The sequence below is a fragment of the Glutamicibacter sp. NPDC087661 genome, assembly GCF_044743275.1.
GTDB lineage: Bacteria > Actinomycetota > Actinomycetes > Actinomycetales > Micrococcaceae > Glutamicibacter.
Window position 1 is genome coordinate 285,622 of the sequence record NZ_JBIUWE010000005.1, and the last position, 94,808, is coordinate 380,429.

91 protein-coding genes (1 of these 91 running past the window's edge) are annotated in these 94,808 nt (G+C 63.3%); 67 read left to right on the forward strand and 24 right to left on the reverse strand.

Features of this window, described 5'->3' with window-relative positions; all coding sequences use genetic code 11:
• Positions 1 to 416, forward strand: partial view of a thiamine pyrophosphate-binding protein gene (locus ACIOTN_RS14755; RefSeq protein ID WP_332595227.1) — the end only. 1,237 nt of this gene lie to the left of the window's left edge; the window shows 416 of its 1,653 coding nt (coding positions 1,238–1,653); its start codon lies off the left edge, out of view; its stop codon occupies positions 414 to 416.
• Here ACIOTN_RS14755 and ACIOTN_RS14760 read toward each other — a convergent pair.
• The 6 genes from ACIOTN_RS14760 to ACIOTN_RS14785 all read right to left on the reverse strand — a co-directional run bounded on the left by ACIOTN_RS14760 (position 413) and on the right by ACIOTN_RS14785 (position 8,404).
• The gene (locus ACIOTN_RS14760; protein ID WP_402735617.1) at positions 413 to 1,750 is read right to left on the reverse strand and encodes an amino acid permease; all 1,338 of its coding nucleotides are present in this window, start codon (positions 1,748 to 1,750) and stop codon (positions 413 to 415) included. The two genes, ACIOTN_RS14755 and ACIOTN_RS14760, sit on opposite strands and share 4 nt — an antisense overlap.
• Positions 1,751 to 2,006: 256 nt before the next feature.
• Positions 2,007 to 4,403 carry a bifunctional salicylyl-CoA 5-hydroxylase/oxidoreductase gene (locus ACIOTN_RS14765; protein WP_402735575.1) on the reverse strand — a complete coding sequence of 799 codons (2,397 nt, stop codon included), beginning with the start codon at positions 4,401 to 4,403 and terminating at the stop codon, positions 2,007 to 2,009.
• Positions 4,404 to 4,466: 63 nt separating this feature from the next.
• Positions 4,467 to 6,098 carry an AMP-binding protein gene (locus ACIOTN_RS14770; RefSeq protein ID WP_402735576.1) on the reverse strand — a complete coding sequence of 544 codons (1,632 nt, stop codon included), beginning with the start codon at positions 6,096 to 6,098 and terminating at the stop codon, positions 4,467 to 4,469.
• A 34-nt stretch (positions 6,099 to 6,132) separates the two neighbouring features.
• The gene (locus ACIOTN_RS14775; RefSeq protein ID WP_105661855.1) at positions 6,133 to 7,023 is read right to left on the reverse strand and encodes an acyl-CoA thioesterase II; all 891 of its coding nucleotides are present in this window, start codon (positions 7,021 to 7,023) and stop codon (positions 6,133 to 6,135) included.
• Entirely contained in the window at positions 7,020 to 7,502 is a 483-nt protein-coding gene (locus tag ACIOTN_RS14780; RefSeq protein ID WP_105661924.1) for a cupin domain-containing protein, read from the reverse strand. The genes ACIOTN_RS14775 and ACIOTN_RS14780 overlap by 4 nt, the downstream gene beginning before the upstream one ends.
• A gap of 41 nt (positions 7,503 to 7,543) precedes the next feature.
• Positions 7,544 to 8,404 carry a fumarylacetoacetate hydrolase family protein gene (locus tag ACIOTN_RS14785; protein ID WP_105661856.1) on the reverse strand — a complete coding sequence of 287 codons (861 nt, stop codon included), beginning with the start codon at positions 8,402 to 8,404 and terminating at the stop codon, positions 7,544 to 7,546.
• A gap of 145 nt (positions 8,405 to 8,549) precedes the next feature.
• Between ACIOTN_RS14785 and ACIOTN_RS14790 the strand changes: the two genes are divergently transcribed.
• Positions 8,550 to 8,969, forward strand: coding sequence for a RidA family protein (locus ACIOTN_RS14790; RefSeq protein WP_105661857.1), 420 nt, complete (start codon positions 8,550 to 8,552; stop codon positions 8,967 to 8,969).
• Positions 8,970 to 9,042: 73 nt separating this feature from the next.
• Here the strand turns inward: ACIOTN_RS14790 and ACIOTN_RS14795 are convergent, their stop codons facing one another.
• The gene (locus ACIOTN_RS14795) at positions 9,043 to 9,915 is read right to left on the reverse strand and encodes a PaaX family transcriptional regulator C-terminal domain-containing protein (RefSeq protein WP_105661858.1); all 873 of its coding nucleotides are present in this window, start codon (positions 9,913 to 9,915) and stop codon (positions 9,043 to 9,045) included.
• A gap of 74 nt (positions 9,916 to 9,989) precedes the next feature.
• On the reverse strand, positions 9,990 to 10,550 hold the full coding sequence (locus tag ACIOTN_RS14800) for a purine-nucleoside phosphorylase (RefSeq protein ID WP_402735577.1): 561 nt from the start codon (positions 10,548 to 10,550) through the stop codon (positions 9,990 to 9,992).
• A 121-nt stretch (positions 10,551 to 10,671) separates the two neighbouring features.
• Here ACIOTN_RS14800 and ACIOTN_RS14805 point away from each other — a divergent pair, with 121 nt between their 5' ends.
• From ACIOTN_RS14805 to ACIOTN_RS14815, 3 genes are all read left to right on the forward strand, one after another.
• The gene (locus ACIOTN_RS14805; RefSeq protein ID WP_105661860.1) at positions 10,672 to 11,163 is read left to right on the forward strand and encodes an S-ribosylhomocysteine lyase; all 492 of its coding nucleotides are present in this window, start codon (positions 10,672 to 10,674) and stop codon (positions 11,161 to 11,163) included.
• A 28-nt stretch (positions 11,164 to 11,191) separates the two neighbouring features.
• On the forward strand, positions 11,192 to 11,686 hold the full coding sequence (locus ACIOTN_RS14810) for a hypothetical protein (protein ID WP_146112930.1): 495 nt from the start codon (positions 11,192 to 11,194) through the stop codon (positions 11,684 to 11,686).
• A 177-nt stretch (positions 11,687 to 11,863) separates the two neighbouring features.
• Positions 11,864 to 13,234: a pitrilysin family protein gene (locus ACIOTN_RS14815; protein WP_332487865.1), complete on the forward strand. Its 1,371-nt coding sequence runs from the start codon at positions 11,864 to 11,866 to the stop codon at positions 13,232 to 13,234.
• A gap of 70 nt (positions 13,235 to 13,304) precedes the next feature.
• Here ACIOTN_RS14815 and ACIOTN_RS14820 read toward each other — a convergent pair whose 3' ends face one another.
• Complete coding sequence (locus tag ACIOTN_RS14820; RefSeq protein ID WP_402735578.1) at positions 13,305 to 13,958, reverse strand: alpha/beta fold hydrolase; 654 nt, start codon at positions 13,956 to 13,958, stop codon at positions 13,305 to 13,307.
• Between the two features lie 172 nt (positions 13,959 to 14,130).
• Positions 14,131 to 14,541, reverse strand: a complete 411-nt coding sequence (locus ACIOTN_RS14825; RefSeq protein ID WP_105658192.1) for a hypothetical protein — start codon at positions 14,539 to 14,541, stop codon at positions 14,131 to 14,133.
• 195 nt (positions 14,542 to 14,736) lie between these two features.
• Here ACIOTN_RS14825 and dapB point away from each other — a divergent pair, with 195 nt between their 5' ends.
• Complete coding sequence (gene dapB, locus ACIOTN_RS14830; protein WP_105661862.1) at positions 14,737 to 15,495, forward strand: 4-hydroxy-tetrahydrodipicolinate reductase; 759 nt, start codon at positions 14,737 to 14,739, stop codon at positions 15,493 to 15,495.
• Positions 15,492 to 15,944, forward strand: a complete 453-nt coding sequence (locus tag ACIOTN_RS14835) for a tetratricopeptide repeat protein (RefSeq protein WP_105661863.1) — start codon at positions 15,492 to 15,494, stop codon at positions 15,942 to 15,944. Before dapB ends, ACIOTN_RS14835 begins: the two co-directional genes overlap by 4 nt.
• Before the next feature lie 57 nt (positions 15,945 to 16,001).
• Here ACIOTN_RS14835 and ACIOTN_RS14840 read toward each other — a convergent pair whose 3' ends face one another.
• Positions 16,002 to 17,174 carry a heparan-alpha-glucosaminide N-acetyltransferase domain-containing protein gene (locus ACIOTN_RS14840; RefSeq protein WP_400290441.1) on the reverse strand — a complete coding sequence of 391 codons (1,173 nt, stop codon included), beginning with the start codon at positions 17,172 to 17,174 and terminating at the stop codon, positions 16,002 to 16,004.
• A gap of 67 nt (positions 17,175 to 17,241) precedes the next feature.
• On the opposite strand from ACIOTN_RS14840, the gene dapA reads away from it, so the two are divergent.
• Together dapA and ACIOTN_RS14850 are read left to right on the forward strand one after the other, a co-directional pair.
• Positions 17,242 to 18,153, forward strand: coding sequence for a 4-hydroxy-tetrahydrodipicolinate synthase (dapA, locus tag ACIOTN_RS14845; protein ID WP_400342829.1), 912 nt, complete (start codon positions 17,242 to 17,244; stop codon positions 18,151 to 18,153).
• 19 nt (positions 18,154 to 18,172) lie between these two features.
• The gene (locus ACIOTN_RS14850; RefSeq protein ID WP_105658187.1) at positions 18,173 to 19,879 is read left to right on the forward strand and encodes a ribonuclease J; all 1,707 of its coding nucleotides are present in this window, start codon (positions 18,173 to 18,175) and stop codon (positions 19,877 to 19,879) included.
• Positions 19,880 to 19,969: 90 nt separating this feature from the next.
• Here ACIOTN_RS14850 and ACIOTN_RS14855 read toward each other — a convergent pair whose 3' ends face one another.
• A complete protein-coding gene (locus tag ACIOTN_RS14855; protein WP_402735579.1) occupies positions 19,970 to 20,260 on the reverse strand; it encodes a hypothetical protein in 291 nt (96 codons plus the stop codon).
• Between the two features lie 221 nt (positions 20,261 to 20,481).
• Between ACIOTN_RS14855 and ACIOTN_RS14860 the strand changes: the two genes are divergently transcribed.
• The 21 genes from ACIOTN_RS14860 to ACIOTN_RS14960 all read left to right on the forward strand — a co-directional run bounded on the left by ACIOTN_RS14860 (position 20,482) and on the right by ACIOTN_RS14960 (position 40,843).
• Positions 20,482 to 21,309 carry an ABC transporter ATP-binding protein gene (locus ACIOTN_RS14860; RefSeq protein ID WP_105658185.1) on the forward strand — a complete coding sequence of 276 codons (828 nt, stop codon included), beginning with the start codon at positions 20,482 to 20,484 and terminating at the stop codon, positions 21,307 to 21,309.
• Positions 21,306 to 21,992, forward strand: coding sequence for an ABC transporter permease subunit (locus tag ACIOTN_RS14865; RefSeq protein ID WP_332731422.1), 687 nt, complete (start codon positions 21,306 to 21,308; stop codon positions 21,990 to 21,992). The genes ACIOTN_RS14860 and ACIOTN_RS14865 overlap by 4 nt, the downstream gene beginning before the upstream one ends.
• Positions 21,989 to 22,726, forward strand: coding sequence for an ABC transporter permease (locus ACIOTN_RS14870; protein WP_402735580.1), 738 nt, complete (start codon positions 21,989 to 21,991; stop codon positions 22,724 to 22,726). The genes ACIOTN_RS14865 and ACIOTN_RS14870 overlap by 4 nt, the downstream gene beginning before the upstream one ends.
• Positions 22,723 to 23,625: an ABC transporter substrate-binding protein gene (locus tag ACIOTN_RS14875; RefSeq protein ID WP_402735581.1), complete on the forward strand. Its 903-nt coding sequence runs from the start codon at positions 22,723 to 22,725 to the stop codon at positions 23,623 to 23,625. Before ACIOTN_RS14870 ends, ACIOTN_RS14875 begins: the two co-directional genes overlap by 4 nt.
• A 236-nt stretch (positions 23,626 to 23,861) precedes the next feature.
• Positions 23,862 to 24,881, forward strand: coding sequence for an ABC transporter substrate-binding protein (locus ACIOTN_RS14880; protein WP_332594695.1), 1,020 nt, complete (start codon positions 23,862 to 23,864; stop codon positions 24,879 to 24,881).
• A complete protein-coding gene (locus ACIOTN_RS14885) occupies positions 24,881 to 25,795 on the forward strand; it encodes a hypothetical protein (RefSeq protein ID WP_402735582.1) in 915 nt (304 codons plus the stop codon). Before ACIOTN_RS14880 ends, ACIOTN_RS14885 begins: the two co-directional genes overlap by 1 nt.
• Positions 25,788 to 26,621 carry a class I SAM-dependent methyltransferase gene (locus tag ACIOTN_RS14890; protein WP_105658179.1) on the forward strand — a complete coding sequence of 278 codons (834 nt, stop codon included), beginning with the start codon at positions 25,788 to 25,790 and terminating at the stop codon, positions 26,619 to 26,621. Before ACIOTN_RS14885 ends, ACIOTN_RS14890 begins: the two co-directional genes overlap by 8 nt.
• A 3-nt stretch (positions 26,622 to 26,624) precedes the next feature.
• Entirely contained in the window at positions 26,625 to 27,920 is a 1,296-nt protein-coding gene (locus tag ACIOTN_RS14895) for an opine metallophore biosynthesis dehydrogenase (protein WP_402735583.1), read from the forward strand.
• A complete protein-coding gene (locus ACIOTN_RS14900) occupies positions 27,917 to 29,170 on the forward strand; it encodes an MFS transporter (RefSeq protein ID WP_402735584.1) in 1,254 nt (417 codons plus the stop codon). Before ACIOTN_RS14895 ends, ACIOTN_RS14900 begins: the two co-directional genes overlap by 4 nt.
• Positions 29,167 to 30,273 (forward strand): FecCD family ABC transporter permease, encoded by a 1,107-nt coding sequence (locus tag ACIOTN_RS14905; RefSeq protein WP_402735585.1) that lies wholly within the window; start codon positions 29,167 to 29,169, stop codon positions 30,271 to 30,273. The genes ACIOTN_RS14900 and ACIOTN_RS14905 overlap by 4 nt, the downstream gene beginning before the upstream one ends.
• A 30-nt stretch (positions 30,274 to 30,303) precedes the next feature.
• Entirely contained in the window at positions 30,304 to 31,101 is a 798-nt protein-coding gene (locus tag ACIOTN_RS14910) for an ABC transporter ATP-binding protein (RefSeq protein ID WP_402735586.1), read from the forward strand.
• A 78-nt stretch (positions 31,102 to 31,179) separates the two neighbouring features.
• A complete protein-coding gene (mtr, locus tag ACIOTN_RS14915) occupies positions 31,180 to 32,583 on the forward strand; it encodes a mycothione reductase (RefSeq protein ID WP_402735587.1) in 1,404 nt (467 codons plus the stop codon).
• Between the two features lie 95 nt (positions 32,584 to 32,678).
• Positions 32,679 to 33,140 (forward strand): hypothetical protein, encoded by a 462-nt coding sequence (locus ACIOTN_RS14920; RefSeq protein ID WP_402735588.1) that lies wholly within the window; start codon positions 32,679 to 32,681, stop codon positions 33,138 to 33,140.
• A gap of 135 nt (positions 33,141 to 33,275) precedes the next feature.
• Positions 33,276 to 33,527, forward strand: a complete 252-nt coding sequence (locus ACIOTN_RS14925; protein ID WP_105658172.1) for a hypothetical protein — start codon at positions 33,276 to 33,278, stop codon at positions 33,525 to 33,527.
• A gap of 97 nt (positions 33,528 to 33,624) precedes the next feature.
• On the forward strand, positions 33,625 to 36,615 hold the full coding sequence (locus tag ACIOTN_RS14930) for a DNA translocase FtsK 4TM domain-containing protein (protein WP_402735589.1): 2,991 nt from the start codon (positions 33,625 to 33,627) through the stop codon (positions 36,613 to 36,615).
• A 5-nt stretch (positions 36,616 to 36,620) separates the two neighbouring features.
• Positions 36,621 to 37,223, forward strand: a complete 603-nt coding sequence (gene pgsA / locus ACIOTN_RS14935; protein ID WP_402735590.1) for a CDP-diacylglycerol--glycerol-3-phosphate 3-phosphatidyltransferase — start codon at positions 36,621 to 36,623, stop codon at positions 37,221 to 37,223.
• 10 nt (positions 37,224 to 37,233) lie between these two features.
• Positions 37,234 to 37,716 carry a CinA family protein gene (locus ACIOTN_RS14940; protein WP_105661877.1) on the forward strand — a complete coding sequence of 161 codons (483 nt, stop codon included), beginning with the start codon at positions 37,234 to 37,236 and terminating at the stop codon, positions 37,714 to 37,716.
• A 196-nt stretch (positions 37,717 to 37,912) separates the two neighbouring features.
• Positions 37,913 to 38,326, forward strand: a complete 414-nt coding sequence (locus ACIOTN_RS14945; protein WP_105658240.1) for a helix-turn-helix domain-containing protein — start codon at positions 37,913 to 37,915, stop codon at positions 38,324 to 38,326.
• 111 nt (positions 38,327 to 38,437) lie between these two features.
• A complete protein-coding gene (locus ACIOTN_RS14950; protein ID WP_105658168.1) occupies positions 38,438 to 38,662 on the forward strand; it encodes a DUF3046 domain-containing protein in 225 nt (74 codons plus the stop codon).
• Between the two features lie 241 nt (positions 38,663 to 38,903).
• Entirely contained in the window at positions 38,904 to 39,956 is a 1,053-nt protein-coding gene (recA, locus tag ACIOTN_RS14955) for a recombinase RecA (protein WP_105658167.1), read from the forward strand.
• Positions 39,957 to 40,054: 98 nt separating this feature from the next.
• Positions 40,055 to 40,843, forward strand: coding sequence for a regulatory protein RecX (locus ACIOTN_RS14960; RefSeq protein WP_105658166.1), 789 nt, complete (start codon positions 40,055 to 40,057; stop codon positions 40,841 to 40,843).
• Here the strand turns inward: ACIOTN_RS14960 and ACIOTN_RS14965 are convergent.
• Positions 40,837 to 41,145, reverse strand: coding sequence for a hypothetical protein (locus ACIOTN_RS14965; protein ID WP_402735591.1), 309 nt, complete (start codon positions 41,143 to 41,145; stop codon positions 40,837 to 40,839). The genes ACIOTN_RS14960 and ACIOTN_RS14965 overlap by 7 nt on opposite strands.
• 174 nt (positions 41,146 to 41,319) lie before the next feature.
• Between ACIOTN_RS14965 and miaB the strand changes: the two genes are divergently transcribed.
• The 3 genes from miaB to dapF are packed head-to-tail and all read left to right on the forward strand — an operon-like array spanning position 41,320 to position 44,724.
• Positions 41,320 to 42,849: a tRNA (N6-isopentenyl adenosine(37)-C2)-methylthiotransferase MiaB gene (gene miaB / locus ACIOTN_RS14970; protein ID WP_402735592.1), complete on the forward strand. Its 1,530-nt coding sequence runs from the start codon at positions 41,320 to 41,322 to the stop codon at positions 42,847 to 42,849.
• Positions 42,850 to 42,853: 4 nt separating this feature from the next.
• Complete coding sequence (gene miaA, locus ACIOTN_RS14975) at positions 42,854 to 43,756, forward strand: tRNA (adenosine(37)-N6)-dimethylallyltransferase MiaA (protein ID WP_105658163.1); 903 nt, start codon at positions 42,854 to 42,856, stop codon at positions 43,754 to 43,756.
• 32 nt (positions 43,757 to 43,788) lie between these two features.
• Positions 43,789 to 44,724 (forward strand): diaminopimelate epimerase, encoded by a 936-nt coding sequence (dapF, locus tag ACIOTN_RS14980; protein ID WP_133832953.1) that lies wholly within the window; start codon positions 43,789 to 43,791, stop codon positions 44,722 to 44,724.
• A 68-nt stretch (positions 44,725 to 44,792) separates the two neighbouring features.
• Here dapF and ACIOTN_RS14985 read toward each other — a convergent pair whose 3' ends face one another.
• A complete protein-coding gene (locus tag ACIOTN_RS14985; RefSeq protein ID WP_332487909.1) occupies positions 44,793 to 45,398 on the reverse strand; it encodes a methyltransferase in 606 nt (201 codons plus the stop codon).
• A gap of 326 nt (positions 45,399 to 45,724) precedes the next feature.
• Between ACIOTN_RS14985 and hflX the strand changes: the two genes are divergently transcribed.
• The 3 genes from hflX (at position 45,725) to ACIOTN_RS15000 (ending at position 50,561) form a co-directional block, all read left to right on the forward strand.
• The gene (gene hflX / locus ACIOTN_RS14990; RefSeq protein ID WP_388023879.1) at positions 45,725 to 47,386 is read left to right on the forward strand and encodes a GTPase HflX; all 1,662 of its coding nucleotides are present in this window, start codon (positions 45,725 to 45,727) and stop codon (positions 47,384 to 47,386) included.
• The gene (locus ACIOTN_RS14995; protein WP_402735593.1) at positions 47,379 to 49,376 is read left to right on the forward strand and encodes an ATP-dependent DNA helicase; all 1,998 of its coding nucleotides are present in this window, start codon (positions 47,379 to 47,381) and stop codon (positions 49,374 to 49,376) included. The genes hflX and ACIOTN_RS14995 overlap by 8 nt, the downstream gene beginning before the upstream one ends.
• 105 nt (positions 49,377 to 49,481) lie before the next feature.
• Positions 49,482 to 50,561, forward strand: coding sequence for a glycoside hydrolase family 76 protein (locus ACIOTN_RS15000; RefSeq protein ID WP_402735594.1), 1,080 nt, complete (start codon positions 49,482 to 49,484; stop codon positions 50,559 to 50,561).
• A 56-nt stretch (positions 50,562 to 50,617) separates the two neighbouring features.
• On the opposite strand, the gene lexA is transcribed toward ACIOTN_RS15000, so the two are convergent.
• Positions 50,618 to 51,337: a transcriptional repressor LexA gene (gene lexA / locus ACIOTN_RS15005; protein ID WP_105658157.1), complete on the reverse strand. Its 720-nt coding sequence runs from the start codon at positions 51,335 to 51,337 to the stop codon at positions 50,618 to 50,620.
• A gap of 272 nt (positions 51,338 to 51,609) precedes the next feature.
• On the opposite strand from lexA, the gene ACIOTN_RS15010 reads away from it, so the two are divergent.
• From ACIOTN_RS15010 to ACIOTN_RS15045, 8 genes are all read left to right on the forward strand, one after another.
• The gene (locus tag ACIOTN_RS15010; RefSeq protein WP_105658156.1) at positions 51,610 to 51,963 is read left to right on the forward strand and encodes a LysM peptidoglycan-binding domain-containing protein; all 354 of its coding nucleotides are present in this window, start codon (positions 51,610 to 51,612) and stop codon (positions 51,961 to 51,963) included.
• Positions 51,964 to 52,044: 81 nt separating this feature from the next.
• A complete protein-coding gene (locus ACIOTN_RS15015; RefSeq protein ID WP_402735595.1) occupies positions 52,045 to 53,151 on the forward strand; it encodes a histidinol-phosphate transaminase in 1,107 nt (368 codons plus the stop codon).
• A 22-nt stretch (positions 53,152 to 53,173) separates the two neighbouring features.
• Positions 53,174 to 53,794: an imidazoleglycerol-phosphate dehydratase HisB gene (gene hisB / locus ACIOTN_RS15020; RefSeq protein WP_013348471.1), complete on the forward strand. Its 621-nt coding sequence runs from the start codon at positions 53,174 to 53,176 to the stop codon at positions 53,792 to 53,794.
• Complete coding sequence (hisH, locus tag ACIOTN_RS15025; protein WP_105658154.1) at positions 53,795 to 54,430, forward strand: imidazole glycerol phosphate synthase subunit HisH; 636 nt, start codon at positions 53,795 to 53,797, stop codon at positions 54,428 to 54,430.
• A 2-nt stretch (positions 54,431 to 54,432) separates the two neighbouring features.
• Complete coding sequence (locus ACIOTN_RS15030; RefSeq protein ID WP_166650645.1) at positions 54,433 to 54,582, forward strand: hypothetical protein; 150 nt, start codon at positions 54,433 to 54,435, stop codon at positions 54,580 to 54,582.
• Between the two features lie 27 nt (positions 54,583 to 54,609).
• Complete coding sequence (priA, locus tag ACIOTN_RS15035; protein ID WP_105658153.1) at positions 54,610 to 55,347, forward strand: bifunctional 1-(5-phosphoribosyl)-5-((5-phosphoribosylamino)methylideneamino)imidazole-4-carboxamide isomerase/phosphoribosylanthranilate isomerase PriA; 738 nt, start codon at positions 54,610 to 54,612, stop codon at positions 55,345 to 55,347.
• A 221-nt stretch (positions 55,348 to 55,568) separates the two neighbouring features.
• The gene (locus tag ACIOTN_RS15040; RefSeq protein WP_402735596.1) at positions 55,569 to 56,450 is read left to right on the forward strand and encodes an SseB family protein; all 882 of its coding nucleotides are present in this window, start codon (positions 55,569 to 55,571) and stop codon (positions 56,448 to 56,450) included.
• A 41-nt stretch (positions 56,451 to 56,491) separates the two neighbouring features.
• Positions 56,492 to 57,829, forward strand: coding sequence for an MFS transporter (locus ACIOTN_RS15045; RefSeq protein ID WP_402735597.1), 1,338 nt, complete (start codon positions 56,492 to 56,494; stop codon positions 57,827 to 57,829).
• Here the strand turns inward: ACIOTN_RS15045 and ACIOTN_RS15050 are convergent.
• Together ACIOTN_RS15050 and ACIOTN_RS15055 are read right to left on the reverse strand one after the other, a co-directional pair.
• Positions 57,826 to 58,377, reverse strand: a complete 552-nt coding sequence (locus ACIOTN_RS15050) for a GNAT family N-acetyltransferase (RefSeq protein ID WP_402735598.1) — start codon at positions 58,375 to 58,377, stop codon at positions 57,826 to 57,828. The two genes, ACIOTN_RS15045 and ACIOTN_RS15050, sit on opposite strands and share 4 nt — an antisense overlap.
• Before the next feature lie 97 nt (positions 58,378 to 58,474).
• Entirely contained in the window at positions 58,475 to 58,840 is a 366-nt protein-coding gene (locus tag ACIOTN_RS15055; RefSeq protein ID WP_013348478.1) for a DUF1844 domain-containing protein, read from the reverse strand.
• A gap of 330 nt (positions 58,841 to 59,170) precedes the next feature.
• Between ACIOTN_RS15055 and infC the strand changes: the two genes are divergently transcribed.
• The 9 genes from infC (at position 59,171) to ACIOTN_RS15100 (ending at position 67,238) form a co-directional block, all read left to right on the forward strand.
• Positions 59,171 to 59,821, forward strand: a complete 651-nt coding sequence (gene infC / locus ACIOTN_RS15060; protein ID WP_388023856.1) for a translation initiation factor IF-3 — start codon at positions 59,171 to 59,173, stop codon at positions 59,819 to 59,821.
• A 165-nt stretch (positions 59,822 to 59,986) separates the two neighbouring features.
• The gene (gene rpmI, locus ACIOTN_RS15065; RefSeq protein ID WP_013348480.1) at positions 59,987 to 60,181 is read left to right on the forward strand and encodes a 50S ribosomal protein L35; all 195 of its coding nucleotides are present in this window, start codon (positions 59,987 to 59,989) and stop codon (positions 60,179 to 60,181) included.
• Between the two features lie 104 nt (positions 60,182 to 60,285).
• Entirely contained in the window at positions 60,286 to 60,936 is a 651-nt protein-coding gene (gene rplT / locus ACIOTN_RS15070) for a 50S ribosomal protein L20 (RefSeq protein ID WP_105658148.1), read from the forward strand.
• Between the two features lie 135 nt (positions 60,937 to 61,071).
• Positions 61,072 to 61,962 carry an RNA methyltransferase gene (locus tag ACIOTN_RS15075; protein ID WP_332503872.1) on the forward strand — a complete coding sequence of 297 codons (891 nt, stop codon included), beginning with the start codon at positions 61,072 to 61,074 and terminating at the stop codon, positions 61,960 to 61,962.
• Positions 61,952 to 62,392: a (deoxy)nucleoside triphosphate pyrophosphohydrolase gene (locus tag ACIOTN_RS15080; protein WP_402735599.1), complete on the forward strand. Its 441-nt coding sequence runs from the start codon at positions 61,952 to 61,954 to the stop codon at positions 62,390 to 62,392. The genes ACIOTN_RS15075 and ACIOTN_RS15080 overlap by 11 nt, the downstream gene beginning before the upstream one ends.
• An 84-nt stretch (positions 62,393 to 62,476) precedes the next feature.
• Positions 62,477 to 63,106 carry an LppM family (lipo)protein gene (locus ACIOTN_RS15085; protein ID WP_402735600.1) on the forward strand — a complete coding sequence of 210 codons (630 nt, stop codon included), beginning with the start codon at positions 62,477 to 62,479 and terminating at the stop codon, positions 63,104 to 63,106.
• Positions 63,107 to 63,248: 142 nt separating this feature from the next.
• Positions 63,249 to 64,328, forward strand: coding sequence for a phenylalanine--tRNA ligase subunit alpha (pheS, locus tag ACIOTN_RS15090; protein WP_105661889.1), 1,080 nt, complete (start codon positions 63,249 to 63,251; stop codon positions 64,326 to 64,328).
• 3 nt (positions 64,329 to 64,331) lie between these two features.
• Positions 64,332 to 66,875 (forward strand): phenylalanine--tRNA ligase subunit beta, encoded by a 2,544-nt coding sequence (gene pheT, locus ACIOTN_RS15095; protein ID WP_402735601.1) that lies wholly within the window; start codon positions 64,332 to 64,334, stop codon positions 66,873 to 66,875.
• Between the two features lie 153 nt (positions 66,876 to 67,028).
• Positions 67,029 to 67,238 (forward strand): hypothetical protein, encoded by a 210-nt coding sequence (locus tag ACIOTN_RS15100; protein WP_105658142.1) that lies wholly within the window; start codon positions 67,029 to 67,031, stop codon positions 67,236 to 67,238.
• Here the strand turns inward: ACIOTN_RS15100 and ACIOTN_RS15105 are convergent.
• Both ACIOTN_RS15105 and ACIOTN_RS15110 read right to left on the reverse strand, forming a co-directional pair.
• Positions 67,235 to 67,717: a GNAT family N-acetyltransferase gene (locus tag ACIOTN_RS15105; protein ID WP_402735602.1), complete on the reverse strand. Its 483-nt coding sequence runs from the start codon at positions 67,715 to 67,717 to the stop codon at positions 67,235 to 67,237. The genes ACIOTN_RS15100 and ACIOTN_RS15105 overlap by 4 nt on opposite strands.
• Positions 67,718 to 67,924: 207 nt before the next feature.
• Positions 67,925 to 68,446, reverse strand: a complete 522-nt coding sequence (locus tag ACIOTN_RS15110; RefSeq protein ID WP_105658140.1) for a phosphoribosyltransferase — start codon at positions 68,444 to 68,446, stop codon at positions 67,925 to 67,927.
• A gap of 294 nt (positions 68,447 to 68,740) precedes the next feature.
• On the opposite strand from ACIOTN_RS15110, the gene ACIOTN_RS15115 reads away from it, so the two are divergent.
• Together ACIOTN_RS15115 and ACIOTN_RS15120 are read left to right on the forward strand one after the other, a co-directional pair.
• On the forward strand, positions 68,741 to 70,255 hold the full coding sequence (locus ACIOTN_RS15115) for a DUF5129 domain-containing protein (RefSeq protein WP_402735603.1): 1,515 nt from the start codon (positions 68,741 to 68,743) through the stop codon (positions 70,253 to 70,255).
• Positions 70,255 to 70,935 carry a 4'-phosphopantetheinyl transferase gene (locus tag ACIOTN_RS15120; RefSeq protein ID WP_402735604.1) on the forward strand — a complete coding sequence of 227 codons (681 nt, stop codon included), beginning with the start codon at positions 70,255 to 70,257 and terminating at the stop codon, positions 70,933 to 70,935. Before ACIOTN_RS15115 ends, ACIOTN_RS15120 begins: the two co-directional genes overlap by 1 nt.
• Positions 70,936 to 70,957: 22 nt before the next feature.
• Here ACIOTN_RS15120 and ppk2 read toward each other — a convergent pair whose 3' ends face one another.
• From ppk2 to ACIOTN_RS15140, 4 genes are all read right to left on the reverse strand, one after another.
• A complete protein-coding gene (gene ppk2 / locus ACIOTN_RS15125; protein ID WP_105658137.1) occupies positions 70,958 to 71,854 on the reverse strand; it encodes a polyphosphate kinase 2 in 897 nt (298 codons plus the stop codon).
• A gap of 131 nt (positions 71,855 to 71,985) precedes the next feature.
• Complete coding sequence (locus tag ACIOTN_RS15130; RefSeq protein ID WP_402735605.1) at positions 71,986 to 73,287, reverse strand: M1 family metallopeptidase; 1,302 nt, start codon at positions 73,285 to 73,287, stop codon at positions 71,986 to 71,988.
• 13 nt (positions 73,288 to 73,300) lie between these two features.
• A complete protein-coding gene (locus ACIOTN_RS15135; protein ID WP_402735606.1) occupies positions 73,301 to 77,236 on the reverse strand; it encodes a Pls/PosA family non-ribosomal peptide synthetase in 3,936 nt (1,311 codons plus the stop codon).
• Between the two features lie 276 nt (positions 77,237 to 77,512).
• Positions 77,513 to 78,481, reverse strand: a complete 969-nt coding sequence (locus tag ACIOTN_RS15140; protein WP_402735607.1) for a quinone oxidoreductase family protein — start codon at positions 78,479 to 78,481, stop codon at positions 77,513 to 77,515.
• Between the two features lie 181 nt (positions 78,482 to 78,662).
• Between ACIOTN_RS15140 and argC the strand changes: the two genes are divergently transcribed.
• From argC to ACIOTN_RS15175, 7 genes are all read left to right on the forward strand, one after another.
• Positions 78,663 to 79,694 carry an N-acetyl-gamma-glutamyl-phosphate reductase gene (gene argC / locus ACIOTN_RS15145; RefSeq protein WP_133832936.1) on the forward strand — a complete coding sequence of 344 codons (1,032 nt, stop codon included), beginning with the start codon at positions 78,663 to 78,665 and terminating at the stop codon, positions 79,692 to 79,694.
• Positions 79,691 to 80,905: a bifunctional glutamate N-acetyltransferase/amino-acid acetyltransferase ArgJ gene (gene argJ / locus ACIOTN_RS15150; RefSeq protein ID WP_402735608.1), complete on the forward strand. Its 1,215-nt coding sequence runs from the start codon at positions 79,691 to 79,693 to the stop codon at positions 80,903 to 80,905. Before argC ends, argJ begins: the two co-directional genes overlap by 4 nt.
• 21 nt (positions 80,906 to 80,926) lie before the next feature.
• Positions 80,927 to 81,862 carry an acetylglutamate kinase gene (gene argB / locus ACIOTN_RS15155; protein WP_105658132.1) on the forward strand — a complete coding sequence of 312 codons (936 nt, stop codon included), beginning with the start codon at positions 80,927 to 80,929 and terminating at the stop codon, positions 81,860 to 81,862.
• Positions 81,859 to 83,118, forward strand: a complete 1,260-nt coding sequence (locus ACIOTN_RS15160; RefSeq protein WP_402735609.1) for an acetylornithine transaminase — start codon at positions 81,859 to 81,861, stop codon at positions 83,116 to 83,118. The genes argB and ACIOTN_RS15160 overlap by 4 nt, the downstream gene beginning before the upstream one ends.
• 52 nt (positions 83,119 to 83,170) lie before the next feature.
• Entirely contained in the window at positions 83,171 to 84,130 is a 960-nt protein-coding gene (gene argF, locus ACIOTN_RS15165) for an ornithine carbamoyltransferase (RefSeq protein ID WP_402735610.1), read from the forward strand.
• 1 nt (position 84,131) lies between these two features.
• Positions 84,132 to 84,635 carry an arginine repressor gene (locus tag ACIOTN_RS15170; RefSeq protein WP_105658129.1) on the forward strand — a complete coding sequence of 168 codons (504 nt, stop codon included), beginning with the start codon at positions 84,132 to 84,134 and terminating at the stop codon, positions 84,633 to 84,635.
• Between the two features lie 99 nt (positions 84,636 to 84,734).
• Complete coding sequence (locus tag ACIOTN_RS15175; protein ID WP_402735611.1) at positions 84,735 to 86,588, forward strand: HNH endonuclease signature motif containing protein; 1,854 nt, start codon at positions 84,735 to 84,737, stop codon at positions 86,586 to 86,588.
• 80 nt (positions 86,589 to 86,668) lie between these two features.
• Here the strand turns inward: ACIOTN_RS15175 and ACIOTN_RS15180 are convergent, their stop codons facing one another.
• Positions 86,669 to 87,220, reverse strand: a complete 552-nt coding sequence (locus ACIOTN_RS15180) for a macro domain-containing protein (RefSeq protein ID WP_105658127.1) — start codon at positions 87,218 to 87,220, stop codon at positions 86,669 to 86,671.
• A gap of 252 nt (positions 87,221 to 87,472) precedes the next feature.
• Between ACIOTN_RS15180 and argH the strand changes: the two genes are divergently transcribed.
• From argH to tyrS, 5 genes are all read left to right on the forward strand, one after another.
• Positions 87,473 to 88,888, forward strand: coding sequence for an argininosuccinate lyase (argH, locus tag ACIOTN_RS15185; protein WP_105658126.1), 1,416 nt, complete (start codon positions 87,473 to 87,475; stop codon positions 88,886 to 88,888).
• Positions 88,889 to 89,007: 119 nt separating this feature from the next.
• The gene (locus ACIOTN_RS15190) at positions 89,008 to 89,748 is read left to right on the forward strand and encodes a maleylpyruvate isomerase family mycothiol-dependent enzyme (protein WP_105658125.1); all 741 of its coding nucleotides are present in this window, start codon (positions 89,008 to 89,010) and stop codon (positions 89,746 to 89,748) included.
• 105 nt (positions 89,749 to 89,853) lie between these two features.
• Complete coding sequence (locus ACIOTN_RS15195) at positions 89,854 to 90,393, forward strand: adenine phosphoribosyltransferase (protein ID WP_105658124.1); 540 nt, start codon at positions 89,854 to 89,856, stop codon at positions 90,391 to 90,393.
• Between the two features lie 248 nt (positions 90,394 to 90,641).
• Positions 90,642 to 92,924: an AAA family ATPase gene (locus tag ACIOTN_RS15200; protein ID WP_105658123.1), complete on the forward strand. Its 2,283-nt coding sequence runs from the start codon at positions 90,642 to 90,644 to the stop codon at positions 92,922 to 92,924.
• Between the two features lie 190 nt (positions 92,925 to 93,114).
• Positions 93,115 to 94,434: a tyrosine--tRNA ligase gene (gene tyrS / locus ACIOTN_RS15205; RefSeq protein ID WP_105658122.1), complete on the forward strand. Its 1,320-nt coding sequence runs from the start codon at positions 93,115 to 93,117 to the stop codon at positions 94,432 to 94,434.
• Positions 94,435 to 94,808: the final 374 nt, after the last annotated feature.

Below are 94,808 nucleotides of genomic sequence, written 5' to 3' on the forward strand. Positions count from 1 at the left end.
GCCTGGGGCTCTACACGGCCATCGGAGCGGCTTTGGCGCAGCCCGGGCGCTTGCCGGTGCTCGGCACCGGAGACGGCGGATTCCACATGGCCATCGCCGAACTGGATACCGCGGTTCGGCTGAAGCTGCCAATGGTGTGCATCGTCTACAACGATGCCGCCTACGGGGCGGAGGTACATCATTTCGGCGATACGGGTACGGCACCGAATATGGACTCGGTGACCTTCCCTGACACCGATTTCGCAGCCATCGGCCGCGGTTTCGGAGCCGATGGCATCACGGTGCGCAAGCTGGAGGATCTTGACGCGGTAGCCAGCTGGCTCGGCTCGGATCCCACGGGGCCGCTGGTCATCGACGCGAAAATCGCTTCGGACGGCGGTGCGTGGTGGCTAGCGGAGGCATTCAAGGGGCACTAGCCCAGCCCTGGAACCGCGATTGCTGGTGGGTGGCCCCGGTGCGGCGCATGGTGCGCTGCGCCGGGGCTCGCTTGCACCTTCAAGGCGTCGCTGATCTTTTCAGGCTCGCGCGGCTGGCTTGAGCCGCCAGTCTCCTCATTCCCGGTGCCTGGACCTGCCTGTGCCAGCTTCATGCGCTTGCGCATCAGGAAGTACAGGGCAGAGACGGTCAAGGCGAAGGGAATGCCGAACAGCAACGTCATGGAGAATTGCTCGGTGAACAAGGTCGTGACCAGCAACGCGGCCATCAGCTGCGCCCCGGCCGCGGATCCAGCGGGATAGTACGGCAGGCGGTATTTAAGCGGTGCTGCACTGCGCCGATGGGAACGGCGGAAGAACAAGTGCGTGATGAAGATCAGCATCCAGGCCATCATTGCGCCGAACATCGACAGCGCCATCATTATTGTGAAACCGGATTCTGGATTCGATGCGTAGATGATGGCGGCCACGGCGATTCCGCCAGCCGAGAGCAGCAGGGCGTTGACCGGCGCGCCGTTCTTCTTCAACTTACCCAAGCTGCTCGGAGCCTGCCCGCCGCGGGATAGAGAGAAGATCATTCGCGTGGAGATGTACAGCTGCGAGTTCATGGCGGAGAGCGCGGCGATGATGACCACGAAATGGAGAGTGGAATCGTCAAACGGAATGCCGATCACCTGCATCACCGTGACGAACGGGCTGTCGCCTTCGAGGATCTCGCTGACCGGTGCGATGGCAAGGATCAGCGACAGGGTCAGGATGCAGAAGAGGAAGAGCCTGAACAAGGTCACCTTGAAGGCCTTCTTCGCTGCGACTTCGGGATCTTTTGCCTCACCGGCTGCGACGGCGATCATTTCGATGCTCAGGTAGGAGAAGATCGCCACGACAACGGCAAACCAGACACCTTGGGCCCCGCACATGAAGAATCCGGATTCCGCGGTGTAGTTCTGGAATCCGAAATCATTGCCCCTCTGGCCGAAGACCAGATAGGCAGCAAGCAGGATGAACGCGGCAATAGCGAATTCCTTGGTGGCGGAGAACCAGTATTCCAGTGTGCCGAAGGCTTTGACATTGAACATATTCACCCCGATCAGCAAGGCCGATAGGCCGATGATCCACACCACTGCGGGCAAATCCGGGAACCACATTCGCATGCAGCCACCCACCGCCGTGATTTCGGTGCCTACGGCCAGTACGAGGCAGGACCAGTACAGGTATTTGAGCAGGAACCCGGTGAATGGGTTGATGTAGTGCTCGGCGAAGGCGCCGAAGGAGCCGGTCGTCGGGTGCGCCAGGATCATCTCGGCCAACGCCCCCATGAGCAGCACGGCGATCTACCCGCCGATGGCGCCGCCAAGCGCAATCATGCTCAGCTGGCGCGAAGTTAGCTCCTTCGACAGGCCGGCTTCTCGCTGTGCGATTTGATCCAGGGAAGATTTCATTGAATTATCCAAAGGTGGTTTGGTGGCCGATTTGGGATCCGAGCCGAGCCGCCAAGCGGTTCCCGTGCCCGGCAAAAAGCCGCAGGATCGGCAGCCCAAACAGGGCCGCCAATCCTGCGGCTGGCAGCAACAGCTAAGCGCTGGTTACCAAATTGGAGGTTTCGGATTTCCTGGCCGGAATCCAGCGCAGGTGCGTTTGCTCCTGCTCCTCGGCTTCCCGAACCAGCGAGAGCCGCGGGCGGACCGCGTCGGTGCGGGCGGCGGGCGGCTTGCGGCGTCCGGCCTTGAAAGGCAGCGGCCAGGTGGCGCCGTCACCGGTATAGTCCTGCTCGGCGGCTGCCTGCAAGGTCCACTGCGGGTTGTACAGGTGGGTGCGTCCCAGCGCCACCAGATCCGCGCGGCCTGCCAGCAGGATCGAGTTCACGTCGTCGTAGGAGGACACCGCACCCACCGCGATCACCGAGACCCCTGCCTCGGCGGCGACCTGGTTGCGGATCCTGTCGGCGAATGGCGTCTGGTAGCTGCGCCCGAAAGCCGGCTTCTCGTCCTTCACGATCTGCCCCGACGAGACGTCGATGAACTGGGCGCCGTGGGCGATGAAGGCCCGGGCGATGTCCACGGCATCTTCTTCGGTATTCCCGCCTGGCGACCAGTCGGTAGCCGAGATGCGCACGCCGATGGTCTTGCTTGCCGGCCATGCTTCGCGGACCGCATCCAGGACCTCAAGCGGGTAGCGCAGCCGGTTCTCCAAGCCTCCGCCGTATTCGTCGGTGCGCTGATTGGACAGCGGCGAAAGGAAGGAAGAGAGCAAGTAGCCGTGGGCCATATGCACTTCCAGCACGTCGAATCCTGCCTCATCGGCGCGGCGTGCCGCGGCGGCGAACTGCTCGCGCACCTCGTCCATCTGCGCACGGTCCATTTCCACCGGCACATGGCAGCCTTCGCCATAGGGCAGTGCGCTGGGAGCGAGCACATCCCAGTTGCCTTCTTGCAGCGGCTGGTCGATGCCTTCCCACATCAGCTTCGTCGAACCCTTGCGACCCGAGTGGCCGAGCTGGGCGCCGATCTTGGCGTTCGAATTTCCGTGCACGTAGTCGGTCACGCGCTTCCAGGCAGCGGCCTGCTCATCGGTGTACAGGCCAGTGCAGCCCGGGGTGATGCGGCCGATATCGGAAACGCAGATCATTTCGGTCATCACCAGCCCGGCCCCTCCCATGGCCTTGGAGCCCAGATGGACCAGGTGGAAGTCCCCGGGCACCCCGTCGGTGGCCGAGTACATGTCCATGGACGAAACCACCACGCGGTTGGCCAGCTCGGTGTTGCCGAGCCTATGCGGCTGGAACATCGCCGGTGCAACGGAAGGTGAAGCGTTGAGCCGGGCGAAGTTCTCATCGACCTGCTGAGCGAATCCGGTATCCCGCAGCTTCAGGTTCTCGTAGGTGATGCGCCGGGAGCGGGTGAGCAAGTTGAAGCAGAACTGCACCGGGTCCTGGTCCTTGTACTGCCCGATGTTCTCGAACCATTCCAGCGAGGCCTGGGCCGCGCGCTGGGTGGATTCGACCACTGGGCGGCGCTCGGTCTCGTAGGCGGCCAGCGCCGAATCAACCTCGGCATGCTCATGCAGGCAGGCAGCCAGGGCCAGAGCGTCCTCCATGGCCAGCTTGGTGCCCGAGCCGATGGAGAAGTGGGCAGTGTGCGCGGCATCGCCCAGCAGGACGATGTTCCCATGGCGCCAGTTCTCGTTGCGCACCGTGGTGAAGTTGATCCACTTGGAGTTGTTAGTCAGCACCTGGTATCCGGCCAGTTCCTCGGCGAAGATCCCGGCCACCTTGTCCACCGACTTCTGGTCGCTCACGCCCGGGCCGAAGACCTCGTCCTCGGTCTCGTCGAATCCGGCCGCACGCCAGACGTCTTCGTGCATTTCCACGATGAAGGTCGAACCCTCGTCCGAGTACGGGTAGCCGTGGATCTGCATGGTTCCGGCATCGGTTTCCTTGACAAAGAACTTGAAGGCCTCGAAGACCTGGTCGGTGCCCAGCCACATGTACTTCGAGGTCCGCGGATCAAGGGAGGGCTTGAAGGAGTCCGCGTACTTGGTTCGCACCGCGGAGTTCAGCCCGTCAGCGGCCAGCACCAGGTCGTACTCGTCCGCCAGCTGCTCCACATCCGGGGCAACGGTGGAGAAGAGCACATCCACGCCCAGTTCGATGCAGCGGCGCTGCAGCAGCTGGAGCAGTTCCTTGCGGCTCATGGCCGCGAAGCCCTGGCCGCCCACGGTGTGCATCTGGCCGCGGAAGTGGATGTCGATATCGCTCCAGCGGGCGAAGCGCCGGGACATGTATTCGGCCACCACCGGATCGGCGTTGCCGATGCCGCCCAGGGTCTCATCGGAGAACACCACGCCGAAGCCGAAGGTGTCCGATGCGGCATTGCGTTCCCACACGGTGACATCGTGGTTCTCATCCAGCTGCTTCATCAGAGCCGCGAAGTACAGGCCGCCAGGGCCGCCGCCGATAACTGCAATCTTCATGGTGTGTCCTTTCATCAGCCCCGGAGGGCGATTGGGCCGGGGCCCGAAAAATATCTGGGGAGTTTATGCGACCGGGGAGCCGTTGAAGGCCTCGCGCAGCTTGAAATGCTGCAGCTTGCCGCTGGGATTTCGAGGCAGCTCGGTGACAAAGCGGATTTCCCGCGGGTACTTGTACGGGGCAATCGTGGCTTTGACGAAGTCCTGCAATTCCTTGGCCTTCGCCTCATCGGCTTCGGCGCCTTCGACCAGAACCACGAACGCGCAGACGATTGATCCGCGGTTCGGATCCGGGCGGGCGACCACCGCGTTTTCCAGCACCTCGGGATGCTGGTCCAGGGCTTGCTCGACTTCCGGGCCGCCGATGTTATATCCGGAAGAGACGATCATGTTGTCGCTGCGCGCCTGGTAGGTGAAGAAACCGTCCTCGTCCCGGGAGAAGATGTCCCCGGTGATGTTCCAGCCGCTTTCGACGTAATTGCGCTGCCTCGGGTCATCGAGATAGCGGCAGCCGGTCGGCCCGATAACCGCCAGGCGCCCCGGCTCGTTGGCCGCGGCTTCGTTGCCCTCGGCATCCAGCACCGTGGCGCGGAAACCGGGAATGGCCTTGCCTGTGGTTCCCGGCTTGATGTCCTTGCCGGCGGCGGAGACGAACACGTGCAGCATTTCGGTGGAACCGATGCCGTTGACCAGTTCCAGCCCGGTTGCCTCCCTGACATGGTGCCAGGTGTCGGCAGGCAGGTGCTCGCCGGCGGAGACCGCCACGCGCAGGGGCCTGAGCAGGTCGGCCTTGCCGTTCTTCAAGATGGCCCGGTAGGCGGTGGGGGCGGTGAACAGGATGGTTGCCCCGGCCGCGTGGGACTGCTCGGCCAACTGCACCGGGGTGGCGCGTTCGGTCAGCAGCGAGCTGGCGCCGAAGCGGAAGGGGAAGACCACTAGCCCGCCCAGTCCGAAGGTGAAAGCCAGCGGCGGGGAACCGGCGAAGACATCGTCCTTGGTGGGTTCCAGGATGTAGCGGGCAAAAGTGTCCGCATTGGCCAGGATGTCCCGGTGGAAATGCATGGTGATCTTAGGGACGCCAGTGGTTCCCGAAGTCGGTCCCAGCAATGCCACATCATCTGCGGCTGTGGCCACCGCGGTGAATTCGCCGGATTTGCCTGCTGCCTGCTGGGCCAGATCGTCGCGGGACGTGCCGCCGTAGCTGATGACCGGATAGCCGCCGCCGCTGGCCTTGAGCGCGTCCTCGGCGAAGCGGTGGTCGGTGATTAGCGCCACCGGGCCGGTCAGCGTGGCCAGCTTGGAGATTTCCGCAGCGCGCAGGGCAGCCATCGTGGTGACCACAACACCGCCGGCCTTGATCACTCCGAGCCAGCAAGCTACCAGCCATGCGTTGTTCGGACCGCGCAGCATTACCCGGTTGCCCGGCACCAAGCCATAGTCCTCGACCAGCACCTGGGCTACCTGGTTGGCCCGCTTGAGCAGCTGCCCGTAGCTCAGGCTGGTGCCATCGGGGGCCAGCAGCGCCGTGCGCTGGGCGCCGAACTTCTCGACGGACTGGTCGATCAGCACTTCGGCGGCATTGAGCCGGTCCGGGTACTGCAGCTCGGGCAAGGTGAATTCCAGCGTCGGCCACAATTCGGGGGATGGAAGATGGTCGCGGGTAAAGCTATCGACATGTACAGAAGGTGAAAGTTCCATAAGGCAACTCCGTTGGCAGGTTCGGTGGGAAGTCCTAGTTGGCGTTCCGCCCGGGGCGGATCATTCCTTCTTGGGCTACGGTGGCCAGCAGCTTGCCATCGCGGGCATAGAAGCGCCCGATGGCCAGTCCGCGGTTGTCCTGGCTCGAAATGGCTTCCTGAGCGTAAAGCACCCAGTCGTCCATGCGCCCCTCGCGATGGAACCACATGGAATGGTCCAAGCTGGCGGTCACCAGGCCCTCATCGCCCCAGCTCAGCCCGAGACCGCGCATGATCGGCTCCAGGATGGTGTAATCGCAGACATAGGCCAAGGCCGCCTTCTGAATCACCGCATCATCGGGCAACGGTGAGAAGGCCCGGATCCAGACCGCTTGGCTGCCGGACTTTTCGCGCTCGCCGGGAAGGTAGATGGCTTCGGGAACATGGCGCATGTCGAAGCTGCGGCCGCCGGCCCAGTACTTGGCGGCGTCGCCCTCCACGCCTTGCAGGGCCTCGGCGGCGCTGGCCAGGGACTGCGGATCCAGATCCAGCGAAGCGCCGGGGGCATCGAGCGCGAATTCGGCCCCGTCTTCCGGAACGTGGAAAGAGCCTAGCGCGCAGTAGACCGGCTTGCCGTTCTGGAAGGCGCGCACCTGGCGGGTGGAATAGCCGCGGCCATCGCGCAGGTGCTCCACCTCGTAGCGGACCGGCTGGTGCATATCCACTGGCCGCAGGAAGTAGGAGTGCATGGAGTGCAGGCTGCGGTCGGCACCCACCGACTTCATCAGCGAAAGGGCACCCTGGGCAACCATGTCGCCACCGTAGGCCTTGGGCCAGGGCACGTACTGAGGGATGGCGGTGAACGCCTGGTCGAAGACCTCCGCAGCGCATTCGGTCAGGTTGATGGCATCCAGGAAGACCTGGGCGGACAATGCTGTGGTGCTCATGCTCGGCGGTATCCTTCCAAGGTTTCGTCAGCGACATCAGCGAGATTGACCACGATATTCTCCGGGGTCCGGGCAGTGAGCCACACCAGCTCCTCGGTGACCGACATGTTGGCCTCGACATGGGGCATGAACGGTGGGACGAAGACCCAGTCGCCGGCCTTCATGTCGGCGTACTGCTCGTAGTTCTCGCCGAAGTAGATCCGGCCGTGGCCACGCAGCACGTAGCCGCCGGTTTCCGCTTCACCATGGTGGTGGGGGAGGGAACGGTAGCCCGGGACATTGGAGACCTGGCCGAACCAGATCTTTGTGGCGGGCGTGTGCTGGATGCTGACGCCCGAGACGCGGATGCAGTCCCCGGACTGGGCGGTGTTGGTGTCCTCGGATCCTGCCCGGGTGACTACGGGGACAACCTGGCCATTTTCCGAGGCATAGATCGAATTGTCGCCTTCGGTGCGGTAGGTTATGGGTGCTTCGGTCATGGTGTGCTCCTTCAAATTCGGTAGAGGGATGTTGCTGATGGTCATTGGGACAGGGCCGGGCTGTTCACTCGGAGCCGGAACCTGTTGGAGAGGATGCCGATGCCAGGGATTTCGGTTTCGAGCCGGTCCCCGTCAGCGAGGAAGCGAGGCGGAACCATGCCCATTCCGACTCCGCCGGGGGTCCCGGTCAGCACGATGTCCCCGGCACGAAGCGTGGTGAATTCGGAAATGTAGCTGACCAGCCGCGCCGCGGAGAACACCAGCGTCGAGGTGTTGCCGCGTTGCACTTCCTCGCCGTTGATGCGGCAGATGACCTCCGCGCCGGCCACCGGGTCGATCTCATCTGCCGTGGCCAGCACGGGACCCAGGGGAGTGGTGCCGTCGAAGGCCTTGCCTTGGAACCACTGCAGGGTCCGGCGCTGCCAGTCGCGCATCGAGACGTCGTTGGCTACCGTGTATCCGGCAATGGCGGCCTGGGCTTCTTCCAAGGACGCTGAGCATGCATCTGAACCAAGCACTACTGCCAATTCAGCTTCCCAGTCGACATTGGCGGAGGAAGCGCTGGAAATCTCGGCGTCGGGATCTGCCAGGGTGTCGGCGAACTTTGCGAACAATGTGGGATATTCGGGCAGTTCCCTTCCCATTTCCAGGATGTGGTCGCTGTAGTTCAGCCCGCAGCAGATCACCTTGGCGGGCGCTGGCAGCGGATTAAGCTGCCGGGCCTGCTCCGCGGGGATAAGATCGCCTGCGGTACTGGATTCCAGGGCTTCGGAGGCGATTGCTTTCCAGTCCTGGTGCTTGAGGAACTCGCTGAGATCGCCAGCTGGCAGGGGCAGATATCCCTGATCGGTCTGGATTGCCGCCAGGCTCTTCCCGCCGGCGCGGATCGTTGCGAGTTTCATGTGTGGATTCCCTTTGTCAGTTGGGTGAAAAGCTATGTGTCGACTTTTTTACCGCCGTCACGTAAGCTCAATGTAGCACGCATCACAAAGATGGCGCTAGAGCCAATTGGGGCAAATTTCATGCACCCGGTACAAGGAGTAGGAAATGACTGAAACCAAGTTGCACCGCAACGAGACAATCAACCCCGCATCCATGGCGAAGCCCTCTGGCTATGCCCACGGAGTCAAGGCGGGGGATACGGTCTACCTCGGCGGGCAAACCGCTCTGGACAAGGATATGAAGATCGTGCCCGGCGGCATCGTGGAACAGTTCAAGCAGGCATTCTCCAACGTGCTGACCACCTTGGTTGAAGCCGGGGGCCGCCCCGAGGACCTGACCAGCGTGACCATTTACTTGACCGATGTGGATGATTACATGGCCCATGGCAGGGAAATCGGGCGCCTTTGGCGCGAGATGGCCGGTTCGGAATATCCTGCGATGGCAGGGATCGGGGTAAGCCGGCTTTGGCAGCAGGAAGCCTTGATTGAAATCCAGGGCGTGGCTGTCATCCAGGACCGCAACTAGTCCCTGGATGCGGAACAGGGCTGCGAAACCAATTGGTTTCGCAGCCCTGTTCCTATCGGTCGAGGCGCAAAGATCAGCGTTGCTCGCCGATCACCCGCTGTACATGGCGCGAAGCCAGTGGCGACAGCAGCGTATGCAGGTCCTTGAACAGCGCTTCAGCCTTCAACGCGTTCCAATCCTCCGGGAGCAGCTCGGCCGGCAACCCGGGATCGGAATAGGGGAATCGGCGCCACTGGGTAAGCAGGACCAGATGGTCCGCGAAGCCCTGGGCATCGATCTCAGGGCTGTGCTGCGTGCCGGCGCGTTCCTTCCAGAATTCCAACCGTCCCTGGTTCTCCTTCAGGAATTCGGAGTACATAGCTTCCAGGGTCCCTAAATCCCACCAGGAATCCAGGTTCTCGCGCAGCTGCGCGCCGCCGATGTGCTCGGCCAGGAAGAACTCGAAGTACTTGTCCAGGCCGTGCCGGGCGAAGTAGGCCAAGGCAGGATCCTTGGCATGTTCCGGTGCAATCCAGAGCCCGGGGACCACCGAACCGAAACCCATGCGCACCAGGGAGGAACGGATCTTGTGCCGGATGTTGCGCTGGGTTTCGGGGACCGTGAAGGTTGCCAGCAGCCAGCGGTCTTCGGCCGTTGCGCGGCGTGGATGGAAAATCCGCTCGTCGCCTTCGGCAAAGGTGGTCAGCACCGATTCGGACAACGAGTATCCGTTGCGACCGCGGACTTGCACGCTGTCGATGATGCCGCGCTTCTTCAATCGGGAAATCGAGGAACGAGTGCCTGCAGGCTCGACTCCCACGTCCTGCATCAGGGATATGATTGCCGCCACCTGCAAGGCGCCGCCGTGCTGGCGGGCATGCATGCCGAAAAGCGAAACGATCAGCTGGTGGTGGCGGGGCATGGAGAGCTCTGCTGCACCGACGTGTGGTTTTGCCTGTGCTGTCATGGAACAATCTCCGTTCGCTGCTGGTGTTTCAATTCTAGAGCTAACCTTCGGTGGAAGGTCCCGGCGGCAGTCTGCTACCCCAGGTGCTGGTCGTAGAACTCGCGCAGCTGGACGCTCTTCTGCTTGGCGATATCATCCCATTCGTCGATCGACGCCGAATCATCCGCGTAATCGGAAGGGATCTTGAAGATCTGCAGCGGCACGTTGAAGCGTTGGCAGATGCTTGCGTAGGCGTAGCCTTCCATATCGACCAACGAAGCGCCCAAGGACTTGATGTGGATACGCTGCTCATCATTCGAGACGAACACGTCGCCGGTAGCCATGGTGACCTGGAAATCAGGAAGCAGGATGGCGCCGGCAGGGTCCACATCTGCCGATGGCAGCGGGAAATCATGCTGGATCAGTTTGGTGATCTGGTAAATAGTGTCCAAGCTCGGGCGGTCTTCACCGGCATGGCCAACAACTCCAGCGGTGCCAAGCACGACGACGTTTTTGATGTTGCCTTCAGCAAGCGCGCCAGCCAAGGCTACCGACGCGTTGACCTTGCCAACACCAGAAATCAGGTGCTCGACATCTGCAAAGGCTACGGCTTCGTCTGCATGCGCAAAGACGAGCAAGGACTTCTGGTCCGACATGAACTTCCCCTCTAAAGAAATCAGTTCGGGGATTGCTGCCCCGAACGTCCTAAGAAGTCTATCGGTTACCTCCTTCGATAAGCTCTCGATTCGCCAGACGGTGAGCAGATAGACTTTGCATATGAGTGATATTGAACTTGCTGAAGTTGAAAGCTTTGCACTGGACCACACCAAGGTCAAGGCGCCGTATGTGCGCAAAATCGGGGTGGAGCACGGTCCCAAGGGAGACGCCATCTCCAACTACGACATCCGTTTAGTGCAGCCGAACCACGGTGAGATTCCAACGGCAGGTTTGCACACCATCGAGCACACCATGGCTGGTCTGCTGCGTACCCGCATCGATGGCCTGATCGATTTCTCCCCATTTGGCTGCCGCACCGGCTTCCATATGATCTTGTGGGGCGAGCCGACACCGGAGGTCGTCGCCGCTGCGATCAAGAGCTCGCTGGAAGATATCGCGGAGAAGGTTACCTGGGAAGATGTTCCAGGAACCGAAGCCGTAAGCTGTGGCAACTACCGCGACCATTCCCTGCACTCTGCTCGCGAGTGGGCCAAGGTCGTCTTGGAGCAGGGCATCAGCCTTGATGCGTTCGATCGTTCCAAGCTTGCCTGAGCAATAGCTTGAGATCTGGAAATCCCGCGTGTTCCGTTTGGAACGTGCGGGATTTTCTTGCTTTGTTGTCCCTTCGCCGAAAGGAAATGATGGCCGCCGATTCGCCAACTTGCAGGATCCCGTCGGTAGCATGGAGACTATGCGCAGAGTTCACTTCTTAGCTGCAGCACTGCGCGCCGTGGCATTAGCTATCAGTGGATGCGAGAATTTCGATGCGGCTAGGACATCTAATATCGGCGAGGAATGCCAGTCGGCAATTCAAAAGCAGAACGAAGCCTGGTCTGATCATGAAACGCCGCAAATTAAGATTAGCGAAGCAGAGAAAATGGCGCTCAATGCTTGCAAGAACCTCGATGAGTGGAGCACTGCCGTCTCCTATAATCCCGGATCAATGGGATATCCGGAATTGAGCACAGAAAATGCAGCGAACACTGTTTATCTAGCCTGCGCTTCAAGTGACCCAGGACGGCAGACCCCAGTGTGCGCTGACGCCGAGAAACGCGGATATCTCGACGCAACTTAGCCCACCAACCGAGCTAGTGAGTATTGCCGCAGTCGCGGTCCGATCGCGTAATTTCCCAGAATGTGATGGCTCCGTCACCACTGAGCTATTGCTTTCAAACCGCGGTTCTATGGGAGAATGAAAGACAGTGTACTTAGCTTGAAATGGCTATTCTCGACGACTTAAGGACGTATATTCGTGGCCATGATTCCATTGCCGTTGCATTCGGTGGAGACCACGCAGTTTTCTCCGATTGACCCGGCGGACCCGACGTTGGTCCACCGAGGCGAAGGCGGCTCTGAAGTCCGGCGCAGCATCCTGCCCGGTGGCGTACGAGTCCTGACAGAAGCGATGCCCGGACAGCGGTCCACCACAGTGGGCTTCTGGGTACCGGTCGGTTCCCGCGACGAGGAATCAGGGCACTTCGGCTCCACGCACTTCCTGGAGCACCTGCTGTTCAAGGGCACTGCCAAGCGCACTGCCTTGGAAATCGCCCAGTCCTTCGATGCCGTGGGCGGCGAATCAAACGCAGCCACCGCCAAGGAATCGACCTGCTATTACGCCCGCGTCCTGGACACGGAGCTGCCAATGGCCCTTGAGGTCATCGCCGACATGGTTACCTCTGCAGTTATCGACCCGCAGGAATTGGAACAGGAACGCGGGGTGATCATCGAAGAGCTGGCCATGGATGCAGATGACGCGATGGATGTCGCCCACGAGCGGTTCGTTGCCAATGTCTTGGGCGATCACCCATTGGGACGTCCCATTGGAGGAACTCCTGAAGAGATCATGGAGATCTCCCGCGAGGCAGTCATGGAGCACTATCGTGCGCACTACCGCCCAAGCGAGTTGATTGTTACTGCCGCCGGATCCCTGGAGCACGACAAGCTGTGCGAGCTGCTTCTCAAGGCGCTGACCGAAGCAGGCTGGGAACTGGACCCGATGGCTGTGCCAGAACCACGCCGCATGGGTGAACCAGCGCAGATCACTTCGAAGGCCGGGCTGGAAGTAATCAACCGTCCGGGCGAGCAAGCCAACATCATCATGGGATGCTCCGGCATCACCGGACATGATGACCGCCGTCAGGTTCTCGCAGTGCTGAACGCTGTTCTCGGCGGCGGCATGAGCTCAAGGTTGTTCCAGGAAATTCGCGAGAAGCGTGGACTGGTGTACTCGACCTACTCCTTCTCCGCCGCCTACACCGATGCCGGCTACTTTGGCATGTACGCGGGCTGCGCCCCGGCTAAGGCTGCTCAGGTTATCGGGCTGCTGGGGGCCGAGCTTGATCGGTTGGCCAAGGACGGCATCACCGAAACTGAATTGGCGCAAGCCAAGGGCCAGCTATCTGGTGGAACGGTGCTGGCACTGGAGGATCCAGGAAGCCGCATGTCCCGTTTGGGCCGGGCAGAAATGATTACCGGAGAATTCCAGGACATCGACGAAGCACTGTCTCGCGTCAATGCCGTCACGGCCCAGGAAGTTCAGGATCTGGCCCAGGAACTGGCCTCCAAGGATCGAGTGATCACCGTGGTGGGACCGTTTGAAAGTGAAGCCGACTTAGGCCTCTAGAGCTGGATGCCGTGCCCCTGGAATCGAATCCGAGGATTTCGATTCTAGGGGCATCGCCGTTTTCTCTGGGTCATGCCGCGGCATCTACTAGCGCTGCAAGCTCGGGCGCATGAGAGAAATTGAAGCCATGCGCACCATGACGCATGACGGTGAGCTTGGCTTGCGGTGTTCTTGCGACCAGGCGAAGACCGAACTCCGGTGGAGACAGCGGATCCCGGGTGCCGCACACGACATCAATCGGGCACTGGACCGTACGAAGCAATTCAACGGTGGAGTAGTCCAGCATCTGGGCGCAGCTTTTGGCCCACCATGGGATGCCGCAGCGCAGGTAATCGACGAGCAATATTGCCTTCACCGAGTTCAACTCGTGCGGGAAATCTTCAAAGAGCCGGCGGGCCTGCCTGAACAGCGTCGCTTCACGGTCGTTGACCGCAGGAGCTGCAATGACCAGGTGCTTGACCAGATCCGGCCACGCGCGAGCTAGCTCAATGGAAACCTGCGCGCCCATGGAATGCCCGAGGACGATAGCGTTCTCAACTTTCAGCTCGCGCAACGCCAATGCTACTTCGTGCGCGAAACGCGGTACGGTCACCGGGCGGCCATCATCCAGATTCTTGCCGTGGCCTGGAAGTTCGGGAACGATCACTCGATACTTCTTAGCCAAGATGTTGGCCAGCGGAGTGAAATAGCGGCTGGATGCTCCGAGCCCGTGAATCAGCACCACGTCAGGGCCATGGCCCGCGACACGAACCGAAAGCCTGGTCCTGAGGGATTCGGGCAATTGCCCAAAGTAATCGTGGCGCACGCCAGCCTTTCATCGTGCGAAAAGTGCGCACACACTATCGGTAGGGAAAATCGGCACGCTCACCTGAAATGGCGAGACAGGCAAAAAGGAATTAACCGCCCGCCCCGGTCGAATGCTGGGTAATAGCGGAACGAAGGTCTTCCGGGAAGAGCTCCTGCACGCCTTCCTCGTATTTGGAACCGTCATCTGGACGGCGCAGTTCCTGCCCGTCAATGCGGAACGGGAAGGCATCCGCCTGGGCAGCGGTGTCCGCCGAGTCCTGGCTATCGGGTGCGCAAGTAGCCCAGCCGTAGGTCGTGGAGTCCTCGATACGGAAAACCTCAACCTGGCAAGTCGGCGAATCGATGACCGTTCCCTGTTCTTGGACGACATCAGTAATAGTTGCTCGCTCGTCATCGGACAGGGTGATCGGTTCATCGCCTGAACCGCAGGAAGTGATTGCAAAGGTCGCGACAAGCGTTGCGCCGATGCCGAAACCAAAGCGCTTAATTTTCTGACCCATGGCCCTGCTTACTACTTGGAGACTCCTGACACATATTTTTCCCCTATTTGCTAGGCAAAACAAGTTGGGCTGGCCGTAGGGAACAAGCAGAATCAAATATCTGGGAAATCGCCTCAGGGTATTCGCTGCAAAACTCGCGTGAGATCACGTAATCGTTGGCAAGGCAGGTGCCTGCAGGGCGATAGGCTTAAGCCCATGAGTGCACAGATCAAGGTGGCCGTGCTCGGCGCGGCCGGACGAATGGGCTCGGAAGCGGTCAAGGCCGTAACTGAGGCTGCAGACATGGAATTGGTAGCAAGCTTGGGAAGAGGCGACGATTTGTCGCAGATCCTTGAAGCCGGCGCAACGCACATTGTTGACCTTTCTGTGCCGGCATCCACCGAGGCCAATGTGCGTTTTGCCGTCGAGAACGGGCTTCATGCAGTGGTTGGCACCACTGGCTGGGATGATGATCGCCGCGCGAATTTGGAAGGGCTGCTGGGCAAGCATCCGCAGGCAGGTGTGCTGATTGCGCCCAACTTCGCCCTGGGCTCGGTGCTCGCCAGCGCTTTCGCGGCTACGGCAGCCAAGTACTTCGAATCCGTAGAGATCATTGAGCTGCACCACCCGAACAAGGTGGACGCGCCTAGCGGCACCGCGGTGCGTACCGCTGAACTGATCGCGAAGTCGCGTGAAGCCGCTGGAGTCCCCGCGAGCCCGGACGCTACCGAGACCCAGCTCGATGGCGCCCGTGGCGCAGTCGTCGATGGAATCAACGTTCATTCGGTACGCCTGCGCGGCCTCGTAGCCCACCAGGAAGTGCTCTTTGGCGGCCCGGGGGAGCAGTTCACCTTGCGCCATGATTCCTTCGACCGTGCCTCGTTCATGCCAGGCGTCCTCCTGGGCCTGCGTACTGTTGCCTCCCGCCCGGGCCTGACCTATGGCCTTGATGGCTTCCTGGAGTTGGGCCAGTGAAAACGAAACTTTGGGTAGGCGGCATTCTGCTGCTGTTCGCGCTGTACATTGGAATGACCTTCACCCAGGCGATCCGTCTGCTAAAAACCGGGGAACTGGTCGCGCAGGTCATGGGCATTGCAATCCTGGTTATTCCTGCACTGTGCGTCTGGATCCTCATTCGCGAGGTGCTCTTCGGGCTGCGCACTGAGAAAATGGGCAAGTCCTTGGCCTCCTCAGGTGAGCTGCCAGAGGATCTTCCCCGCATGCCGTCGGGACGTTTCCTCCGTTCGGCCGCCGACGCTGATTTCCCTATCCATCAGCAGGATGTGGAAGAGAACCCGGAATCATGGAAATCCTGGTACCGTCTGGCACTGGCGTATGAAGCCTGCGGTGACAAGCCGCGCGCCCGCAAATCCATGCGTACTGCGATCGAATTCTGGCGAGCAGACCAGAAGGTCAGCCAGTAATTGCATAAAGCAGCATCATGTTGATGGCCCGGACTCACGAGAGTCCGGGCCATCGCTCTAGAATTTGCTCTTCGTCTCGGGGGTGCTGTCAGCTCCGCTAAACACCCGGACGCCATATTCCAAAGGGCCAGAGGCCTTGCTGAAGCCAAGCCAAATTCCGAAGACGGCCGTCGTTGCACAGAGAACCCACCAAATCACCATTGGGTCCAAGTGCTCTTTCAGCGCCGGCAGCAAGATAATGTGCCCTGCATACAGGGTCAGCGGGGCCCGGCCGGCGCCAGCCAGAATCCGGCCGAGCGCACCCAGCCGACCAATAATCAGCTGGAGCAGGCCGATGATAGCGACAGCGCAGGCGGCGTTGTGCAGCGTGGAGAGCGAAGAATTGCTGTGACCGGTCGGCAGCCAAAGATAGGCTGGATTGTCCAGGAACGGATCCAGGTTGGCGCCCGGCAAACGCCCGGTGGTGATCATTGTGGGAACGAGGGATAATTCCAGGCCCAGTTCACGGGCTATGAGCCCGGCATTGTGCATGCTCACCGAATGGCCCGCCCATTGGGTTGCCGCCGCGATAATCGAACCGCCCAATGCAAGCAGGCTCGCAGTCCTCGTGCTGTGCAGGTTGCATCTTGCGATGGCTATTCCAAGAAGGCCGAAACCGAACCAGACCATCAATGGGTAGTATCCGGTGACCGTTAGATCCTTGAGGAGCAGTTGCGGGGTGAGAATGTCGCCGAAGCTCGGATTATGGTCCAGCGAGTCCGCAATCCAGTTGCTGGCCAGCGGTCGCCAAAGAACCGGCATAAGCAGCAGCCAAAGGGCCGAGACTACCCAAATGGTTGTTCTCGACAGCTTCAGCGCCAGTGGAAGCAATAGAAACAGTAGCCCATAGTGGACAAGAATGACCGCGATGGCTTCATTTACTGACCCAATTGCCATTCCGAGCACGGCAATAATTAATGCTCTCAGCACAAGGACTGAGTAAACCTTAGGGTGGGAACAGCCCTTTCGAGCCAAGGATTTCGAGAGCAGGACCAGGGATAAACCCGCCAGCACCATGAACAGGACAGATGCTCGGCCGGAGGCGAAAGTCCCGGTAAATGTTGGGGAGTAGGCGGGTGCGCCGCTGGTTTCATAGAGCGCGAAAACGTGCGCGGCGAACATCCCGAGGATGGCGGCAAGCCGTGCCGCGTCCACGCCCAGCAACCGCTGGGAACTACCCAAATCGTTCATGGAATCATCGCACCACGAATTGCGCGGGGGATGCCATTGCAACATGCGCGAGTGTAGATTTAATGCCATGGCTACAAGTGCAATTGATAATCAGGCATACCCGTTCGGTACCGTGCTGACCGCTATGGTCACGCCCTTCGATGAAGCGGGTGAAGTCGATTACGCGATGGCTGCCAAACTGGCAACGAAGCTGGTTGATGATGGCTGCGACGGACTGGTCGTCACCGGCACCACCGGCGAGACCTCGACCCTGACCGATGAAGAGAACATCGAGATGTTCCGTACCGTCGCCGAGGCGGTGGGGGACCGTGCCGCAGTGCTGGCCGGTTCCACTACCAACGACACCCGTCACTCCATCAAGCTCTCGCTGGCTGCCAAGGAAGCGGGCGTAGACGGTGTGCTGTTGACCACCCCCTACTACAACAAGCCAAGCCAGGCCGGCGTCATCGCCCACGTCAAGGCCATCGCCGAAGCCGTTGAGCTGCCCATCATGCTCTACGACATCCCGGGACGCACCGGCATCGCGCTGGCGCCCGAGACCATCATTGAACTGTCCAGGATTCCTCAGGTCATTGCCCTGAAGGACGCCAAGGCGGATTACCAGTCCACCACCACCGTGCTGGCCACAACCGATCTGCACGTGTACTCCGGCGACGATGGGCTGACTTTGCCGCTGATGGCGGCAGGTGCTGTCGGCGTGGTTTCGGTCACCGCTCACGTTGCGGCCGCTAAGTACCGTACGCTTGTTAATGCAATGCATGCAGGAGATCTGGCGACTGCACGCACCACACACTTTGAGCTGGACGCGATCCAGCGCGGCATCATGGGCCACATTCAGGGCGCCGTGGCCGCAAAATATGGACTTCACTGGCAGGGTGTCCTGCCGAACACCGTCGTCCGACTGCCGCTGTTGGCACCGTCGGACGCAGAGCTCGATGCCATCCGCGCGGACCTACGTGAAGGTGGATGGGATCTGTAACGAAAGGGACTAACCACATATGACTGAGAGTTCAGTAGGCAAGGCTGACGCTGCGCGTATGCAGACTCCGGCGAAGCTGAAGAAGGGAACAATGCGAATTGTTCCCCTCGGCGGCTTGGGCGAGGTCGGCCGAAACATGACCGTTTTCGAACTCAACGGGAAACTGTTGATCATCGACTGCGGCGTGCTCTTCCCCGAGGAGCACCAGCCTGGCGTGGATCTGATCCTGCCAGACTTCTCCTACATCAAGGACCGCTTGGACGACGTGGTGGGCCTCGTGCTGACCCACGGCCACGAGGACCACATCGGTGCTGTTCCGTACCTGTTGCGCCTGCGCGAAGACATCCCTTTGTACGGGTCGAAGCTGACCCTGGCCTTCGTCGAAGCAAAGCTGGCAGAACACCGCATCAAGGCCAACACCAATATCGTGGTGGAGGGCGAGATCGCGCAGGTTGGCAACTTCGAATGCGAGTTCGTAGCTGTGAACCACTCGATCCCGGATGCCTTGGCAGTATTCCTGCGCACCGAAGCCGGTACCGTGCTGCACACCGGCGACTTCAAGATGGACCAGCTGCCACTTGACGGCCGCATCACCGACCTGCGCCACTTCGCGCGCCTGGGCGAGGAAGGCGTGGACTTGTTCCTGCCGGACTCCACCAACGCCGAAGTTCCGGGCTTCACCGTTGCCGAACGCGAAATCGGCCCGGTACTCGAGGCCAAGTTCGCGCGCGCCCGCCGCCGCATCATCGTCGCTTCGTTCTCCTCGCACGTCCACCGCGTGCAGCAGGTTCTGGACGCCGCAGCGGTGCACGGCCGCAAGGTGGCCTTCATCGGCCGCTCGATGGTGCGCAATATGGGCATCGCCGAACGCTTGGGCTACCTCGAAGTGCCACAGGGTGTCCTGGTCGACCTGAAGCAGATCGATTCGCTGCCAGACCACAAGGTAGTGCTGATGTCCACCGGTTCGCAGGGCGAGCCGATGGCTGCACTGTCCCGCATGGCCAACGGCGAGCACAAGGTCCAGATCAACCCGGGCGACACCGTCATCCTGGCCTCCAGCCTGATCCCGGGCAATGAGAACTCGGTCTTCCGCGTGATCAACGGCCTGATGCGCTTGGGTGCCGAGGTCATCCACAAGGGCATGGCCAAGGTCCACGTTTCCGGTCACGCATCGGCTGGCGAATTGCTCTACTGCTACAACATCCTGCGCCCGAAGAACGTGCTTCCGGTGCACGGCGAAACCCGCCACCTGATTGCCAACGGCCGCCTGGCCGCGCAGGCCGGTGTCCCGGAGGACAACGTGCTGCTGGCAGACGACGGCTCGGTCATCGACATGAAGGACGGCGTTGCAAAGCTCGTTGGCCAGGTCGAATGCGGCTACGTCTACGTTGACGGTTCCAAGGTCGGCACCATAACCGATGATGACCTGAAGGACCGCGTCACCCTGGGTGAAGAAGGCTTCATCTCGGTCATCACCGTCATCAACCGCCAGAACGGCACGATCATCTCCGGCCCGGACATCCACGCACGTGGCGTAGCCGAAGAGGACTCGGTCTTCAACGAGATCAAGCCGAAGATCGCAGCTGCGATTATGGAAGCGGTGGGCAACAACCCGAACCACTCCACGCACCAGCTGCAGCAGATCACGCGCCGCGTGATCGGCTCGTGGGTATCGCGCAAGCTGCGTCGCCGCCCAATGATCGTTCCTGTAGTGCTCGAAGCCTAGGCTTCCAAAAATATTGCCTCGAACCAATTAAGGTTCGAGGCAATATTTTTATGGGAAATCAAGCGCAAGGCATGCACCACAGCTCAAGCGTCAGCCAAAGAAGCCCAGGTATGCAGGACTTGGCGAGTCATCGAGCTCGATTGCCGGGGCGGGACTTTGCGGCAGGATTTGCCCTGTTTGCGCGTCTACTACGACGACCGAATCCCACTGGTCCATATCGATCTGCTCCAGCACCTCGCCGGTGCGGGCTTCCATGGACACTGAGCTGTCCCAATCACCGGATGGGGCGACGTCTTGCTGGCCAGCGAGTGCCGGTGATGAGAGTGCCAGGGCGCCAACGATTAAGGTTGCTGTCGCGATGCCAATTGTGCGTATGCGCAAGGTCTTCTCCCAATGCAGTAAAGATGATTTTCACTGACTCTACCGATGTTCCCGAAGGAAACCGGGCACCACCACGCAGTATGAAACTGGCTATTTCCCGGACATCTGGTGCTGTCACAGCACTTTTAAGGCAGAATTGGGCTCAACGCCAGCTCAAGGAGACGGAATATGCCCGGGCATCACCCAATGGGTTGGATCGAAGCCGCTGTGGAGGAATGTGCATGATTGAGTTCGATAATGTTTCCAAGCACTATCCGGATGGCACCGTTGCCGTCAAGGATTTCAGCCTGCAAATTCCGGCCCACCGCACCACTGTCTTCGTCGGTTCCTCAGGCTGCGGCAAGACAACATTGCTGCGGATGATCAACCGCATGGTTGATCCGAGCAGCGGTACGCTCCGTATCGACGGCGAGGACATCGCCAGCAAGCCGGCGGTGGGCCTGCGCCGCAGCATCGGCTACGTGATGCAGAACTCCGGCCTGCTGCCTCATTTCACTGTCGCACAGAACATTGCGACCGTGCCGCGGCTCATGGGTGAAACGAGCAAGGCATCACGAGCGCGTGCCTTGGAATTGATGGGCACGGTTGGGCTTGCCGGCTCCATGGCCGACAGGTATCCGCATCAGCTCTCTGGAGGCCAGCAGCAACGCGTTGGCGTGGCACGCGGGCTGGCCGCCGATCCGAACATCCTGCTCATGGACGAGCCCTTCGGCGCAGTGGACCCTATCGTTCGCGCCGAGCTGCAAGAAGAATTGCTTCGTCTCCAAAGAGAACTCGATAAGACCATAGTCTTTGTCACCCACGATATTGATGAAGCCTTCCTCCTGGGGGACCAGGTGGTAATTCTGGCGGCGGGCGCACAGAAGCTCCAGGTCGGCAGCCCGAGTGAGATCATTGAAAATCCGGCCAATGATTTTGTCGCCTCCTTCATTGGCGCGCAGCGTGGGGCACGGGCGCTGAGCTTGAAGCAGACCGAGCACGGAACCGTCCTGGTTGATGCGCAAGGCCGGACTCAAGGCAAGCTCGTCGAGGATGGGTCAGTCCAGTGAACTGGGTCCTGGAAAATCTCGGACTCATTGGTTCGCTATCGCTGGAGCACCTGCGCCAGTCCCTGATAGCAATCATTCTCGGATTCATTCTGTCGATTCCGCTGGGTTGGGTGGCCTGGCGCTACAAACTGGTGCGCGGACCGGTCGTGAGCATCACCGGATTGCTCTACACGATCCCTTCGCTGGCTCTGCTGATGATCCTGCCCGTACTCACCGGGATGAGCGCGATCAGCGAAGCCAATCTCATTCTCGCCTTGGCGATCTACGCGATAGCGATCATGGTGCGCAGCGTGGTCGATGGGCTGAACTCGGTGGACCCGGCAACCAGGTCGGCCGCAACTGCCATGGGCTACGGATCGGCACGCCGCTTCTTCGCTGTCGACCTTCCCTTGGCCGGTCCCGTAGTTCTGGCTGGTCTGCGAGTGACAGCGGTCAGCACCATCTCGCTGGCAACCGTCGGCATCCTGGTCGGGGTAACCAACTTGGGCTACCTGTTCACCAACGGTCTGCAGCGTCGCATCATTGAAGAAGTCCTGGCGGGGATCATCGCGGTGGCAGCGATCGCGTTGCTCGTTGACCTGTTGTTGCTCCTGGCCGGCCGTTGGCTGATGCCTTGGGCTGCAACGAGCACCAGGCAAAAACGAACTGCAGCGCAGCCGTCCACGCAGAAGGTGTCCTCATGAATCTGATTTCCGATGCGCTGGCGTGGATCTTCGCTCCCGAGCAGTGGCAGGGCGATGGGGGACTGGCTAGCTTGCTGGGGCAGCACTTGCTGTTCACGGTGGTTGCTGTGCTGATTGCTAGCGCGATTGCCATCCCTGCGGGATGGGCCATTGGGCATACGGGGCGAGGAAGGGAATTGGCCGTCGGGCTGGCCGGCGTTGCGCGTGCGGTGCCATCCTTCGGACTGCTGATTCTGCTGGTGCTGCTTCTGGGAGTTCTGCACAAGCCAGAAGCGGCCATGCTGACCTTCGTCGTGCTGGCAATTCCATCACTGCTGGCCGGAGCTTATACCGGCTTCGAAGCAATTGACCGCAAGACCATCGATGCTGCCCGGGCCATGGGGATGACCGAATGGCAGATCCTCGTCAAAGTCGAGATCCCACTGGGACTTGCGCTGCTCGTAGGCGGGATCCGCTCCGCCGTTCTTCAAGTAGTCGCCACCGTTACTGTTGCCGCCTACGTGAATCTCGGCGGCCTGGGACTGCCCATCATCACCGGTCTGAACCTGCGGCGCTTCGACATGGTCCTGGGCGGCGCCTTGATGGTTGCCGCGCTGGCCTTGGTGCTGGATTTGGCATTTGCCATCGCGCAGAAAGCGGCTGTACCCCACGGGCTGGGCGTGCCCTCGGAGAAGAAGAAGAAAACTTACCAAGATACCGATGACTCAATCACCCGCGAAAGGGAAATGTCATGAGAACCAAGAAGATATTGTCCACGAGTGCTCTCGTGCTGGCCGGAAGCCTCGCACTCGCTGGATGCTCCGGTGCGGATCCGTTGGCCACCGAAAGCGATGCCACCCGGGAGGGTGGGGAAGCGATCGTTGTCGGTTCGCAGGCCTACTATTCCAATGAAATCGTTGCTGAGATCTATGCCCAGGCGCTTGAAGGAGCCGGCATGGAAGTGGAACGGAAATTCAGCATCGGGCAGCGCGATGCCTACATGCCCCAGCTGGAAGACGGCAGCATTGATGTCTTCCCTGAATACACCGGCAACCTGCTGCAGTTCTACAAGGAAGACACCGAAGCACGCTCCGCCGATGAGGTGTACAGCGAGCTGAAGGAATCCTTGCCGGAATCATTGGCCGTGCTCGAAGCCGCGCCAGCATCGGATCAGGACTCCTACACGGTGACCAAGGAATTCGCTGAAGCCAATAAGCTTGCGAGCATCGAGGATTTGGCCGGCATTTCCGAACCCTTGACCGTGGGCGGCCCGCCTGAATTGGCGCAACGCCCCTATGGACCCAAGGGCTTGGAGAGCGCATATGGCGTCAAGGCCGAATTCTCGGCAACTGGCGACACGACCGTTGAAGACCTGGCCGCCGGCACGGTGAATGTCGCCAACGTCTTTACCGCGGATCCGCGGATCCAGACGGAGGACTTGGTAGTCCTTGAAGACCCGAAGTCGCTATTCCTGGCATCGAATGTGGTGCCATTGGTGGCCGCTGATCAATCCGGGGAATTGGCAGAAGTCCTGAATCCGGTCAGCGAAAAACTGACAGCGCAGGTTCTGGTGGACCTCAACGTGCAGAGCACCGTGGACAAGAAGTCTGCCGCCGACATCGCTTCGGCATGGCTGACTTCCGAGGGGCTGTAGCCCGGCAAGCCAGCATAAGAACATAGCTTCACCGCAGCCGCACCGCCCACACAATGACGGGCAGTGCGGCTGCTTTTCCTTGTCCGGAAACGGCAGCGGCTTGGCTGAGGGGTATTCCGTGGCTTGCTCGTTTTGACAATTGATAATGATTCTCATTAGTGTTTAGCTCTGTTGGCAGAGGAGCTCGCCGGATCTCGGCGGCCGAGGCCTGCCCGCCATGAATGGAGCACTGATAGATGAAAAAACTCAATCCCTGGAAGTTGGCCGTGCCGGTTGCCATCCTGGCCCTGGCCACCGGATGCGGCGCGCCAGCCGGATCTGCCAGCGGTGCACCGCAGGGCACCGGCGCCAAGAGCATTTCCCTGGACAGTTGCGGAAGGCAGGTCGTCTTCGACAAGGCGCCGGACAGCGTTCTTGCAGTCGGGTCGGAAGCCCCGGCCCTGCTGGCCGCCGCTGGAGCGGGAGACAAGCTCACGCACTACGCAGGCAGCTGGCAGGTGCCTTTCGACGAAGAAACCATGGCGGCAGTGCGCAACGCGGAGCGGATTACCGAGGACTCGCATGATGTCTCCTACGAAATGATCCTGGACTCGGGAGCAGACGTGGTGATCGGCACCGATATCGCTGCTGGAATCGATCTCGACTCGTTGGCTGAACGCCTGGAAAGCGCCGGAGTGAAGATGCTGACCGTCAGCGGATATTGCGCCGGATTCGAGGATCGATCCACCGGCGGGCTCAGCGGCTTCGACCAGATCTACAAGGACGTCCAGTCCTACGGCCAGCTCTTCGGCACCGAGCAGGCGGCCGAGGACTCCGTGCAGCAGATGCGAGCACGCGTCGAGCAAGCCGCGCGCAGCGTCAAGCAGGAAAGCCAGCAGCGCGGGATGCCGCTGTACGTGCCCACCGCAGGCACCTTGGGATCCTACGGCCATGAATCGCTGGTTGCCGAGCAGATGGAACTGCTTGGCCTTCAGAACGTCTTCAACGACGTGCCCAAGCGCTACTTCGAGCCCTCCACCGAAGAACTCGTGAACAGCGGCGCCGACAAGGTCTTCGCCATGTACCTGCCGACCGGCTCCTCGAACTTGGAAACCGACCAGCAGGTCATCGAGGCGCTGCGCGACCGCCCCGAATTGGCCGGATTGCCCGCCATCGAGCAGGACAGCGCCATCGTGCCGCTGAACTACTACTATTCCTCGCCCGGTCCGCTGGCAGTGGACGGGGTCGAGCTGATCGCCGACCGGCTGGCCCGTTGATGAGCCAGAAAGCGGCGCTGCGCCGGCAAGCGGCCTCTTCGCGCCGCGCGGCCCGCCCGGGGCACGGACGCGGCCCCAGCCGTGGCCTGGTCCGGGGCGCCACCCCCGTGGAATTCGTCAAGCTCAGTCCGGCATCGAATACCACCGTGCTGGTGACCAGCCGGCACCCGGCGGCGCACTACCGCAGCATCGCTGACCGGCTGCTGCGCGCCGAACATGTGCACGCCGAGCAAGTCGGGTTCATCCTGCCTCCCAGCTCGCCCCGGGCCCAGGCCCGGCTGCACATGGCCGGTGGCGAATTCTGCGCCAATGCCGCGTTGTCGCTGGCCGCGCTGCAGGCCGCGCGCCGCGCCCGCAGCGGCCCGCTTGAGCTGCTGATCGAAGCTTCCGGCGCCGCGCAGCTGCTGGGCTGCCGGGTCGAGCCGGACGGTGCCGTCTACCGCTGCCAGCTGAAAATGCCCTGGCCGCTGCGCATCGACCCGTACCCGTTCCCGGGCGTCGCCGGCGCCGGGCTGGTGCGCTACGCCGATGCGGTGCACCTGGTCGCCGAATGCGACGGCTCGGATCCCCAGCTGCGCGGGCGTGCGCAGCAGCTGGCCCTGGACCTGGGCGCCAGCGAAGCGGTGTCCGTCGTGGGCATCATGCTCTACGATCCGGACCGCGGGCAGCTGGCCCCGCTGGTCAGCGTCCCGGCGCTGGGCAGCCTCATCTGGGAGGGCAGCTGCGGCTCGGGAAGCGCCGCGCTGGGCGCCTACCTGGCAGCGAAAACCGGGGCTCCGGTCAATGCCAGCGTGAAACAGCCCGGAGGCACCGTGCAGGTGCACGCCGATGGCAGCCGCGCCAAGGCCACCGCGCTGCAGATCAGCACCGAAGTAAGCATCGTGGCCGAAGGGACTGCATATATCCATGACTGAAACACCACTGGCCACCCAGGCCGCCGCCGCCGGCCTGGCCGGCGTGCTGCACGGCTACCTCGGACGGTTCGCCGAAGCCGCCCGAGACTATGACGGATCGACGCGGCACGCGGCGGCGCTCGAAGAGCTGCTGGCCGGCTATGCGCAGTTGGTCACCGACCCGGCCAATGAACCGGGCTATGCCCAGATGGCCGCCACCGACCAGGGCACGGCGCTGGTGGCGGCGCTGCGCACCGAATCGGCGCGCTGCGTCGCAGTCATCGAGAAGTACCGGGCGCTGCGCCTGCTCGAAGGCCGCAGCGGAGCCGAGGGCTACTTCGCCAACATCGAATCGTGCATCGCCGGGGAATTCGGCGCCGTCGCCCCCGACTCCAGCTCCAAGGTGCTGCTGGTCGGCTCGGGTTCCTTCCCGATGACCCTGCTGAACCTGGCCTCGCGCACCGGGGCCAGCGCCGTGGGGATCGACATCGATCCCGAAGCGCTGGAGCTGGGCCGCCGGGTCGTGGCGCAGCTGGGGCAGGGCCTGGACATCGGCCTGCAGGGCGATCAAATCCACCAGCTGGACTTCCTGCCGCAGGCCACGCACATCGTCTTCAGCTCCACGGTAGCCGTGAAATACGAGCTGCTGCACCAGTTGCACGCGCGCACCCGGCAGGACGTGGTGGTCGCAATGCGCTTCGGCGACGGGCTGAAGTCACTGTTCAACTACCCGATGCAACCAGTGGACCCCCGGCGGTGGCAGCTGGACGGAACGATCCGCCAGCCCGGGCAGGTCTTCGACATCGCGCTGTACACCAAGGCGCGCACGAGAACGGAAAGCAATTAGCCCATGGATGAACTGGGAAATATCCTCATTGCCGGAACCGGACCGGTTGCGGTGCAAAGCGCCGTGCTGCTCGGGGCGCTGCCCGGGGAACTGGGCATTGCCGGGCGCGCCTCGCAGCGCTGCGCCGCCTTCTTCGACGCGCTGGAGGCCAACGCCGGCACCGCCCGCGTCCAGGTGCAAAACCCCTCCCATGCCGCACTGGCCGGGCAGGTGCGCATCGAGCACCGCTACCGCGGCTACCAGCAGGTGCGCGGCGGCTGGGACACCCTGGTACTGGCGGCCACCGCCGACGCCTACCTGCCGGTGCTGCGCGAACTGCCGCCGGGGGTGCTCGCATCGCTGGCGCGGATCGTGCTGCTCTCGCCCACGCTGGGCTCGGCGGCACTGGTGCGCGAATTCGCCCGCCGCAGCGGCGCCGACCCGGAAATCATCAGCTTCTCCAGCTATCTGGGGGACACCCGGCAGGTGGAGGGGACCGGCGGAGCGCTGGTGCTGACCGCCGGCGCCAAGGCCCGCATCTACGCCGGCTCCACCGGCGTGGCCACGCCCGCGCTGCAGCGGCTGCGTGCGGTGCATGCCGCAGCCGGCACCGAAGTGCAGCTGGCGGGATCGCCGGTTGAAGCCGAGGCGCGGAACATGTCGCTGTACGTGCATCCGGCCCTGTTCTTCAACGAGCTGGCGCTGCGCGCGGTCTTCGCTCCCGCCCCGCCCGTCCAGTACGTCTACAAGCTCTATCCCGAAGGCCCGGTCACCCCGGCGCTGATCCACTCCATGGCCGAGGCCTGGCGGGAACTGTCGGCCATCACCGCCGCACTGGGCGGCCAGCCGGTCAACCTGCTGGCCTTCATGCTCGATGACGGGTATCCGGTGCACCCCCAGAGCATCGACCCGGGGAAAGCGGCCAGCTTCGAGCAGCTGCCGGCCATCGAGCAGGAGTACCTGCTCTACGTGCGCTACGCCTCGCTGCTCATCGACCCCTTCTCGCAGCCCGACGCGCAGGGCCGCTACTTCGACTTCTCGGCCATCGCCTTCCGCCCGGTCTTCCGCGATGACCAGGGCCAGTGGGATGTGCCGCGGATGCCCAAGGAAGACTACTACCGCACCAGGATCATCGCCGGCCTGGCCCGGGAACTGGCCGTGGCCTGCCCGATGATCGACACGCTGCTCGCCGCCTACGAAGACGCCCTGGTGCAAGCGGCCTCGGCCCGGGAGGGCCAGGGCTGCTCGCCGGCCTTCGCGGTGCAGGATTTCGCCGAGGACCTGGCCATGATCAGCGCCGGAATCGGGAGTGCGGCATGAGCCAGCCAGAAGTCGAAACAGCGCAGCAGCTGCCCAGCGAACGGCGCATCATCGCCGAGATCTGGCCGGCGCTGCTGGCCTCGGCGCTGGGCCTTTTGCCCTTCACGGTGCTGAGCACCTTCCTGGTGCCCATCGCCGACTGGGCCGGGGCCGGCTATGCCGAAACCGGCACCCTGCGCGGGCTGGCCGGCGTCGGCGCGGTGCTCGCCGGGGTTGCGCTGGCCCCGCTGATCGGGCGCATCGCCCCGGGCACCGTGGCCGCCGCGGCGCTGGGGCTGATGGGCGCCGCCGCCATCGCGGGGACCTTCTCGGGCCTGGCGGCACTGGCAGTTTTCTGCCTGGCCACCGGGGTGTCCAACGCGCTGCTCTACCCGGCGCTGTCAACCGCGGCCGCGGACCGCTTCGGCACCACCCCGGCCGCGGGCCGGGCAGCCACCTTGGTGATGACGGCCCAGACCCTGGCCTCCACGATCGGCGCGCCGCTGCTGGTGCTGCCGGCGATGTTCTGGGGCTGGCAGGGAAACCTGGTCGCCATCGCCGCCATCAGCATCGCCCTGATCCCGGCGGTGCTGCGCTACGGCCGCCGCGGCGCCGGGCACTGCGCGGCAGACCCGGCTCCGGCTCCAGCCCGGCTGGGCTACCTGGCTGCCTTCCGCACCCTGGCCGGCGTGCCCGGAGCCCGGGGGCTGCTGCTGGTCTCCTTCGGCCGCGCCGGCGCCTTCATGGGGCACCTGGCCTTCCTGGCCCCGCTGTACGCGGAGAAGTTCGCGCTGACCGCCAGCTGGTTCGCGTTCATCTGGTCGGTCAGCGGCGGGGCCTTCTTCCTGGGGCACCTGCTGGCCGGGCGGATGCTCAACGCCGGGGATTCGCAGCGGCGCACCCGTGCGGTGATGGTTTTCAGCCTGGGCATTTCGCTGGTGGCGCTGTTCGGCGTCTACCTCTCACCGGTGCTGCCGCTGGCGGTGGCCGGCACGGCGGTGCTTTCGGCCAGCCACGCGGTGGTCTCGGCCGCCGTGATGAGCCTGCTGGTGAGCCGTTGCACGCAGGTGCGCGGCACCGCGCTGAGCCTGAACGCGGCCGGCATGTCCCTGGGCCTGTTCCTGGGCACAGCAGCCTCCGGAGCGGCGCTGGCCGCCGCCGGATACCTGGCCGCCGCTGCCGTGCTTGGCGCATTGACCCTGATTGCGCTGGGTGCCGCACTGGGCCTGCGCACCGATTCCATTGGCGAAACCCCCGAAAGGCAGCCATGACCCCGTTGGAACCTATCGTGCGAGAACCCCGGGAACCGCTGGCCTGCGCCGGCGATGACCTGGACTATGACCGGCGGGCCCGGCACACGTGGCTGTGGATCGCCGGGCTGCTGGCCGTACTCGTGGCCACCTTGCCGGTGGCCGTAGGGCTCGGCCCGGTGTCCATCGAGCCGGGCACCGTGCTGCAGATCCTCAAGGCGCACCTTTCCGGGATGCCCGCACCTGGTGCATTCAGCGCCTCGGACCAGTCCATCGTCCTGCTGCTGCGCGTACCGCGGGTGCTGCTGGGTGCCGCCGTCGGGGCCGGGCTGGCCCTGGCCGGGGTGGCGCTGCAGGCGCTGACCCGCAACATCCTGGCCGAACCCTACCTGCTGGGCGTGACCTCCGGGGCATCCACGCTCTCGGCGGCCTCGATCCTCTTTGGCGCCACCGCCGGCATCGGCACGGCCTCGCTGGCGACGAGCGCCTTTGCCGGCGCGCTGGCCGCCGGGATCTTCGTCTACCTGCTGGCGCGGGTCGGTTCGGAGATGACGTCCACCCGGCTGGTGCTGGCCGGGGTGTCCGTGGGCTATGTGCTCCACGCGCTCACCTCGCTGCTGATCTTCGCTTCGGATGACCCCAATGCGGGCCGTTCGGTGCTCTTCTGGACGCTGGGTTCATTGGCGCAGGCAACCGGGCAATCGGCAATGATCACCTGGATCGTGGTGCTCGGGACCGCCACGCTGCTGGCCTATTGGTCGCGGCCGCTGGACGCGCTGGCCATCGGCGATGGCACCGCGCAAGCGCTGGGAATATCTCCGGCGAAGCTGCGTGCGGCCGTCATGGTGGTGACCGCGGTGTGCGTGGGCGCGCTGGTTGCGTCCTCCGGCGGCATCGGATTCGTCGGGCTGGTGATTCCGCACGTAGCCCGGCTGTGCGTCGGCTCCACGCACCGCACCCTGATTCCGGTAGCCGCCCTGCTCGGCGCGATCTTCCTGGTCTGGGCCGATGTGCTGGCCCGGACGGCCATGGCACCGCAGGAATTGCCGCTGGGAATCGTCACCGCATTGCTCGGCGCCCCGCTGCTGTTCGCGCTGGTTCGCAAGCTCAATGCGGCCCAATAGGAACCAAGGACCTGGAAGAAGGCAAGAACCATGATTACTGCTACAGATATTTCCGTGGGCTATGGCGGAAAGCTGGTCATTGAATCGGCGGGGCTGCAGGCAGGCCCCGGGGAAGTGGTGGGGCTGATCGGCCCCAACGGCAGCGGCAAATCCACCCTGCTGCGCACGCTCTATGCGGCGCTGCGGCCCACGGCAGGACTGGTGCTCGTGGACGAGCGCCCCGTCACCGAGCTGCGCGGCAACGACCTTGCTCGCAGGATTGCCGTCGTGGCCCAGGAAACGCCCACCGAGCTGCCGGTCAGTGTCGCCGAAATGGTGCTCCTGGGCAGGGCTCCGCACCGCAAGGCGCTGGCCGCCTTTGCCCGCGAGGACCACCAGGCAGTTGCCTCGGCATTGTCCCGGGTCGGCGCCCGGCACTTGGCCGACCGCCGCTACTCGACCCTGTCCGGCGGCGAAAAGCAGCGCGTGCTGGTTGCCCGGACACTGGCCCAGCAGGCCGAGCACCTGCTACTGGATGAACCCACCAACCACCTGGATATCCGCTACCAGCATGAGCTGCTGCGCATGGTCGGGGAACTGGGAACCACCACGGTGGTGGTGCTGCACGATTTGAACCTGGCCGCCCGCTACTGCAGCAAGCTGGTCATGCTGGCCAACGGCGGGGTCATCGCTTCGGGGACGCCCCAGGAGGTGCTGAAACCTGAACTTCTGCTGCAGGTCTACGGGATTCATGCGCAGCCGGTGCTCGTGAACGGCATCGTGCAACTGGTCTTCAGCCTGGCAGATGAGCCAGCACTGCAACATAGTGGCAGTTCAGTGCCCGGATGATAGCCTGCCCGGTAGGCAAGCAATGGCCAAGCGCCTGCCTGCCGTGCCCCAGCATTGACCGTGAAAGGTACCACTGCCATGACGTCTTCCGCCGCAATCGAGGCAGACAAGCACTACGATCTGATCATCCTCGGCACAGGTTCTGGCAACTCTATTCCGGGTCCAGAATTCGATGGAAAATCCATTGCCATCATCGAGAAGGGCGCTTTCGGCGGTACCTGCCTGAACGTCGGCTGCATCCCCACCAAGATGTATGTCTACGCCGCAGACGTCGCCCTGGAAACCAGGCAAGCAGCACGGCTGGGAATCGATGCCCAGGTCAATTCCGTGGACTGGCCAGGCATCGTGAGCAGGGTCTTCGATAAGCGCATCGATCCCATTGCCCAGGGCGGCGAAGACTACCGCCGTGGCGGGCAGACACCGAATATCGACGTCTACGACCAGCACGCGCGTTTTGTCGGCGAGCGCACGCTGCGTACCGGGCAGGGAACAGAAGCCAGGACCATCAGCGCGGACCAGATTGTCCTGGCCGCCGGGTCGCGCCCGTTTATTCCGCAGGAAATCATCGATTCGGGCGTAGCCTTCCACACCAACGAGGACATCATGCGCTTGGCCCGTCAGCCCAAGTCCATCGTGATCATCGGTGGCGGCTACATTGCCATGGAGTTCGCCCACGTTTTCGAAGCATTGGGCACCAAGGTCACCATCCTGGCCCGTTCCGAGCTCATGCGCCAGCTGGATGCCGATCTGCGCGGGCCATTCAACCAGATGGCCGCAGAACGCTATGACGTGCGCCAGGGCAGGAGCATGGTCAGCGCCGTGCAAGAGCCCGACGGGGTGAAGCTGACCCTGGATGACGGTTCCACCGCCAGTGCGGAGGTGCTGCTTGTGGCCACGGGGCGCATCCCAAATGGCGACCAGCTGGATCTGGACCGTGCCGGCATCGACTCCGAGGACGGCCGGGTCAGCGTGGATGAGTACGGCCGTTCGACATCTGCCGAGGGCATCTGGGCGCTGGGCGATATTTCCTCGCCCTTCCTGCTCAAGCATGTGGCCAACGCGGAAATGCGCGCGGTACGCCATAACCTGCTGAACCCGCAGAACATGAAGCAGATGCCCCATGAGCACGTGCCGGCGGCGGTCTTCACCCACCCGCAGATCGCCTACGTCGGCATGACCGAGGACGAAGCCCGCGAGGCAGGCCATGACATTACCGCCAAGGTGCAGAAGTACGGGGATGTGGCCTACGGCTGGGCGATGGAAGACAGCACCGGTATCGCCAAGCTCATCGCTGACCGGGAAACCGGCAAGCTGCTGGGCGCGCACTACATGGGACCGCAGGCTTCAACGCTGATCCAGCAGATGATTACGGTGATGGCCTTCGGGCTGGATGTGCGCGAGGTCGCCACGCAGCAGTACTGGATCCACCCGGCCTTGCCGGAGGTCACCGAGAACGCATTGCTCGGCCTGGACTTCTCCTAGCGGCGGTTTTTCGGACCGGCGGCGAACGGATGATAGCTGGCAGCAGAACCCGAAAGGCAGTAGCAAATAGCGCCTGTTCGTCCTAGGGTGGAGCCATGAATGGGAAAACTTCAAGGACCGTGGCCTCGATGACCCGAAGCATGTTCGCGATCGCTGCCGGGGCAGGCATGGTCCTGGGGATGCTGGCGGTGCTCTGGATGTTCTGGCCGATCCGCGAGAACGGCTATGGCGGCAGCCTGGGCGATCTGGGCCTCCCGCTGGCATACGGCGCGGTTGCCGGAGTGCTGATGGGGCTTGTCTGCTGCAGCGGTGCGTATGCGGCCATTGAGATCCAGGCCATGGGGAACCAGCCGGCCACGGCAGCCAGGCAATCGGCCGCTGCCGGAATCGGCGCGGTCCTCGCGGCACTGCTTCCGGCGTTGGCCATAGCCGCGCTGGGCCTGGGCGAAATCGATCCGGCCCCGTTCCTGGGCACGGCCCTGGGGTTCCTGGCAGTGTGCTTTGCCTCGGGCTTCGCTATCCTGGCTGGGCTCAACCGCTGCGCGGCCCGCGGCTGAGGCCATCCGGGCTCCGCGGCCAGGCGCTGGCTGGATCTTGGCTGGACGCCGCTGGCAGTGCAGGGCGTGCTGTGGCACTTTTGGAAGCGGGCGCTTGGCCCAAGCGCCGGGGACGAAAGCAGACCAGGAGTGCAAATGAAGTTCAAGAGCCATCTCGCCGCATGCGCCGTGGCCGGCCTGCTGGCCGGGGCGGTGGGGCTGGCCGGAATTCCGGGGGCCCACGCCAGCGGCACGACCTACACCCAAGAGGTCTCCAGCGCCGCTACCTGCGCCATGATGGAAACCGCCACGGTGGATGCCTTCAAGGCGTCCGGGTACGAAGTCGGCAGCCACGCCTGCCTGGAAGGCAATGGCCGCTACACCCTGGTGATCGAGTACTCGCAATAGTTCCCGGGCGCCACGTGACGATTATCTAGCTGCTGGCGCACCCCGTGCAGACGTGTAAATTCGGGGCGCATCCAGCCGGGGGCGATACCCTTGGAGTATGGCCCCACGTACCCAGTCTCAGGGGACGAAGAAGACCGCGGCGCGCAAACCCAAGGCGCCTGGCTCCTCGTCCTCCAAGAAAACGCCCGAGAACCCGGATGCGGAACTCGCCCTGCCGCTGCGCGCAATACGCAGCGTGTGGATGGGCATTGCCCGGATCTTCGGCGGCGCATTCCGCCGCATCGGCGGAACCGTCAAGCCTGACTACGAGCTGCGCCGCGACGGCACCGGACTGTTCCTCGCGCTGATCTCGATGATCGTCGCGATCATCGAATGGTGGGGCCTGCGCGATGCGGGCTGGTTCGGCACCGGCGTGCACGCGGTCGCCGGCGGCACCCTGGGCTTCATGGCCGTGCTGCTGCCGGTGATCTTGTTCATCGGCGCCTTCCGGCTCTTCCGCTACCCGGAGGCGGTCACCGCGAACAACCGCATCGGCATCGGCCTGCTGATCATGACGCTCTCCGGCTCGTCCATCGCCTCGCTGGCCAACGGCTCGCCAGCGGTCTCCGACGATTTCCAGGCACTCTGGAATGCCGGCGGCATGGCCGGTTCCATCCTGGGCACCCCGCTGGGCCTGCTGATCTCGGTCCCGGGCGCCATGGCCGTGTTCATCTTCCTGGTGGTCATGTCCATCCTGATTGTCACCGCCACGCCATTTACGCAGATCCCTTCGCGCGTGCGTTCGGGCTACAACCGCCTGCTGGGCCAGGACCCGGATGCACCCCGTGCCACCCGACCCACGGCCGCAGTGGAACTTGATCCAGCCGGCGAGGACCATAACCAGTCCTACCTCTACCCGCAGGACGAGGCTCCGGCCCCCGCTGCCAGGAAGAAGAAGCCCGGCTTCTTCGAACGCCGGGCCGCGGCCGCCCGCAAGGTCACCGAGGTCTACGACGTGGACGGCGGCGAGCACGCTGAACGCCCCGGCGATGTCGCCTACGACAAGGCGGTCATCGGCCAGGATGATCCTGCCGAGCAGTCCACCGGCGCGATGCCTGCCGTCAACCGCAACTCCGGCAAGATCTTCGACGCCGACGAGGCCGCCACCCAGGCCATCGCCCGCCCGGACTTCGAGTCCGCCGCCGCCCCGGCCCAGGAAGACACCGCCACGGTGGCCATCCCGAAGCCCTCCGGTCCTCCGCCAGGGGTCAAGCGCCCGACCAAGGCCGAATCCGAGATGGCCGAGATCATGGCCAATATCGGGCTGAAGGCCGAACCCGAGGCCACCACCTCCGCGATGGACCAGGTCTCCTCGCGCGCCGCCGGGCTCGCCGCATCCCCGCAGGCCCCGATCCCCGCGCGCAGCGAGCAGCTGCAGCTCTCCGGCGATGTCACCTACACCCTGCCCGAGGAGCACTACCTTCCTGCCGGCCCGCCGGCCAAGGAAGCCTCCGAGGCCAACCAGGTGGTGGTCGATGCGCTGACCAACACCCTGCAGCAGTTCAAGGTCGACGCCAAGGTCACCGGGTTCTCCCGCGGGCCCACGGTGACCCGCTACGAGATCGAGCTGGCCCCGGGCACCAAGGTGGAGAAGGTCACCGCGCTGTCCAAGAACATCTCCTATGCGGTGGCTTCCTCGGATGTGCGCATCCTCTCGCCGATTCCGGGCAAGTCCGCCATCGGCATCGAGATCCCGAACACCGACAAGGAAGTCGTGGCGCTGGGCGATGTGCTGCGCAGCTCCAATGCCCGCAAGACCGAGCACCCGATGGTGATGGGCGTGGGCAAGGACGTGGAAGGCGGCTTCGTCGTGGCCAACCTGGCCAAGATGCCGCACCTGTTGGTGGCAGGCGCCACCGGCGCGGGCAAGTCCTCGTTCGTGAACTCGATGATCACCTCGATCCTGATGCGCTCCACCCCGGACGAGGTGCGCATGGTCATGGTCGACCCCAAGCGCGTGGAGCTGACCGCCTACGAAGGCGTGCCGCACCTGATCACCCCGATCATCACCAACCCGAAGAAGGCCGCCGAGGCACTGGGCTGGGTGGTCCGCGAAATGGACACCCGCTACGACGATCTGGCCAACTTCGGTTTCAAGCACATCGACGACTTCAACAAGGCGGTCAAGGCCGGCAAGGTGCACCCTCCGGAGGGTTCCAAGCGCGTGCTCAAGCCCTACCCGTACCTGCTGGTGATCGTCGATGAGCTCGCCGACTTGATGATGGTCGCCCCGCGCGATGTCGAAGAGTCGATCGTGCGCATCACCCAGCTGGCGCGTGCTGCCGGCATCCACTTGGTGCTGGCCACCCAGCGCCCCTCGGTGGATGTGGTCACCGGCTTGATCAAGGCCAACGTGCCCTCGCGCATGGCCTTCGCGACCTCATCGGTCACCGACTCCCGTGTGGTCCTGGACCAGCCCGGGGCCGAGAAGCTGCTGGGCCAGGGCGACGCCCTGTTCCTGCCGATGGGCACCTCCAAGCCGATGCGCGTGCAGGGCGCCTGGGTGACCGAATCCGAAATCCACCGCGTGGTCGAGCACGTCAAGAGCCAGCTGAAGCCCGAGTACCGGGAAGACGTGATCCCGGCTGCCGAGAAGAAGAAGCAGATCGATGAGGACATCGGAGACGATCTGGATCTGCTGCTGCAGGCTACCGAGCTCGTGGTCACCAGCCAGTTCGGCTCCACCTCGATGCTGCAGCGCAAGCTGCGCGTGGGTTTCGCCAAGGCCGGACGCCTGATGGACCTGATGGAATCGCGGGGCGTGGTCGGCCCTTCCGAGGGCTCCAAGGCCCGCGATGTGCTGATCCAGCCCGATGACCTGCCCATGGTCCTGGCCGCGATGCGCGGCGATGACCCGGCGACCAGCACCCCGTCGGCCACCGAGGCCGCGCTGGTGGCCGAAGCCAACGTGAACCACGCCGAGCCGGTCACCGACTATGCCGAGGACCTGGTTGCCAAGGATCTGGATGATCGCCCGCAAGCCGTCGACTACTTCGATGGCTCCGACGAACCTGGCGAAGACGCCTGGGACCTGACAGGAAGAAACTGAAACCCATGAGCGAGCAAGCTGGCCGCAGTGCCCAGCCACCGGTACCGACGCTGAATATCGCCAACGTGCTCACTACCATCCGCATCATCATGGTGCCTTTCTTCGTCTGGTCCCTGATGGCCGATAACCACGAGCAAGGCCTGTGGCGCTGGGTCGCGCTGGGACTTTTCGTGGTGGCCATGTACACCGACAAGCTCGACGGGGACCTGGCGCGCAGCCGCGGGCTGGTAACCAACTTCGGCAAGATCGCGGACCCGATCGCCGACAAGCTGCTCACCGGTTCGGCGCTGGTTTGCTTCTCGATCCTGGCCGAGCTGCCTTGGTGGGTCACGATCGTGATCCTGGCGCGCGAATGGGGCATCACCTTGCTGCGCGTGGTGGTCATCCGCTACGGCGTGATTGCCGCGAATATGGGCGGCAAGATCAAGACCGTGTTGCAGGCCATCGTGATCGGCCTGTACCTGCTGCCCTACACCCACACCATTGACTGGCTGGGCACCGTGGCGTGGTACCTGATGCTGCTGACCCTGGCCGTCACCGTGGTCACCGGACTGGAATACCTGGTCAAGGCCGGCCAGCTGGCAGCCGCGGCCAAGAAGCAGAAGTAGGGCCGGCACCATGAAGCCCCAGGCACCCGAGGTGATCGCCAAGGCCATTGAAGGCGATGTGCAGCTGGCTACGGCCGAATCGCTGACCGCTGGCATGATTGCCGCGCGCCTGGCCGAGGTGCCCGGCGCCTCGGCGGTGCTGCGCGGGGGAGTTGTCAGCTATTCCTCGGCGGTGAAGTCATCGCTGCTGGGCGTCGACGAGATGCTGCTTGCCTCCAACGGATCGGTGGATCCCGAGGTTGCCCGGCAGATGGCCGTAGGGGCGCAGCGTGCCTGCGGTGCAGACGCGGCGATTTCTGCAACCGGGGTCGCTGGACCGGACCCGCACGATGGCAAGGCGGTGGGAACCGTGTATATTGGGTGGGCCATGGGCGCTGACTCGGGTTCCGAAGTCCACCACTTCGTGGGAGACCGGGCACAGATCCGCGAGCAGAGCACCCTGGCGGCACTTCACCAGTTCGCTGCCATCTTGGATAAAGCTTCTTCACAGTAAGACGCGAAATACTCTTCTTCCCGAGATGTTACGCAAAAATCACGGCATATGTGGCGTAGGTCGCATTTAAGTGATTAGGGTGAATGTACGGGAACAAAATCGTATGACCTGTCGTTGTACGAATTGCAGGGCCGCAAGGATGGCCCCCGTATTTGATTAGATCTTCGAGATGGACCTAGGAGCAGAGGCTAAATTCATGGTCAAGCAACCCGTAACTGTCAATGGTGTCGTCCGTTGGCGCGATATGGGAGAAGCCCATATGGTCCAGCCCGAGAAGGAGGAGCACAAAATGGTAGTACTCCGTCATGAAATCGGCGATGTTCTGCGCGACGTCCGTCAGCGCCAGGGACGTACCCTTCGCGAGGTTTCGCATAGCGCACGTGTTTCCCTTGGCTACCTGTCCGAGGTTGAGCGTGGCCAGAAGGAAGCCTCTTCGGAGCTGCTCTCCTCGATCTGCGTGGCGCTGGAAATCCCATTGTCCCTGATGCTCCGTGAAGTATCCGAGCGCGTTGCCCTGGCAGAGGGCATTGCTATCCCGGATACCGTCCCTACGGATATGGCCAACGAGTTTGCGGCCAAGAGCGGCAACAAGCCATTGGCCTCGGTCTAGAACCAAATTTTTTAGGGCTACCGCTACTCAGTAATCGAGACTGCCGGCAGCCGTGCAAGGAGCCTGCGCGAAATGCGTGGGCTCCTTGCCTATGCGTGGGAGAATAATTAGGTGAAAATCAGCGATTTCTGGCGCAACATGGAAAACGAGTTCGGCGCGCGGTACTCCCACGTGCTGGCCGATTCCATGGCCCTTACCGAACTTGGCAGCCTTACCGCCGCGCAGGCGCTGGACAAGGGCATCAAGCCCAAGCAGATTTGGGAAGCCCTGTGCAAGGCGCAAGACATTCCGGCCGAACGCTGGCTTGGCGTGGATATCGAGCCGAAGGAATCGTAGCGACTCCGTTCGAAAGTCCCGGCACTGGATCTTCGAACATGCCGTGTTGAATTTCGAACACCTGTTCGGATAGGGTTATCCTAGAAGCAACGCAGGAAACTGCACCAAGAACTTAAGCACTGAGACTGTCCACACTTGAGGGCTATCGGAGTCCAAAGTGTCGGTGGGCAAGCATACTGTCTATTGCAGGACAAAATTCATGAGCAAGTACGTAGCAGGCTTGCAAGAGCAAAGGTGAACCATGGCAGCAAAAAATGATCGGGAAAAGGCGCTAGAGGCTGTCCTGGGCCAAATCGACAAGGCCTACGGCAAGGGCTCGGTCATGCGCCTGGGCGATGAAACCCGTGCACCCATTGAAGTAATTCCTACCGGTTCGGTTGCCTTGGATGTCGCCCTTGGCATTGGCGGCCTGCCACGCGGCCGCGTGGTTGAAATCTACGGCCCTGAGTCCTCGGGTAAAACCACGGTTGCCCTGCATGCAGTCGCCAGCGCGCAGAAGGCCGGCGGCGTTGCGGCTTTCATCGATGCTGAGCACGCGCTTGATCCGGAATACGCCAAGAAGCTGGGCGTCGACACCGACGCACTGCTGGTCTCCCAGCCGGATACCGGCGAGCAGGCTCTGGAAATCATGGATATGCTCGTGGGCTCCGGCGCGCTGGATATCATCGTCATCGACTCCGTGGCAGCGCTGGTTCCACGTGCCGAAATCGAAGGCGAAATGGGTGACAGCCATGTCGGCCTGCAGGCCCGCTTGATGTCCCAGGCTCTGCGCAAGATCACCGGCCGCCTCTCGGCCTCGAAGACTACCGCAATCTTCATCAACCAGCTGCGTGAAAAGATTGGCGTCTTCTTCGGCAGCCCGGAAACCACCACTGGCGGCAAGGCGCTGAAGTTCTACGCTTCGGTCCGCATCGACATCCGCCGCATTGAGACCCTGAAAGAGGGCACCAATGCGGTCGGCAACCGCACCCGCTGCAAGGTCGTCAAGAACAAGATGGCTCCTCCTTTCAAGCAGGCTGAATTCGACATCCTGTACGGCCACGGCATCTCCCGCGAAGGTTCGCTCATCGATATGGGTGTCGAGCATAACCTGGTCAAGAAGTCCGGTGCCTGGTTCACCTACGACGGGGACCAGCTGGGCCAGGGCAAGGAAAACGCCCGCCGCTTCCTGCGCGACAACCCGGATCTGGCCGACGAACTCGAGCGCCAGATCTTGCAGAAGCTCGGCGTTCTGCCACAGGAAGAAGTTGAAGAAGACGAGACCGAACTGCGAGTCGTCGAGGGCGATAAGTAGTGGCCCCAGGCTTCCAGCGACGTAGCGTCCGACCCGGAAAGAATTCCGGGTCGGACGCTACGTCCGTTTCCAAAGAGTTCCAGGGGGATCCCGAGGACATGCCGGACTGGGCAAAACCCAGCCCGGAAGAAGTGGAAGCACAAGCGGCTGAGGAATCAGCTAGGCGGGAACGCGCCGCCCGGCGCGCCGCAACCCCAGCCATGCCAGCGGGCAGCACCTCCCGCACCATTGCCAGCTTCCCGGAGGAATCCAGGAAACCGGGCAGTGTTGAAGAGCTGCGTGCGGCGATGGAACAGATTGTTGCCGCGCCCGCACCGGCCAAACCCTCGAAGCAGGAACGCCGCGAAGCACGCGAAGCGAGAAAAGCGGCGCGCGAAGCCGGGGAGCCCGAAGAGCTCAGCGATGACCAGTGGCGGGAAAAGGCGCGTGGCATTTTGCTGCGCCAGCTCACAGCCAGCGACAAGACCGCGAAACAGCTCAAGGACAAGCTTCTTGACAACCAATGCCCTGAGGATATCGCTGATGAAGTCATCGACCGGTATGCCGAGATCAATCTCGTTGATGATGAACGCTTTGCGAAGTCGTGGGTAGTTGCCCGCGCGCGCTCGCGCGGTTTGGCCCGTGGGGCGATCAAGCGCGAGCTGCGCACCAAGGGCGTAGACGATGAACTGGCCGCTGAAGCGCTTGAGCAGATTGATGATGAGGCCGAGGAGCAGCGGGCCCGTGAACTGGTTCGCGCGAAACTGCGCCCGGAATCCATGGGCGCAGATCGGGATAGGGCATTACGCCGACTAGTAGGGATGCTGGGGCGTAAAGGCTACAACGGCGGCTTGGCCTTCAAGGTCGCGCGCGAAGAATGGGAAGAGCGCTTCGGTAGCCGCTACTGATTGCGCTTCGGATCCTGGGCAGGTGCTTTGCTGCGGCGTCCAAGCCAATCGTCAATGCCCTGGTATGCCCACAGGATCAAGGCGGCGATCCCGGCAAGCACCGAGCCAACACCGATATTGAACAGCAGGTCATCGGTCTCGTGGTCCATCGGCGGGAGGAGGCCGATGGCGATCGGGATGGCGAAAAGGAAAAGTGCGGATATTCCGACCATCCAGATATGGAAGACCTTCATGCCGCGTGACAAGCGCAATGGGCGGGATTTCTCGGGTTCCGGTTGTGGGCGGGGTGAATGGTTTTCCACGGAAATCTCTCTCATAGGCCGAATTGGCTAGTTGATAGTCTAATTCAATCCTAACCCTTCCGAGGGAAGCGGTGAATCCGGCGATTAGCGGGCACGCGCTGCGAACAGCACGCCGGAGCGCGTCCCAGGGTCACCTGTATTTCAGCAGTACCCAATCTTCGGTAATCTTGAAGAGTGACTGAGCAACATACCTTGAGCAACATCGGCAGTGGAGAACTACCCCGTACCTATGAAGTACGTACCTTCGGCTGCCAAATGAACGTGCACGATTCCGAGCGGCTCTCCGGTCTCCTGGAAGATGCGGGCCTAAGCCGCAAATCCGAAGAGCTGGCCGAAGAAGCAGCCGACGTCGTCGTCTTCAATACCTGCGCAGTGCGTGAAAACGCAGACAACAAGCTCTACGGGCATCTGGGCCTGCTGAAGAACCTGAAGGCCGAACGCCCCAATATGCAAATTGCCGTCGGCGGGTGCCTTGCCCAGAAGGACCGGGACACGATCGTCAAGAAAGCCCCATGGGTAGACGTGGTGTTCGGCACGCACAATATCGGTTCGTTGCCTACGCTGCTGGCCCGCTCGCGCCACAACCAGGAGGCGCAACTGGAGATCCTGGAATCACTGGATGTCTTCCCATCCACCTTGCCGACTCGACGCGAATCCGTGTACGCAGGCTGGGTCTCCATTTCCGTGGGTTGCAACAATACCTGCACCTTCTGCATCGTCCCATCCTTGCGCGGCAAGGAGCGCGATCGCCGCCCGGGCGAGATCCTCGCCGAAATCCAGGCCCTGGTCGATGATGGGGCCATCGAAGTGACCCTGCTGGGCCAGAACGTGAATTCCTACGGCGTGGAATTCGGAGACCGCTTGGCCTTCGGCAAGTTGCTGCGCGCTTGCGGCGAAATAGAAGGACTCGAACGCGTGCGCTTCACCAGCCCGCACCCAGCGGCCTTCACCGATGACGTCATCGATGCCATGGCCGAGACCCCGAACGTGATGCCGCAGCTGCATATGCCGCTGCAGTCCGGCTCGGACAGGGTGCTCAAGGAAATGCGCCGCTCCTACCGGTCCAAGAAATTCCTGGGCATCCTGGAAAAGGTTCGCGAACGCATCCCGCATGCGGCAATCACCACCGACATCATCGTTGGCTTCCCGGGCGAAACCGAAGAGGACTTCCAAGCCACCCTCGACGTGGTTGAAGCGTCGCGATTCTCCTCGGCATTCACCTTCCAGTATTCCAAGCGGCCGGGAACACCGGCAGCCGAACTTGAAGACCAGCTGCCCAAGGCCGTGGTCCAGGAACGCTACGAGCGACTGACCGCGCTCCAGGACCGCATTGCCAAGGCAGAGAATGCGAAGCAGCTGGGCCGTACCGTAGAAGTGATGGCCATCGAGCAGTCCGGACGCAAGTCCGGGGAAACCCGGCGCCTGTCCGGACGCTCGCAGGACCAGCGCCTGGTGCACTTCTCTGTGCCTGACGGAGCCCAAGCCCCGCGCCCAGGCGATCTGGTCACCCTGCCTATTACCGAAGTGGCATCATTCCACCTGATTTCTGATCCCACCGCTGACCAGTACTCCCTGCGCCGTTCGCGTGCCGGGGATGCCTGGGACCGTGCCCAAGCCGAAAGCTGCGGGGTACCTTCCCCAGCTGCGAACGGTTCCATCGGCCGCACGAGCTTGGGCATGCCAACCTTGAAAGTGCGTAGCTAAGTACATGACCAATTCGAACCTGCCGGTCATCGCCATCGTCGGCCCCACCGGCACCGGCAAGTCAGATTTGGCTATTGCCCTGGCCCGGGAACTGGGCGGGGAAATCGTCAATTCAGATGCCCTGCAGTTCTACCGCGGCATGGATATCGGCACCGCGAAGCTGCCGGTGGATGAACGTGGCGGCATCGAGCATCATTTGCTCGACACCATGGCCATCACCGAGGAAGCGTCCGTCGCGGCCTTCCAAGCCCAAGCCCGCGACCACTTCGCCCGAATCCAGGCCCGCGGCAAGATTCCGGTGATGGTCGGCGGCTCTGGACTGTATGTGCGCGCAGCACTTGACGTCATCGATTTCCCGCCGACGGATCCCGGGGTCAGGAAACGGCTGGAGGCTGAGGTCGAGGCCGAAGGCGACGGACCCCTGCGCCGCCGTTTGGCCGAGGTGGACCCGGTGTCAGCTGGGCGCAACCTGGATTTGCGCCGCGCGATCCGGGCCTTTGAAGTCTACGAGATTTCCGGGCGGGCCTTCAGCTCCTTCATGCCGCAACGCGAGTATGCCGCACCGGCAATCCAGATCGGTTTGAACTATGACCGGCATGCATTGCACGAAGCCCTGGAGGCCCGCGTGCACAAGATGGATGCCATGGGATTAGCCGAAGAAGTCGCAGGACTTCTTGAACAAGGATTACGCGAAGGCAAGACCGCTTCGCGTGCCATCGGGTACCAGCAGTACATTGACTATTTGGATGGGCTGATCACCCGAGCCGAAGCCATCGACCAGACGATCATCGCCACGCGCAAGTTCGCGCGACGGCAGATCACCTGGTTCAATGCAGACCAGCGGGTCAACTGGCTGAACCCGATCGAACCGGGACTGCTGGAAAAAACGCTGAAGATCATTGGCTAGCCAACATACGCAGGAAAACTCTAGGAGCATTGATGTACCGCACCGAACTAGGACAGCTGGCTGGACAACATTTTGCCAAGGGCCACGCTACCGGCAACGACTTCGTACTGGTTGCAGACCCTGAAGCAAAGCTCGACATCACCCCCGAACAGGTAGCGGCCCTGTGCCATCGCCGCTTCGGCATTGGCGGCGACGGGCTCATCCGTGCCGTGCCAACCTCCAAGGTTCCGGGATACGAAGAGCAGTTCCTGGAGAACCCCAAGGCCTACTGGTTCATGGATTACCGGAACAACGACGGTTCCATCGCCGAAATGTGCGGCAATGGCGTGCGTGCCTTCGCGCACTACCTGATTGCCGAGGGGCTGGTGAGCCTCCAGGTGGGGCAAAGCTTCCAAATCGGCAGCCGTGCAGGGGTCAAGGAAATTACCCGCCTGGTCGATGGCTACGCAGTGAACCTGGGTCCTTGGGGCCTGATCTTCGAGCAGGACGCGGCCGAAAAATCCGTGGACTCCATGGTCAAGCCGCGTGGCTGGGAACAGGCCCTGCCGGCCTTGAGCATCACCATGGGCAATCCGCACACCGTTGTGGCGTTGCCCGATGCCCGAATGCTCGAAGAATTGGACCTGTTCCAGGCACCAGAGGTATCTCCCGTTCCTGCCCACGGCACCAACGTGGAATTCGTGGTTCCATCCGAACCGCTGATTGAAGAAGACGGAGTTGCCCAGGTCCAGATGCGCGTCCATGAACGCGGGGTAGGCGAGACCCTCTCTTGCGGTACCGGTGCCTGCGCGGCTGCAGCTGCCGTACGCTACTGGGCGCGCAGCACCGCGCTGATCAACCAGTGGGCTGTTGCGGTGCCAGGCGGCGTGGTCGGCGTTGAATTCCGCGGCAATGCAAGCGGCGGAGAAGATACGATCCTCAGCGGCCCAGCGGATCTGGTGGCGCGCGGGATCCTCGGTGCGCAGTAGAACTGATCCGGTTCTTCGCAGAACCGCAGATTGGCTCGGCAGCCGATCTGCGGTTTGCCTTCGGTCCTCTAGGCCGGGCGCGCTACCTTCAGCACGCGGAAGGCCTTGGCGGTCGCTTCGCGGGTGATCTTCCACTCCGAGGGAAGCTGCTCAACCAGCCACTTCTGCAAGGAGTCACTGCCAAGGTTCTTCTGCACCACCATCCAGGCCTCGCCGCCCGGGGCCAAACGCGGCAACCACAGCATCAGCAGCTCATGCAGGGCATCCTTGCCGATGCGAATGGGCGGGTTGGACCAGATGGTGTCGAATTCCAGGTTCGGATCCACGGAATCAGGAGTGCCGACAACAACGTTGGACAAGCCCAACGCCGTGGCGTTCAAGCGGGCCAGATCGATGGAACGCTCATTGACGTCGACGCCGTAGACCTCGGACTGCGGGGACTGCTCGGCAGCGGCCAAGGTGATGGGCCCCCAGCCGCACCCGATATCCAGGATGCGTCCGCGAGGGGCCGGCACGTACTGCAGCAATACCGCTGTGCCCTTATCCAGCCCGGCAGGGGAGAAAATGCCGGAGGCCGTCTGCACTTTGCGCAGCGAGCCATTGAGCTCGACTTCGATGGTGCGACGTTCGTCTGCCGAGGCCGGGCTGGCGGTGAAGTAGTGATCCGAGGTCATAGGCAAAGTTTATCGCCCAGTACGGTTACCCCAAAGAACAGGGTCTCCAACGTGAGCAAAGCGATATAGGCACGACACGATATCACTGATAGAGTTTTCCCTATGACTTTCATTTTCGTCTAATATGTAATCCTCTTGGTTACCCGCGATTCCACGAGCTGGCCGTGCACTTCTTGCGCGCCCACCTGCATGAATCAGCAGACAGCAAAGTCATTTCCCCTTCTTGGCAGTTCTTCTTTTTGGAACCCCGCATTCGCCTTTGCTCACCGGTAACCATGCATTCACCTGTCTGCTCATAGACCTTTACTCCTTGCAAAGGACCACGAATGTTTGATGAACCAACCGAAACTGAACGCGCCACGTCGCAAAGTGGGGCCCACCCGCACTATTCTGGAAAGCGAAGTACTTCTAAGGAGACCATGACTAACTCCGAGTCACACGAGCACGATTCGGCATCTATGGATGATGCCCAGATCCAGGCCGCCATCGATCGAATCCTCGCAGCCGACGATGCGCAGAGCCCGCAGGTCCAGCACTTCGGCGAAGAAGAGAGTTCCATCTTCGCCGGGCAAGCCTCTGCACTGAACCGTTTTTCCTCCGGCCTCACCCATTTCGACGGGGACCAGGAAGATTTGGACGACCGCCGTGCGCTGCGCCGCGTCGCAGGCCTGTCCACGGAACTGGAAGACGTCACCGAAGTCGAGTACCGCCAGCTGCGCCTGGAACGCGTCGTGCTGGCTGGCATCTGGAGCGACGGCACCGTCACCGACGCCGAGAATTCTCTGCGTGAGCTCGCCGCTTTGGCAGAGACCGCCGGCTCGGAGGTCCTGGACGGGCTGGTGCAGCGTCGCAGCAAGCCGGACCCATCGACTTTCCTCGGCTCGGGCAAGGCTGAAGAGCTGCGCGGAATTGTTGCTTCCACTGGCGCCGATACCGTGGTTGTCGATGCAGAGCTGGCTCCTTCGCAGCGTCGCGCCTTGGAGGATATCGTCAAGGTCAAGGTGATCGACCGCACCAGCCTGATCCTGGATATCTTTGCGCAGCATGCCCAGTCGCGAGAGGGCAAGGCGCAGGTTGAACTGGCCCAGCTCGAATACCTGCTGCCGCGCCTTCGCGGTTGGGGAGAATCGATGTCCCGCCAGGCCGGTGGCCGCGTGGGTGCCGCCGGTGGCGGTATCGGTTCGCGTGGACCGGGTGAAACCAAGATTGAAATGGACCGCCGCCGCATTCGCGACCGCATGGCGAAGCTGCGCCGCGAGATCAAGGCCATGAAGCCTGCGCGCGAAGCCAAGCGTGCCAACCGCAAGCGCAATGAGGTTCCGGCCGTAGCCATTGCCGGCTACACCAACGCTGGCAAGTCATCGCTGCTTAACCGACTGACCAACGCCGGTGTGCTGGTGGAGAACGCGCTGTTCGCTACCCTGGACCCGACCGTTCGCCAGTCGGCGACCGAAGACGGGCTGACCTACACCCTGGCCGATACCGTGGGATTCGTTTCCAACCTTCCGACCCAACTGGTGGAAGCCTTCCGTTCCACTTTGGAGGAAATCGCCGATTCGGATCTCATCCTGCACGTCGTTGACGGGTCCCATCCGGATCCCGAAGGGCAGATCCAGGCCGTGCGCACCGTGCTCGGCGAAGTCGACGCGTTGAACATCCCAGAGATCATCGTGGTGAATAAGGCTGATGTGGCTGATCCGTTCGTTATCGAACGCATCCGCAACAAGGAATCCAACACTGTGGTTGTCTCTGCGCATACCGGTGAAGGCATCCAGGAGCTGCTGGAAAAGATCAGTTCCTCGATTCCACGCCCCGGAGTCCAGCTTGAGGTACTCATTCCCTACAACCGGGGGGATTTGATCGCCAAGCTGCACCAGAGCGAATCCGAGATCCTGGAAAGCGAACACCTGGAGGAGGGCACCCGGCTGATCGTCAAGGTGCGCGATTCCTTTGCCGCAGAGTTGGAGACCTTCAACCTTCATGGATAAGCAAGAGCAGGCCCTGGGGCTCCTGGAGGCCGCGGTCACTTCCATGGGCGGCGCCATGCGCACCGGCCAGCAGGAAATGGTCAAGCACGTGGTCAGCGCGTTGGAAGACGAAAAGCATTTGCTGGTGCAGGCCGGTACCGGAACGGGCAAGTCCATGGGCTACCTGATTCCGGCACTGGCCCACGCGCAAACCAGCGCCAAGCCAGTGATCGTCTCCACCGCGACATTGGCGCTGCAATCGCAGATTGTCGGCCGTGACGTACCGCGATTACTCGACTCGCTCAAGGGCAAGCTCTCGCGCCCGATGGATGTCGCGCTGCTCAAGGGGCGCTCGAACTACCTGTGCCAGTACAAGCTCGGCGGCGGATACCCGGATGACGAAGGCACTCTTTTTTCCATGGACGAGCCGGCGATACCTGCCGGCACCACTTACTCGCCGCTGGCTAGCGAAGTAATGAAACTGCGTGAATGGGCCGAAGAGACCGACACGGGTGACCGCGATGAACTGGTGCCCGGGGTTAGTGACAAGGCTTGGAAGCAGGTCTCGGTTTCGGCCATGGAGTGCCTCGGCTCGCAGAAGTGCCCGATGGCGGACGAATGCTTCTCGGAAATGGCGCGTGCCCGTGCCGCCGAGTCCGACGTGGTCATTACGAACCATGCGTTGCTGGCGGTTTCGGCCTTCGAGGGGCTTTCGGTTCTCCCGGACTTCGAAGTCGCGATCATCGATGAGGCCCACGAACTGCAAGATCGCGTGACCAGCTCGGTTTCGGGCGCGCTCTCCTCGCGCATGGTGCTTACCGCCGCTGGCGGTGCCAAGCGCCATTGCGGTATCAATGCGGATGAGATGGTCAAGGCCGCAAACCGCCTGGAAAAGTCGCTGACCGGGTTGCCGACAGGCTTGCTGGAACATGGTCTGCGCGAAGACATGGGCATCGCCCTGAACGACATCGTGGAGCAGGCCCGGCTGGCTCTGGCGCTGTCCAAGCCCGAAGCCAATGCACCGGCCGATGGCGGCCGCCAGACTGCCCGCTCCCAGCTGCAGGCCGTGATGGATGATGCGATTCGCATGCTCGAATCCGAAGAACGCCGCGAGGTCCTGTACACCACCCGTCCGCGGGAGTTTGTCGAAGGCCGGGGCTACGTCGAGGCCGATGAGAGCCAGCCTGCAACCTTGAACGTGGCACCGTTGTCGGTGGCCGGCAAGTTGCGCGAGGGCCTCTTCGACGGGCGCACGGTCGTATTGACCAGCGCCACCTTGGCCATTGGCTCGCAGTTCGACTCGGTAGCAGGCTCCTTGGGCCTGATGGGCTCCGGCGCTCCATCATGGACCGGCGTAGATGTTGGCAGCCCTTTCGATTACCCCAAGCAGGGCATCCTCTACGTGGCCAAGCACCTGCCCAAGCCAGGACGCCAACTGGCGGCGGAGACGCTGGATGAGATCGAAGATCTCATCAAGGCCTCCGGTGGCGGCGCCTTGGCGCTGTTCACTTCCAAGCGTTCCGCCGAGGAAGCGGCAAGCATCTTGCGCGAGCGCCTGGACGTGGAAATCTTGTGCCAGGGTGAAGCCAGCATGAAGTCGCTGGTCGAACAGTTCAGCAGCGAACGCGACACCTGCCTGTTTGGAACCATGACCTTGTGGCAGGGCGTGGACGTGCCAGGCGATTCTTGCCGGCTGGTCATCATCGACAAGATTCCTTTCCCGCGCCCGGATGATCCTATCTCCAAGGCCCGTTCCGAGGACGTGGCCAAGCATGGCGGAAATGGCTTCATGCAGGTTGCCGCCACCCATGCGGCGATTCGCCTGGCCCAGGGTGCTGGGCGCTTGATTCGTTCGGTCGGGGATAAGGGCGTTGTGGCGATCCTTGATTCGCGCATGGCCACGGCGCGGTACGGCAGCTTCTTGAAAGCTACCCTGCCGCCGATGTGGCCGACTGTCGATAAGAAGGTCATCACTGGTGTTCTCAAGCGATTGAACCCGGGCGGGAAATAGCCGCGGCCAGAATATGAACTTGAGCTGTCCTTCGGGACAGCTCAAGTTCTTTAACCGGTACCAGCATGATGCTTCCAGATGCACTAAGGTCTGTGACAAGAACTGATGAAGCTCGAATCGGAAGGCACCATGGAGTCCATGCAGGAATTGGCGCACCAAGCCGCGATCGACACCCACCAGCGGTTCGGGCATCGCCTCATGGGGTTGCCCGGAACGTGGATTGGACAGAGCTACAGCAAAGCGCATCGGTTGCGCGACGGAAGCATGCTCAGCAATCTCAATGGTTTCGCGCACCCGCTTGCGGAGTGGAACTATTGGTGGCAGGCGCACTATCTGGATGCCATCATCGATGAGGGCCGATCGTACTGGGACGAAGGCAACGAACACCGGGCGCGCGAAGCGCTTGCCCGGGCCAACGGCCTATTGCGCGGCATTCGAATTCGAAACTTCGGGATCTTGCCCAACTACTTCTTCGACGACATGGCTTGGCTTGCCCTGGCCAGCGGCCGCCTGTCAGAGTTCACGCAGCTGGTGACGGGACACAGGAGCCGTCCTGCCGAGGCGGCAGTTCGGACGCTGGGACGGCAGCTCCATGCCGGCATGGATGGGGTGCTGGACGGCGGCCTGCACTGGTCCAGAAAGCGGGATTTCAAGAACACGCCAGCCAACGCGCCGGCGGCACTGTTCTTTGCCCGTACCGGGGAGAAAGAGACCGCGCGAGAGCTTCTCCAGTGGCTGGAAAAGAATCTGTTCAGCGTGGAGCGAGGACTGTATCTGGACGGACTTCGGTTGACCACGCAGGGACACGCCGTGGAACCAGCGGTCTACACCTATAACCAGGGCCTGGTGCTCGGGGCATTGCTTGAGCTTGGCGAGCCTGCTGATCTGGCTCACGCTAAAGTACTGATCGATGCCACCACGAAATCGCTGTCAACTGCTGCCGGGGTCCTCTCGTTCAACAGCGGGGGAGACGGCAACCTGTTCGCGGGGATACTCTGCCGATATCTGGCCCTCGCCGGTAATGATGGCCGCTTGGAAGCCCGGAGCCGGGAGCAGGCCAGGAGGCTGGTCATGGCAACGGCGCGCCATCTGGCTGACCAGGAACCACGCCGGCTTTCGGCGGCAATCCAACGCTGGATGATCTTCTCGGCGGCCGCTCAATTCGAGTTGAACGCCGGCCAATAGCGGGTTAAACGAGAATTGCGCTGGTGCCAAGCACCAGCGCAATGACCGTACGTATTCTAGAGCGAGCGCATCACCGAGACGACGCGTCCCATGATCGTTGCGGCATCACCCAAAATTGGTTCGTAGCGCGAGTTCTGCGGAAGCAGCCAGGTATGCCCGTCACGCTGCCGGAAAGTCTTTACCGTGGCTTCTTCATCGAGCAGGGCAGCTACGATGTCGCCGTTGTCCGCCGTCTGCTGGCGGCGGACAACTACCCAGTCGCCATCGCAAATCGCAGCGTCAACCATTGAATCGCCGGAAACCTTGAGCATGAACAGTTCGCCGTGGCCTACGAGCTGACGAGGCAACGAGAAAACATCTTCGACGGACTGTTCGGCAAGGATCGGACCGCCGGCAGCGATACGGCCAACCAGGGGAACCATGGTGGTGTCAGCGGAAGTGCTCAATTCAATGATCTTGGCGTCTTCGCTGGCATCTGGCTCGACCGGCTTCGAAACTTCGGCCTTCTCGGCGTCTTCGGCCAGCTGCAGAGGCAGCAGGATTTCCATTGCGCGCGGACGGCGTGGATCTCGACGGATATAGCCGAGCTTTTCCAGCTGGCTCAGCTGGTGGGTGACGCTCGAAAGGCTCTTGAGCCCTACTGCGTCACCAATCTCACGCATCGATGGTGGATAACCGTTCTTGCCGATTGACCGCTGGATCGTCTCCAGGATCTTCTTTTGGCGAATCGTCAGCGAACGTGCATTCGATCGGGGAGTGCGTTGTGAAGCTGACATGAGATTTTGCCTTCCCTAGCAATCATTCGAAAGTTCGTAAGTCCAAACTGTCGGCGCTAGATGGTGAGATGTTTTCATTGCTCGTCTACTTCGAAATCTTAGTAGATAAGCGAGCTTCTTTCAAAGATTTGTTCGAAAACTTCTGGACAAGTTCCGCAAACCTCTGTTAGAACAGATATACGAGGTTCGAACAAGTTTTCGAATCTACGCTTTCGAATCTACGCTTTCGAATACAAATTCGCATCACTTGAATTTCTTGAGGAGACAAAGTCATGGCAACCGTCGCACTTGACTCAAATCAGACCCAGGCACCACTGAAGATCCGCATCAACCGTCGCGGATGGGCCGTGCTTGTGGGTATGCCCATTTTCGCACTCACCATCGCCGCAGCTTTCTTCATCTCCATGTTTGCCTCTGACGCGCATGCCGCAGCCGATACTCCTGTTGGAGTCGGAACCGTTGATGTCACCGTTATTCCAGGGGATACGCTGTGGAGCCTGGCCCGGGATTACGCCACCGGTTACGACGTGACCTCGGCAGTGGGCCACATCGCCGAACTCAATGCCCTGACCGGCAGCGAAATCCAGGTTGGCGAAACCTTGTCGATTCCGGTCCTTGCCGGCTAGCTTCCCCAGCCTGCTTCGAGTTTGTTACCTGTGGCCGTAGCGGATTCACCGGCAGGCGCGCTGCGCACGTAGACTTGATGCGTGAATGACCGCAGTGAACTTTTGAGTCAGCTGCCCTTGCGTGAGAATCTCCGCGGGCTATCCCCTTATGGCGCACCACAAATTGACGTGCCCATCCAGCTGAACGTCAACGAGAACACCCATCCGTTGCCACCGACAGTCGTCGATGCCATTGCACAAGAGGTGGCCAAGGCGGCGGCAATGTTGAACCGGTATCCGGACCGCGAGTTCACCGAGCTTCGCGAACTCCTAGCCGATTACCTCGGCCACTCGCTCACCAAGGACAATATCTGGGCCGCTAACGGTTCCAATGAAATCCTGCAGCAAATCCTGCAAGCCTTTGGCGGCCCCGGCCGTGCCGTGATGAGCTTCGGCCCAACCTACTCCATGTACCCGCTGCTTGCCAGTGGTACTGACACGAAATATATCGCCGGTGAACGCGCCGCAGATTTCACGTTGTCCGCCGATTCCGCAGCCGCACAGGTTCGCGAGCACAAGCCGAACATCGTTTTCCTCTGCTCTCCGAATAACCCCACCGGCACGGCCCTTGGCCTGGACGTCATCACCGCGGTATATGAAGCCATGAGCGAGCATAACGGCATGGTGATCGTGGATGAGGCGTACGCCGAGTTCTCCTTGGCCAGCACCACCTCGGCGCTGAGCCTGCTCGAAGGCCGCCAGCGGCTGATTGTCTCGCGCACCATGTCCAAGGCTTTCGCCCTGGCCGGTGCGCGCGTAGGCTACCTGGCCGCTGCGCCAGAAGTCACCGATGCCATCCGCTTGGTGCGACTGCCGTACCACCTGTCGGCAGTGACCCAGGCAACCGCCATCGCGGCCTTGAAGAACATCGAGTTGCTGTTGGCCCAGGTCGAGGACATCAAGTCCCAGCGGGACCGCATCGTCGCGCGCCTGAAGGAACTTGGCCTCAAGCCATCGGTCTCCGACTCCAACTTCGTCTTCTTCGGTGGCGTCGAAGACCCCCACAAGATTTGGGAAGGCCTGTTGGAAGCCGGCATCATCATCCGCGACAATGGAATCCCGGGAACCTTGCGTGTTACGGCAGGAACCGAATCGGAAACCACAGCCTTCTTGGAACGACTTGCCGAACTGCTCGGCTCGCAGAAGTAATCAAAGACAAGCGAAGGAAGACATGTCTGCCGAATTGATTGGCGCACGTCGCGCCCGCATGGAACGCGTGACCAGCGAATCGTCCGTATTCGTTGAACTGGACCTCGATGGCACCGGTGTCTCTGAGATCAGCACCTCGGTGCCGTTCTACGACCACATGCTGACTGCGCTATCCAAGCATTCGCTCATCGATCTCACCGTGCGTGCAACCGGCGATACCCACATCGACGTTCACCACACCGTCGAGGACACCGCGATCACCATTGGCGAAGTACTGCGCGTGGCACTGGGCAACAAGGCCGGCATCCGCCGCTTCGGCACCTCCTACGCTCCACTGGACGAAGCCCTGTCCCGTTCGGTAGTCGATGTGTCGGGCCGGCCATACCTCGTGCACTCCGGCGAGCCTGCGGGCCAGGAATACCACCTGATCGGTGGTCACTTCACCGGTTCGATGACCCGTCACGTCTTCGAAGCCATCACTTTCCACGCACAGATCTGTGCTCACATCGAGGTGCTCTCGGGTCGCGACCCGCACCACATCGTTGAAGCGCAGTTCAAGTCCTTCGCGCGCGCATTGCGCGAAGCGGTAGAGCGCGATGAGCGCATGGGCGACAAGATCCCATCCACGAAGGGTGCACTGTAAGTGGAAAAGAAAACAGTAGTTGTCCTGGATTATGGGTCCGGCAACGTCCGCTCCGCTGTGCGCGCTTTGGAAGCCGCCGGCGCCGAAGTGGAACTGACCGCAGATCCGAAGAAGATCGTGGCCGCCGACGGCCTGGTAGTCCCCGGTGTTGGCGCCTACGCCTCGGTCATGGAGCAGCTGGCCAAAACCGGTTCCCTGCGTTGGATCGGTCGCCGCATTGCCGGGGGCCTGCCGGTTTTGGGTATCTGCGTGGGACACCAGGTCTTCTTTGAAGAAGGCGTGGAACACGGTGTGAAAACCGAAGGCATTGGCGAATGGCCGGGCAAGGTTGAACGCCTGCAGTCAGATGTCATCCCGCACATGGGCTGGAACACGGTACGCCCGCCGGAGGGATCCAAGCTGTTCGCCGGCATCGAGGGTGAACGATTCTACTTCGTGCACTCCTACGCTGTTCAGAAGTGGGAATTCGACGTAACGCAGCCAGCGATGACCCCGCCACAGGTGACCTGGTCGACGCACGGAACGCCCTTCGTGGCCGCCGTCGAGAACGGCCCGCTATCGGCAGTGCAGTTCCACCCGGAGAAGTCCGGGGACGCTGGCGCGCAGCTGCTTCGCAATTGGTTGGGGACGCTCTAGGCATGTGGACCCTTATTCTGGGCGTTGTCGGGGCCTTCCTGATTGGCGGAGCCATTTCGCTGAAGAGCCAGAAGGCCCATATCTCATGGATCATCGCGCTGTGGGTACTTGCAGGCCTGAGCCTGATCGCAGCCTGGTCCTTGACCTACTAATCACATTACTTCTTCACTAAGGACATCATGAGCGAGCAACCAATCCTCGAACTTTTGCCTGCAGTAGATATCGCTGGCGGACAGGCAGTGCGCCTGGTCCAGGGCGAAGCCGGTTCCGAGACCGGATACGGCGACCCGCTGGAAGCTGCGCTCTCCTGGCAGAATGCCGGCGCTGAATGGCTGCACCTGGTCGACCTGGACGCAGCCTTTGACCGTGGCAGCAATGTTGAGATTGTCCAGCGCATTGCCAAGGAACTGGATATCAAGGTCGAGCTCTCCGGCGGTATCCGCGATGACGCTTCACTTGACCGGGCCCTGGAATTCGGTGCTACCCGCGTCAACCTCGGAACCGCCGCGCTGGAGAACCCGGAATGGACCAAGCAGGCCATTGCCCGCCACGGCGACAAGATCGCCGTGGGCATGGACGTGCGCGGAACCACCTTGTCCGGCCACGGCTGGACCAAGGACGGAGGCGACCTGTGGGATGTTCTGGCCCGCCTCGAAGATGCCGGATGCGCCCGTTACGTCGTCACCGACGTGACCAAGGACGGCACCCTGCGCGGACCGAACGTTGAACTATTGCGCGAAATCGCTGCCAAGACCAGCAAGCCGATTGTCGCCTCGGGCGGCATCTCCTCGCTCGAAGACCTCCGGGTCTTGCGCGAGCTGGTTCCAGAAGGCATCGAAGGAGCCATCATGGGCAAGGCGCTGTACTCGGGCCAATTCACCTTGCAAGAAGCGCTCGATGTAGCAGGTCGCCGCTAGGCCCCATGCTGCAGCAGGGAAAGACGATTCAGGAGCTCGCGCTTTTGAATCGTCTTTTTTTATTCGTGAAAGCGGATCCCGGTCTTTCCCTCCTCGGGCCCGCGACTGCGCGCAGGTGCTGGGAAAGAAATCTGAAATCATCGGATAGGGGTGTCCAAGCTCATGACTGCAGTTTTGAAACTTCCCTCCAACAACCCCGAAACCACCGATAGCATGGAGCTATGAGTACCGAGCAACCTGAATCTGCACCCAAACGCCACCTGCCGGGACATATTGTCGCTGCACTGGCGCAGGCAGGCTCTAGCACCGACTCTGCCGGTCAGGACTGGGAAGGCCGGGACCTGAGCGGTGAAGGCAACCCCCTGCATAATTTCGACAAGGACGACGGCAAGGCCGACGCCAACGTCGTTGCCGCACTGGCGGCCTTGCGCGATGGCAGCGCAGGGGAGGGCGAGGTGCATAAATCCTTGTCCGAGGCACGCGTTTTCGTTGCGGTGGTAGCCCAGCTCGGCGAAGAAGCCATGACGGAACACGGCTTCGCATCCGACAAGGAAGCCGATATGGCGCTGGTGAAAATCAAGGCTCCAGATGGCCGCATGGCCCTGCCGATCTTCACGACCGTCGAACGATTGCAGGCTTGGCACAAGGAAGCTCGACCAGTGGCGGTTTACGCCCCGCGGGCGGCCCTCTCGGCAGTCAGCGAGGAATGCCAGCTGCTGGTACTCGATCCCGGAAGCGAATTCACCTTCGTGCTTCGACGACCGGGGGTCTGGAACCTGGCCAAGCAGATCGACTGGATTCCGAGTTATCAGAACCAGCAGATCGCCAACGTGGTGCAGGATGCAACCGAAGGCTTTGGCCAGTTGCAGACCGTCAAGGTTGCCCCGGGCAGGGGAGTCGGCTCACGCAGCAAGGACGGGCAAGTGGTCCTTGGCGGAGGTCCCGGACCGGAACTGAACTTGCAGTTTGTTTTTGCTCCCGGAACGAGCGAGAACGACGCTCGCGAGACGACTCGCGCAATCCACGGACGTTTGTCCCAAAACACCGAATTCGCTGAAGCAGTGGATTCCCTCGAACTCAGTTTGCACAGCGCGCCGAACTAAACCGGCGGGCTCCTTTCGACCAGACAAGGAACTTTCCGGGCATGAAAAGCTATTGGCAGATTTTGCGTCAACCGCAGATCTCACTTTTGTTGCTGATTGGCATGATTGCCCGACTTCCGCACTCCGCATTGAGCATGCTGCTGCTCCTGCATCTGGTGAACAACCTCCGCCAATCCTGGGTTTCGGCCGGTCTGGTCACGGCCGTCATGACCTTGGGCATCGCCATTGGCGCCCCGTGGCGCGGTGCCCGCGTAGATGTCTGGGGATTGCGCCGCGCGATGATCCCATCGGTGATCGTCGAAACACTCGTCTGGTGCACGGTGCCGCATGTTCCACTGGTCTGGGTGTACCCGCTGGCCTTCATCGGCGGACTCTTCGCGCTACCGGTCTTCTCAGTGGTGCGTACCGCGCTGGGCATCATGACCACCGGCGAACAACGCCGTACCGCCTTCGCCTTGGATGCCACCGCCACCGAACTGGTGTTCATCGTCGGACCTGCAAGCGCCGGCATTGTCGCCACCCAGATCAGCAGCGTCATTGGATTGAGCGTCATCGGCGTGACCTCGACGGTTGCCGGGTTGGCGCTGATGATCCTGAATCCGCCAACGCGCAGCGATGATCCCAAGGCGATCGCCTCGCGGGCCAACGTGCACGAGGAACGCTTGGGGGCGGAGGCCAGCTTCATTGCGGCCGCGCCGATGGGTGTACCCGAAGTCGAGGGCGAGCTGATCGCAGCCGGCATGAAGTCTGCCCGCGCCCGCATCAAGCAGCGTGGTCGCAACTTCAAGAACCGTTTCAACTGGGTCAGCGCTTCGGTCCTGGCAGTATTCATTGCCGCGGCCGGAGCAGGCATGCTGCTCACCGGCACAGAAGTGGCCATCGTGGCCGAATTGGATGCGTCGGCGCAGAGCCACCAGCTGGGTCTGGTGTTCTTCTTCTGGTGCGGAGCTTCGCTGGTCGGCGGCCTGATCTACGGGTCGATGAAGCGGGTTATTTCTCCACTGGTGCTGCTGCTGAGCATGGCCGTGCTGACGATCCCCATGTACTTCGCGTGGGATACCTGGTCATTGGCGCTGTTCTCCGCACTCCCCGGCTTCCTGTGCGCGCCGACGCTGTCGGCGGCCTCTGAGTGGCTCACCGACTTGGTGGCCGAAAAGCGTCGCGGCGAAGCCATGGGCTGGTATGGCTCTGCGATGACCGCTGGCACCGCGTTGGGATCGCCGATCACCGGCATATTCGTCGACAACCTCGGACCCGCCCCGGCCTTCCTTGGCATCGGCGCCATGGCTGCAGTGGTCGTGGTGATTGCCTTGATTGCGCAGCAGATCCGCCGCCGCGTTCGCCGCGCCCGCCGCCGTCGCCTGGAAACGATCGCCTAGGCTCTTGGAGTCGCCCTGAGCCGCGAGTACATGTACATGTCCCTGCGTGCGGTGCCCACCTGTTCCCAGCTGCGCAGCAAGCCTTCACGCTGGAAGCCGCACGCTTCAGCGGCCCGCCACGACCCCTCGTTCCACGGCTCCACGTAGAGTTCGATCCGGTCGATTCCCGGATGCTCCAATGCCCAGGCGCCGAGCGCAGCCAACGCGTGCTTGGCAATGCCGCGCCTGCGGTGCTCCGGTGCGATCCAATACCCGATGCTGGCCCTGCCGTGGTCGGCATTGCGCAGCCACAAGCCGATTTGCCCAACGGCACAATCCGTGGCCGTTTCGGCTATGGCAAATGAATACCCGCTGCCCTCGGCCACCCGGCGGTGCTGGCGCTCGATGAATGCCGCATAGCCGGCTTCAGTTCCTTGCGCCGGGACCGTGGTGATTTGCGTAATGTAGGGGTCCGTGGAGGCCTGCCTCACGGCAGGAATGTCGCTGGGCTGGAAGGGGCGGAGCCGGAAAGCGCCGGCGTCGATCACTGGTTGTTCCAGCATCTGCATGATTCCAACCTAGCTTGGTGATCCGAACAACAATGGACCCGTTTCCCTGGGGAAACGAGTCCATGATGTTAATCTCTTAAAATTCAGCCAATATTACCTAGTTGACCGGTCCGGTGAACTTCTCGCCCGGGCCCTTGCCTGGTGCATCCGGGATGATTGAAGCTTCGCGGAAGGCCAGCTGCAGGCTGCGCAGGCCGTCACGCAAAGGCGCTGCGTGCTGCGAGCCGATCTCAGGCGCACCGGCGGTGACTAGGCCTGCCAGTGCGGTGATCAGCTTGCGGGCCTCATCGAGATCCTTCAGCTCATTGGCATCTTCGCCCTCTGCAAGTCCGCACTTGACTGCTGCTGCACTCATCAGGTGGACGGCGGCCGTGGTGATGATTTCAACGGCTGCAACTTCTGCGATATCGCGCACCTGCTGGTCGACAGCGTGCTGGTGCGAGTTGGTGTCTTCGTTAGTCATACTGCTAAGCTTGTCACAGACCGACTCGATGCCGGTACTTCTCGCAGTTCTCCAGCTAGCACTGGATGTGGGATTCGTACTAGTATTGAGCCATGCAAGTGGAGGCCAACTCCCACCCGCTGTCGCCGTTTCCAGGCTTCCGGGTATTTCGGCAGGATTGCAGCAATGCATTCCCCAAGCGCTTACGCAGGAGCAATCCCGTGTTCGGCTTTGTCGTTCTTTTTGGCCTTCGCCTGCAATCGCAGACGGGGGCCTTCTTTGTTTGCGGTCATGGATTACGAATTTCAGGAGTGACACATCAGCGATCCACGCATTAATGAGCGCATTCGCGTGCCAGAGGTACGTCTCGTCGGCCCTAATGGCGAGCAGGTAGGCATCGTCCGTATCGAGGACGCGCTTCGTCTTGCTCTCGAGTCCGATCTGGACTTGGTCGAGGTGGCACCCAGCGCCAAGCCTCCAGTGTGCAAATTGATGGATTTCGGCAAGTACAAGTACGAAGCCGCTGTCAAGGCTCGCGAAGCTCGTAAGAACCAGACCAACACGGTCTTGAAGGAAGTCCGCTTCCGCCTGAAGATCGACACCCACGACTACGAGACCAAGGTCGGCCACGCACTGCGCTTCCTGGGCGCCGGCGACAAGGTCAAGGCCATGATCCAGTTCCGTGGTCGTGAGCAGCAGCGTCCAGAGATGGGCATTCGCTTGCTTGAAAAGTTTGCAGCAGACGTCGCCGAAGTTGGAATCATTGAGTCCAGCCCGCGCATCGATGGCCGAAACATGGTCATGGTTGTTGGTCCGCTGAAGAACAAGGCAGAGGCTCGCCGCGAACAGCAGCAGAAGTCGGGTGGCCGCAGCGCGGCCAAGCGCAAGATCCGCACCGACGCTCCGGCTGAGACCGAGGGCCAGAATGTCGCAGCTTCCATGGATGATGAAGCCCGCGCCAAGTTGGAGCAGGCACGTCAGGCAGCTGAAGGCGACGCCTAGCCAAGCCTGTTGGGCTTTCGAGCCCGTCACCGTTCACGGTGAAGGATCTTCTTCCGGGAAGGTCCAACTACAAGAGAACAACAGCGGTCACCTTTATCGGGGCCCGCTTCGGATGATCCCCACCCGGTGCTTTACCGGGTGGAGCACGTAAGGAGAACGGCAGCTATGCCGAAGTTCAAGACTCACAGTGGCGCCAAGAAGCGCTTCAAGCTCACCGGTAGCGGTAAGCTCGCTCGCCAGCAGGCCAACCGTCGCCACTACCTGGAGCACAAGTCCTCGCGCGTTACCCGTCGCCTGGCTTCTGACCAGATCGTCGCTAAGGCCGATGTAAAGACCATCAAGCGGATGCTGGGCCTCTAAGCTCTCCCTTTCGCAATACGGGGAAGCAATACCCCACCACCCATAGATTTCACCCATCCCGCAAAATCGCGGGCACTGGGGAACTGACTTGAAGGAGTACACACGTGGCACGTGTGAAGCGGGCAGTAAACGCCCACAAGAAGCGTCGCGTCGTTCTGGAACGCGCAAAGGGTTACCGCGGTCAGCGTTCGCGCCTGTACCGTAAGGCCAAGGAGCAGCTGCTCCACTCGTTCGTTTACAGCTTCAACGACCGCCGTAAGCGCAAGGGCGACTTCCGCCGCCTGTGGATCCAGCGCATCAACGCTGCATCCCGCGCCAACGGCATGACCTACAACCGTCTGATCCAGGGCCTGAAGGCTGCTCAGATCGAGGTTGACCGTCGTATGCTCGCAGAGCTGGCTGTTTCGGACTCGAACGCTTTCGCTACCCTGGTAAAGCTTGCCAAGGATGCACTTCCAGCTGACGTCAACGCCCCAAAGGCTGCCGCTGCTGAGGTTGCTGCACCTAAGGCTGCCAAGGCTCCAAAGGCTGCTGCCAAGTCCGTCGAGGGCGAAGGCGTAGTCAAGGCCGTTGAAGGCGAAGACGCACCTGAGGGCTTCATCATCAAGGGCAACGCCGGCTCGAACAAGTACCACGTTCCAGGCTCGACCTGGTACGACCAGACCGAAGCCGAGTTCTGGTTCAACTCCATCGAAGCTGCCAAGGCTGCAGGCTTCGAACCAGCTGGCGGCGAATCCCGTCAGCAGATGAAGTAAATCTCTTCTCCCTTTGAGCTGAGGCTCAGGTAGGACAGATCACACCGAAGGGTGGGTCCCGCGCACAGCGCGGACCCGCCCTTTGCGTGTTTCTACCGGTATTCTCGAGACATGAGCAGTTTTCCTCCAGAAGTGATGTCCAATCCACGCGCCGAACGAGTCAAGGCCATCGCGCGTCTGGCCAAGAGCAAGGGGCGCGAAGCCACCGGCGAATACCTCGTTGAGGGCCCGCAGGCGGTACGCGAAGCACTCAAGGCCCATCTGGAGGACGACAACCTGGTCCAGGGCGTCTATGTTGTCGGCGGCTTTCTGGAGAGCCACGAAGAATTCGTGCAGCTGCTCGATAGCGCCAAGGTTCCAACCCGCATCGTCACCGGCGAAGTGCTGCACGCCATGGCTGACACCCAGACCCCGCAGGGCATTCTTGCCGTGGTCGCCATGTCCCAGCCGCAGCTGAGCGAGGTGCTGGACACCAAGCCGAAGCTGATCGCCGTGCTCTGCCGCATCCAGGACCCGGGCAATGCCGGCACCATCCTGCGTGCCGCCGATGCCGCCGGAGCCGATGCGGTGATCCTGACCAAGGGCAGCGTGGATATCTACAACCCGAAGGCCGTGCGCTCCACCGCCGGCTCGCTGTTCCACGTACCGGTGCTGAACAACATCGAATTCGACCACCTGGTCGCCGCCGCGAAGACCACCGGAAGCCAGATCCTGGCCGCCGACGGCTATGCTGCCCACAACCTGGACACCCTGCAGGATGCCGCCGTGCTGCGTGCAAGCCAGCCAGGCACCGAAGCGCCAGAAGCACAGCCGGTGCTGGAAGCGCCAACCCTGTGGCTGTTCGGCAATGAAGGCCAGGGGCTGGAGGAGCACGAGAAGGACGCCGCCGACTACCGCGTGGCCGTGCCGCTCTACGGTGTTGCCGAATCCCTGAACGTGGGTACCGCATCCACCGTCTGCCTGTACGCTTCGGCCCGCGCCCAGCGCTCAGCGAATCGGAGCGCACTGGACTCCCATGGCAGCTGAACTCAAGCAAATTGTTGCCGTGGCCATCGTCGATGACCTGGCCCGGCCCACCAAGCTCCTGGCCGCGCGCCGCAACCGCCCTCAAGCCCTTGCCGGGCTCTGGGAATTCCCTGGTGGAAAAGTCGAACCCGGCGAGAGCGAAGTCCAGGCCGTGCACCGCGAGCTGCGCGAGGAACTCGGGGTGCAGATGCGTCTTGGCGCGCCCATCCCAGGCCCGCATCCCCAAGGGTGGCAGCTGAACGAGAAGGCCGCCATGCGCATATGGTTCGCCCAGATCACCGAGGGCGAGCCAGCGACCCTGGACGGGCATGACCAGCTGGCCTGGCTGGAACTCGATGACTCGCTGTCCGCCGTCGTCCCGTGGATTCCAGCCGATGCGCCGATCGTGGCGGCATGCCTGGCCCAGGCACGTGCCGGGGCGCAGCACTAAACACCCGTAAGCTTGTTACCGCGCCAACTTCTGGCACTGTGCCTATAGCCGATATTTTGAGGAGCACTTTTCGTGAAGCGATTTATGAGCGTTATCGCTCTGGCCTTCGCCGCCGTCCTAGCACTTTCTGGTTGCGTCAACATGAACGCAGAAGTCGACGTCTTGGGCAAAGACAAGGTCGCCGGGGCCATGCAGCTGACCCTGCACAAGTCGACGCTCAATGGCGTCAGCTTTGAAGAAGTCCTCGAGAGCCAGATCGACATCGAAATGATGGAACAGCAGCTGGGGGACCAGTGGAGCTACAGCAACATCGATGATGGCGAAAACGTCGGCCTGCGCTTTGAAACCACCAGCCCGATGACCTACGTCCAGCTGGCTGACGCATTCCGCGTCTTCGGCTTCGAAATCAACCTGGGCGATGACGGGAAGGAATACTCCTTCTCGATGCCGGGCGACAAAGCCACCGTGGATTCTTCCTTCACCGAAGCGAACCTGCACGTCACCTTCCCCGGCGCAGTCACCTCGCACACCCCGGGCACCGTCGAGCACCACACCGTCACCTTCGACATGATCAAGGGCGCCGCCGCCTACCAGGCCACCGCCAAGGTCGACCACACCATGTTCTACTCCGCAGTATTCGGCGGGGCGCTGCTGGTTTTGACCTTCGTCTTCGTTGCCGCTTTCGCGCCAAAGGGTGCCAAGGAATCGCATTAATTAGCAGCAATCCTGCTTCAAGGTAAGAAGCTTCACGCCAAGGGCCCGTCATCGGTGAAACGATCACGGGCCCTTAGCCATAGAATGGAAGCAAAGTGTTCTACGCGTAAGTACAAGATAAGAGTAAGGATCGATCGATCCCATGTCTGATCAGACAACTGAACAAGCTCCTGTCGGGGAGTCCAATGTTCCGCACCCAACCGATGAAGCCGGCATCCAGGGCGCGGTCGATGCCGCCCTGGCAGCCATCCAGGCCGCTGGCGACCTGAACGAGCTGAAGGAAGCGCGCCTGGCCCACACCGGCGAGAAGTCCGCGCTGTCCCTGGCCAACCGCCAGATCGGCAAGCTGGACAAGACCCAGAAGGCTGTTGCCGGCAAGCTCGTCGGCGGTGCCCGCGGACGGGTCAACAAGGCCCTGGCTGCCCGCACCACCGTGCTCGAAGAAGCCGAAGCCGCCCGCATCCTGGTCGAAGAAACCGTGGATGTCACCGCGGCCGCCCGCCGCCGCAGCGTTGGCGCCCGCCACCCGCTCTCGGTCCTGCAGGACCGTGTATCCGACATCTTCGTCGGCATGGGCTGGGAAATCGCCGAGGGCCCGGAAGTCGAATCCGAATGGTTCAACTTCGACGCGCTGAACTTCAAGCCGGACCATCCTGCCCGCGAAATGCAGGACACCTTCTTCGTGGAGCCTGCCGACGCGCACCTGGTGCTGCGTACCCACACCTCCCCGGTGCAGGTCCGCTCGATGCTCGAGCGCGATGTGCCGGTCTACGTGCTGTGCCCTGGGCGCACCTTCCGCACCGATGAGCTCGATGCCACCCACACCCCGGTTTTCCACCAGTTCGAAGGCCTGGCCGTGGACAAGGGCCTGACCATGGCCGACCTGCGCGGCACCCTGGAGCACTTCGCCCGGCAGATGTTCGGTGCCGAAGCGCAGATCCGCCTGCGCCCTGCCTACTTCCCGTTCACCGAGCCATCGGCAGAGCTGGACATCTGGCACCCAGGTGCCAAGGGCGGACCGCGCTGGATCGAGTGGGGTGGCTGCGGCATGATCAACCCGAACGTGCTGCGCGCAGCTGGCATTGATCCCGAAGAGTACTCCGGCTTCGCCTTCGGCATGGGCATCGAGCGCACGCTCATGTTCCGCAACGATGTCCCAGACATGCACGACATGATCGAGGGCGACATCCGTTTCAGCCAGCACTTCGGGATGGAGATCTAAGCAATGCGTATTCCACTATCTTGGCTGCGCGAATACGCGCAGGTACCAGCCGACGCATCGGCTGAAGACGTCATGGCAGACCTGGTCAAGGTCGGCCTCGAAGAAGAAGATGTCCACCGTCCAAGCGATGAGCTCTCGGGCCCCATCGTGGTCGGCCAGGTGATTTCCCTGGAAAAGGAAGTTGCCTCCAATGGCAAGACCATCAACTGGTGCCAGGTTCGCGTGGTTCCAGAAGGCGCCGAGCAGACCCTGACCGGCAAGGGCATCGACCCCTCGGGCGTGCAGGGGATCGTGTGCGGTGCGCACAACTTCGTCGAAGGCGACAAGGTCGTTGTCACCCTGCCCGGCGCCGTGCTGCCAGGGGACTTCAAGATCTCCCCGCGCAAGACCTATGGCCACACCTCGGCGGGCATGATCGCTTCCTCCCGCGAGCTGGGCATCGGCGAAGACCACGACGGCATCATGGTCCTGTCCAAGCTGGGCCTGGACCCGGAACTGGGCACCGACGTCTTCGAGCTCTTCGGCCTGGATGACCAGGCGGCGGAGATCAACGTGACCCCGGACCGCGGCTACTGCTTCTCGATCCGCGGCGTAGCGCGCGAATACGCGCTGGCCACCGGCACCTCCTTCACCGATCCCGCATCGATCGTGACCGTTTCGGAAGCCACCGAAGCCGGCCATGAAGTAGTTCTCCGCGACGAAGCGCCGATCTACGGCGTACCGGGCTGCACCCGCTTCGTGACCCGCGAGGTCTCCGGCATCAACCCGAGCCTCCCGACCCCGCGCTGGATGGCTTCGCGCCTGCAGCTGGCCGGCATGCGCTCGATCTCGCTGGTAGTCGATATCTCCAACTACGTCATGCTGGAACTCGGCGCGCCACTGCACTTCTACGATGCTGACAAGCTTGCCGGTGCGATTACCGTGCGCCGCGCCAACGCCGGCGAAAAGCTGGTGACCTTGGATGCCAAGGAACGCGAGCTGTCGGTCGAGGACCTGCTGATCACCGATGAGTCCGGCGCCATTGGCATTGCCGGCGTCATGGGCGGCGCGGCCACCGAGGTCTCGGATTCGACCAGCCGCGTGCTGATCGAAGCCGCGCACTTCGACACCGTGTCCATCGGCCGTTCGCGCCGTCGCCACAAGCTGCCTTCCGAAGCCTCCAAGCGCTTCGAGCGTGGCGTGGACCCACGCATCATGCAAATCGCGGCCCAGCGTGCCGTGGACCTGCTGGTGCAGTTGGCCGGCGGCACCGAAACCACCAAGGCCACCGACGCGGGCCAGATTCCTTCCGACACCCAGATCCAGCTGCCGGCAGGTTTCGCTGGAGCCCTGATCGGCGTGGACTACACCGATGAGCAGACCATCACCGCGCTGGAAGGCATCGGCGCGAGCGTTGAGCAGAACGCCGAGGGCTTCCTGGTCACCGCACCAAGCTGGCGCCCGGATTTGGACATCAAGGAAGACCTGGTCGAGGAAGTAGCCCGTGTAGTCGGCTATGACAAGATCCCGGCGACCTTGCCTGTGGCCCCTCCGGGCCGTGGCCTGACCCGCGCCCAGTCCCAGCGCCGCCGCCTGCTGCAGGGCTTGGCAGATGCAGGGCTGACCGAGGTCTTGAACTACCCATTCGTTTCCGAAGCGCAGAACAGCACCTTTGGTGCTGCGCAAGCCGGTACCGAGGTCAAGGCCATTTCGCTGGCCAACCCGATTTCCAAGGAATTCCGCTTCCTGCGCACCTCGCTGCTGCCGGGCTTGCTGGAAACCGCTCGCCGCAACATCGGCCGTGGCTTCCGCGACCTGGCACTGTATGAAGGCGGCCTCGTCTTCCTGCCAGGTACGCAGCTGGGTTCCTCGGTTCTGCCTCCGCTAGGTGAAAAGCCAAGCGATGAGGTCCTGGCCGAACTGTTCAACGGCGTCCCTGACCAGCCATGGCACCTGGCCGCGGTTCTCACCGGCCGCGAAGCATCGGCTGCGGCCGGCTTCGCACCGCGTGCCTGGGACTGGGCCGACGCGCTGGATGCGGCGCACTGCGCAGCAGATGTCCTCGGCGTTGAGCTTGAGGTTGCCCAGGGCAGCCACCAGGCCTTCCACCCGGGCCGTGTTGCAGTACTGAAGGTTTCCGGGCAGGTCGTTGGCTACGCCGGTGAACTGCACCCGCAGCTGCTCAAGGACCAGGACCTGCCAGCACGTACCGTGGCCATGGAACTGAATGCTGCCGCACTGATGGCTGCTGCACCTGCAGTGGTTGTTGCCCAGCAGCACCTGTCCGCCCAGCCGCTGGCTACCCAGGACGTGGCCTTGGTTGTCGACCAGGACGTCGTGGCTGGAGATGTGCTTGCCGCCCTTCGCGAAGGCGCCGGTGAACTGCTCGAAGACATCGCGCTGTTCGACGTGTACCAGGGCCAGGGCATCGAAGACGGCAAGAAGTCATTGGCCTTCGGCCTGAGGTTCCGTGCCGCCGACCGCACCCTGACCGCCGACGAGGCCTCCGAGGCTCGTGCCGCCGCGGTGGCTGCGGCTACCGAGAAGTTCGGCGCTTCCCAGCGCTAGGCTTTCGGCCTGCCAGATGCCCTGCTGCTCTCCCGATGATCGGGAAGCGGCAGGGCATTTTGCTTTGTCGCCATGCCCGGGTTGGCCAGGTTGAGGACTACACTTGATCTGGGATATCCCGACAAGGCGACTAGATGAGGGAAGAGGCTTGAAGTGAAGGGATTGCGTTCATGCGGTGCTGTGCTGCTGGTGTTCTTCCTCGGGATCCTGGCCGTTGCCGTCCTCATCGCGGCAGGCTGGGCAGCGGTGCTGTTTATCCAGCGTGGCGCCGGAACCCACCTCGAAGAACCGGCGACCCCGAGCGCTACGGTAGAGGAAGAAGCACCCGATAGGCTCCGCCCATCGGAAACCTACACGCCCTAGCTGGCAGGTGGCACCGGTACAGTGGGAAGAACCCGTGTCAACGTTATGAGCCCAGGGCCTTCCTTCGCCTGCGCGATGAACCCGTAACGGGCAAGCACTTTCAGCGAGGCGATATTCGAGGCATCGGCACGAGCGATAAATGCGCTTCGACCGGTTTCCTGCAATTGCGCGAGCCCCTCGCTGACTATTTCCTTCGCCAAGCCTTGGCCCCAGCATTCCGGGGCGATCCAATAGCCGATTTCGGTGGCATGCCTGCGTTCGGTAGTGGTGAAAAGTCCAACCGGAGAATTCTGGCGGCGCGCGATAAACCAGGAGATCTCCGGACTGCTCAGGGCATGATCCACGCGTTGCGCGGTGTACTCCAGGCTCCAGGTGCTTCCGTCGCCGATATGGGCCATGACGCGTTCGTCTGCAGCCAGGCGCGCAACGAAATCTGCATCCGCCTCGGTCATTGGCGTTAGCAGCAGTGAAGGACCCATGGGTTCAGCCTATGCGGGAACGAAGCGCGCGCAAACTTGTTTCATTGGCCGTAGTTCTTCTACGAGTCCTTCGGGATGGAAGCCGACTTCACCGGGGACTTTCCGCAATGCCCCGGATTCAGCCTGGACCTGCGCCCGCGGCAGTAGCTTCAAAACAAAAGCAGGGAACGGCGAAAGCTCGCCGTTCCCTGCTGATATTCAAGTACTTTACTTGGCTGCGCCAGCGGTAACTGGTGGCAGATCCGACCATGGGAAGGTAATCCACTTGTCGGTGCGGCGCCATTCGTAATCCGGGACCATGATGGTGCGCGGCTTGGTGTACAGGCAGACGGTCTTGACCTCGGCGCCCCAGGCGGACACCAGATCGACAACCTTTTCAAGGGTGCGGCCGGAGTCGGAGACATCGTCAACGATCAGGATCTTCTTGTCGCGCAGGTGGCCATCGTCCAGCATTGGAGGAAGAACCACTGGCTCCGGCAGGACGGTGCCGATGCCGGTGTAGAACTCCACGTTCAGCGCACCGCAGGCCTTGACGCCCAGAGCGTAGGAAATCGAGCCGGCCAGCAGCAGGCCGCCTCGTGCTACTGCCAGAACGATGTCCGGCTCGAAGCCGTCGTCGACAATGGTCTGTGCCAGTTCGCGGGAAGCTTCACCGAAGGTGTCCCAAGTGAGGATCTCGCGCTCTGGTTCTGAAAGGACGGATGCCCCGGAATCGTCAATGCTAGTCATTCTGCAATTTTAGCCCCGAATTTGGTGCGGTGCTGTCCAGTTCAAACCAATCGATCATTTTTTCCTCCCATGCCCGGAGGATTCCCATCCGTTGATCAGGCATGAATAGGCATGCAATGCACCTGCTTGAGGAATCCATCACTTTTCGGCGAATCCCGGTTGGAACAAGCGCGTTGCGGCCCCAATGCGCCGAAAGCCGTCTTAAGGATGATCGATGCCACACCCCGGCTCGCTAGGATAGGAGAAAGGCCATCAGCCGGAGATAACCCGGAACTCGAAAGAAGGAGACGCATCGTGGGCCCACGAACCCGGAGCATTCGAATAGCCGGTACCGCAGCGGCACTTTCCTTGGGGCTGGCTGGCGCCCTGCCTGCCGCGCAAGCTGCCACCGGTGTGCAGGTCGTGGCCGGGCAGAACCTGGAATCGGTCACCATCGAGGATTCCACCGGCAAGCTCAATGAGCAGCGGCTGCGTGACGCACTGGACGAGCTCGATTTCAACGAGCCCACGGATGTGGCAATCTACGCCCGCAACGGAGAATACTCCGATGACATCAACACCAAGACGCTGGAATACGCCAAGTCATCCCATCCGGAATGGATATCAGGAAAGCCCGAAGACTACGGCGACTACTGGGCCGACGGCCTGTTCATCATCACCTTGTCCATCGAAGGAGAAGGAGATGGACAGATCGGCACGTACTTCGGCGAAGACCGCAAGGTCTCAGAGAGCTCCATGGAGAGCATCCACGAAGCCGGCTACGACGACTTCAATCTATCCCGGTGGACCGACGGCGTCATTGCGGTAGCCGATCAGGCGGCCGTGATCATGAATCGGCCCTGGTACCAGCACCCGGCCTTGTGGATATCCACGGGCGTCGGAGGCCTCGTGGCTGCCATTATCGGCGGCGTCGCACTGCACACTCGGTCAACGCGTCGGAAAACTTTCGCGGAAGAACTGCATCAGGGGACCTTGCACCTGACCAACGTCACGATGGATCTGGAAGAAACCGAATTGGCGGCTCGTACGCTGCCGTCGGCTTCAGGGCATGCAGCCGAGCTGGAGCAGCGCTTCACCAAGTTCATGGCCAAATACCGTGCTTGTTTTGCAGCGCAGCAGGCACTGGAAGACTCGGGCAAGAAGGAGCGGTCCGGCTCCGAAGGCGTTCGCTTCGCCAAGGAATTCCGCGAAACAGCGCAGTCCCTGGACCTGACCGATGACGCCATCATTGCCGCGGCGGCGCTTTATACCCGTTCAGCATCCTGGGAAGAGGCGTGGCATGCACAGACCGAGCCGCTAGAAGAGGACCTCGACGAGATCAGGGAGTTGCTCAACGACGTAGAGCCGGAACTGATGGGCAGCGCGGCCGCCTTGGCTTCCTACCGGGAAATGGCAACCAGGCAGCTCGGCGAATTGTCAGTGCAGCTGAAGAAAGAATCGATCACGGTGGATCAAGCGCTCGATGGATTATCGGAGTTGCGTGCCGAATTGACCGAAAAGCTGGATGTCTTCGCCCAAGCTCAAATCGAAGTGTATGCGGAAAGTGCCGAAGAGAAGGCCGACATGCAATCGGCATTGAAGAAATCCCGCTATGAATCCGGGGCATATGACGGCCGTTCCGGCACCATCCTGGACGTTTTGAATCCCGCATCGATGTATTGGCGCGTGGGTGGCTACCACCACGGATATTCCGCGGGCGTCAGCGCAGTGGCTGAGTCGCGTGAAGCAGCGAGCTCGTCGGGCGGAGTCTCCGGCGGATACTCTGGTGGCGGAAGCTTCTCCGGCGCTGGCGGATCTTCGCGCTTCTGATGGAAGGCAACGATATCTTCGCAGAGCTGCTGCCGTCTTCGGTACATTTGGTCCAGTCGCGTACCGAGCTGGAAGACGGCCGATCCTACGGGGAAGAAGAACGGTACATCGCCGAGGCGGTGCCTGAGCGGCAGCAGGAATTCCGTACTGTCCGTGTCTGCGCTCGCCGAGCGCTGGCACAACTGGGCTATGCGGGCGTTGCCTTGGTTCCAGATCAAAAACGGGCACCGATCTGGCCAGCTGGCGTGGTGGGGAGCATGACCCATTGCGCTGGCTTCCGTGCAGCGGCAGTAGCCTCCACCAGCGATATTCGCGGCCTTGGCATCGACGCCGAACTGCATGCTCCGCTGCCGGCAGAAATCCTCGACATCATCTTGCTTCCCGAAGAGCAGGTGATGGCCGCCGAGCTATCGGCGCACCATCCGGGCATCGCCTGGGACCGGCTGATTTTCAGCGCCAAGGAAAGCATCTTCAAGGCGTGGTTCCCGCTGACCAGGCAGTGGCTGGATTTCCTGGAATGCGAGATTCGCGTCGATGCGCAGTCCCGCCGTTTCCATGCCGGAATCCGGGCTACGGGACCGGTTGCCGCGCAGCATGCTCTCGCATCGATGAGCGGTCGCTGGATCGCCGAAGGACCGCGCGGCCAAGGGCTGCTGGGCACCTGCGTCATCGTTCCCTAGCAGCGGTGCACCGGGAACGGATCTAGAATTCTTCGCCGTGGGTAATCACCTTGGCCGCGCGGCCCACGATTTTCGGATCGGGGGAGCCCACTAAGTGGTGGTCCTTGCCCTTGTACTCGAAAAGGTTCAGCACGTGGCGCATCGCCTGCAACCGGGCGCGCTTCTTGTCGTTGGACTTCACCACGGTCCACGGGGCATGCTCCGTATCGGTCTTGAGGAACATTTCCTTTTTGGCTTGGGTGTACTTTTCCCACTTATCCAGGGACTCGAGATCCATGGGCGAGAGCTTCCACTGGCGCACCGGATCGATGCGGCGGATGGTGAATCGGGTCAGCTGCTCGCTGGCGGACACCGAGAACCAGAACTTCACCAGGTCGATGCCCTCGTCGACGACCATCTTCTCGAAGGCGGGAGTCTGCTCCAGGAAGTGGTCCACCTGGGTTTCGGTGCAAAATCCCATCACGCGTTCGACGCCGGCACGGTTATACCAGGAGCGGTCGAAGAGCACGATCTCGCCAGCCGACGGGAAGTGCTGCACATAGCGCTGGTAGTACCACTGGGTGGACTCGCGCTCGCTCGGCTTTTCCAAGGCCACCACGCGGGCGCCACGCGGGTTCAGGTGTTCCGTGAAACGCTTGATCGTGCCGCCTTTGCCGGCCGCATCGCGGCCTTCGAAAACGATCATGATCCGGCGGCCATGGGCTTTCGCCCATTTCTGCAGTTTCAGCAGTTCGATCTGCAGTGCCCGCTTTTCAGCCTCGTAGGTGGCGCGATCCAGTTTCTGGAAATACGGGTAGTTCTCCCGCCAGGTATCGACGATGCTTCCATCGGCGCGGACCAGCACCGGATCGTCATCGTCGTTATCGAGGACGGAATAGCCCTGGAAGGCTTCATCGAGCAGGGGGATCTCTACAGTCATGCAATGACCGTAGAGCCATCCGGTGAACAGCTTGTGAACAAATGCTGAACAAGACCAAGCCAGAGGGTTGTTTGTGATGAAGGACAACAGCCCTGCGGACCTGGCCGGAACATCATGGCGCCGTGCGCCGATCAGGCAGGGAAGGGCGGAAGCGCCTCGGAAAACAGCCATGCGTCCAGGATGGCCTGGATCTCTTCCGCCGGTGCGTAGTGGCCCAATAGGTCAGCGAACTTCTGCGTGCTCACCGTCGAATGCTGATGCGTGGCGGTCCATTGGCGAAGCATCGTGTAGAAGTCCGTTTCGCCCAACCGCCGCATCAGCGCATACAGGGCCAGCGCTCCGCGCTTGTACACCCGGTCATCGAACATGTCCTGGGGCCCGGGGTCCCCGACCATGATGTCCTGCGGCAAGCCTTCGAGCAGGGCCCACGCGTGGCGGGCACGCTCGTCCAACGCCATCACCTGGGCTTTTTCGGAGTACACCCATTCGCTGAAGCAAGCGAAACCCTCGTTGAGCCAGATATCCTTCCAGCGCCCCGGAGTCAGGGAGTTGCCGAACCACTGGTGCGCGAACTCGTGGGCGATCAGGCGCTGGTCTTCCCACTGCAGCGACAAGTGGTTCTTGCCGAAGATGCTCAGGCCCTGGGCTTCGAGCGGGATCTCCAGTTCGTCATCGACCACGACGATCTTGTAGCTCTCGAACGGGTACGGGCCGAATTTCCGCTCGAACAGCTCGGCCATCGCCGTCTGCTTCGCGAACGCGCCGCGCACCGGCACCTCGGTTCCCGGAACCGAGTAGGCCACCAGGTGGCCGCCTTCATCGAAAGGAATCTGGCTATAACGGCCGATCTGCACGGTGGCGAGGTAGCTGGCCATCGGCTCACGCTGCTCGTAGACCCACATCTCGCGGCTGGCCGAACGGCGATGGTCCACCAGCTGGCCATTGGCCACGACGCGGTAGCCGGCATCCGCCGAGATCTCGAAGCGGTAGCTGGACTTGTGGCTGGGGTGGTCGTTGCACGGGTACCAGGTCGAGGCGCCTACTGGCTGGCCGGAGACCAGGATGCCATCGGTGAGCTCTTCCCAGCCAAGCTCGCCCCACAGCCCGTTTTCTGCCTGCGGGCTGCCGGCATAGCGCAGGTTCAGCTCCACGCGCTCGCCGGCTTTCACCACTGCTGGCAGGGAAACGACCATCCGGTGGTGCTTCTTGGCCACCGGCACCTTGCGCCCCTGGCAGGTGGCCTTGATGATCTTCAAGCCGCTGAGGTTCAACGCGACCTCATTGATATCCTCCACGGCGCGGATGCGCAGCATGGCCCGGCCATCGAGCAGGTTGCTGGCGAGCTTGATGACCAACGACAGGTCATAGTGCTCCACCGTGTACGTCGGGGACCCATGGTGCTTGGTGTACTCATCGAGTATGTGGTGGGGCATCGGCGGGGAATCCTCAGGCTTGTTGGTCAGCCGGTTGCTCGGCTTTGGTCTCGGGTTCGATGTTCCAGCGTACCGCCGGATTACCGCGCCAGTAGGTATTTGCCGGAAGCACCTCGCCGCGCAGCACCAGGCTGGCTGGCCCGGTGGTGGTGCCTTCGGAGATCCGCGCGGCGGGCAGGATGACGCTGTGCGGGCCGAGCGTTGCCCCGGCGCCCAGGGACACCGCGTCGATGGACATGATCCGGTCGTGGAACAGGTGGGTTTGCAGGACACTGCCGCGGTTCACCGTGGCGTGGTCTTCCAATGTCACCAGGTCCGCTTCCGGGAACCAGTAGCTCTCGCACCACACGCCATGGCCGATCTTTGCCCCCTGCGCGCGCAGGAACCAGACCAAGGCCGGGGTGCCCGAAGCCAAGCGGGCGAACCATTGGGCGCAGACCAGCTCGGTGAAGGAATCCACCATTTCGGTGCGCCATATGAAGGAACTCCACAATGCGTGCTCGCCCGGGCGAATCACGCCAACCACCAGCCACTTGGCGGCGACCGCCACCAGGGCGGCGACTGCTCCGGCCAGGACCAGCACCGCGCCGGAAAGCAGGATCGCGACCAGCGGGTTGAAGTAGACGGTCAAGGCGGACAGCGCCCAAAGCACGCCGCCGGCAATTCCGACCGTGGTGAACACCGCGAGGCCACGGGTCAGCTCCCACCCCGCCCGCATCGCCTTGAGCTTCAGGGTTGGGCGGTAGGTCAGATCCGATTCGCCTTCCACGGTGGTGCGGCGCAGCTTGTGCGGGGGCGAGCCGATCCACGAGGTGCCGGCCTTCATCTTCTTCGGCGTGGCCGACAGCACCGCGATCAGCGAGCGCTTGGGCACCCGGCGCCCGGCATGCAGGATGCCGGAGTTGCCCAAGAAGGCCTTCTTGCCCACGCGAACCGGGGCAATGTGCATCCAGCCGCCACCGAGCTCATAGGAAGCAACCATGGTGTCATCGGCCAGGAACGCACCCGAGGAAATGGTGGTCATCTTCGGAATCAGCAGCACCGTGGAGATCTCCACGTCGCGGCCCACCTTGGCACCGAGCAGGCGCAGCCAGATCGGGGTGAAGAGCGAGGCGTAGAGCGGGAAGAGCAGGTCGCGGGCGGTATCCAAGACGCGTTCGGTAGCCCAGGCCTGCCAGCCAACGCGGGAAGTGACCGGATGCCACCCCTCTGCCAGGCCGATGGAAAGCAGGCGGACAATGGCGATGGTCAGCACCATGGTGGCCAAGAACCACACGGTGGCGCCCAGCAGCACGGCCGGAATGAACCGCCAGCCGATCCCGGCCAGCGATTGCGCGCTGCCAAGTACCGGGGCTATGGCCAGCAACGCGGCAATCACCGGAAGCCACTGTGCGAGGTTCAACGCCATGGAACCGATGCCGCCCAGAATACGGGGCAGCGCCTTGTGCTCCGGTTCCTGCGTTGGCCACTTCGGCTTGGCCTTGCCTTCGCGCTGCGCCGGCGAACCGGCATAGCGGGAATGGCTCCGGGCCTGGCCGTAGACCGCGGATCCCGCTTCAACGATGGTGTGCGCACCGATGGCTGCCCCGGGGGCCAGGGTGCTGCGGGCGCCGATGGAGGCGTGGGCGCCGATCTCAATGGTGCCCACGTGCAGCTTGTCCCCGTCGATCCAGTAGCCCGAGATATCCACCTCGGGCTCGATGGAGGCTCCGGGGCCGACTCGCAGCATGCCGGTGACCGGTGGCAGGGTGTGCATGGTCGCGGTGCGGTCGATCTGCGCACCGAGCATCCGCGCATACCAAGGCAGCAGCGGAGCGGACGCCAGGGACACCGGATCGACCACGTCGGCGATGTGCTGGGCCAGCCAGAGGCGCAGGTGCACCGAACCCGAGCGGGGGTAGGTCCCCGGCTTCAAGCCGCGGAGCAAGAGCTTCGTGGCCGCGATGGACAGGCCCATGCGCCCTACCGGGGTCACGAAGACCAGCCAGAGGCCGGCAAGCACGTACCACGGGGTCGGCAGGTGCGCCTCGAAAACACCGAGGAACACCAGCAACAGGTGTCCGAGCATGAGGTAGGTGAACCAGCGCAGGCCCGAGAGGATGAACAGCGGCCCGGCGGCCAGGGACTGCGCCCATTGGGTTCCCCGCTGGGTGCGCTCGACCGTGCGCGGCTGCGCCGGCGTCACGGATTGCTGCTGGCCGCCGAGGTATTCGAGCAGTGCGCCAAAACGCGGGTAGTCGTAGAGCTGCGCGACGGTCAGGTCAGGGTAGCGGGCACGCAGTGCCGAAACCAGCTGGGCCGCGGCCAGCGACCCGCCACCGGAAGCGAAGAAATCGGCGTCCAGGCCGGCGGCCGAAGCGCCCAGCGCGCCGCGCCAAGCTTCGGCAAGAAACTGCCCGGTCTCATCGAGTTCGGGCAGGCCGGAGCCCTCGGCAGCCAGTTCGGCGCCCGGCAACGGCCACGGCAGCGCATTGCGGTCCACCTTGCCGCTGGTCTTCATCGGCAGGCTGCCCATCACCGCCAGGATCGGCACCATCGGCGCCGGCAGGTCGGCAAGCAAGCGGGTGCGCGCTGCCCCCAGATCATAGTTTTCCGCTGCCTGCAGGTAGCCGACCAGGACCTTGTTGCCGGTGGCGGTCTCGCGTACCGCTACCGCCGCGGAAGAAACTTCGGGAAGGGAGTTGAGCGCGGCGTCGATTTCGCCCAGCTCGATACGCCGACCGCCGATCTTCACCTGGTCATCCACGCGGCCGATGAAGATCAGGCCCAGCGGGTCATTGATGACCATATCGCCCGAGCGGTAGGCCCGCTCCCAGCCCAAGGTGGGCATCGGCGCGTACTTCTCGGCATCCTTTTCCGGATCCAGGTAGCGGGCCAGGCCCACGCCGCCGATGATCAGCTCCCCGGATTCGCCCTCGGCGACCGGGATCCCCTCGGTATCAACCACCGCCAGATCCCAACCGTCCAGCGGCAGGCCGATGCGTACCGGCACGCTGCCGTCCATGGTGGCGCCGCAGGCTACCACGGTCGCTTCGGTCGGTCCGTAGGTGTTCCAGACTTCGCGGCCTTCGGTGGCTAGCCGCCCGGCCAGTTCCGGCGGGCAGGCCTCGCCGCCGAAAATCAGCAGGCGCACCGAGTCCAGGGCCTGCGCCGGCCACAGCGCCGCCAGGGTGGGCACGGTGGAAACGGCGGTAATGGAACGGGAAATCAGCCACGGGCCCAGGTCCATGCCGCTGCGCACCAGGGCGCGCGGGGCCGGGACCAGGCAGGAGCCGTTGCGCCAGGCGATCCACATTTCCTCGCAGGAGGCATCGAAGGCGACCGACAGTCCGGCGAGCACCCGGTCGGTGGTGTTCAGCGGATCGCCGGGCAGGAACATCTTCGCTTCGGCATCCACGAAGGCCGCTGCCGAACGGTGGGTGACCGCGACGCCCTTGGGCTTGCCGGTGGAACCGGAAGTGAAGATGATCCATGCGTCATCTTCCAGTCCAGGCATTCGCGGGTTCGCAAAGGGCTTGGGGCGCTGGCTATCGGCCACGACGGTATCGCGTCCCTTGATGATGCCCGCGACTTCGGCCTCGGTGAACACGGTCTTGGCGCGCTCGTCGGGGTCATCGGCATCGACCGGGACATAGGCGGCCCCAACCCACATGATCGCGAGGATCCATTCATACAGGTGCCGGGTGCCCGATTCAACGCGCACGCCGATGCGGTCGCCGGCGCCCAGGCCCTGGGCATGCAGCCGCCGGGCCTTGTTCTTGACCTCTTCGAGCAGCTCCGCGTAGCTCTCTACGCGTTCGCCGTCGTCAATGGCCGGCGCATCGGGATGAGCCTGGGCGGTGGCCTGCAGGATGTCCATAAGGGTGCGCGCAGCCGGCGCCAGGGTTCCGGAGGGGAACTGGGGTGGATGGATTGGTGCATCCGGCGCTGGAGTTCGTTCGTTGTCCATGCTGATCGGATCCGTCCCTTCACTAAGAGTGCAAGATGGGTCGCTGGGGGAGAGCGTCCCAGAAGTGAAGTGGATCCTGGAGGGGTGGAACGCAAGGGTTCCAGTCACCATTAAAGCGTGTTACGGGTTAAGAGCGGAAAAATTTGATTGAAGTGTCATGCATCTCTCAACTGTTGCGGACCGGCGGCAGCAACGAGCGCGCGGTGAATGCCGGCATCGCCCCGGTGCTCTCGGGGCAGATGCCGGCATGCCCAGCCTGCGGATGCCCGGCCATCGCTAGGGAACCAGGATGACCTTGCCGGTGGTGGCGCGCGATTCCAGCGCGGCATGGGCCGCGGCGGCTTCGGCCAGCGGGAACTCGGCGCCGATGCGCACATCGATGTCCCCGGTGGCGACCCAGCCGAAGATATCGCCGAAGCGCCAGTGCAGCTCCTGCTCGGTGGCCAGGAAGTCATCGAGCTTCGGCCGGGTCACGCTCAGCGAACCGCCGGCGTTCAGCCGCTGCAGGTTGAAGTCCGGGACCTGGCCGCTGGCCCCGCCGAAGAGCACCAGGGTGCCGCGCCGGCGCAGGGCTGCCAGCGAGGTCTCGAAGGTGTCCTTGCCGATGCCGTCGTAGACCGCGTGCACGCCCGCGCCGCCGGTGACCTGCGCGACGGTGTCCGCCACCTGGTCGTAATCCACCACGTAGTCGGCTCCGGCCGCCTTGGCCAGGTCCTTCTTTTCCTGCGTGGAGGCGGTGGTGATCACGGTGGCGCCCTTGAGCTTGAGCAGCTGGGTGAGGATCAGGCCCACGCCGCCAGCGCCCGCGTAGGTCAAGACGACATCGCCGGAGCGCACCATGTAGCTCGAATGCACCAGGTAATGCGCGGTCATGCCCTGCAGTGGCAGCGCGGCGGCGATGCTCAGGTTCACCGCATCGGGCACCTTGCCCGCGCGCTTGGCCTCCACCAGCGCGTACTGGGCGTAGCCCCGGGAGCCGGAGGCGGTGGCCACCCGGTCGCCGACCTGGTAATTCTGCACGCCGTCGCCGATCTGCTCCACCACGCCGGAGAACTCGGTGCCCGGGGTGAAGGGGTAGTCCACCGTGTACACGCCGCTGCGCTGGTAGGTCTCGATGAAGTTCACGCCGGTGGCCGCGACCTTCACCAGCAGCTGGCCCGGGCCCGGGGCAGGGACCGGGATCTCGCCCGGCACCAATCCGCTGGCATCGGACGGTTCGTGAACCAGAATGGCTTGCTGCTGCATAGTGCGGCGCTCCTTAGCTGCGTGTTTCGATCCCGGCGCTGGATGCCGGGGACGGTCTTACGGCCAGTTTAGGACTTCGGGCCGCTGCACGGGCACCTTGGGGGTGGATGTCTGGTTACGTGACGAAGAATTTTATGAATATTTATTAGCGTGCATGAATATTTCGCGGTAGAATCTGGTCATGACGATTTCAGTAGCTGTTTCCGGCGCCAGTGGATACGCCGGTGGCGAGGTCCTGCGCATCCTCGCGGCCCACCCAGAAGTAGAGATTGGCGCGATCACCGCGCATTCGCAGGCCGGGCAGCGGCTCGGCTCGATCGCCCCGCACCTGCATGCGCTCGCCGATCGCGTCCTGCTGGACACCACCGTGGAAAACCTCGCCGGGCACGACGTCGTGTTCCTGGCCCTGCCGCACGGCGCATCGGCCGCCGTGGCCGCGGCGCTGCCCGAATCCACCCTGGTCATCGACGCCGGCGCGGACCACCGGCTGGAATCCGCCGAGGCCTGGGAGAAATTCTACGGTTCGGCGCATGCCGGCTCCTGGCCCTATGGCCTGCCCGAACTTCCCGGTGCGCGCGAAAAGCTGGTGGGCACCAAGCGCGTGGCCGTCCCGGGCTGCTACCCGACCGGCGCGCAGCTGGCCCTGGCTCCGGGCTTCGCCGCTGGCCTGCTGGAAGCCGACGACGTGGTTATCGTCTCCGCCTCGGGCACCTCGGGCGCCGGCAAGTCGCTGAAGCCCAACCTGCTGGGCAGCGAAACCATGGGCTCGATGAGCACCTACGGGGTGGGCGGGTCCCACCGCCACATCCCGGAAATGGAGCAGGGCTTCTCCCAGCTCGCCGGCGAACCGGTCACCGTCTCCTTCACCCCCACCCTGGCCCCGATGCCGCGCGGCATCCTGACCACCGCCACCGCCAAGGCCAAGCCCGAGGTGAGCGAAGCGCAGCTGCGCGAAGCCTGGTCCGCGGCCTATGCCGACGAGCTCTTCGTGCACCTGCTGCCCGAGGGCCAATGGCCGACCACCGGGGCGGTGCAGGGATCGAACCACGTCCAGCTGCAGCTGGCCTTCGACACCCACGCCAACCGCGTGATCGTCACCGCCGCACTGGATAATCTCACCAAGGGCACCGCAGGTGCCGCGGTCCAGTCGATGAACATCGCACTGGGACTGGAAGAAAACACCGGATTGCTCATGCAAGGAGTTGCACCGTGAGCCTCGCGCACACCAACACCCACCCATCCGCTGCCGCCACCGGGGTCACCGCACCGGCGGGCTTCGCCGCCGCCGGCGTCCCGGCAGGCCTGAAGTCCACCGGCAAGAACGACGTGGTCGTGGTCAAGAACCTCGGCCCGCAGTTCACCGCCGCCGGTGTCTTCACCTCCAACCGCGTGGCCGCCGCCCCGGTGCACTGGTCCAAGCAGGTGCTGTCCGACGGCCGCATCGACGCCGTGGTGCTCAACTCCGGCGGGGCCAACGCCTGCACCGGCGCCGAAGGCTTCGCGAACACCCACAAGACCGCCGAATACGCCGCGCAGCTGCTCTCGGTTTCCGCCGGCGACGTGGCCGTGGCGTCCACCGGGCTGATCGGGATGCAGCTGCCCATGGACAAGCTGCTGCCCGGGGTCCAGGCTGCCGCCGGGGCGCTGGCCGACGACCAGAACGCGGCCGATGCGGCCGCCGCGGGCATCATGACCACCGACACCGTGCCGAAGCTGGTCTCCCGCATCGTCGGGGCACCGGGTTCCGGCCAGGTCATCATCGGCGGCATGGCCAAGGGCGCGGGCATGCTCGCCCCGGCGCTGGCCACCATGCTGGTGGTGCTCACCACCGATGCGGTGCTGACCTCCGCACAGGCCGATGCCGCGTTGCGCGCCGCCACCGCGATGAGCTTCGACCGCGCGGACTCCGATGGCTGCATGTCCACCAACGACACCGTGCTGCTGCTGGCCTCCGGCGCCTCGGGCGCCGCCCCGGACCTGGCCGAGTTCACCGCGGCGCTGACCGACGCCTGCTGCGAGCTGGCCGCGAAGCTGATCGAGGACGCCGAGGGCGCGCAGCACACCATCGCGATCCGCACCTTCAATGCCGCTACCGAGGCCGACGCCCTGGAAGTCTCCAAGGCCGTCTCGCGCTCCAACCTGGTCAAGACCGCGGTCTTCGGCAAGGATCCGAACTGGGGCCGGGTGCTCTCCGAGGTCGGCACCACCAAGGCCGCGTTCGAACCCGATGAGCTGAACGTGTCGATCAACTCCGTGATGGTCTGCAAGAACGGCGGGGTGGGCGAGGACCGCAGCCTGGTTTCGCTCGAAGAACGCAACGTGTTGATCGAGATCGACCTGAACGCGGGCACCGAGGAAGCCACCGTGCTGACCAACGACCTGACCCACGACTACGTCCACGAGAACTCCGCCTACTCCAGCTAGGCAGAAACTAGGAACACTCCCATGGCCCACACCGCCCGCACCAACCTGGGCATCGCCCAGTCCAAGGCCGAAGCGCTCATCGAGGCGCTGCCCTGGATCCAGCGCTTCGCCGGGACCACGATGGTCATCAAATACGGTGGCAACGCGATGGTCAACGACGATCTGCGCCGCGCCTTCGCCGAGGACATCGTGTTCCTGCGCCACGCCGGGATCAACCCGGTGGTGGTGCACGGCGGGGGACCGCAGATCAACAGGATGCTCGACACCCTCGGGATCGAATCCGAATTCCGCGGCGGGCTGCGGGTGACCACCCCCGAAGCCATGGACGTGGTGCGGATGGTGCTCACCGGCCAGGTGCAGCGCGACCTGGTCGGCCTGATCAACTCGCACGGACCCTACTCGGTGGGCATGTCCGGCGAGGACGGCGCCACCTTGCAGGCAGTGCGCACCGGCACGGTCGTGGACGGCCTGCCCGTGGACCTGGGGCTGGTCGGCGAGGTCACCACCGTGCGCACCGACCAGGTGGACTCGCTGGTGGATGCCGGGATGATCCCGGTCATCTCCACCGTCGCCCCGGAATTCGACGAATCCGGCGAGCCCACCGGAGCGGTGCTGAACGTCAACGCGGATACCGCCGCGGCCGCGCTGGCCACCGCGCTGGGCGCCGCCAAGCTGGTGATCCTCACCGACGTGGAGGGCCTGTACGCCGCCTGGCCGGACAAGTCCTCGCTGATCAGCTCGATCACCAACGACGAGCTGCGCACCATGCTGCCGTCGCTGGAATCGGGCATGATCCCGAAAATGGGCGCCTGCCTCAAAGCCGTCGACGGGGGCGTAGGCCAGGCCCACATCGTCGATGGCCGCGCCCCGCACTCGATGCTGCTGGAAATCTTCACCACCGCCGGCGTGGGCACCCAGGTGCTCCCGGCCACCGCACAAAAGAAGGACGCCAAGTGAGCGAGCACGCCGCTGAAACCACCTCCTCCGCCCTGGCTGGAACCGCTGAAGCTGCCGGGCTGGCGCAGCTGTCCTCGGCCGCCCTGGCCGAACGCTACTCCAGCTCCCTGCTCGGCGTCTTCGGCACCCCGCAGCGCGTGCTGGTGCGCGGGGCCGGCTGCCATGTCTGGGACGCCGATGGCAACCAGTACCTGGATCTGCTCGGCGGCATCGCGGTCAACACCCTGGGCCACGGGCACCCGCTGCTGGCTTCCGTGATCAGCAGCCAGCTGTCCACCCTGGGCCATGTCTCGAACTTCTTCACTTCCCCCAGCCAGATCGCGCTGGCCGAGAAGCTGCTGGACATCTCCGCCGCCCCGGCCGGCTCCAAGGTCTTCTTCGCCAACTCCGGCACCGAAGCCAATGAGGCCGCGCTGAAGCTGACCCGGCGCAACGCCGGCACGCCGCAGGCCCCGCGCACCAAGGTGATCGCCCTGGAGCATTCCTTCCACGGCCGCACCCTGGGCGCGCTGTCGCTGACCTACAAGGAAAAGTACCGCGCGCCCTTCGCCCCGCTGCCCGAAAACGTCAGCTGGATCCCGGCCGGGGACATCGACGCGCTGCGTGCCGCGGTGGACGAAACCGTCGCGGCGGTCTTCATCGAGCCGATCCAGGGCGAAGCCGGCGTGAAGATGCTCTCCGCGCAGTACCTGCAGGCCGCCCGCGACATCACCCGCGAAGCCGGCGCCCTGCTGGTCTTCGACGAGGTGCAGACCGGCATGGGCCGCACCGGGGCGTTCTTCGCCTCGGCCCCGGTGATCCCGGACGTGATGACCCTGGCCAAGGGCCTGGGCGGAGGCTTCCCGATCGGCGCGATGATCGTGTTCGGCGAGGAGAACACCCGCTGGCTGGCCCCGGGCGACCACGGCACCACCTTCGGCGGCAACCCGGTGGCCTGCGCCGCCGGCCTGGCCGTCATCCACACCATCGAATCCCAGAACCTGCTGGCCCATGTGCGCGCCACCGGCGATTGGCTGCGCGAGCAGCTGGCAGGCGTCGAGGGCATTGCCGCCGTGCGCGGCGCCGGGCTGCTCACCGCCTTCGAACTGGCCGCCGCCAACGCGCCGAAGCTGGTCGCCGCGGCGCTGGATGCCGGATTCATCGTGAACGCCACCGACGAGAAGACCATCCGCCTGGCCCCGCCGCTGGTGATCACCACCGAGCAGCTGGGCACCCTGATCGCGGCCCTGCCGCAGCTGATCAGCGCCGCCAGCTAGCGGCCGGCAGCAACTTCGCGACCACCCCCTGCGACAGCAAAGGACTAACACCATGAGCGCAACCCGCCACTTCCTGACCGACCTGGATTTCACCCCCGACGAGCAGTCCAAGGTGCTGGACCTGGCCGCGGCGATGAAGGCCGACAAGTACGGCTACCAGCCGTTCGCCGGCCCGCAGAGCGTCGCGGTCTTCTTCGACAAGACCTCCACCCGCACCCGCGTGTCCTTCCACGCCGGCATCGCCGAACTCGGCGGCTCGCCGCTGATCATCAACTCCGCCGATTCGCAGCTGGGCCACAAGGAGTCCATCGCCGATTCCGCCAAGGTGCTCGAGCGCATGGTTTCCACCATCGTGTGGCGCACCTTCGCCCAGTCCGGCCTGGAGGAAATGGCCGCGAACTCTTCGGTTCCGGTGATCAACGCGCTATCGGACGACTACCACCCCTGCCAGCTGCTCGCCGACCTGCTCACCGTGCGCGAGCACAAGGGCAAGACCGCCGGGCTGACCATGGCCTACCTGGGCGACGCGGCCAACAACATGGCCAACTCCTACCTGCTGGCCGGGGTCACCGCCGGCATGCACGTGCGCATCGCCGGCCCCGAGGGCTACCTGCCCGAGGCCCGCATCATCGAGGCCGCGCAGCAGCGCGCCGCGCTGACCGGGGGATCGGCCACGATCACCACCGATGCCGCCGCCGCGCTGCAAGACGCCGACGTGGTCGTCACCGACACCTGGGTGTCCATGGGCCAGGAAGCCGAGAAGGCCGAACGCCAGCAGCTGTTCACCGGCTACTCGGTAACCGCCGAAGCCATGAAGCTGGCCAAGGACGACGCGATCGTGCTGCATTGCCTGCCGGCCTACCGCGGCTACGAGATCGACGCCGAGGTCATCGACGGCCCGCAGTCGGTCGTGTTCGACGAGGCCGAGAACCGCGTGCACGCGCAGAAGGCCGTGATGGCCTGGCTGATGGTCGCCTCCGGCCTGGCCGAAGATCCACGAGTGGAGCTCTAGGATGTCCGCCCAGCCAAGCACCAAAACCGCCCGCCAGGCCCGCATCCGCGCGTTCCTGGGCAACAACTCGGTCAAGTCCCAGGCCGAGCTGCTCGGCCTGCTCAAGGACGACGGGCTGGAAGTCACCCAGGCCACGCTCTCGCGTGACCTGGTGGAAATCGGAGCGGTGCGCATCCGCGACAACTCCGGGCAGCTGATCTACGCGGTGCGCCAGGAAGGCGGGGACCGTTCCCCGAAGACCGCGATCACCCAGGAAGTGCTCGACGCGCGCCTGGCCAAGATCTGCGCCGAGCAGCTGGTCACCGCCGAGGCCTCCGGGAATATCGTGGTGCTGCGCACCCCGCCGGGCGCGGCGAACCTGCTGGCCCTGGCCATCGACCACTCGCAGATGCCCTCGATCCTGGGCTGCATCGCGGGGGATGACACCATCATGGTCACCACCCGCGCGGCCGACGGCGGCGCCGAAGTGGCCGCCCGCTTCCTGCAGCTGGCCGAGCCGCGCTGACCGGCGCCGCCAGTCCATCGGGCGCTTGCCGCCGCGAACTTCTCCACAGTCCGCGGCGGCTTTGCCATGCCGGTCGAGATGGCGCCCGATGATCGGGGCATGGAACCACTTCAGAGCGCCAGCGCCACGAGCACCGCGGGACCCGCACTGGCCGCCAGCCTGGGGACCGTGGCGCAGCAGCTGGCCAGCGGCACCCCGCTGGACGCCGCCAGCTTGCTGCGCGCCGAAGCCGCGTGCCTGTTGCTGTTCCAGAACCTCTGCGCCCAGGCCTCGGGCTGCGCCGATCCGCGCCTCGCGCTGGCCCACGCCCACTTCGCCGAAGCCTTCAGCCGGCAAGCCGCCCGCACCGTCGTCATGGCGGCAAGCCAGGTGGAGACCAGCGCCGCCCACGCCCTGGACCTCGCCGAATTCGACCACCTGCGCGCAGGCACCACCGATTTCAGCGCCCCTGCGCAATTCGCGCCCGGCCGCACCCTCTACCTCGATGCGGCCACCGTCCTGTCCCAGATGCTGGATGTGAATTATTTCGAGGCCGACCGCCGCGTCAAGGACGCCCATCTGGTCCACGCCCGCAAGGATATCGCCGGCTCTGCCTGCGCCCCGCGTTTCACCCTGCTCGCAGAACACTTCGCCGGCACCCCCGCGCCAGGCACGCCAGTCGCAGATCCGTCCACGGAGGCCTTGCTGTCGCCGGCCGGCTGGGCCCTGCCGGGCCTGCACAGCACGCCGGATCCCCGCGAGGTGCTGAAAACCGCCCGCGCGCTGGACAAGTTCGAACCCGAGGACACCACCTTCGACGGCCTGCCCACCACGGCCACTGCCAAGGCCGCCGACGGCACCTTGCTGGAGGAGCATGCCGCCGCGCATCTGAGGGAAGACCAGATCCGCATCCGGCAGAAGCGCATCAATGGCTTGATCAAGGAGTACAAGGACGCGCACGACCAGGCTACGACCCCGAAGCTGGGCCTCTTCCGCAGCAAGGTGGTCAACGGGGTCCATGAATTCATCGTCCGTGTCCGGGAGATCGACGCGGAACTCTGGGAATCGCTGATCACGCAGGCCGACAACAAGCGCACCAAGGCCGGCGCCGCCGCCCGCCAGGCCGCAGGCGCCGCCAGCGACAGCCCTTCCGGCGATGAGCACGGCGATACCGCAGAGCCGTCTTCCAGCGGACACCCCGGCCCGGAGCCCGACCCCGTCCCGGAATCCGACGGCGGCGAGCAAGCGCCTGATGGCAAGGCCGGGTGGGAAGAACCCGCTGAGCACCTCTGGAACAGCGACCAACCTGCTCCGGACTGGGCGGGCGTTGGCCTGCCAGCTCCTGCGGATGATGCCGCGCCAGATCCCGACCCGCCGAACCCGCCGGGCACACCACTGCCGGGCTTGCCGGCAACTTGTTCGGTGCCCGAACGCCGGCTCAATGCGCTGAACGCAATCCTGCGCAATATCGGCCCCGACAGCCAGGGCAAGCGCATCACCCCCGAAATCGTGGTGCACGCGCGCTTCGAGGATCTCCAGGATCTCGCATCGCTCACCGGCATCAGCGCGCACGGCGTGCAAATTTCCGCGCCCCAGTTGCGCACCATGCTGTGCGAAGCCAAGGTGATCAGCCCGATCTACAACGCCGACGGGGTGGTCATGGATATCGGCCGCGACGCCCGGCTCTTCCCGCGCTGGATGAAACTTGCCGCCCGCGATCGGGACGGCGGCTGCCTGGTCCCAGGCTGCGCGGCAGACCCGGCGCTGATCGAATTCCACCACTTCAAACCGTGGGCCAAGGGCGGCCATACCCGACTCCAGGACTGCTGCCCGCTCTGCGCACTGCACCACACCATGGTCCACAGCGGCTACCTGAAACTGGTCAAGATCAAGGGCCTGCCCCATGTCATCCTGCCCAAGCATCTGGATCCGCAGCAGCTGCCGCGGCGCAACACCTATTTCGCCCGCACCTAGCTGCCCGACCTCGCAAAACTGCCGCGCCCTCGACTGGGAGTGCGCGGCAGAGTTCGTGCGTTAATGCCATTCGGATCCGGTCAGGCGGCAATATCCTCCACTGCATCCAGCGAGAAGGCCCGCTCGAAGGCGGCCTGGACCTCATCGGTATGCGCAACCAGGATGATCCTGTGGATCGGCGAAATATGCTTATTGGTCTCGATCCACCGGCTGATCGCTGCATGGGCGATGCTGGCAACCTGCTCAGGATCCCACCCGAACGCCCCTGCGCCAATCGCCGGGAACGCGACCGAGTGGGCCTCGTGGCGGGCCGCGACATACAGGGAGTTCACGAAGCAGTCGTCGAGGATCTTGGGGTTCGGCTTGATCAGCGCCAAGTTGGGGGCCGCGGTGTGGACGACCCACTTGGCATGCAGGTTGCCGGCCTTGGTGACGACGGCAATGCCCGAAGGAATCCCGTCGGGGTAGCGGTTGGCCCGAATTTCCCGGCAGGCGGCCAGCAGGCTGGGACCAGCAGCTGCATGGATCGCGCCGTCGACGCCGCCTCCACCGAGCAGCGAAGGATTGGCCGCATTGACGATGGCATCAACATGAAGGGTGGTGATATCACCCCGGTACAGCTGGATTTCCATTGGGTACCTCCGAAGAACGTTCCGTATCGGCTCTATGATCACACCATACGCCCGGGCGCTGAGTACTGGAAGAGGCAAAACTTAAGGTTTCCTGCGTGTTCCGGAGCCTGGCCAGGCCCCGCAGAGCAGGCCGCAGTGATAAGCATGTGATGCATGAATCGGCACACCGTTGCATAAATATGAGTTACATTGCATAAAGCTTTGCTAGAGTAGGGTGCAACGTCAATTTTCTCCGGCAGAAAGGAACGGGCCATGGCCTCGTCAACAAATGAAGGATCGCTCTGGGGCGGTCGCTTCTCCGGCGGCCCAGCGGATGCAATGGCAGCGCTGAGCAAGTCCACCCACTTCGACTGGCGCCTGGCCAGCTACGATATTGCCGGATCCCGTGCCCATGCCAAGGTGCTGAACCGCGCGGGCCTGCTCACCGATGCCGAGCTGGCAGACATGATCGCCGCCCTGGACCAGCTCGAAGCCGACGTCATCTCCGAGGCCTATGTCGCAGCGCCAACCGACGAAGACGTCCACGGCTCGCTGGAACGCGGCCTGCTGGAGCGCGCCGGCACCGCCCTGGGCGGCAAGCTGCGCGCCGGCCGGTCGCGCAATGACCAGATCGCCACCCTGGGCCGGATGTTCCTGCGCGACCACGCGCGGATCATCGCCCGCGGCGTGATCGACACCCTTGACGCCATGGTCGAGCAGGCCAAGGCGCACCCCTATGCGCCGATGCCCGGGCGCACCCACCTGCAGCATGCCCAGCCGATCCTGCTCTCGCACCTGCTGCTGGCCTACTCCTGGCCGCTGCTGCGCGATGTGCAGCGCCTGGTCGACTGGGACAAGCGTGCCGCCGTGTCGCCCTATGGTTCCGGTGCGCTGGCCGGCCAGACCCTGGGCCTGGATCCGAACTTCGTCGCCGCCGAGCTGGGCTTCGACTCGGCCGTGCACAACTCGATCGACGGCACCGCCGCCCGCGACGTGTTCGCCGAATTCTCCTGGATCGCGGCCATGATCGGCGTGGACCTCTCGCGCGTCTCGGAGGAGGTCATCCTCTGGGCCACCAAGGAATTCAGCTTCGTGAAGCTGCACGACTCCTTCTCCACCGGCTCCTCGATCATGCCGCAGAAGAAGAACCCCGATATCGCCGAGCTGGCCCGCGGCAAGGCAGGGCGCCTGATCGGCGACCTGACCGGCCTGCTGGCTACCCTCAAGGCCCTGCCCCTGGCCTACAACCGCGACCTGCAGGAAGACAAGGAACCGGTATTCGACGCCGCGGACACCCTGGAAATCCTGCTGCCGGCGGTCGCCGGAATGATGGGCACCTTGACCTTCAATACCGAGCGCATGGCGGATCTGGCCCCGCAGGGCTTCGCCTTGGCGACCGACATCGCCGAATGGCTGGTCCGCCAGGGCGTGCCGTTCCGCGATGCCCACGAGCTCTCCGGCGCTGCGGTGCAGCTGGCCGAATCGCGCGGCGTGGAACTGTGGGACTTGACCGACGAGGAATACGCCGGCATCTCCGAGCACCTGACCCCGGCGGTGCGCGAGGTGCTCTCCACCGAGGGTTCGCTGAACGCCCGCAACGGCCAGGGCGGCACCGCCCCGAGCGCGGTCGCAGCGCAGCTCGCCGAGTTCGAGCGACAGCTCGACCAGATCAAGGCCTGGGCCAAGTAGCACCGGGCAGGGCCAAGCGGCCGCCGCGCGGGAAGAATCCTGCCCGGCGGCCGCTTGCGCGTTAACCACGGCTTCGAGCCCTTGCGCATTTGCGCCCGGTTCGCGCTAAAGTGTGATTCATGACTCGACTCCTGGCCCCTGCCGAACTCATCGCGCAGGTCACCACCGCATTGGATGAACTTTCCGTACAGGTGCGGGAGGTTCCCGACACCCAGTACAGCAAGCCCAGTTCGCTGCCGGGCTGGAGCACCGCCCAGCTGATCGCGCATCTGGCCTCCTTCGCGAAGGCCGCCGTGCGCCAGTTCGAGAACGCCGGAGCCCAGCGGCCGCCGCTGATGTACGACGGGGGCGCCGAGGGCCGGATCGAGGCGATCAACATGACCGCGCTGATGCGCCCGGAGTCCCTGCGCGCCTTGGCCGCCGACGCGTTGGCCCAGTTGCGCGCCACCCTGCCTGGTGCCGAAGCCACGTGGGAGCAGCCGGTGGGGTACCGCCCGGGGGCCAAGGCCGCGGACCTGATGTACGCGACCTGGCGAGAGATGCTGATCCACGCCACCGACCTGGACGAATTCCTGCGCCCGGCCGCCAGCTGGCCGCCGGCATTCAGCGCGCATCTGTTCCGGGCGCTCGAAGCCCGCGTTCCGGAAGGAACCCGTCTGGTGCTGCAGCCGCATGGCAAACCCCGGATGGTGCTCGGGGACGGGGCGAAATCGTGGGTGCTCTCGGGCGCCGATTTCGACTTGGCCGCATGGATGGCCGGACGCCCTGCGGCCGGGCCGGTGCAGGTTACCGCGGCCGCCGACGGGGCCGCGGACCCGCAGCTGCTGCCCTGGCCCAGCGATCGCTTGATGAACCGCTAGCCTGGATGGTTAACCGCCGTACCGCATGGACACCGCCCAAAATGTGCTCATGATTATGCACGATCGTGCGGCGTGCGGCGCGCGGAGGGACTAAAATTACTAGGCGTGACTACTTCTGAGAGCATTAGCGACCTGCTGGATCGACTGTGCGAGATCGTGCCCGACTACCCGCAGCCAGGGATCTCCTTCAAGGACCTCACCCCGGTCTTCGCCGACCCGACCGGCCTGCGCCGCATGGTCGACGAGCTGATCGCCCCCTTCGAGGGGCAGTTCGACATCGTCGCGGGCCTCGAAGCCCGCGGTTTCGTGCTGGCGGCGGCCGCCGCCTACGCCTCGGGGAAGGGCATGCTGACCATCCGCAAGGCCGGCAAGCTGCCGCGCGAGGTCTACCGCGACGAGTACACCTTGGAATACGGCACCAGTTGCCTGGAGGTGCACAAGGACGAGATCGCCCCGGGCACCCGCGTGCTGATTCTCGACGACGTGCTGGCCACCGGCGGCACCGTGGGTTCAGCGGTCCGCCTGCTGGAGCAGACCGGTGCCAGGATCGCCGGCGTCGGCGTCGTGCTGGAACTCGATGGCCTCGAAGGACGGGCCAAGCTGCCGGGGCACAAGGTGCTCTCCTTGCAGGTCGTCCACTCCTGAGCCGGGCAGCGCGGTGCCGAAGCGGCAGCCGGGAAGCGGCGCGCAGGTAACAAACCGCCACGCTTCCACGCCGCTGGCGAACAGCCCGGCAGCGGGCCCGGCCAGCGCTTGGCACCGGTGCGCGCGATTACCTGCGCCGGGCCAAAGGCGCGTATCATTATCTGTCCTGTGTTTTTACGTGGGAACCGTTTTACGTAGGGCCCTGTGCTTTGCGCAGGGGCACATTTTGAGCGCGAGGGGAAACTGGGTTGACCGATACGATCGAGGCCGATCTGTTAGCTGAATCCGACTATGTGGGCCGCCTGTACGCGCGGCTGGACGAGTTGCGCGCCGAAAAGGTGGAGCAGCTTGAGCGCACCCGGGCCCAGGGGGCGGTGGGCACCTTCCAGAACATGTCCGAACGCGACTCTTTCGCCACCCTCTACGAGGACCGGATTGCCCAGCTCGACGCCGTCGAGGACCGCCTGGTCTTCGGCCGCCTGGATATGGCAGCCAACGGCCAGGGGCAGGAAGCCGGCAACGGCTCATCCTCCGGCACTCCTCGCTACATCGGCCGCATCGGTCTGTCCGACGAGGACCTGAACCGGCTGATGATCGACTGGCGCGCCAGCGAAGCGGCCCCCTTCTACCAGGCGACCGCGCTGAATCCGCGCGGGGTGCGCCGCCGCCGCCACCTGATGCTCAAGGGCCGGACCGTGGCCGGCATCGAGGACGACGTGCTCGACGAGACCTGGCTGGATGAGGGGCACACCCACCACGGCGAGGGCGCGCTGATGGCCGCTTTGCGCGAGAAGCGCACCGGCCGCATGGGCGATATCGTCGGCACCATCCAGGCCGAGCAGGATGCGATCATCCGCGCGCAGCTGCCCGGCGCCGTCGTGGTCCAGGGCGGTCCGGGCACCGGCAAGACCGCCGTCGCCCTGCACCGCGCGGCGTTCCTGCTCTACGAGTACCGCGAACGGCTGAAGAACGCCGGGGTGCTGATCGTCGGCCCGTCCACTTCCTTCATGCGCTACATCGAGCGCGTACTGCCCTCGCTGGGCGAGACCGGCGTGGTCATGTCCTCGGTGGGCGAGCTCTACCACGGCATCCACGCCGTGCCGGAAACCAACCGCACCGTCGCCCGGCTCAAGGGCCAGCTGTCCATGGCCAGGGTGATCGCCACTGCGGTGCGCAACCGCCAGCGGCTGATTCCGGAAACCCGCACCCTGGTGGTGGAGGGAACCCGCCTGACCCTGACCCCGAAAATGGTCAAGAACGCGCGCGAACGCGCCCGCCACACCCACAAGCCCTACAACGAGGCGCGCGAAACCTTCGTCAAGGTGCTGGTGGGGGACCTGGCCGAACAGCTGCGCCGCAAGCTGGAGGAATCGGCCGGGCAGTCCTCGACCACCGACCGTTCCTACCTGCCCCAGGAAGTGCGCGAATCGCACGATGTGCGCGTGGCGCTGAACCTGTGCTGGATGCCGATGACCCCGCAGCAGCTGGTGGCAGAGTTGTTCGCCACCCCGCACCTTTTGGCCGCCGCGGCCCCGCACCTGAAGGAAACGGACCGCGACGCCCTGTACCGCCGGGCCGGCTCGCCGTTCACCGAGGCCGATGTGCCGCTGCTCGATGAGGCATCCGGGCTGCTCGGCGAGTTCGCCGACCCGCTGGCCGGCACGCACACCGCCCAGTACGAGGCCGACGTGGAAAATGCCAAGGCCGCGCTGCGCAATATGCACACCATGCTGGAAAACGCCGGCATCGACGGTGTGGTCACCGCGGAGCAGGTGGCCGGAGTGAACCAGGAAACTGCGGCCCGGCTCACGGCCGCCGAACGCGCCGTCGCCGATCGCACCTGGGCCTACGGGCACATCGTGGTCGACGAGGCGCAGGAGCTTTCGCCGATGCAGTGGCGCCTGCTGGTTCGCCGCTGCCCGATGAAGTCCTTCACCATCGTGGGCGACATCGCCCAGACCTCGGCCGCCTCGGGCGCCAGCAGCTGGTCCCAGGCCCTGGAGCCGTTCTTCGGTGAGCGCTTCGAGCTCGAAGAGCTGACCGTCAACTACCGCACACCGGCGCAGATCGCCGACGCGGCGGTGCGCGTGGCCCAGGCCGCCGGCCTGCGGATCACCACCCCGCAGGCGGTCCGCGAAGGCGACTGGCCACCGGTGCTGACCAAAACCACCGAGGCCGAAGTCCAGGATGCGGTCCTGGCCGCGCTGGGCGAGGAGCTGGAGTACTCGGCCGGGGGACTGCAGGCGATCATCGTGCCTCAGCAGGATCTGGCCCGCATCCGCGCGGCGGTCCAGGACGTGCATGGCGACCGCGTTGGCGCCGGTTCGGGCGGATTGAGCCAGGACATCGTGGTGATCACCGCGCGCGAGTCCAAGGGCCTGGAATTCGACGGCGTGCTGATCCTGGAACCGGCCGAGCTGGTCGACGAGGTGGACGGCGGCGTGGGCGATTTGTATGTGGCGATGACCCGTACCACCCAGCGCCTGCGCGTGGTCCACACCCGCGAACTGCCTGAAGGCCTGGAAAGCTAGCAGCGCACCGCGGGGTCGGCTATGTGACCAAGGGGCGGGCCGGGGAAGTGGCACGAGCCTGCCACCAAGCGATAACCTTAAACCCATGCGCCGGGAAGGCAACCCCAACTCCCGGTGCGATCACAGGTGCACGCAAGCAGCAACGCGGGCACTCGGGGCAGAACGAAGACAGAAAATGGTCACAGTGAGCATGTCTGATACGAAGCAGAATCCCGTGATTGCGGGACAGAGCAACGACGCATCTTTCGAGAACGTCTGGCAGGAACTCAAGTGGCGCGGCCTGGTGCACGTGTCCACCGACGAAACCGAGCTGGAACGAGCCCTGTCCGAAGAGTCTGTGACCTACTATTGCGGGTTCGATCCGACTGCGCCGTCCCTGCATCTGGGCAACCTGGTGCAGTTGCTGAATATGCGCCGCCTGCAGCTGGCCGGCCACAAGCCGCTGGCCCTGGTTGGCGGTTCCACCGGCCTGATCGGCGACCCGCGCCAAACTGCGGAGCGCACCTTGAACACCAGGGAGACGGTGACCGAGTGGGTCGCCAAGCTCCAGGCGCAGGTTTCCCGCTTCCTCTCCGATGAGGGCGAGAACGCGGTGCAGCTGGTCAACAACCTGGACTGGACGCAGCAGCTGTCGGCCTTGGACTTCTTGCGCGATGTGGGCAAGTACTTCCGTGTGGGCACGATGATCAAGAAGGAGATCGTCGCCGCGCGACTGAACTCCGACGAGGGCATCAGCTACACCGAGTTCTCCTACCAGGTGCTGCAGGGCTACGACTTCCTGGAGCTGAACCGCCAGTACGGCTGCACCCTGCAGACCGGCGGCTCGGACCAGTGGGGCAACCTGACCAGCGGCACCGACCTGATCCGCAAGGTCCAGGGCAACTCGGTGCACGCCTACGGCACCCCGCTGATCACCAACTCCGACGGCACCAAGTTCGGCAAGTCCGAGGGCAACGCCATCTGGCTGGATGCCGAAATGTGCAGCCCGTACACCTTCTACCAGTTCTGGCTGAACACCTCCGACGCGGATGTGATCGACCGCTTGAAGGTATTCACCTTCCTGACCCGCGAGCAGATCGCGGAACTGGCAACCGAAGTTGCAGAGCGCCCGTTCAAGCGCGTCGCCCAGCGCACCTTGGCCTGGGAAGTCACTTCCCTGGTTCACGGTGTGCAGGCTACCGAGCAGGTGATCGCCGCTTCGGCTGCGGTCTTCGGCAATGGCGATCTGGGCGCGATTGATCTTCCTACCTTGGAATCGGTTATCGCGGAGCTGCCTTCGGCGAAGGTTGCTGCGGACGATCTGGGCATTTTGAATGTCCTGGTTGCCTCGGGCCTGAGCAAGTCATTGTCCGAAGCACGCCGTACGGTCACTGAAGGTGGCGCCTACGTCAATAACGGCAAGGTTGGCGGCATCGAAACTGAACTGGCCGAGGCGGACTTCCTGCATGGCCGCTACGCGATCGTGCGCCGCGGCAAGAAGAACATGGCAGTGGCTGAACTGGCCAAGTAGGGCCCAGTAACTACCGCACTACACGAAACCGCCGGAAAAGCTTGTGAACCAAGACACTTTTCCGGCGGTTTTGTTGTATCTAATTATGATAATCCCTAGTCAAGGTAGGATTAGTGGCTGAAATTCGACCCGTAGGCCGATTTTGCGTCGTGGCTGAACCCGTGTAGAGTTTTATCTCGCGCCGCTGATCCGGACAGCCTGAGAGGGTGAAACGGAAACGGCGGGGTGAACAAGACTGAAACGTCGAGTTGACAACGGTCAACTTGGTGGTAGGGTTGTAAAGTTGCTCCGGAGCGAAGCAGTCATCGAAGGATTGGTGGTTGTGGTGTCGAGAGTGTTTGTTGTTTGAGAACTCAATAGTGTGCCAAGTTTGT

Coding starts and splice junctions, on each gene's coding strand:
- ACIOTN_RS15010 (WP_105658156.1), top strand. CDS start 51,610: ATGGCAACCGTCGCACTTGACTCAAATCAGACCCAGGCACCACTGAAG.
- ACIOTN_RS15075 (WP_332503872.1), top strand. CDS start 61,072: ATGTCCAATCCACGCGCCGAACGAGTCAAGGCCATCGCGCGTCTGGCC.
- ACIOTN_RS15055 (WP_013348478.1), bottom strand. CDS start 58,840: ATGACTAACGAAGACACCAACTCGCACCAGCACGCTGTCGACCAGCAG.
- ACIOTN_RS14800 (WP_402735577.1), bottom strand. CDS start 10,550: ATGTCGGACCAGAAGTCCTTGCTCGTCTTTGCGCATGCAGACGAAGCC.
- lexA (WP_105658157.1), bottom strand. CDS start 51,337: ATGTCAGCTTCACAACGCACTCCCCGATCGAATGCACGTTCGCTGACG.
- ACIOTN_RS14785 (WP_105661856.1), bottom strand. CDS start 8,404: ATGAAACTCGCAACGATCCGCGCCGGCGGGAAGAGCCTGGCGGCAATC.
- ACIOTN_RS14885 (WP_402735582.1), top strand. CDS start 24,881: ATGAGCCAGAAAGCGGCGCTGCGCCGGCAAGCGGCCTCTTCGCGCCGC.
- ACIOTN_RS14795 (WP_105661858.1), bottom strand. CDS start 9,915: ATGACAGCACAGGCAAAACCACACGTCGGTGCAGCAGAGCTCTCCATG.
- ACIOTN_RS14860 (WP_105658185.1), top strand. CDS start 20,482: ATGATTGAGTTCGATAATGTTTCCAAGCACTATCCGGATGGCACCGTT.
- ACIOTN_RS14900 (WP_402735584.1), top strand. CDS start 27,917: ATGAGCCAGCCAGAAGTCGAAACAGCGCAGCAGCTGCCCAGCGAACGG.
- ACIOTN_RS14760 (WP_402735617.1), bottom strand. CDS start 1,750: ATGGGGGCGTTGGCCGAGATGATCCTGGCGCACCCGACGACCGGCTCC.
- dapF (WP_133832953.1), top strand. CDS start 43,789: ATGTACCGCACCGAACTAGGACAGCTGGCTGGACAACATTTTGCCAAG.
- ACIOTN_RS15080 (WP_402735599.1), top strand. CDS start 61,952: ATGGCAGCTGAACTCAAGCAAATTGTTGCCGTGGCCATCGTCGATGAC.
- ACIOTN_RS14780 (WP_105661924.1), bottom strand. CDS start 7,502: ATGACCGAAGCACCCATAACCTACCGCACCGAAGGCGACAATTCGATC.
- pheS (WP_105661889.1), top strand. CDS start 63,249: ATGTCTGATCAGACAACTGAACAAGCTCCTGTCGGGGAGTCCAATGTT.
- ACIOTN_RS15030 (WP_166650645.1), top strand. CDS start 54,433: ATGTGGACCCTTATTCTGGGCGTTGTCGGGGCCTTCCTGATTGGCGGA.
- hflX (WP_388023879.1), top strand. CDS start 45,725: ATGTTTGATGAACCAACCGAAACTGAACGCGCCACGTCGCAAAGTGGG.
- miaA (WP_105658163.1), top strand. CDS start 42,854: ATGACCAATTCGAACCTGCCGGTCATCGCCATCGTCGGCCCCACCGGC.
- ACIOTN_RS15045 (WP_402735597.1), top strand. CDS start 56,492: ATGAAAAGCTATTGGCAGATTTTGCGTCAACCGCAGATCTCACTTTTG.
- rpmI (WP_013348480.1), top strand. CDS start 59,987: ATGCCGAAGTTCAAGACTCACAGTGGCGCCAAGAAGCGCTTCAAGCTC.
- ACIOTN_RS15110 (WP_105658140.1), bottom strand. CDS start 68,446: ATGACTAGCATTGACGATTCCGGGGCATCCGTCCTTTCAGAACCAGAG.
- ACIOTN_RS14985 (WP_332487909.1), bottom strand. CDS start 45,398: ATGACCTCGGATCACTACTTCACCGCCAGCCCGGCCTCGGCAGACGAA.
- argF (WP_402735610.1), top strand. CDS start 83,171: ATGAGCGCAACCCGCCACTTCCTGACCGACCTGGATTTCACCCCCGAC.
- ACIOTN_RS14960 (WP_105658166.1), top strand. CDS start 40,055: ATGCCGGACTGGGCAAAACCCAGCCCGGAAGAAGTGGAAGCACAAGCG.
- ACIOTN_RS15180 (WP_105658127.1), bottom strand. CDS start 87,220: ATGGAAATCCAGCTGTACCGGGGTGATATCACCACCCTTCATGTTGAT.
- tyrS (WP_105658122.1), top strand. CDS start 93,115: ATGTCTGATACGAAGCAGAATCCCGTGATTGCGGGACAGAGCAACGAC.
- pgsA (WP_402735590.1), top strand. CDS start 36,621: ATGAGCGAGCAAGCTGGCCGCAGTGCCCAGCCACCGGTACCGACGCTG.
- ACIOTN_RS14920 (WP_402735588.1), top strand. CDS start 32,679: ATGAATGGGAAAACTTCAAGGACCGTGGCCTCGATGACCCGAAGCATG.
- dapB (WP_105661862.1), top strand. CDS start 14,737: ATGAGTGCACAGATCAAGGTGGCCGTGCTCGGCGCGGCCGGACGAATG.
- ACIOTN_RS14875 (WP_402735581.1), top strand. CDS start 22,723: ATGAGAACCAAGAAGATATTGTCCACGAGTGCTCTCGTGCTGGCCGGA.
- ACIOTN_RS15050 (WP_402735598.1), bottom strand. CDS start 58,377: ATGCAGATGCTGGAACAACCAGTGATCGACGCCGGCGCTTTCCGGCTC.
- ACIOTN_RS15105 (WP_402735602.1), bottom strand. CDS start 67,717: ATGGGTCCTTCACTGCTGCTAACGCCAATGACCGAGGCGGATGCAGAT.
- ACIOTN_RS14930 (WP_402735589.1), top strand. CDS start 33,625: ATGGCCCCACGTACCCAGTCTCAGGGGACGAAGAAGACCGCGGCGCGC.
- ACIOTN_RS14825 (WP_105658192.1), bottom strand. CDS start 14,541: ATGGGTCAGAAAATTAAGCGCTTTGGTTTCGGCATCGGCGCAACGCTT.
- ACIOTN_RS14765 (WP_402735575.1), bottom strand. CDS start 4,403: ATGAAGATTGCAGTTATCGGCGGCGGCCCTGGCGGCCTGTACTTCGCG.
- ACIOTN_RS15190 (WP_105658125.1), top strand. CDS start 89,008: ATGACTCGACTCCTGGCCCCTGCCGAACTCATCGCGCAGGTCACCACC.
- dapA (WP_400342829.1), top strand. CDS start 17,242: ATGGCTACAAGTGCAATTGATAATCAGGCATACCCGTTCGGTACCGTG.
- argC (WP_133832936.1), top strand. CDS start 78,663: ATGACGATTTCAGTAGCTGTTTCCGGCGCCAGTGGATACGCCGGTGGC.
- ACIOTN_RS14925 (WP_105658172.1), top strand. CDS start 33,276: ATGAAGTTCAAGAGCCATCTCGCCGCATGCGCCGTGGCCGGCCTGCTG.
- ACIOTN_RS14890 (WP_105658179.1), top strand. CDS start 25,788: ATGACTGAAACACCACTGGCCACCCAGGCCGCCGCCGCCGGCCTGGCC.
- argB (WP_105658132.1), top strand. CDS start 80,927: ATGGCCCACACCGCCCGCACCAACCTGGGCATCGCCCAGTCCAAGGCC.
- ACIOTN_RS14940 (WP_105661877.1), top strand. CDS start 37,234: ATGAAGCCCCAGGCACCCGAGGTGATCGCCAAGGCCATTGAAGGCGAT.
- argH (WP_105658126.1), top strand. CDS start 87,473: ATGGCCTCGTCAACAAATGAAGGATCGCTCTGGGGCGGTCGCTTCTCC.
- ACIOTN_RS14945 (WP_105658240.1), top strand. CDS start 37,913: ATGGTCAAGCAACCCGTAACTGTCAATGGTGTCGTCCGTTGGCGCGAT.
- ACIOTN_RS15040 (WP_402735596.1), top strand. CDS start 55,569: ATGAGTACCGAGCAACCTGAATCTGCACCCAAACGCCACCTGCCGGGA.
- ACIOTN_RS15140 (WP_402735607.1), bottom strand. CDS start 78,481: ATGCAGCAGCAAGCCATTCTGGTTCACGAACCGTCCGATGCCAGCGGA.
- pheT (WP_402735601.1), top strand. CDS start 64,332: ATGCGTATTCCACTATCTTGGCTGCGCGAATACGCGCAGGTACCAGCC.
- ACIOTN_RS15130 (WP_402735605.1), bottom strand. CDS start 73,287: ATGCCCCACCACATACTCGATGAGTACACCAAGCACCATGGGTCCCCG.
- ACIOTN_RS15175 (WP_402735611.1), top strand. CDS start 84,735: ATGGAACCACTTCAGAGCGCCAGCGCCACGAGCACCGCGGGACCCGCA.
- ACIOTN_RS14905 (WP_402735585.1), top strand. CDS start 29,167: ATGACCCCGTTGGAACCTATCGTGCGAGAACCCCGGGAACCGCTGGCC.
- ACIOTN_RS14850 (WP_105658187.1), top strand. CDS start 18,173: ATGACTGAGAGTTCAGTAGGCAAGGCTGACGCTGCGCGTATGCAGACT.
- ACIOTN_RS14895 (WP_402735583.1), top strand. CDS start 26,625: ATGGATGAACTGGGAAATATCCTCATTGCCGGAACCGGACCGGTTGCG.
- ACIOTN_RS15170 (WP_105658129.1), top strand. CDS start 84,132: ATGTCCGCCCAGCCAAGCACCAAAACCGCCCGCCAGGCCCGCATCCGC.
- ACIOTN_RS15135 (WP_402735606.1), bottom strand. CDS start 77,236: ATGGACAACGAACGAACTCCAGCGCCGGATGCACCAATCCATCCACCC.
- ACIOTN_RS14870 (WP_402735580.1), top strand. CDS start 21,989: ATGAATCTGATTTCCGATGCGCTGGCGTGGATCTTCGCTCCCGAGCAG.
- ACIOTN_RS15085 (WP_402735600.1), top strand. CDS start 62,477: ATGAGCGTTATCGCTCTGGCCTTCGCCGCCGTCCTAGCACTTTCTGGT.
- ACIOTN_RS14770 (WP_402735576.1), bottom strand. CDS start 6,098: ATGGAACTTTCACCTTCTGTACATGTCGATAGCTTTACCCGCGACCAT.
- mtr (WP_402735587.1), top strand. CDS start 31,180: ATGACGTCTTCCGCCGCAATCGAGGCAGACAAGCACTACGATCTGATC.
- recA (WP_105658167.1), top strand. CDS start 38,904: ATGGCAGCAAAAAATGATCGGGAAAAGGCGCTAGAGGCTGTCCTGGGC.
- ACIOTN_RS14790 (WP_105661857.1), top strand. CDS start 8,550: ATGACTGAAACCAAGTTGCACCGCAACGAGACAATCAACCCCGCATCC.
- priA (WP_105658153.1), top strand. CDS start 54,610: ATGAGCGAGCAACCAATCCTCGAACTTTTGCCTGCAGTAGATATCGCT.
- ACIOTN_RS14910 (WP_402735586.1), top strand. CDS start 30,304: ATGATTACTGCTACAGATATTTCCGTGGGCTATGGCGGAAAGCTGGTC.
- ACIOTN_RS15120 (WP_402735604.1), top strand. CDS start 70,255: ATGGAAGGCAACGATATCTTCGCAGAGCTGCTGCCGTCTTCGGTACAT.
- ACIOTN_RS15000 (WP_402735594.1), top strand. CDS start 49,482: ATGAAGCTCGAATCGGAAGGCACCATGGAGTCCATGCAGGAATTGGCG.
- ACIOTN_RS14775 (WP_105661855.1), bottom strand. CDS start 7,023: ATGAGCACCACAGCATTGTCCGCCCAGGTCTTCCTGGATGCCATCAAC.
- ACIOTN_RS14840 (WP_400290441.1), bottom strand. CDS start 17,174: ATGAACGATTTGGGTAGTTCCCAGCGGTTGCTGGGCGTGGACGCGGCA.
- hisB (WP_013348471.1), top strand. CDS start 53,174: ATGTCTGCCGAATTGATTGGCGCACGTCGCGCCCGCATGGAACGCGTG.
- ACIOTN_RS14805 (WP_105661860.1), top strand. CDS start 10,672: ATGAGTGATATTGAACTTGCTGAAGTTGAAAGCTTTGCACTGGACCAC.
- ACIOTN_RS14995 (WP_402735593.1), top strand. CDS start 47,379: ATGGATAAGCAAGAGCAGGCCCTGGGGCTCCTGGAGGCCGCGGTCACT.
- ACIOTN_RS14880 (WP_332594695.1), top strand. CDS start 23,862: ATGAAAAAACTCAATCCCTGGAAGTTGGCCGTGCCGGTTGCCATCCTG.
- ppk2 (WP_105658137.1), bottom strand. CDS start 71,854: ATGACTGTAGAGATCCCCCTGCTCGATGAAGCCTTCCAGGGCTATTCC.